Origin of the sequence: Brachybacterium halotolerans subsp. kimchii (assembly GCF_020792675.1) — a bacterium.
Taxonomy (GTDB): domain Bacteria; phylum Actinomycetota; class Actinomycetes; order Actinomycetales; family Dermabacteraceae; genus Brachybacterium; species Brachybacterium halotolerans.
On the sequence record NZ_CP086254.1, the window covers coordinates 1,468,719 to 1,581,493 of the forward strand.

97 protein-coding genes, 1 tRNA gene and 1 pseudogene (2 of these 99 cut by a window edge) are annotated in these 112,775 nt (G+C 72.8%); 35 read left to right on the forward strand and 64 right to left on the reverse strand.

What is annotated here, in order from left to right; genetic code table 11:
* Positions 1 to 102, forward strand: the 3' end of a protein-coding gene (locus tag Bra3105_RS06870) for a flavin reductase family protein (RefSeq protein ID WP_228359161.1). 504 nt of this gene lie to the left of the window's left edge; 102 of the gene's 606 nt are visible here — the last part of the coding sequence; the start codon falls outside the window, past its left edge; its stop codon occupies positions 100 to 102.
* A 25-nt stretch (positions 103 to 127) separates the two neighbouring features.
* On the opposite strand, the gene mnhG is transcribed toward Bra3105_RS06870, so the two are convergent.
* From mnhG to Bra3105_RS06900, 6 genes are read right to left on the reverse strand one after another with little or no spacing between them, the layout of a single operon-like run.
* A complete protein-coding gene (mnhG, locus tag Bra3105_RS06875; protein ID WP_228359162.1) occupies positions 128 to 730 on the reverse strand; it encodes a monovalent cation/H(+) antiporter subunit G in 603 nt (200 codons plus the stop codon).
* Positions 727 to 1,500, reverse strand: coding sequence for a monovalent cation/H+ antiporter complex subunit F (locus tag Bra3105_RS06880; protein ID WP_228359163.1), 774 nt, complete (start codon positions 1,498 to 1,500; stop codon positions 727 to 729). The genes mnhG and Bra3105_RS06880 overlap by 4 nt, the downstream gene beginning before the upstream one ends.
* The gene (locus Bra3105_RS06885) at positions 1,497 to 2,033 is read right to left on the reverse strand and encodes a Na+/H+ antiporter subunit E (protein ID WP_228359164.1); all 537 of its coding nucleotides are present in this window, start codon (positions 2,031 to 2,033) and stop codon (positions 1,497 to 1,499) included. Before Bra3105_RS06885 ends, Bra3105_RS06880 begins: the two co-directional genes overlap by 4 nt.
* Positions 2,030 to 3,598 (reverse strand): Na+/H+ antiporter subunit D, encoded by a 1,569-nt coding sequence (locus tag Bra3105_RS06890; protein ID WP_228359165.1) that lies wholly within the window; start codon positions 3,596 to 3,598, stop codon positions 2,030 to 2,032. Before Bra3105_RS06890 ends, Bra3105_RS06885 begins: the two co-directional genes overlap by 4 nt.
* On the reverse strand, positions 3,595 to 4,227 hold the full coding sequence (locus Bra3105_RS06895) for a Na(+)/H(+) antiporter subunit C (protein ID WP_323188852.1): 633 nt from the start codon (positions 4,225 to 4,227) through the stop codon (positions 3,595 to 3,597). Before Bra3105_RS06895 ends, Bra3105_RS06890 begins: the two co-directional genes overlap by 4 nt.
* Positions 4,224 to 7,163, reverse strand: a complete 2,940-nt coding sequence (locus tag Bra3105_RS06900) for a Na+/H+ antiporter subunit A (RefSeq protein ID WP_228359166.1) — start codon at positions 7,161 to 7,163, stop codon at positions 4,224 to 4,226. Before Bra3105_RS06900 ends, Bra3105_RS06895 begins: the two co-directional genes overlap by 4 nt.
* A gap of 148 nt (positions 7,164 to 7,311) precedes the next feature.
* On the opposite strand from Bra3105_RS06900, the gene Bra3105_RS06905 reads away from it, so the two are divergent.
* Positions 7,312 to 8,769 carry an MFS transporter gene (locus Bra3105_RS06905; RefSeq protein WP_228359167.1) on the forward strand — a complete coding sequence of 486 codons (1,458 nt, stop codon included), beginning with the start codon at positions 7,312 to 7,314 and terminating at the stop codon, positions 8,767 to 8,769.
* Here Bra3105_RS06905 and Bra3105_RS06910 read toward each other — a convergent pair.
* The 9 genes from Bra3105_RS06910 to Bra3105_RS06950 form a co-directional block, all read right to left on the reverse strand.
* Positions 8,736 to 9,491, reverse strand: coding sequence for a GntR family transcriptional regulator (locus Bra3105_RS06910; RefSeq protein ID WP_200502783.1), 756 nt, complete (start codon positions 9,489 to 9,491; stop codon positions 8,736 to 8,738). The genes Bra3105_RS06905 and Bra3105_RS06910 overlap by 34 nt on opposite strands.
* Before the next feature lie 129 nt (positions 9,492 to 9,620).
* Positions 9,621 to 11,234, reverse strand: coding sequence for an MFS transporter (locus Bra3105_RS06915; RefSeq protein ID WP_228359168.1), 1,614 nt, complete (start codon positions 11,232 to 11,234; stop codon positions 9,621 to 9,623).
* A gap of 74 nt (positions 11,235 to 11,308) precedes the next feature.
* Positions 11,309 to 12,355, reverse strand: a complete 1,047-nt coding sequence (locus tag Bra3105_RS06920) for a Gfo/Idh/MocA family protein (RefSeq protein WP_228359169.1) — start codon at positions 12,353 to 12,355, stop codon at positions 11,309 to 11,311.
* Between the two features lie 72 nt (positions 12,356 to 12,427).
* Positions 12,428 to 13,324: a 5-deoxy-glucuronate isomerase gene (gene iolB / locus Bra3105_RS06925; RefSeq protein WP_228359170.1), complete on the reverse strand. Its 897-nt coding sequence runs from the start codon at positions 13,322 to 13,324 to the stop codon at positions 12,428 to 12,430.
* A gap of 101 nt (positions 13,325 to 13,425) precedes the next feature.
* Positions 13,426 to 14,409 (reverse strand): Cgl0159 family (beta/alpha)8-fold protein, encoded by a 984-nt coding sequence (locus Bra3105_RS06930; RefSeq protein WP_228359171.1) that lies wholly within the window; start codon positions 14,407 to 14,409, stop codon positions 13,426 to 13,428.
* On the reverse strand, positions 14,406 to 15,431 hold the full coding sequence (gene iolC, locus Bra3105_RS06935) for a 5-dehydro-2-deoxygluconokinase (RefSeq protein ID WP_228359172.1): 1,026 nt from the start codon (positions 15,429 to 15,431) through the stop codon (positions 14,406 to 14,408). The genes Bra3105_RS06930 and iolC overlap by 4 nt, the downstream gene beginning before the upstream one ends.
* A 108-nt stretch (positions 15,432 to 15,539) precedes the next feature.
* A complete protein-coding gene (locus Bra3105_RS06940; protein ID WP_228359173.1) occupies positions 15,540 to 15,929 on the reverse strand; it encodes a tautomerase family protein in 390 nt (129 codons plus the stop codon).
* A 62-nt stretch (positions 15,930 to 15,991) separates the two neighbouring features.
* Positions 15,992 to 16,996 (reverse strand): sugar phosphate isomerase/epimerase family protein, encoded by a 1,005-nt coding sequence (locus tag Bra3105_RS06945; RefSeq protein WP_228359174.1) that lies wholly within the window; start codon positions 16,994 to 16,996, stop codon positions 15,992 to 15,994.
* A gap of 47 nt (positions 16,997 to 17,043) precedes the next feature.
* Positions 17,044 to 18,237 carry a Gfo/Idh/MocA family protein gene (locus Bra3105_RS06950; RefSeq protein WP_228359175.1) on the reverse strand — a complete coding sequence of 398 codons (1,194 nt, stop codon included), beginning with the start codon at positions 18,235 to 18,237 and terminating at the stop codon, positions 17,044 to 17,046.
* Positions 18,238 to 18,660: 423 nt separating this feature from the next.
* Here Bra3105_RS06950 and iolD point away from each other — a divergent pair, with 423 nt between their 5' ends.
* From iolD to Bra3105_RS06975, 5 genes are all read left to right on the forward strand, one after another.
* Positions 18,661 to 20,598 (forward strand): 3D-(3,5/4)-trihydroxycyclohexane-1,2-dione acylhydrolase (decyclizing), encoded by a 1,938-nt coding sequence (iolD, locus tag Bra3105_RS06955; RefSeq protein WP_228359176.1) that lies wholly within the window; start codon positions 18,661 to 18,663, stop codon positions 20,596 to 20,598.
* 91 nt (positions 20,599 to 20,689) lie between these two features.
* Positions 20,690 to 22,183, forward strand: a complete 1,494-nt coding sequence (locus Bra3105_RS06960) for a CoA-acylating methylmalonate-semialdehyde dehydrogenase (RefSeq protein ID WP_228359177.1) — start codon at positions 20,690 to 20,692, stop codon at positions 22,181 to 22,183.
* Positions 22,184 to 22,221: 38 nt separating this feature from the next.
* Positions 22,222 to 23,193 carry a TIM barrel protein gene (locus Bra3105_RS06965; RefSeq protein WP_228359178.1) on the forward strand — a complete coding sequence of 324 codons (972 nt, stop codon included), beginning with the start codon at positions 22,222 to 22,224 and terminating at the stop codon, positions 23,191 to 23,193.
* A gap of 17 nt (positions 23,194 to 23,210) precedes the next feature.
* A complete protein-coding gene (locus tag Bra3105_RS06970; protein WP_228359179.1) occupies positions 23,211 to 24,095 on the forward strand; it encodes a sugar phosphate isomerase/epimerase family protein in 885 nt (294 codons plus the stop codon).
* A gap of 5 nt (positions 24,096 to 24,100) precedes the next feature.
* Positions 24,101 to 25,339, forward strand: coding sequence for a Gfo/Idh/MocA family protein (locus Bra3105_RS06975; protein WP_228359180.1), 1,239 nt, complete (start codon positions 24,101 to 24,103; stop codon positions 25,337 to 25,339).
* A 54-nt stretch (positions 25,340 to 25,393) separates the two neighbouring features.
* Here the strand turns inward: Bra3105_RS06975 and Bra3105_RS06980 are convergent, their stop codons facing one another.
* The 3 genes from Bra3105_RS06980 to dcd form a co-directional block, all read right to left on the reverse strand.
* Positions 25,394 to 27,595 carry an HNH endonuclease gene (locus Bra3105_RS06980; RefSeq protein WP_228359181.1) on the reverse strand — a complete coding sequence of 734 codons (2,202 nt, stop codon included), beginning with the start codon at positions 27,593 to 27,595 and terminating at the stop codon, positions 25,394 to 25,396.
* Positions 27,596 to 27,747: 152 nt separating this feature from the next.
* Positions 27,748 to 28,644, reverse strand: coding sequence for a hypothetical protein (locus Bra3105_RS06985; RefSeq protein ID WP_228359182.1), 897 nt, complete (start codon positions 28,642 to 28,644; stop codon positions 27,748 to 27,750).
* A complete protein-coding gene (gene dcd / locus Bra3105_RS06990) occupies positions 28,634 to 29,278 on the reverse strand; it encodes a dCTP deaminase (protein ID WP_228359183.1) in 645 nt (214 codons plus the stop codon). Before dcd ends, Bra3105_RS06985 begins: the two co-directional genes overlap by 11 nt.
* A gap of 134 nt (positions 29,279 to 29,412) precedes the next feature.
* Between dcd and Bra3105_RS06995 the strand changes: the two genes are divergently transcribed.
* A tRNA-Gly gene (locus tag Bra3105_RS06995) sits at positions 29,413 to 29,486 on the forward strand.
* A gap of 128 nt (positions 29,487 to 29,614) precedes the next feature.
* Here Bra3105_RS06995 and Bra3105_RS07000 read toward each other — a convergent pair.
* Together Bra3105_RS07000 and Bra3105_RS07005 are read right to left on the reverse strand one after the other, a co-directional pair.
* Positions 29,615 to 31,048, reverse strand: coding sequence for a sugar porter family MFS transporter (locus Bra3105_RS07000; RefSeq protein WP_228359184.1), 1,434 nt, complete (start codon positions 31,046 to 31,048; stop codon positions 29,615 to 29,617).
* Positions 31,049 to 31,116: 68 nt separating this feature from the next.
* The gene (locus tag Bra3105_RS07005) at positions 31,117 to 31,551 is read right to left on the reverse strand and encodes a hypothetical protein (RefSeq protein ID WP_228359185.1); all 435 of its coding nucleotides are present in this window, start codon (positions 31,549 to 31,551) and stop codon (positions 31,117 to 31,119) included.
* 190 nt (positions 31,552 to 31,741) lie between these two features.
* Between Bra3105_RS07005 and Bra3105_RS07010 the strand changes: the two genes are divergently transcribed.
* On the forward strand, positions 31,742 to 32,320 hold the full coding sequence (locus Bra3105_RS07010) for a TetR/AcrR family transcriptional regulator (RefSeq protein ID WP_200502810.1): 579 nt from the start codon (positions 31,742 to 31,744) through the stop codon (positions 32,318 to 32,320).
* Between the two features lie 77 nt (positions 32,321 to 32,397).
* On the opposite strand, the gene Bra3105_RS07015 is transcribed toward Bra3105_RS07010, so the two are convergent.
* The 6 genes from Bra3105_RS07015 to Bra3105_RS07040 form a co-directional block, all read right to left on the reverse strand.
* The gene (locus Bra3105_RS07015) at positions 32,398 to 35,139 is read right to left on the reverse strand and encodes a pyrophosphatase (protein WP_228359186.1); all 2,742 of its coding nucleotides are present in this window, start codon (positions 35,137 to 35,139) and stop codon (positions 32,398 to 32,400) included.
* Between the two features lie 110 nt (positions 35,140 to 35,249).
* Positions 35,250 to 37,241: a thioredoxin-like domain-containing protein gene (locus Bra3105_RS07020; RefSeq protein WP_228359187.1), complete on the reverse strand. Its 1,992-nt coding sequence runs from the start codon at positions 37,239 to 37,241 to the stop codon at positions 35,250 to 35,252.
* Between the two features lie 171 nt (positions 37,242 to 37,412).
* Complete coding sequence (locus tag Bra3105_RS07025) at positions 37,413 to 38,189, reverse strand: HAD family hydrolase (RefSeq protein WP_228359188.1); 777 nt, start codon at positions 38,187 to 38,189, stop codon at positions 37,413 to 37,415.
* Positions 38,186 to 38,890, reverse strand: coding sequence for an HAD family hydrolase (locus tag Bra3105_RS07030; RefSeq protein WP_228359189.1), 705 nt, complete (start codon positions 38,888 to 38,890; stop codon positions 38,186 to 38,188). The genes Bra3105_RS07025 and Bra3105_RS07030 overlap by 4 nt, the downstream gene beginning before the upstream one ends.
* A gap of 225 nt (positions 38,891 to 39,115) precedes the next feature.
* Complete coding sequence (locus Bra3105_RS07035; protein WP_228359190.1) at positions 39,116 to 40,429, reverse strand: bifunctional o-acetylhomoserine/o-acetylserine sulfhydrylase; 1,314 nt, start codon at positions 40,427 to 40,429, stop codon at positions 39,116 to 39,118.
* 102 nt (positions 40,430 to 40,531) lie between these two features.
* Positions 40,532 to 42,277 (reverse strand): ABC-F family ATP-binding cassette domain-containing protein, encoded by a 1,746-nt coding sequence (locus tag Bra3105_RS07040; RefSeq protein ID WP_228359191.1) that lies wholly within the window; start codon positions 42,275 to 42,277, stop codon positions 40,532 to 40,534.
* A 334-nt stretch (positions 42,278 to 42,611) separates the two neighbouring features.
* Between Bra3105_RS07040 and Bra3105_RS07045 the strand changes: the two genes are divergently transcribed.
* Together Bra3105_RS07045 and Bra3105_RS07050 are read left to right on the forward strand one after the other, a co-directional pair.
* Positions 42,612 to 43,598 (forward strand): aldo/keto reductase, encoded by a 987-nt coding sequence (locus tag Bra3105_RS07045; protein ID WP_228359192.1) that lies wholly within the window; start codon positions 42,612 to 42,614, stop codon positions 43,596 to 43,598.
* A 172-nt stretch (positions 43,599 to 43,770) separates the two neighbouring features.
* The gene (locus Bra3105_RS07050; RefSeq protein WP_228359193.1) at positions 43,771 to 44,841 is read left to right on the forward strand and encodes an L-lactate dehydrogenase; all 1,071 of its coding nucleotides are present in this window, start codon (positions 43,771 to 43,773) and stop codon (positions 44,839 to 44,841) included.
* Between the two features lie 188 nt (positions 44,842 to 45,029).
* Here the strand turns inward: Bra3105_RS07050 and Bra3105_RS07055 are convergent, their stop codons facing one another.
* From Bra3105_RS07055 to Bra3105_RS07085, 7 genes are all read right to left on the reverse strand, one after another.
* Positions 45,030 to 45,896, reverse strand: coding sequence for a MurR/RpiR family transcriptional regulator (locus Bra3105_RS07055; RefSeq protein WP_228359194.1), 867 nt, complete (start codon positions 45,894 to 45,896; stop codon positions 45,030 to 45,032).
* A gap of 34 nt (positions 45,897 to 45,930) precedes the next feature.
* The gene (locus Bra3105_RS07060; protein WP_323188853.1) at positions 45,931 to 46,980 is read right to left on the reverse strand and encodes an N-acetylmuramic acid 6-phosphate etherase; all 1,050 of its coding nucleotides are present in this window, start codon (positions 46,978 to 46,980) and stop codon (positions 45,931 to 45,933) included.
* Positions 46,977 to 48,431: an anhydro-N-acetylmuramic acid kinase gene (locus Bra3105_RS07065; protein ID WP_228359195.1), complete on the reverse strand. Its 1,455-nt coding sequence runs from the start codon at positions 48,429 to 48,431 to the stop codon at positions 46,977 to 46,979. The genes Bra3105_RS07060 and Bra3105_RS07065 overlap by 4 nt, the downstream gene beginning before the upstream one ends.
* Positions 48,428 to 49,900 (reverse strand): glycoside hydrolase family 3 N-terminal domain-containing protein, encoded by a 1,473-nt coding sequence (locus tag Bra3105_RS07070; RefSeq protein ID WP_228359196.1) that lies wholly within the window; start codon positions 49,898 to 49,900, stop codon positions 48,428 to 48,430. The genes Bra3105_RS07065 and Bra3105_RS07070 overlap by 4 nt, the downstream gene beginning before the upstream one ends.
* Positions 49,897 to 50,733, reverse strand: a complete 837-nt coding sequence (locus Bra3105_RS07075) for a carbohydrate ABC transporter permease (RefSeq protein WP_228359611.1) — start codon at positions 50,731 to 50,733, stop codon at positions 49,897 to 49,899. Before Bra3105_RS07075 ends, Bra3105_RS07070 begins: the two co-directional genes overlap by 4 nt.
* Positions 50,734 to 50,819: 86 nt before the next feature.
* Positions 50,820 to 51,794, reverse strand: coding sequence for a carbohydrate ABC transporter permease (locus Bra3105_RS07080; protein ID WP_200502831.1), 975 nt, complete (start codon positions 51,792 to 51,794; stop codon positions 50,820 to 50,822).
* Positions 51,791 to 53,089, reverse strand: a complete 1,299-nt coding sequence (locus Bra3105_RS07085; RefSeq protein WP_228359197.1) for a sugar ABC transporter substrate-binding protein — start codon at positions 53,087 to 53,089, stop codon at positions 51,791 to 51,793. The genes Bra3105_RS07080 and Bra3105_RS07085 overlap by 4 nt, the downstream gene beginning before the upstream one ends.
* A gap of 216 nt (positions 53,090 to 53,305) precedes the next feature.
* Between Bra3105_RS07085 and Bra3105_RS07090 the strand changes: the two genes are divergently transcribed.
* The 3 genes from Bra3105_RS07090 (at position 53,306) to Bra3105_RS07100 (ending at position 56,887) form a co-directional block, all read left to right on the forward strand.
* Positions 53,306 to 54,340, forward strand: a complete 1,035-nt coding sequence (locus Bra3105_RS07090; protein ID WP_228359198.1) for an N-acetylglucosamine kinase — start codon at positions 53,306 to 53,308, stop codon at positions 54,338 to 54,340.
* The gene (locus tag Bra3105_RS07095) at positions 54,337 to 55,203 is read left to right on the forward strand and encodes a hypothetical protein (protein WP_228359199.1); all 867 of its coding nucleotides are present in this window, start codon (positions 54,337 to 54,339) and stop codon (positions 55,201 to 55,203) included. Before Bra3105_RS07090 ends, Bra3105_RS07095 begins: the two co-directional genes overlap by 4 nt.
* Before the next feature lie 217 nt (positions 55,204 to 55,420).
* Positions 55,421 to 56,887: a flavin-containing monooxygenase gene (locus tag Bra3105_RS07100; RefSeq protein ID WP_228359200.1), complete on the forward strand. Its 1,467-nt coding sequence runs from the start codon at positions 55,421 to 55,423 to the stop codon at positions 56,885 to 56,887.
* 74 nt (positions 56,888 to 56,961) lie between these two features.
* Here Bra3105_RS07100 and Bra3105_RS07105 read toward each other — a convergent pair whose 3' ends face one another.
* The 7 genes from Bra3105_RS07105 to Bra3105_RS07135 form a co-directional block, all read right to left on the reverse strand.
* Positions 56,962 to 58,629: a CopD family protein gene (locus Bra3105_RS07105; protein WP_228359201.1), complete on the reverse strand. Its 1,668-nt coding sequence runs from the start codon at positions 58,627 to 58,629 to the stop codon at positions 56,962 to 56,964.
* The gene (locus tag Bra3105_RS07110; protein ID WP_200502840.1) at positions 58,626 to 59,063 is read right to left on the reverse strand and encodes a fluoride efflux transporter FluC; all 438 of its coding nucleotides are present in this window, start codon (positions 59,061 to 59,063) and stop codon (positions 58,626 to 58,628) included. The genes Bra3105_RS07105 and Bra3105_RS07110 overlap by 4 nt, the downstream gene beginning before the upstream one ends.
* Complete coding sequence (locus tag Bra3105_RS07115) at positions 59,060 to 59,986, reverse strand: fluoride efflux transporter FluC (RefSeq protein ID WP_228359202.1); 927 nt, start codon at positions 59,984 to 59,986, stop codon at positions 59,060 to 59,062. Before Bra3105_RS07115 ends, Bra3105_RS07110 begins: the two co-directional genes overlap by 4 nt.
* Before the next feature lie 79 nt (positions 59,987 to 60,065).
* Positions 60,066 to 61,562, reverse strand: coding sequence for a dihydrolipoamide acetyltransferase family protein (locus Bra3105_RS07120; protein ID WP_228359203.1), 1,497 nt, complete (start codon positions 61,560 to 61,562; stop codon positions 60,066 to 60,068).
* 88 nt (positions 61,563 to 61,650) lie between these two features.
* Complete coding sequence (locus Bra3105_RS07125; RefSeq protein WP_228359204.1) at positions 61,651 to 62,634, reverse strand: alpha-ketoacid dehydrogenase subunit beta; 984 nt, start codon at positions 62,632 to 62,634, stop codon at positions 61,651 to 61,653.
* Positions 62,631 to 63,836, reverse strand: a complete 1,206-nt coding sequence (locus tag Bra3105_RS07130) for a thiamine pyrophosphate-dependent enzyme (RefSeq protein WP_228359205.1) — start codon at positions 63,834 to 63,836, stop codon at positions 62,631 to 62,633. Before Bra3105_RS07130 ends, Bra3105_RS07125 begins: the two co-directional genes overlap by 4 nt.
* A 111-nt stretch (positions 63,837 to 63,947) precedes the next feature.
* Positions 63,948 to 65,321 (reverse strand): hypothetical protein, encoded by a 1,374-nt coding sequence (locus Bra3105_RS07135; protein WP_228359206.1) that lies wholly within the window; start codon positions 65,319 to 65,321, stop codon positions 63,948 to 63,950.
* Positions 65,322 to 65,383: 62 nt separating this feature from the next.
* Here Bra3105_RS07135 and Bra3105_RS07140 point away from each other — a divergent pair, with 62 nt between their 5' ends.
* Entirely contained in the window at positions 65,384 to 66,283 is a 900-nt protein-coding gene (locus Bra3105_RS07140; RefSeq protein ID WP_228359207.1) for a spermidine synthase, read from the forward strand.
* A gap of 27 nt (positions 66,284 to 66,310) precedes the next feature.
* On the opposite strand, the gene Bra3105_RS07145 is transcribed toward Bra3105_RS07140, so the two are convergent.
* Positions 66,311 to 67,426: a histidinol-phosphate transaminase gene (locus tag Bra3105_RS07145; RefSeq protein WP_228359208.1), complete on the reverse strand. Its 1,116-nt coding sequence runs from the start codon at positions 67,424 to 67,426 to the stop codon at positions 66,311 to 66,313.
* A 232-nt stretch (positions 67,427 to 67,658) separates the two neighbouring features.
* Between Bra3105_RS07145 and Bra3105_RS07150 the strand changes: the two genes are divergently transcribed.
* On the forward strand, positions 67,659 to 68,759 hold the full coding sequence (locus Bra3105_RS07150) for an IS30 family transposase (RefSeq protein WP_228356471.1): 1,101 nt from the start codon (positions 67,659 to 67,661) through the stop codon (positions 68,757 to 68,759).
* A gap of 101 nt (positions 68,760 to 68,860) precedes the next feature.
* Here Bra3105_RS07150 and Bra3105_RS07155 read toward each other — a convergent pair whose 3' ends face one another.
* A complete protein-coding gene (locus Bra3105_RS07155) occupies positions 68,861 to 69,265 on the reverse strand; it encodes a phage holin family protein (protein WP_200502851.1) in 405 nt (134 codons plus the stop codon).
* 138 nt (positions 69,266 to 69,403) lie between these two features.
* Between Bra3105_RS07155 and purB the strand changes: the two genes are divergently transcribed.
* Positions 69,404 to 70,810, forward strand: a complete 1,407-nt coding sequence (gene purB, locus Bra3105_RS07160; protein ID WP_228359209.1) for an adenylosuccinate lyase — start codon at positions 69,404 to 69,406, stop codon at positions 70,808 to 70,810.
* Here purB and Bra3105_RS07165 read toward each other — a convergent pair.
* The 3 genes from Bra3105_RS07165 to Bra3105_RS07175 are packed head-to-tail and all read right to left on the reverse strand — an operon-like array spanning position 70,752 to position 73,997.
* Positions 70,752 to 72,416, reverse strand: a complete 1,665-nt coding sequence (locus Bra3105_RS07165) for a DUF6020 family protein (protein WP_228359210.1) — start codon at positions 72,414 to 72,416, stop codon at positions 70,752 to 70,754. The two genes, purB and Bra3105_RS07165, sit on opposite strands and share 59 nt — an antisense overlap.
* A 47-nt stretch (positions 72,417 to 72,463) precedes the next feature.
* Positions 72,464 to 72,904 carry a GtrA family protein gene (locus tag Bra3105_RS07170; protein ID WP_228359211.1) on the reverse strand — a complete coding sequence of 147 codons (441 nt, stop codon included), beginning with the start codon at positions 72,902 to 72,904 and terminating at the stop codon, positions 72,464 to 72,466.
* A 43-nt stretch (positions 72,905 to 72,947) separates the two neighbouring features.
* Entirely contained in the window at positions 72,948 to 73,997 is a 1,050-nt protein-coding gene (locus tag Bra3105_RS07175) for a glycosyltransferase (protein ID WP_228359212.1), read from the reverse strand.
* A 159-nt stretch (positions 73,998 to 74,156) separates the two neighbouring features.
* Here Bra3105_RS07175 and ppdK point away from each other — a divergent pair, with 159 nt between their 5' ends.
* Entirely contained in the window at positions 74,157 to 76,868 is a 2,712-nt protein-coding gene (gene ppdK, locus Bra3105_RS07180; protein ID WP_228359213.1) for a pyruvate, phosphate dikinase, read from the forward strand.
* A 31-nt stretch (positions 76,869 to 76,899) separates the two neighbouring features.
* Here ppdK and Bra3105_RS07185 read toward each other — a convergent pair whose 3' ends face one another.
* The gene (locus Bra3105_RS07185) at positions 76,900 to 77,625 is read right to left on the reverse strand and encodes an SDR family oxidoreductase (protein ID WP_228359214.1); all 726 of its coding nucleotides are present in this window, start codon (positions 77,623 to 77,625) and stop codon (positions 76,900 to 76,902) included.
* Between the two features lie 4 nt (positions 77,626 to 77,629).
* Entirely contained in the window at positions 77,630 to 78,358 is a 729-nt protein-coding gene (locus Bra3105_RS07190) for an aminoacyl-tRNA hydrolase (RefSeq protein WP_228359215.1), read from the reverse strand.
* Between the two features lie 208 nt (positions 78,359 to 78,566).
* Here Bra3105_RS07190 and Bra3105_RS07195 point away from each other — a divergent pair, with 208 nt between their 5' ends.
* Both Bra3105_RS07195 and Bra3105_RS07200 read left to right on the forward strand, forming a co-directional pair.
* On the forward strand, positions 78,567 to 79,298 hold the full coding sequence (locus Bra3105_RS07195) for a CPBP family intramembrane glutamic endopeptidase (protein ID WP_407650915.1): 732 nt from the start codon (positions 78,567 to 78,569) through the stop codon (positions 79,296 to 79,298).
* Positions 79,299 to 79,373: 75 nt separating this feature from the next.
* The gene (locus tag Bra3105_RS07200; protein ID WP_228359217.1) at positions 79,374 to 80,603 is read left to right on the forward strand and encodes a D-arabinono-1,4-lactone oxidase; all 1,230 of its coding nucleotides are present in this window, start codon (positions 79,374 to 79,376) and stop codon (positions 80,601 to 80,603) included.
* A 224-nt stretch (positions 80,604 to 80,827) separates the two neighbouring features.
* Here the strand turns inward: Bra3105_RS07200 and Bra3105_RS07205 are convergent, their stop codons facing one another.
* The 10 genes from Bra3105_RS07205 to mshD form a co-directional block, all read right to left on the reverse strand.
* Positions 80,828 to 81,154 (reverse strand): rhodanese-like domain-containing protein, encoded by a 327-nt coding sequence (locus tag Bra3105_RS07205; RefSeq protein ID WP_228359218.1) that lies wholly within the window; start codon positions 81,152 to 81,154, stop codon positions 80,828 to 80,830.
* Positions 81,155 to 81,253: 99 nt separating this feature from the next.
* Positions 81,254 to 82,612, reverse strand: coding sequence for a permease (locus Bra3105_RS07210; protein ID WP_228359219.1), 1,359 nt, complete (start codon positions 82,610 to 82,612; stop codon positions 81,254 to 81,256).
* Positions 82,609 to 83,385 (reverse strand): ABC transporter ATP-binding protein, encoded by a 777-nt coding sequence (locus tag Bra3105_RS07215; protein WP_228359220.1) that lies wholly within the window; start codon positions 83,383 to 83,385, stop codon positions 82,609 to 82,611. The genes Bra3105_RS07210 and Bra3105_RS07215 overlap by 4 nt, the downstream gene beginning before the upstream one ends.
* A 92-nt stretch (positions 83,386 to 83,477) precedes the next feature.
* A complete protein-coding gene (pstB, locus tag Bra3105_RS07220; protein ID WP_200502867.1) occupies positions 83,478 to 84,257 on the reverse strand; it encodes a phosphate ABC transporter ATP-binding protein PstB in 780 nt (259 codons plus the stop codon).
* Positions 84,258 to 84,292: 35 nt separating this feature from the next.
* A complete protein-coding gene (pstA, locus tag Bra3105_RS07225; protein ID WP_228359221.1) occupies positions 84,293 to 85,459 on the reverse strand; it encodes a phosphate ABC transporter permease PstA in 1,167 nt (388 codons plus the stop codon).
* A 19-nt stretch (positions 85,460 to 85,478) separates the two neighbouring features.
* Complete coding sequence (gene pstC / locus Bra3105_RS07230; protein WP_407650901.1) at positions 85,479 to 86,483, reverse strand: phosphate ABC transporter permease subunit PstC; 1,005 nt, start codon at positions 86,481 to 86,483, stop codon at positions 85,479 to 85,481.
* A gap of 124 nt (positions 86,484 to 86,607) precedes the next feature.
* Positions 86,608 to 87,723: a phosphate ABC transporter substrate-binding protein PstS gene (gene pstS, locus Bra3105_RS07235; RefSeq protein WP_228359222.1), complete on the reverse strand. Its 1,116-nt coding sequence runs from the start codon at positions 87,721 to 87,723 to the stop codon at positions 86,608 to 86,610.
* Between the two features lie 272 nt (positions 87,724 to 87,995).
* A complete protein-coding gene (locus Bra3105_RS07240) occupies positions 87,996 to 88,790 on the reverse strand; it encodes a DUF4190 domain-containing protein (RefSeq protein WP_228359223.1) in 795 nt (264 codons plus the stop codon).
* 198 nt (positions 88,791 to 88,988) lie between these two features.
* On the reverse strand, positions 88,989 to 89,939 hold the full coding sequence (locus tag Bra3105_RS07245; RefSeq protein ID WP_228359224.1) for an NUDIX hydrolase: 951 nt from the start codon (positions 89,937 to 89,939) through the stop codon (positions 88,989 to 88,991).
* Positions 89,936 to 90,931: a mycothiol synthase gene (mshD, locus tag Bra3105_RS07250; RefSeq protein WP_228359225.1), complete on the reverse strand. Its 996-nt coding sequence runs from the start codon at positions 90,929 to 90,931 to the stop codon at positions 89,936 to 89,938. Before mshD ends, Bra3105_RS07245 begins: the two co-directional genes overlap by 4 nt.
* A gap of 245 nt (positions 90,932 to 91,176) precedes the next feature.
* On the opposite strand from mshD, the gene Bra3105_RS07255 reads away from it, so the two are divergent.
* The 6 genes from Bra3105_RS07255 to Bra3105_RS07280 all read left to right on the forward strand — a co-directional run bounded on the left by Bra3105_RS07255 (position 91,177) and on the right by Bra3105_RS07280 (position 96,645).
* On the forward strand, positions 91,177 to 91,926 hold the full coding sequence (locus Bra3105_RS07255; RefSeq protein ID WP_228359226.1) for a hypothetical protein: 750 nt from the start codon (positions 91,177 to 91,179) through the stop codon (positions 91,924 to 91,926).
* 245 nt (positions 91,927 to 92,171) lie between these two features.
* Positions 92,172 to 92,813 carry a heme-binding beta-barrel domain-containing protein gene (locus Bra3105_RS07260; RefSeq protein WP_228359227.1) on the forward strand — a complete coding sequence of 214 codons (642 nt, stop codon included), beginning with the start codon at positions 92,172 to 92,174 and terminating at the stop codon, positions 92,811 to 92,813.
* 10 nt (positions 92,814 to 92,823) lie between these two features.
* Positions 92,824 to 94,047 (forward strand): CAF17-like 4Fe-4S cluster assembly/insertion protein YgfZ, encoded by a 1,224-nt coding sequence (gene ygfZ, locus Bra3105_RS07265; RefSeq protein ID WP_228359613.1) that lies wholly within the window; start codon positions 92,824 to 92,826, stop codon positions 94,045 to 94,047.
* Between the two features lie 326 nt (positions 94,048 to 94,373).
* The gene (locus tag Bra3105_RS07270) at positions 94,374 to 94,892 is read left to right on the forward strand and encodes a hypothetical protein (protein WP_228359228.1); all 519 of its coding nucleotides are present in this window, start codon (positions 94,374 to 94,376) and stop codon (positions 94,890 to 94,892) included.
* Positions 94,889 to 96,211, forward strand: coding sequence for an FUSC family protein (locus Bra3105_RS07275; protein ID WP_228359229.1), 1,323 nt, complete (start codon positions 94,889 to 94,891; stop codon positions 96,209 to 96,211). Before Bra3105_RS07270 ends, Bra3105_RS07275 begins: the two co-directional genes overlap by 4 nt.
* A gap of 107 nt (positions 96,212 to 96,318) precedes the next feature.
* Complete coding sequence (locus Bra3105_RS07280; RefSeq protein ID WP_228359230.1) at positions 96,319 to 96,645, forward strand: DUF2516 family protein; 327 nt, start codon at positions 96,319 to 96,321, stop codon at positions 96,643 to 96,645.
* Between the two features lie 191 nt (positions 96,646 to 96,836).
* Here Bra3105_RS07280 and fbaA read toward each other — a convergent pair whose 3' ends face one another.
* The 3 genes from fbaA to Bra3105_RS07295 form a co-directional block, all read right to left on the reverse strand.
* Positions 96,837 to 97,865, reverse strand: a complete 1,029-nt coding sequence (gene fbaA, locus Bra3105_RS07285; protein ID WP_200502889.1) for a class II fructose-bisphosphate aldolase — start codon at positions 97,863 to 97,865, stop codon at positions 96,837 to 96,839.
* A gap of 173 nt (positions 97,866 to 98,038) precedes the next feature.
* Positions 98,039 to 98,692, reverse strand: a complete 654-nt coding sequence (locus Bra3105_RS07290) for a TrmH family RNA methyltransferase (protein ID WP_200502890.1) — start codon at positions 98,690 to 98,692, stop codon at positions 98,039 to 98,041.
* On the reverse strand, positions 98,685 to 99,386 hold the full coding sequence (locus tag Bra3105_RS07295) for a DedA family protein (protein WP_200502891.1): 702 nt from the start codon (positions 99,384 to 99,386) through the stop codon (positions 98,685 to 98,687). Before Bra3105_RS07295 ends, Bra3105_RS07290 begins: the two co-directional genes overlap by 8 nt.
* 135 nt (positions 99,387 to 99,521) lie before the next feature.
* Here Bra3105_RS07295 and ypfJ point away from each other — a divergent pair, with 135 nt between their 5' ends.
* Positions 99,522 to 100,427 carry a KPN_02809 family neutral zinc metallopeptidase gene (gene ypfJ, locus Bra3105_RS07300; protein WP_228359231.1) on the forward strand — a complete coding sequence of 302 codons (906 nt, stop codon included), beginning with the start codon at positions 99,522 to 99,524 and terminating at the stop codon, positions 100,425 to 100,427.
* 13 nt (positions 100,428 to 100,440) lie between these two features.
* Here the strand turns inward: ypfJ and Bra3105_RS07305 are convergent, their stop codons facing one another.
* From Bra3105_RS07305 to Bra3105_RS07315, 3 genes are read right to left on the reverse strand one after another with little or no spacing between them, the layout of a single operon-like run.
* On the reverse strand, positions 100,441 to 101,085 hold the full coding sequence (locus Bra3105_RS07305; RefSeq protein ID WP_228359232.1) for an orotate phosphoribosyltransferase: 645 nt from the start codon (positions 101,083 to 101,085) through the stop codon (positions 100,441 to 100,443).
* 43 nt (positions 101,086 to 101,128) lie between these two features.
* Positions 101,129 to 101,974 carry an SDR family NAD(P)-dependent oxidoreductase gene (locus Bra3105_RS07310; protein ID WP_200502896.1) on the reverse strand — a complete coding sequence of 282 codons (846 nt, stop codon included), beginning with the start codon at positions 101,972 to 101,974 and terminating at the stop codon, positions 101,129 to 101,131.
* Positions 101,975 to 101,983: 9 nt separating this feature from the next.
* Positions 101,984 to 103,291 carry an amidohydrolase gene (locus Bra3105_RS07315; RefSeq protein WP_228359233.1) on the reverse strand — a complete coding sequence of 436 codons (1,308 nt, stop codon included), beginning with the start codon at positions 103,289 to 103,291 and terminating at the stop codon, positions 101,984 to 101,986.
* A 92-nt stretch (positions 103,292 to 103,383) separates the two neighbouring features.
* Between Bra3105_RS07315 and Bra3105_RS07320 the strand changes: the two genes are divergently transcribed.
* The 7 genes and pseudogenes from Bra3105_RS07320 to Bra3105_RS18490 all read left to right on the forward strand — a co-directional run.
* Entirely contained in the window at positions 103,384 to 104,202 is an 819-nt protein-coding gene (locus Bra3105_RS07320) for an exodeoxyribonuclease III (protein ID WP_228359234.1), read from the forward strand.
* A 90-nt stretch (positions 104,203 to 104,292) separates the two neighbouring features.
* Entirely contained in the window at positions 104,293 to 105,492 is a 1,200-nt protein-coding gene (locus tag Bra3105_RS07325; protein ID WP_228359235.1) for a CpaE-like family protein, read from the forward strand.
* Complete coding sequence (locus Bra3105_RS07330) at positions 105,489 to 106,748, forward strand: TadA family conjugal transfer-associated ATPase (protein WP_228359236.1); 1,260 nt, start codon at positions 105,489 to 105,491, stop codon at positions 106,746 to 106,748. Before Bra3105_RS07325 ends, Bra3105_RS07330 begins: the two co-directional genes overlap by 4 nt.
* On the forward strand, positions 106,745 to 107,860 hold the full coding sequence (locus Bra3105_RS07335) for a type II secretion system F family protein (protein WP_228359237.1): 1,116 nt from the start codon (positions 106,745 to 106,747) through the stop codon (positions 107,858 to 107,860). Before Bra3105_RS07330 ends, Bra3105_RS07335 begins: the two co-directional genes overlap by 4 nt.
* Positions 107,861 to 107,977: 117 nt before the next feature.
* Positions 107,978 to 108,310 carry a DUF4244 domain-containing protein gene (locus tag Bra3105_RS07340; protein WP_228359238.1) on the forward strand — a complete coding sequence of 111 codons (333 nt, stop codon included), beginning with the start codon at positions 107,978 to 107,980 and terminating at the stop codon, positions 108,308 to 108,310.
* Complete coding sequence (locus Bra3105_RS07345) at positions 108,307 to 108,825, forward strand: TadE family type IV pilus minor pilin (RefSeq protein WP_228359239.1); 519 nt, start codon at positions 108,307 to 108,309, stop codon at positions 108,823 to 108,825. The genes Bra3105_RS07340 and Bra3105_RS07345 overlap by 4 nt, the downstream gene beginning before the upstream one ends.
* 98 nt (positions 108,826 to 108,923) lie before the next feature.
* Positions 108,924 to 109,133, forward strand: a pseudogene (locus Bra3105_RS18490) (Rv3654c family TadE-like protein); the annotation flags it as partial.
* A 32-nt stretch (positions 109,134 to 109,165) separates the two neighbouring features.
* Here the strand turns inward: Bra3105_RS18490 and Bra3105_RS07355 are convergent.
* Positions 109,166 to 111,661 (reverse strand): DEAD/DEAH box helicase, encoded by a 2,496-nt coding sequence (locus Bra3105_RS07355; protein ID WP_228359614.1) that lies wholly within the window; start codon positions 111,659 to 111,661, stop codon positions 109,166 to 109,168.
* 109 nt (positions 111,662 to 111,770) lie between these two features.
* On the opposite strand from Bra3105_RS07355, the gene Bra3105_RS07360 reads away from it, so the two are divergent.
* Positions 111,771 to 112,775 carry the 5' portion of a DUF7059 domain-containing protein gene (locus Bra3105_RS07360; RefSeq protein WP_228359240.1) on the forward strand. 654 nt of this gene lie beyond the right edge of the window, so 1,005 of the gene's 1,659 nt are visible here — the first part of the coding sequence; the start codon lies at positions 111,771 to 111,773; its stop codon lies off the right edge, out of view.

Genomic DNA, 112,775 nt, shown 5'->3' on the forward strand with positions numbered 1-112,775 from the left:
TTCGACACGGTCGCGGCCGATCCAGTGCTCCGCGGCGGCGGACCCACCGCGTACTTCGGCATCGATCGGGAGCTGCGCTTCGACATGCGCCGCCCGGACTGAGCGGGCACCCGGACGGCTCCTGCCCTCAGATGCCGTCTTCGTCGCGGCCGCGCCGCTCGACGACGTCCTCGAGCTCCTTCTCGGTCTCGTCCTCGAGGTCGATGTCGAGGTCCAGCGACGTGGGTCCGCTCTCGTCCTCGGGCTCGTCCCAGTTCGAGAGGTTCGAGAGGTCCGCGTGCTCGTGGGCGCCGCCCACCACGTTCTCGGGGAAGCGCTCGGGGGACTCCTCCTCCCCCAGGTGCGGGCCCTGGGACTCGTCGACGAAGCCGTCCTCGTCGTCGTCCTCGTCGAAGGTCGACGCGAGGCGCGGGGTGAGCTCGTCGATCGTGTAGGCGCTGCCGGAGACGAAGCCGCGGCGGAACGCGGCCCGCCCCACCATCGTGCTCGAGACCGTCACGGTGGCCATCTGCGCGAGCATCACCAGCAGCATCGACCCGGCGATGGTCCAGCTCCCGGCGATCAGCGCCGTCCCGGCGAGGACGAGCAGCAGGCCGACGGTCTGGGGTTTGGAGACGGCGTGCATGCGCCGCAGCACGTCGCTGAAGCGCTCGAGGCCGATCGAGGCGACCAGGGCGAACAGCGCGCCGAGCGCGATGAGCACCAGTCCGATCACGTCCATCGCGCTCATCGGCCCTCACCCCCGGACTCGTCGCCGCTGCCGCCGGATGCGCGGCCGTCAGTTGCGCGGCCGTCGGACGCGCGGCCGTCGGTTGCCCGAGCACTCGGCCCGGACTCCTCGGCGTGGTCGTCGGCCTCGTGCACGTCGAGGCCCGAGGCGTGGGACCCGGCGGCCGGGCCCGGCAGGCGCGGTGCCGCTCCTCCCGCGACGTCGTGGGGCCCGACGGGATGCGCTGGAGAGCGCGGACCCGGGCCGTCGTCCGTGAACGGGGCGCGGACCGCCGGGGCCCCGTCGGACTCTGCGTCGTCCTGTTCCGTGCCGCCCTGCTGCGGGCCGTCGAGCTCCGCGCCGTCACCGGCGGCGTCGACCGCCTCCTCGACGGCGCCCTGGGCGTCCGTTCCCTCCGCGTCGGCGGCCTCCGCGCTGGGCGGGTCCGAGGAGAGCGTGTCCGATTGCAGCGCGTCGGGGTCCTCCGGCGGGCGGGCCACGCCGGACCTGACCCGGTCGCGGGAGACGAAGCGGGCGACGGCGAGCGTGCCGACGAAGGCGAGCGCGGTCAGCCCGAGCATCGGCGCCACCCCGTAGCTCGTCCCCGTCGCCGCCGTGTACAGGGCCATCCCCGCGACCACCAGGACGATGAGCATGTCCGAGGCGACGGCGCGGTCCAGGATCGTCGGGCCGACGATCATCCGGTGCACGGCCGGCAGCGCGGCGAGCGCGAGGATCCCCGCGATCACCATCAGCACCACGTCGAGCGCGTCCGCGTTCCCGGCGATCATCGCAGCCCCGCCCCCTCGAGCACCTCGTTCCGGGCGAGCGCCCGCAGCAGGCGCAGCTCCTGGCGCCGGGCCCGCTCGCGCGCCTGCTCGGCGCCCTCCTCGTCGCCCACGCCGATGACGTGCAGGAACAGGGTCCCCGTGGCGCGCTGCGCCTCGACGACCACGGACCCGGGGATCAGCGTGGACAGCGCGGCGGTGAAGGTGAGGAACAGGTCGGAGCGCGAGACGAGCTCGACGGCGATCACGGCCGTGGGCGGCTCCGGCCCGGGCCGCACCGCCCACCAGGCGATCTGCACCGCCGAGACGGTCATGTCCCACAGGAACCGCGCCACCAGCCACACGAAGGCGAGCGGCCGCAGCGTCACCTCGCGCGCCATCGACGGCAGCGGGAAGAGCACGTAGACGAGCACGGCCACGACCAGGCCGCCCAGCACGTCGGACGCGGAGAAGCCGCCCCACAGCAGGCACCAGAACACGGTCGCGACCAGCAGGCCCAGCCAGCGGCTCGGCAGTTCGCGCAGCATCCCCCTCATCGCTCCTCCACCCGCGTGCCGTCGTCGCCGATGCGCCAGGCGAGCTGGTCGGCCGCGTCGTCGCCGAGCACCGCGCTCACGTAGGGGCTGCGGTCCAGCACCGAGCGGGCCGCCTCGTCGGTGAAATGCATGAGCGGTCCCGCGAGCACGGTCAGCAGCAGCGAGACCACGACGAGCGCCCCGGTCGCGCCGTACATGAGGGCCGGCACCCTCTCGCCGTCCTTCTCGATGTCCGCGCCCTGCGGCGCCTTCTGCCAGAACGCGCGGTTCCAGATCTTCGCGATCGCGTACAGCGTGAGCAGGCTCGTCAGCACGCTGATCACGACGAGGATCCACGAGGCCGTGTTGCCGCGCCCGATGCCGGCCTCCACGAGGCCCACCTTGCCCAGGAACCCGGAGAAGGGCGGGATGCCCGAGAGGTTCATCGCGGGCACGAAGAAGATGACTGCGAGCAGCGGGGCGGCCTTCGCGAGCCCTCCCAGGCGCCCCAGGTTCGTGGTGCCGGCGCGGTGCTCGATGAGCCCGGCGGCCAGGAACAGCGTCGACTGCACGGTGATGTGATGGGCGACGTAGTAGATGGTCGAGGCGATCGCGAGGCGGGTGGTGACGCCGATGCCGAACAGCATGAAGCCCATGTGCGAGACCAGGGTGAAGGACAGGACGCGCTTGAGGTCGGTCTGCGCGACCGCGCCCAGGATCCCGATCACGAGGCTCGCCCCGGCGGCCGCGAGCAGCAGGGTCTCCAGCTGCGAGGCCGGGAACAGCAGGGTCTCGAGCCGGATGATCGCGTAGATGCCCACCTTCGTGAGCAGTCCCGCGAACACGGCCGTGACCGGTGCGGGCGCGGTCGGGTACGAGTCGGGCAGCCACGCGCTCAGCGGGAAGATCGCGGCCTTGATCGCGAACGCGACCAGCAGCATCAGCTCGAGCCCCATGCGCGTGGAGTCCGGCAGCTGGTCCAGGCGCACGGCGAGCTCGGCCAGGTTCACCGTGCCCACGGCCGCGTACACCGCGGCGATGCCCGCCAGGAAGATCACCGAGCTCAGCAGCGAGACGATCACGTAGGTGGTCGCGGCGCGGATGCGGCTCGCGGACCCGCCCAGGGTGAGCAGCACGTAGCTCGCGGCCAGCAGGATCTCGAAGCTCACGTAGAGGTTGAACAGGTCCCCCGCGAGGAACGCGTTGGAGACGCCCGCGACCAGCACCAGGTACGTCGGATGGTAGATCGCGACGGGCGTGCGCTCGGTGTTCTCGCTGACGGACTGCGCGCTCGAGTACACGAGAACGGCGAGGGTCACGACGCTCGAGACGACGAGCATGAGGGCCGTCAGCCTGTCGGCCACCAGCACGATCCCGAGCCGCGGGGTCCAGCTCGCGATCTGCAGCACGAGCGTGCCGTCGACCGTGACCCGGTAGCCGATGGCGAGGGCGACCGCGAGGATCGCGACCAGGGTCGTCGTGGAGACCGCGCGCTGCAGCGCCGCGTGGTGGCGCAGGATCAGCGTGAACGCGGCGCCGCCGAGCGGCAGCACCACGGGCAGGGCGAGGAGCAGGGCGACGCTCATGCGCGGTCCTCCTGGTCCTCGGCCGGTTCTCCGGAATGCTCTCCGGACTGCTCTGCGGGCTGGTCCTCGGGCCCGTCCTCGGGCTGGTCCTCGGCCTCGTCGGCCTCCGTGTAGTCCTGGGGCACGTCCTGGTCGCCCGTGAGGTCCTCTCCCAGCGGGTTCTCCTCCTCCTCGGGGGCGCGCAGCCCCTGCGACGCCTTGATGGCGCCGCGCCGGGCGTCCTCGTCGAGGGCGTCGGCCCAGCCCACCTCGATGCCCTGCCCGGTGCGGGCGCGGGAGCGGCGCAGCACGCGGCGGTCCTCGACGTCGTCGGGCACCTCGTCATGGCCGAACAGCTGCCAGGCCCGGTAGGCCAGCGCCATCACGAACGCGGTCACCCCCAGGGTGATGACGATCGCCGTGAGCACCATCGCGAAGGGCAGCGGGTCGGTCATCCGCTCCGGGTCGTCGGTCCCCTCGAAGGGCGGCGAGCCCCACGGGCCCGCGGCGAGGATGAACAGGAGGTTCACCCCGTTGCCGAGCAGCACGAAGCCCAGGATGATGCGGGTCAGCGTGCGCTCGAGCACGAGGTAGACGCCGCAGGCGATGAGGACGCCGGCGGTGAGGACGAGGGCGAGGCTCACGGTCATCCGTCCTCCGCCTCCTGGTGCAGATCGATCTGGGAGCCCAGGCTGCGCAGGATGTCGAGGACCACCCCGATCACCACGAGGTACACCCCGATGTCGAACAGCAGCGCCGTGGGCAGGTGCACCTCGCCGAGCACGGGCATATGGATCACGGGCGTCGCGGTCGAGAACACGCTGCCGCCGAAGGCGACGGGCACCACGCCAGCGAGCACGGCCGTGGCCATGCCGACGCCCAGCACGAGGCCCGCCTGGACGGGAGCGGCCTCGGAGAGCTCGTAGCGGCCGCCCGCGATGTAGCGCAGGGTCAGCGCGATGCCCGCGACCAGCCCGCCCGCGAAGCCGCCGCCGGGATGGTTGTGCCCGGCCATCAGCAGGTACACCGAGAACATCATCATCAGCGGGAACGACAGCCGGGTGACGACCTCGAGGACCACCATGCGCCGCTGCGGGGCCAGGGTGCGCCCGGCCGAGAGCCACGTGCGCCAGCGGTTGCCGGCCACGTCCTCGGGCCGGGTGTCGAACTCCAGGAGGTTGCGCGGGAGCTCCTCGTCGACCCGCCGGTTCCAGATGGTCCGGCCGGACCCCAGGCTGCTCACGCGCGAGATCGCCTGCTCGCGGCGGGTCACGAAGATCAGGGAGGCGACGCCCGTGGCGACCACGAGCAGCACGGAGATCTCGCCGAAGGTGTCCCACACGCGGGCGTCCACGAGGGTCACGTTGACGACGTTGTGGCCGCCGCCGATCGTGTACGCGGCCTCGATGAGGTCCTTGCCCAGCGGCGACTGGGTGCGCGCGGCCGCGGCGTAGACGGCGACGCCGCACATGGCGGCGGCGGTGCCGATCGCGATCGCCCAGCGCACCCAGCGGTCCAGGTCCAGCGGCCGGCGCGAGAAGTACACGGGCAGGCGGCGCAGGGCGAGCACCAGCACGACCGTCATCATCGTCTCCACGAGCACCTGCGTCATGGCGACGTCCGGCGCACCGGCGAGCAGGAAGTACACGGCCACGACGTACCCGGTGACGGTGATGAGGAAGACCGCGCGCAGGCGCCGACGGGCCCGGGCCGCGCCGATCGCGGCGACGGCCGCGACCACGAGCAGCAGGATCTCGACGGGGGTCACGAAGGGCACGAGGTTGTCCGGCACCGGGTTCTGCCAGATCAGGATGGGGGCGGCGAGCGCGATCGTCACCACGAGCATCGTGCCCAGGGTGAAGGGGAGCGAGCCCCTCTGGTAGAGCGGGGTGACGAGGATGGCGAGGCCGTCGACCGCGCGCATGATCGCGCGGAAGCCGCGCTCGGCGTCGAGCAGCACCCCGATCCGGTGCTCGCTCCAGCGCTGCGGGGAGACGGCGCGCTGGAGGCGCTCGAGCGGGCGCGCGAGGACGACGAGGACGGCGCCGAGTCCGAGGGCGAGAGCGCTGAGCGCGAGCGGGACGCCCACGTGCGGGAGCATCGTGAGGTGCACTGCCCCGTGCTCCGCGTGCTCCCCCAGCGCGGGGACCGTCTCGGAGAAGCCGCGCAGCACCTGCTCGAACGGATGGCTCGCGAAGGGCAGGGCCAGGCTCGCGACGACGATCACCGCGGGCGGCGCCCAGAAGCCCCAGGGGATCCGCACGGCCCGCACGGGCGGCGCGCCGCCGGCCCGGCCGAAGGCGCCGACGACGAAGCGCCAGGAGTAGGCGACGGTGAGGATCGAGCCCGCGACCAGGGCGATCAGCAGCGCCCGCTGGCCGGTCCCGCCCTCCCAGAGCGCCGTGAAGATGGCCTCCTTGGCGACGAAGCCCAGCAGCGGCGGGACCGCCGCCATGGAGGCCGCGGAGAGCACGCCGATCGCGGCGACCACGGGCGCGACCCGCCACACCCCCGAGAGCATGCGCAGGTCACGGGTGCCGAACTTCTTGTCGATGATGCCGACGACCATGAACAGCGGCGCCTTGAAGGCGGCGTGGGCGATGAGCATCGCCGTCGCGGCGAGGGCCGCATCGGGTGTGGCCAGCCCCGCGACGGCCATCAGGAAGCCGAGCTGGGAGACCGTCCCGTAGGCGAGCAGCAGCTTGATGTCGGTCTGGCGCAGGGCGCGCCACCCGCCCAGCAGCATCGTCGCCGCACCGAGCACCGCGATCACCGTCCCCACGGAGGGGACGTGCGCGATCGCCGGGTCGAGCCGCAGCACCATGTAGACGCCCGCCTTCACCATCGCCGCCGCATGCAGGTAGGCGGAGACGGGCGTGGGCGCGGCCATCGCCCCGGGCAGCCAGAAGTGCGTGGGGATCAGCGCCGACTTGCTCGCGGCCCCGGCGGTGATCAGCAGCAGGGCGGTCACGAGGAACGCATCGGGAGCACGCCACATGGGGTCATCGACGATCCCGGCGAGGCTCAGGGTGCCCGCGCGCTCGCCGAGCATGAGCAGGCCGACGAACATCGCGAGCCCGCCGGCGGTCGTCGAGATCAGCGCGTTGATCGCGGCGCGGCGCGAGGCCTGCTTCTCGGCGTAGTGGCCGATCAGCAGGTACGAGAAGATCGTGGTGAGCTCCCAGAAGACGAACATCACCATGACGTCGTCGGCCAGGACCAGTCCCACCATCGCCCCGGCGAAGGCGGTGAGCACGCCCGCGAAGCGTCCCAGCCCCGGCTCCGTGTCCTTGAAGTAGCGCGCGCAGTACAGCAGCACGAGGGTGCCGACCCCCGTGGCCAGCAGCGCCATCACCCAGCTGAGCGTGTCGAGCCGGAACGTCAGGGAGATCCCGAGCTGCGGGATCCAGGGCACGGACTCGACGCGGGGCTCCTCGGCGAGGTGCGCCGGGGACATGCTCGCGAGCCAGACGGCGCTGAGCGCCGGGACCACGGCCAGCGGGTAGAACGCGTTGCGCCCGATCGCGCGCACCGCAACCGGGCCCAGGAGGGCGGCTGCGAGGTGGGCGATGAGCACAAGGAGCACACGCTCTCCGTCCGTGGTGGGGGCGGGGGATCATGAACATTTTATCTGCTCGCCCTGGGGCGGCGCTGGGCCTTCGGATGTCGGGCATCTTGCACCGATCCGCCCACGGATCGGGAATACGGCGCGGCGCGCGCCCTAGAGTGCTCCCATGGCCTCCCCTACCGCCGGGTCCGACTCCCCCGGGCCGTCCGGGCCCGCCTCCTCAGCGCACTCCCCCGCACACTCGTCCCCCGCGCGCGGGGGACGCCGGGCGAAGGTCTCCTTCGCCCTCTGGGACGGGGGCATGTCCGCCTTCAGCTCCGTGATCCTCACCTTCGTGTTCGCGACCTACGTGACGAACGCGGTCGCGACCGAGGGTGCCGTGGGCGCGGACGCCCTCAAGGCCGCCCAGGACCACGGCTCCCAGGTCCTCACCTCGTGGCAGGCGGTGGGCGCCGTCGCGATCGCCCTGCTCGCGCCGCTGCTGGGGAACCTCGCCGACTCCGGCGGAGCCCGCAACACCCTGCTGCGCGTGACGACCCTCGCGACCGTGGTGACCGTGGCGCTGATGCCGCTGATCGCCCGGGACCCGGCCTTCCTCACCCTGGGCGCGGCGCTGATCGCGCTGGGGGTGGTGTTCTCCGAGCTCGCCGGGGTGTTCGTGAACTCCGTGCTGCCGGAGATCTCGACGCCCGCGGACCGCGGCCGCGTCTCGGGCACCGCATGGGCGGTCGGCTACTGGGGATCGATCGTCTGCCTGGGCCTGGTCCTCGTGCTGTTCGTGATGCCGGGGACGGGGATCCTCGGGATCACCGGGGACGAGGGCTGGAACCTGCGGGCGATCCCGGTGTTCGTCGCCGTCTGGATCCTGCTGGGCACCCTCCCGCTCATGCTGTGGGCGCCGCGGCACCAGGGGAGGGCCGAGCTCGAGGGTCGGATCCCGGCCGCCGCCCGCTGGACCCCGTGGCAGGGCTACGCGACCATCGTGCGCCGCGTGGTCCGGGCCTTCCACGAGGAGCCCGTGACCCTCGCCTACCTCGTCGCCTCCGCGATCTACCGTGACGGCCTCGGCGCGGTGTTCTCCGTGGCCGGTGTCCTCGCGGCCAACGCCTACGGCTTCTCGACCGTGCAGGTGATCGTGTTCGGGATCGCCGCGAACCTCGTCGCCGGGATCGGCGTCTTCGTGGGCGGCCGGATCGACGACCGCGCGGGCTCGCGGGCCGTGATCATCGCGGGCTGCGCGGCGATCGTGGTGCTGGGCCTGGTGGTCCTCGCGATCGACGCGCCGATCGTGTTCTGGGTCGCGGGGCTCGCGATCTGCCTCTTCGTCGGCCCCGTGCAGTCCTCCTCGCGGAACCTGCTCACGCGGCTCTCGGCGCCCGGCCACGAGACGGAGAACTTCGGCCTCTACGCGACCACAGGACGTGCGCTCGGCTTCCTCGGCACCGCGGCGTTCTCGCTCACCGTGTGGCTGTTCCAAGACACCCGCATGGGCATCCTCGGGATCATCGTCGTGATCGCGCTCGGTCTGATCGCCTTCGTGCCGATCCGGCTCGGCGCGGCGGGGCGGGCGGGCAACCTCGCGCCGGCCGCTCAGCCGTCGACGAGCGTGACCTCGAAGGAGTAGCGCGAGGCGCGGTAGACGTGGTGGCCGTACTCGATGACGGCGCCGTCGTTCGCGAAGGACTTGCGGTCCATGGTCAGCAGCGCCGCCCCGACGGTCTCCCCCAGCAGGGCCGCGTTCTCCTCGTCGGCCGTGATCGCGCCGATCCTCTGATGGCCGACGGCCGTGGCGATCCCTCGCTCCCGCAGCGCCGCGTACAGGCCCTTCTCGAGCAGGTCCTCGCGGCTGGGGGCGATGCGCTCGGGCAGGGTGTTGCGCATGACGGCCAGCGGCTCGTCGTCCGCATAGCGCACGCGCATGAGGTCCAGGACGAGCTCCCCGGTGTCCAGCAGCAGACGCCCCGCCGCCTCGGCCGTCGGCCGTCCGATCCGGTACTCGAGGACCTCGGTGCGCGGATGCTTGCCCTCGCGCGCGAGGTCGTCGTACAGGGACGTCAGCGCCACCGGACGGTTCACCTGGGACTCGACGACCTGGGTGCCCACCCCGCGCTTGCGCACGAGCAGCCCCTTGTCCACGAGCTCCTGGATGCCCTGGCGGACCGTGGGGCGCGAGAGGCCGAGGCGGCCGGCGAGCTGCAGCTCGTTCTCGATGCGCGAGCCCGGCACCAGCGTGCCCTCGCGGATCGCGCCCTCGATCGCCGCCGAGAGCTGGAGGTACAGCGGTGTGGAGGAGCCGCGCTCGATGGGGATGCTGAGCTCGGTGGGGCGGGCGGGATCCGCGGTCATGGACGTCTCCTCCTCGGGCGCGGCTGCGACGCCGCGTGTCCGGACAAATGTACACAGGGGTGCGGCGCCGCGGCGGGGTCGGGGTCGTCCGGGTCCCGGTCCCCGCCGCGGCCTCCGCGTGCCCGCGAGTCATTCCCCGTGGGCGGCCTGGTAGCGCTCCTCGAACTCCTCGAGCGAGACCCCGCGGGTCTCGGGGACGACGCGCCAGTAGAACAGGAAGGCGATGACGTTGATGATCGCGAAGAGCAGGTACGTCTTCGCGCCGCCGAGCCCGGCCATCATCGAGGGGAACACCGCCGCGACGATGCCGTTGAACAGCCACAGCATGCCCACGGAGATGCCCTGCGCGCCGCCACGGATCTTCGCGGGGAAGATCTCCGCGAGCAGCACCCAGGTGACGGTGCCGGCCTGCTTGGCGAAGACGAACAGGGAGACCACCACGAGGATCAGCCACGGCACGAGCGTGGGGATGGTGTCCGCGATCGACCCGTCGGCGCTCATGTGGGGCTCGACCCCGAAGTGGAAGAGCGCGGCGAGCGCGAACAGGGCGATCGCGACGCCGAGCTCCTGTGCCATGCCCACGTGCCGGCGGGCGAAGCGGTAGACGACGTACAGCCCGACCGCCGAGCCGACGGCGGAGACGGCGCCCGTGACGACGTTCAGGGTGATCGCGTCGGCCGTGGAGAAGCCGGCCGCGCCGAGGATCGTGGGCATGTACCACATGGCCGTGTTGATGCCCGTGAGCTGGTCGAAGATCCCCAGCATGATGCCGATGAGGATGAGGCGCCGGGCCCAGCGGCGCCGGAAGCCCTGCCGCAGCGTCCACTCGACCTGCTGCGCCTGCTTCTCCTCGAGCTCGACCATCTCGACGACCTCGTCGGCGACGTCGTCCTTGGCGGGGTCGCGCAGGGTCTTGAGGGTCTCGATGACCTCGTAGTAGCGCTTGTTCGCGGCGAACCAGCGGGGCGACTCCGGCATCACGCGCATGCCCACCCAGAGCACGATCGCGGGGATCGTGGCGAGCACGAGCATCCACCGCCAGGCCTCCCCGTTGCCGCTCGAGACCACCACGCCCTCGATGTGCTGGAGCACGTCCCAGGACACGGTCTGCCCCGACCGGTAGGTGCCGGAGGGGTCGTTCTCGACGACGGCCTGCGGGGCCGAGTGCATGTGGGCGATGACGGCGTTCAGCGAGTAGGCGACGAACTGGCCGAAGACGATCATGAACTGGTCGACCGCCACGAGCGGCCCGCGGATCCGCTTGGGCGCGGCCTCGGCGAGGTACAGCGGGACGGTCGAGGAGGCGCCGCCGACGGCCATGCCGAGGACGAAGCGGAAGGGCGCGATCACCGCGACGCTCGGGGCGAGCGTGCAGCCCAGCGTGCCGACGACGAACAGGATCGCCAGCAGCATGATCGCCCGGCGACGGCCGATGCGGTCGTTGAGCTGCCCGCCCAGCAGCGCGCCCGCGGCCGCGCCGAAGGCGAGCAGCGAGGTGACCAGGCCCTCCTCCGCGGCGCTCAGTCCCAGGCCGCCGGCGGCGGTGGGCAGGTGCATGTACGGCAGGGCGCCCGCGATGACGCCGGTGTCGTAGCCGAACAGCAGGGAGCCCATGGTCGCGATGGCCGCGATCAGCAGCGGTCCGCGGCGACGTCCGGAGGCGAAGATCCGCGAGACCAGGGTCGGGATCTCGCCGGTGGACGGGACATGCCCGTCGGGCAGCTCGGAGCGGGGTGAAGACATCGTCGTCCTCCTGGGGACAGATCGGATCGGTCGGGCCCGACGGGGAGCGCCCGGCGGGGCGCGCCCCGTCGGGCTCAGGGGCGCTCGCGCGTGTCGACGGGGACGAACCCGTCCGCGGCCAGCGCCTTCTCGGCGGCCTCGCACGCGGCGGCGGCGAGGTAGCCGTCCCAGGCGCGGGCCGAGCGATCGGCGACGTTCGTGCCGGCGGCGACGGCCGCGACCCAGGCCTGGACCTCGGCGTCGTAGGCGTCGATGAAGCGGGGGCGGAAGTCCCCGGGGATCTCCCCTCCCCACCGCGAGCCCTCGAGGTGGGTGGTGACGCGGCCGGACTCCTGGCCGATGGTGGCGATGCCCTTCGAACCCAGCACCTCGGTGCGCACCTCGTAGCCCGAGGCGGTGTTGACGTAGAGCTCGTCGGTGACGATGCGGCCGGACGCCGTGCGGAACAGCAGCAGCATCGGGTCGTGCTGGCCCTCGTCTGCCCGCGGGCCGGGGACGGGCAGGATCGCCTGCACCGCGGTGATCGGCTCGTCGAGGAAGTAGTGGATCGCGTCGACCTCGTGGACGGCGGAGTCGTAGACCATCATCGAGTCGACGAAGCCGGGCAGGGTGGTCGCGTTGCGGTGCTTGCAGTTCACGATGCTGATCTCGCCGAGCTCGCCCGAGGAGATCGCGTCGTGCAGCTCGGCGTACCCGCGGTCGAAGCGGCGCATGAAGCCGAGCGAGAGGTACTGGCCGCCCGAGGCCTGCTCGGCCGCGACCACCTGGTAGGCGTCCTCGGGGTTCATCGCGAGCGGCTTCTCGCAGAGCACGGGCTTGCCGGCGTCGATGCAGGCGATCGCCTGGTCGCGGTGGAACTTCCCGGGGCTCGCGATGAGCACGGCGTCGACGTCGTCGGCGGCGATGAGCTCCTCGGGTGTGTCCACGACGCGCGCGCCGGGGACGGTGTCGGCGATCTCCTGGGCCTTGTCCGTGAAGTAGTCGGTCACGACGCTCACGCGCGCGCCCTTGATGCGGTCGCGGATGCGGGTGACGTGGTCGGCGCCCATCTGGCCGACGCCGATGACGCCGGCGCGGACGTCGGCCGGGAGGGATGCGGAGGTGCTGGGGGTGGTGCTCATGGGGTCTCTCCTTCGAAACGGGACGGATGCGGGCGGCGCGGGAGGGGCCGACGGGAGGCGCGGGACGGGCCGTCAGGCCCCGTCGACGAGGCGCGGGTCGGGCCCGAGCTCCTCCCAGGTGCCGCGCACCCAGGTCTGGTCGGGGCGGTCGGTGATGTTCCAGGCCCGCTCGGCGCCGGGACCGGCCATCACGTTGAGGTAGTACATGGTGTGGCCGGGCGCCGCGGCGCACGGGCCGTGCCAGCCGTGGGGCACGAGCACGACGTCGCCGCTGCGGACCTCGACGAGCACGTCGATCGGGCGCTCGGGGTCGCTCGAGGTGGTCTGGTGGTAGCCGAAGCCCGGGCCGCCGTCGGGCGCGTCCTGGATCTCGTAGTAGTAGATCTCCTCGAGCTCGGACTCGGGGCGGTCCGGGTCCTCGACCGTCTCGTCGTGCTTGTGGGCGGGGTAGCTCGACCAGTTGCCGCCGGGCGTGATGACCTCGCAGGCGATGATCGCGTCGCAGTCGTCGAAGGAGCCGACGGTGCCGAAGTTGCGCACCTGACGGGTCATGTTCCCGCCGCCGCGGATCTCCACGGGGACGTCCTCGGCGGCCACTCGGGCCGCGGGGTGGAAGGAGGTCGCGACCGCGATCGCGAGGGCGAAGCGGCCGCCCTGCTCGCTGCGCACGGTGAGGGTGGACTCGATGCCCGCGTAGGCCACGTCGGTCGCCGAGGCGAAGACGTCGCTGCGCCCGGCGAGCTCGAACTCGTGGTCGCCGTCGCGGTCGGAGACCTGCACGCTGCAGGAGCCGCTGAGCGGCACGACCATGATCTCGGTGCGGCCGATGCCCAGGCGCGCGAAGCCTCCCGGCTCGAGCGCGAGGACGCGCAGTCCGGTGTGGACCCAGTCCTCGCGCTCCCCGGGATCGATGACGGTGTCGTAGGGGGCCTGCGCCGAGGTCCCCGCGGGGATGTGCAGCTTGCTCATGCTCTCGCCCTTTCGTCGGGGTGTGTGTTCTCGTGTCGATGCTCGTCGATGCCGTGGGCCCGGCTCGACGCCGTGCGTCCGGCGCCGCGGAAGGCCGGGCATCAGCGGATCATGCTCGCGGCGGTGCTCACGGCCCCGCGCACGTCGTCGTCGGCCGGGTAGAGCAGGCTGCGGCCGACGACGAGGCCGCGCACGTTGGGCCGGGCGAGCGCCTCGCGCCAGGTCGCGTACACCGCCTCCGGGTCGGTCGCGCCGGGGTCGCCGCCGAGGATCAGGGTGGGCAGCGTGGTCGCGTCCATGACGCGGGCCATGTCCGCCACCGCGGGCAGTTTCAGCCACGTGTACGCGCTGGTCGTCCCGAGGCCCTGGGCGACATGGATGGAGCGGATGACGGCCTCGGGGCTGAGGTCGTTGACGACCCTCCCGCCCTGCCGCGAGGACCAGAAGGGCTCGATCATGGCGATGAGCTCGCGCGCGGCGAGCTCATCGATCGCCTCGGCGCTCCACTTCAGCGTCTTCGAGGTGCGGTCGTCGTCGAGGTCGATGCGGGTGAGCATCTTGCCGCCCGCGAAGCCCGCCCGCGCGATGGACTCGGCGTCGTAGGAGGTGAAGCGGTCCTCGATCTCCCAGGAGCCGCCCTGCAGTCCGCCGCGGTTCATGGAGGCGAACACGACCTTGTCCTCGAGGGCGCCCATCAGCAGGAGGTCCTCGAGCACGTCGGCCGTCCCGAGCACGCCGTCGACGCCGGGCACGGCGAGCGCCGTGCGCATGCGGTCGAGCATGTCGGTGCGGCTGGCCATCGCCTCGGTGCGCGCGCCCACGCCGAGGGCCCCGCGGGCGGGGTGGTCGGCGGCGACGATGAGCATCGAGCCGTCGGTGTCGGCGACGGTGCGCCGTGCGCGGCGCGCGAGCAGCCGGCCGATCCGGCCCGGATCCTCGATGCGCACCCGGGTGACGTCCTCGTAGGAGTCGACGAAGGCGTCGTCCCTGGTCCCCGTCGACTCCGTGGCCCCGGTCGACGCCGTGGTCCCGGTCGACGCCGTGGTCCCGGTCGACGGGGCCCCGCTGGTCGAGTGTGCTGTCATCGCTGCGCGTCCTCCCCGAGGCCGCGGGAGCGGATCCCCGCGAGCATCTGGTCGATGGTCTGGCCGTGGTTGGGGTCCCCGCCGTCCAGCAGCAGGTCGATCTCCTCGGTGGTCGGCATGGCCGTCGAGCACTCCAGACGGCTGGTGACGATCGCGCCGGCCGCGTTGCAGCGGGTGAGGGTCTCGGTGAGCGACTGGCCGCTGAGCAGGCCGTGGCACAGGGATCCGCCGAAGCTGTCGCCGGCCCCGAGCCCGTTGATCACCTGGATGAGGTTCGGGGCGACCTCGACGCGCTCGTCGCGGGTCTTGCCGAGCACGCCCTTCGGGCCCTGCTTGACGATCGCGATCTCGACGCCCGCCTCCAAGAGGGCGTCGGCGGCGCGCTCGGGCTCGGTCTCGCCGACGGCGACCTCGCACTCCTCGCGGTTGCCCACGGCGACCGTCGCGTGCTGGAGGGCGCGGCGGTACTCCTCGCGCGCCTCCTCGACGGAGGACCAGAACATCGGCCGGTAGTCGAGGTCGAAGACCGTGTGGCGGGTGCGGCCGCGGGCCTCGAGCGCCGCGTGGTGCGCGGAGCGGCTGGGCTCCTCGGAGAGCCCGGTGCCGGAGAACCAGAACAGCGGGACCTCGCGGATCGCCGCGAGATCGAGGTCCTCGGGGCGGACCTGCAGGTCAGGCGCGCTGGGCTTGCGGTAGAAGTACAGCGGGAAGTCGTCGGGCGGGTAGATCTCGCAGAACGTGATGGGGGTGTTGAGGTCGTCGGCCGTGATCACGAAGCCGTCGTCCACGCCGAGGCGCACGAGCTCCTGCTTCACGTAGCCGCCGAAGGGGTCGTCCCCCACCCCGGTGATCACCGCGGGGCGGTGGCCCAGACGGGCCGCCGCGACGGCGACGTTCGCGGGGCTGCCGCCCAGGAACTTGCCGAAGCTGAAGACGTCCTCGAGCCCGGTGCCCACCGCGAGGGGGTACAGGTCCACCCCGCTGCGGCCGAAGGTGATGATGTCGAGATCTGCTGCTGCCATGGAACTGATGCCTCTCTGCGGTCGTGCGACACTGCGCGTGCCAACATGTTCCCACGATTCTCGATCTATGTCCATACAAACGAACCGGCGGCGGGGCTGGGCCGGAGCTCAGAGCTCCCCGGTGAGGAACTGCGCGCGGCCGTGGCCGAAGGACCAGTCCTCCCGGCCGTTCTCCGCGACGGAGACGATGAGGTCCTCGGGCCGCACGAGGCCCTCCTCCCCCAGCCGCCGGGCGAGCTCGGCGAAGATCGTCTGCTTCTGCTCCTGCGAGCGCCCCTGTTGGAGGATCTGGATGATCACCACGCCGTCGCTGCGCTCGATGCCCAGGCCCGTGTCCTCGGCGATGATGCTGCCCACGGGCAGCTCCTCGAGGATCTGGTAGCGGTCCCCGGGCGGGGCCGAGAAGTGCTCGAGCATCACGTCCTGGACGACGTCGGCCAGACGCCTCTTCTGCTGGGGCGTGCGCCCCTCCTGCATGGTCATCCGCACCAGCGGCATGGGAGTCCTCCTCGTTCTCGGTGTGTCGACGGGGTCGTCGCGACCCGTCGGGGGCGGGCGCCTCAGGCGCCCGAGGCCTCGGCGGCGGCGAGCAGGGTGCGGGCCCCGCGCTCGATGCCCTCGATGCGGCCGAAGGCGGCGTCCTCGTGCTCGATGTTGATGCTGAGGTCCGGGTCGACGGCCGCGAGGGCCCGCAGGAAGCGGGTCCAGTAGCCGACGTCGTGCCCCTCCCCGAGCGCCACGAACCGCCAGGCGGGATCCTCCGGCCAGGTCGAGCACCAGTGGCCGATGCCGGTCGGCGTGCGCTGGGCCGGGTCCTCGGGCACCGGGCCGAAGTCGGTGTCGAGCACGCCGCGGGTCGCCGCCCCGGACAGAACCGCCGTGTCCTTCGCGTGGACGTGGAGGATGTGCGAGCCGAGGCGCTCGATGCAGTCGATCGGCTCCATCTGCTGCCAGAACAGGTGCGAGGGATCGAGGTTCACGCCGATGTGGGTGGGCTCGACGCGCTCGACGAACTCCTCGAAGCTGGGCGGGCTGAAGGCGATGTTGCGCGGGTGCAGCTCGAGGGCGACCTTCACGTCGCGCTCGCGGGCCAGGGCGTCGATCTGCTTCCAGAAGGGCACGGCGACCGACCACTGGTACTCGAGGATCTCGAGATCGATGCCGTTCCAGGGGTTCACGATCCACGCCGCATAGCGGGCGCCGGGATCGGTGCCGGGCGTGCCGGACATGGCCACGACCTCGGGGACCTCGAGGGCACCCGCGAGCTCGATGGTGCGGCGCAGGTCCTCGGCGTGGCCGATGCCCTCGCTGGGCAGCGGCGAGAGCGGGTTGCCGGAGACCGTGAGCCCGGTGAGGGCCATGCCCTTGTCGGCGAAGAGCGCACGGTAGTCGGGGCGGGCCCGCTCGCTCGCGAGCAGCAGGTCGACGGGGGCGTGCGGGGAGGGGATGAAGCCTCCGGTGTTGACCTCCGCGCCGGTGAGGCCGAGCCCCGCGAGCACGTCGAGGGCCTCCTCGAGGGTGCGGTCCTGGAGGCAGGCGGTGTAGGCGCCGTAGGTGAATGCCATGGTGGAGGGTTCCTCTCGGTCGTGGGAAGAGTGTGTCCCGGGCGGGGTCAGGCGATCTCGACGCTCGCGCCCCCGGCCCCTGCGGAGCGGGCGACGGCGTCGAGGATGCGCATCTCGCGGTAGCCGTCGGCGAAGCTCGCGCAGGGCGGCAGGGCGCCCTCGTCGACCCCGGCGACCTGCTGCAGGAAGGCGTGGGCCTGGTAGGTGAACTGCTCGATCTGGTTCAGGCCGACGCCCGCGAAGGCCATCGACGAGCCGTTGCCGAAGTACGGGAAGACGGGGTTCGCCAGCACCTGGCGGAAGCCGCCGAGGCCCGCGGGGCTCGAGCCGTCGGCCACGCGGATCTCGCCGGTGCGGGCGAGGTCCCAGCTCGCCGAGCCGTGGCTGCCGGAGACGTCGATCATCATCTGGTTGGGCCGGCCGAAGGCCACGCGGGAGCAGGAGAAGGTGCCGGCGGCGCCGCTCGCGAAGTGGGCGGTGAACGTCGCGACGTCGTCGTTCTCGACGGGCTCGGTCGGATCGTCGGCGCTCGCGGTGACGCCGCGGCCGCCCGCGACCGCGCCGCTCGCGACGGGGCGCTCGGTGATCGAGGTGGTGAGCACGGCGCCGGAGACCGAGGCGATGGGGCCTCCGATGAGCTCGGCGGTGTCCACGAGGTGGCTGCCGATGTCGCCGAGGGCGCCGGTCCCCATCGGCCCCTTGTACCGCCAGGCGATCGGCACCAGCGGGTCCGCGCCGTAGTCGCACCAGTAGCGGGCGTCGAGGTGGTTGACCGTGCCGAGTCCGCCGTCGGCGACGAGCCGGGCGAGCTGGGCGACCGCGGGGTTGCGGCGGAAGGTGAAGCCGGTGCCCAGGACGAGGTCGGGGTGGGCGGCCTCGAGCGCGGCCATGGCCTCGGCGTCCTCGAGGGTGCCCGCGAGCGGCTTCTCGCACAGCACGTGCTTGCCCGCGGCGACCATCGCCTCGGCGATCTCGCGGTGCAGGGCGTTGCCGACCACGATCGAGACGACGTCGATCGAGGGGTCGTCGGCGACCTCGCGCCAGTCGCCCACGGCCTTCTCGTACCTGTAGTGGGCGGCGGCGTCCTCGGCGAAGGGCAGGTGGGCGTCGGCGATCGTCGCCAGGCGCACGGGCGGCAGGCCCAGGTCGAAGACGGTGCCGGCCTGGCGCCAGGCGTTGGCGTGCGTGCGGCCGGCCATGCCGGCTCCGATGACGGCGACGGAGAGGGGTGCAGTGGTCATGGGTGGTCCTTCCGGTGGTTGCGGAGGGTTCAGCGTCGACGGCCGGCCGACGGGGCGCAGGAGAACCGAGCGGCGGGCCGGTGCGGAATCGTGGTGCCACGGTGCGCGGATCCACCGTGCCTGACGTTCCTTGTCCGGTCAAAGTGCTCGTCGCATCCGATAGCCGAGGACCGTAGCACGCCACCGCCGACCAGGGAAGGCCTGTTCGCGAGCGATCAGCAGGGCTCCGCACCTCATCGGCGCGGATGTCGCTGCGCGCCTCGAACTCGCCACAGCATCTCGCTTGTCAATACAAAAGATTGACATGCGCATCCGGTTGTCGGCATGCTGTTCCCACGACCCACCGCCGAGTCGTCCGGTCCCGGCGGTCGCACGAATCCCGGACCGCCCAGGGCGGCCGGCCGTCCCGTCCACGGAGGCAGCATGAGTGAGCACAGCGACAGCGTCAGCGGAGCCCCGACGGGCGCGACCATCCGCCTCACCGTCGGCCAGGCCCTCGTCCGCTTCCTCTCCGCCCAGTACACGGAGCGCGACGGCGAACGGCAGCGGCTGATCGCGGGCACCTTCGGGATCTTCGGCCATGGCAACGTGGCCGGCGTGGGCCAGGCCCTCCTGCAGAACGCGATCGACCCCGCCGACGGCGAGGCCGAGATGCCCTACTACCAGGCGCGCAACGAGCAGAACATGGTGCACGCCGCCGTCGCCTACGCGCGCACGAAGAACCGTCTGCAGACCCTCGCCTGCACGGCCTCCATCGGCCCCGGATCGACGAACATGGTCACCGGCGCGGCGCTCGCGACGATCGACCGGATCCCCGTGCTGATCCTGCCCAGCGACGTCTTCGCGAGCCGCGCCGTGGACCCCGTGCTCCAGCAGCTCGAGGACGAGCGCGCCATGGACGTCACCGTCAACGACGCCTTCCGCCCCGTCTCCCGCTTCTTCGACCGCATCTGGCGCCCCGAGCAGCTCATCCCGAGCGCGCTGGCGGCGATGCGCGTGCTCACCGACCCGGCCGAGACCGGCGCGGTCACCCTCGCCCTCCCCCAGGACGTCCAGGCCGAGGCCCACGACTGGCCGCTCGAGTTCTTCCGCGAGCGCACCTGGCACGTCGGCCGGCCCGTCCCCGAGCCCGCCGCGCTCGAGCGCGCCCTCGCGGTGATCCGCTCGGCCCGTCGGCCGCTCGTCGTCGCCGGAGGCGGCGCCGTCTACTCCGAGGCGAGCGCGGCCCTGGCCGCCTTCGCCGACGCCACCGGCATCCCCGTGGCCGACACCCAGGCGGGCAAGGGCGCGATCAGCGCCGACCATCCCTCGAGCGTCGGCGGCGTGGGAGCGACCGGCAACGACGCGGCGAACACGCTCGCCGCGGAGGCGGACGTCGTGATCGGCGTCGGCACCCGGTACACGGACTTCACGACCGCCTCGCACACCGCCTTCCGCGACCCCGACGTGCGCTTCGTGAACCTCAACGTCAAGGCCTTCGACGCCGCCAAGCACTCGGCGGAGATGCTCGTGGCCGACGCCCGCGCCGGCCTCGAGGCGCTCACCGCGGGGCTCGCGGCGGACACCGCCGCCTACCGCGCCCCGCAGGAACACCAGGACCGGGCCCGCGAGCTCGTCGCCGCCTGGGAGGAGCGCAGCGCGCCCTGCTTCGCCCCGCACGACCAGGAGCTGCCCGCGCAGACCGAGATCTTCGGCGCCCTCAACGAGCTCATGGGCGACGAGGACATCGTCATCAACGCCGCGGGCTCGATGCCCGGCGACCTGCAGACCCTGTGGCGAGCCCGCACTCCCCTGCAGTACCACCTCGAGTACGGCTACTCGTGCATGGGCTACGAGCTGCCCGCGTCCCTGGGCGCGAAGATGGCGGCCCCGGACAGCGAGGTCGTCGCGATCATCGGCGACGGCACCTTCCAGATGGCGCCGCAGGAGATCGCGACGATCGTCGCCGAGGACGTGAAGGTCATCCTCGTGATCCTGCAGAACCACGGCTGGTCCTCGATCGGCTCCCTGTCCGAGTCCCACGGCTCGCAGCGCTTCGGCACCAAGTACCGCATGCGCAACGAGAAGACCGGCCTGCTCGACGGCGCGAAGCTGCCGATGGACATCGCCGCGAACATCCGCTCGTACGGCATCGAGGTCAGCGAGGTCTCCTCGACGGACGACTTCCGCGCCGCCTACCGCCGGGCCGAGGACTCCGAGCACGCCACCGCGATCGTCGTGAACACCGACCTGTACGGGCCGAACCCGCCCGGCATCGGCTGGTGGGACGTGCCCGTCTCCCAGGTCTCCCGCCTGGGCTCCACGCAGGAGGCCTCCGCGCGCTACGAGGCGGAGAAGGCGCCGCAGCGCCACTACCTGTGACCGGCGGTCCGCGCCCGCACGCCGCCGACAGCACCCCCTTCATCACCGCTCCATCCGAGACCGCACCACCCGAGACCACCACGGAGGAACCATGACCGACGTCAAGCACTGGATCGACGGCCGCGAGGCCGAGGGCACCGGCTCCACCCAGCCCATCCTGAACCCGGCGACGAACGAGGAGATCGCGACCCTGCACCTGGGCGATGCGGGGACCGTCGACCAGGCCGTGCAGGTCGCCGTCGCCGCCCAGCGCGAGTGGGCGAAGGTCTCGCTCGCCAAGCGCACCCAGATCATGTACCGGATGCGCCAGCTGCTGATCGACGCGACGGACGAGATCGCGGAGGTCATCTCCCGCGAGCACGGCAAGACCGTCGCCGACGCCCGCGGCGAGATCGCCCGCGGCCAGGAGACCCTCGAGTTCGCCACCTCGATCACCCAGGACCTCAAGGGCGGTTTCTCCGAGAACGTCTCGACCGGCGTGGACGGGTTCACCTTCCGCCAGCCGCTCGGCGTGGTCGCCGGCATCACCCCCTTCAACTTCCCGGCGATGGTGCCCTTCTGGATGCACCCGATCGCGATCGCGACCGGCAACGCCTTCATCCTCAAGCCGTCGGAGCGCGACCCCTCCGCCTCGAACATCGTGGCGCGCCTCTACCAGGAGGCCGGGCTGCCCGACGGCGTCTTCCAGGTCGTCCACGGCGGCAAGGACACGGTCGACGCGCTGTGCACGCACGAGCAGATCGCCGCGGTGTCCTTCGTCGGCTCCACCCCGATCGCGAAGCACGTGCACGCCACCGCGTCGGCCGCGGGCAAGCGGGTGCAGGCGCTCGGCGGCGCGAACAACCACGCCGTGGTGATGCCGGACGCGAACGTCGAGTTCGCCGCCGGGCAGGTCGCCTCGGGCGCCTTCGGCTCCGCGGGCGAGCGCTGCATGGCCGTCCCGGTCGCCGTGACCGTCGGCGACGCCCACGAGCCCTTCCTCGAGGCGATCGCCGCCGAGGCCGCGAAGCTCACCGTCGGCCCCGGCTCCGACCCGGCGACCGACATGCCGCCGGTGATCACGAAGGACGCCCGCGAGCGGGTCATCCGCATGGCCGACGAGGCCGAGCAGGCAGGCGGACGGATCGTCGTCGACGGTCGCGGCCTGGTCGTCGAGGGCTTCGAGAACGGCAACTTCGTGGGGCCGACGGTCGTCACCGACCTCCCCGCCGACCACCCCACGTACACCGAGGAGGTCTTCGGGCCGCTGCTCGTGGTCATGCACGTCCACAACTTCGACGAGGCCATCGAGCTCGTGAACTCCTCGCGCTTCGGCAACGGCACCGCGATCTTCACCGGCTCCGGCCACTACGCGCGCCGCTACCAGGAGGAGGTCCAGGTGGGCATGGTCGGCATCAACGTGCCGATCCCGACCCCCGTGGGCTACTACTCCTTCGGCGGCTGGAAGGACTCGCTGTTCGGCGAGCACCACGCGCACGGACCCGAGGGCCTCGAGTTCTACACGAAACAGAAGGCGGTCACCTCGCGCTGGCCTCGCCAGGACGAGCACGTCGAGGCGTCCATGAGCTTCCCGACGCACGACTGATCTCGGCTCCAGCCGCCCCCATCGAAGGAGATGACCCCGTGACCTCTGCGCACTCCCCCGCGCCCACTCCGGCGACCGCCGACCTCTCGCGCAACCCCGAGGCGCCGTTCGACCGCCTCACGATCGGCGTGTGCCCCGACCAGTGGGGCGTGTGGTTCCCCCAGGACGAGAAGCAGATCCCCTGGCGCACGGCGCTCGCGGAGATGGCCGAAGCCGGCTTCTCCGTCATGGAGACGGGCCCCTGGGGGTACTTCCCCCAGGACGCCGCCGACCTGAAGCACGTCATGGACGAGCACGGCTTCCGCGTGGTCGCGGGCACCGGCTGGGGCATCCTGCACAAGGAGGATGCCTGGCCGGAGACGGAGCGCACCTTCCGGGCGATCGCCGAGACCCACGCGGCCGTCGGCGCGGAGTACATGGTGCACCTGCCCCCGCTGTACCGCGACGACAAGACCTGGGAGTTCACGGACGACCGACAGCTGACGGGCGAGGCCTGGAAGCTCTACGTCACCCATGCCAACGAGCTGGGCCGCATCCTCAAGGAGGACTACGGGCTGACGATGGTGCTGCACCCTCACGGCGACAGCCACATCGAGACGCCCGAGGAGATCGCGCGCGTCTTCGAGGCGACGGACCCGGAGCTGGTCTCGTTCTGCCTGGACACCGGGCACGTCGTCTACGGCGGCGGCGACCCGATCTCGATGATCGACGAGTACCCCGACCGGATTGGCTACGTCCACATCAAGGCCTTCGACGCCGACATCACCCGCGAGGCGCACGAGAAGGACTGGCCCTTCGGGCAGGCCGTGGCGAAGGGCGCCTCGGTGCGTCCGCCGGCCGGGCTGCCCGACATGAAGGACCTGGTGGCGAAGCTCGCGACGCTCGACAGGGACCTCTACGTGATCTGCGAGCAGGACCTCTACCCCTGCGATCCGTCGCTGCCCCTGCCCAATGCCGTGAAGACCCGCGAGTTCCTGGCCGAGTGCGGCCTGGGCCTGAAGCACGCCTGAGACGAGGGAGACGCCCCATGGTGAAGGTCCTGCTGGATCCGAGCATGTACCACCCGCAGATGTCCGTCGCGCAGGAGGTGCACAAGGCGGCCGAGCTCGGCTTCCGGTACATCGAGCTGTCCCCGCGCGCCGACTTCCACGAGTGGCACCACTACCCGAAGGTGGACCGCCACCAGATCGCCGAGATCGCACAGGCGATGAAGGACACGGGGGTGCGCATCTGGACGTTCAACCCCGTCTTCAACTGGTCGAACCCCGATGAGCAGGAGCGTCAGGCGCAGGTGCGCAACTGGCGGCGGCTGCTGGAGATCGCCGACGCCCTCGAGGTGCCGATGATCGCCACCGAGCTCTCCGGGGATCCGAACCAGCCGCGGCGCAGCGAGTCGCAGTTCTACCGCTCCGTCGAGGAGCTGATCCCCGACTTCGAGCGCTACGGCATCGAGTGCACGGTCGAGGCGCACCCGTACGACTTCGCCGAGACGAACGAGCGCGCGGTGCAGATCGTGCGCGGCGTGGACCGGGACTGGTTCAACTACGAGTTCTGCTTCCCGCACGCCTTCCACCTGGGCGGCGGAGCACCGGGCGCGCCGGGCGCGAGCGTGCGCGACATGCTCGACTACGCGGGCGATCGCCTGCGCCACCTGCACGTCGCCGACGTCTTCGACCACACGGCGAACGTGGGCAACCGCTACATCGTGAACCCGCCCGGGGTCGACGCCCGCGTGCACCAGCACAACGAGATCGGCAACGGCGAGATCGACTGGGACGACGCCTTCTCCGCCCTGCGCGAGCGCGACTACGACGGATCGGTGTCCGTGTGCGTGTTCGGCTGGGAGGAGGACGCCGACGCGATCAACCGCCGCATGCGCGAGCGGATCCTCACCGAGCTCGGAGGGGAGTGATGGCGGTGGGAACGACGAACGCGGAGAACAGCCCGCGTCCCCTCGGGGTGGGCGTCGTGGGCCTGGGCTGGATGGGCCGACTGCACGCGAGCTCGTACCGGGGCCTGGCCGCGCGCTATCCGGAGCTGGGCCTCGCCCCGCGCCTGGTATGCGCGGCGGACCCGCTGCCCGACAACCAGCGCGCGGCGCGCGCACAGTTCGGCTTCGAGCGCGCGGTGGACGACGTCGCCGAGATGCTCGCGGATCCGGAGGTCGACGTGGTGTCGATCGCGACGCCGAACTTCCTGCACCGGGACGTGGCGCTCGCGGCGGCCCGTGCCGGCAGGCCGTTCTGGATCGAGAAGCCGATGGGCGTGGATGCGGCGCAGAGCCGCGAGATCCACGAGGCGGCCCGCGCGGCGGGCGTCGCGACCGCGGTCGGCTTCAACTACCGGCATGCTCCGGCCGTCGAGCACCTGCGCGCCCTGGTCGCCGCCGGGAGGCTGGGGCGGATCACGAATGTGCGCTGCTGGCTCTACGCCGACTACGCCTCCTCGCCCGACGGACCGCTGACCTGGCGCTACGACCGCTCCCGGGCGGGCGCGGGAGTGATCGGCGATCTGCTGAGCCATGGCGCGGACCTCGTCCAGTACGTGACCGGCCAGGGCATCGCCGAGCTGAGCGCCGCGACCGACGTGTTCCTGCGCGAGCGTCCGATCCCGACGTCGGCCGGTGTGGGGCACGGCGCCGTCGAGGTCGGGACCGAGCGCGGCGCGGTCGGCAACGAGGACTGGGTGGCGGCTCTCGCGACCCTCGCGGACGGCACCCGGGCGACCCTCGAGTCCTCGCGCGTGGCGCGCGGGCATCGCAGCGACTACGCCCTCGAGGTGTACGGGACCGAGGGGTCGGCGCGCTGGTCCTTCACCCGCATGAACGAGTTCGAGGTGATGATCGGCGACGGCGGCCTCGAGCACGGGTACACGACGGTCCTCGCGGGCGCGGGACACGGCGACTACGGACGCTTCCAGCCGGGTCCCGGCATCCCGATGAGCTTCGACGACCTCAAGGCGATCGAGTGCGCGCAGTTCCTGACGGATGTGGTCGGCGGAATCGGCGGAGTCGACGACGGCGCCCGCTCGGGCGCCGCTCCGAACACGGCCGACGGTCTCTCCGCGGCGGAGGTCACCGAGGCGATCGTGCGCTCGGCGTCCTCGCGCGGCTGGGTCGACGTGCCGCAGGTCGAGGGGACCACCTGGGGCGCGTGATCGCGCCCGCCCGCGCCGACTGGTGCATGTTCAGGGTCGGGGTCGAGTGCGGCGTCATGCGGAGTCCCTGAGGGCGCCGAGGTCCTCGTCGGGCCGGCCGAGCGCGTCGAGCCGGTCGAGCTCCTCGAGGATCTCGACCTCGTCGACGAGGCGTCGTCCCTGGGCTCCGCGCTCCTCGAAGTCCTCGTCGTCGGGTCCGAAGCTCGCGAGGGCGGCGGCCGTCATCCGGTCCTCGTTCTCCGCGGAGAGGGCCGCGTAGGGGTCACGCGCGGGCAGGTCCTCCCCCTCGACGAGCATCCGCAGATGGCGGCGGCTGCGGACGGGGGCATGTGCGTCGGGGCCGGCGGCCGGGACATCGGCGCCGACCGCTCCCCCGTCGGCTCCGGTCCTCGTCGTGCCGGGGATCTTCGCGGCGTCGAGGGGCAGGCCGGTGAGCGACGGCGGGGTGACGGTCGCCGTGGCGCCGAGGCGGCTGGTCCAGGCCACGCGGTGGCTGCCGTCGGCCGACGGCACGTGCTCGACGCGACCGAGCGCCTCCTTCGTGAGGTTGCAGTGCGCGCACAGGCCCTGGCCGTTCGTGGCGCTCGTCGGCCCGCCCTCGGCGAACGGCCGGATGTGGTCGGCGTGGCGGATCGGCGCACCGCAGTACGGGCCCACGCAGCTGACGTCCCGCAGGCGCATATACAGCTTGAGGCCCTCCGGGAAAGCGCGCGAGCGGGAGTCCATCGCGATCAGCTCGCCCGTGGTCGGGTGCGTGAAGACGCGGCGCAGGGAATCGCCCATCTGCTGCTCCGCGCGCGCGAGGTCGTGCTCGATCTGCTCGCGCGAGGGCGGGTTCCGGACCTCTGCAGGCGGGGGTGGGTTCTGGGACGCCGCCGGCGCCGGGTGCGGTGGGGCGCCGCTCGCGGCGCTCTCGCCGGTGAGGAGCGGTGGCGCGCCTCGGTCCCGGCGCATGATGTCGATGATGTCGAGGGACTGACGGCGCAGGGGCGCCGACGGGTGCTGCCGGTCGTGACCAGCACCGAGGCCCGTGGTTCCGTCTGCTGCGACGGCTCCGTGCACATGCTCGGGCCCCGAGGCGGCTCCCTGTTCATGGACCGAGCCGGCGAGGGGCCGGCCGGAGGCGGTGCGCCGTTCCGGGAAGCGCTGGTCGAGCACGTGGTCGCGCACCTGCGTGGCCTCGACCAGGCCGTACCCCTCGACGACGGCGGGCTCCCCGTGTGTGGGCGTGAACAGTGAGCGCTCGGAGATCACCACGTTGATCGCGAAGTGCACCGGGTCCATCGTCTCGTCGCGGCCCAGCAGGGTGTCGGCGAAGAGATCGGCCATGAGCTGGCCGTGCGTGCGCTCGTCACCCTGGACCTGCAGGGATTCGGCGGCGAGGGCGAGCTTGCGGCGGATCGCGGCGCAGTCGGGGCCGGGGAGCACCGCGGCGACGGTGCCCATGCCGTGTGCACCGGGGGTGACGGTGACGCCGCGCTGCGTCGCGGCACGCCTGTGGCGCTCCGGTCCGCCGCGCGGGTCAAGCTTCTGGGCGAGCGCACCGACCTCCTGCGACCAGCGCGCGGGAGTCGAGCCGTCGAGATCGGGCAGGTGCTCGGCGAGGACGTCGTCGACGTGGCCGCGCAGCTCGGGCTCGACGGGCCCGACGGAGCGGCCGACGGCGTATCCGGCGTCGGCCTGCATCGTTCCGCGCGCGAGGGCCTCGAACATGCGGGGCATCTCGCGGGTCATCCGCTGCCCGGCTCGCAGTCTCCTCGAGGCCGTGGCCGGTGAGATGCGCGAGGCCATCTGGATCTCGCCGGTGGTGCGCCGGCCCTGGTCCCTCACGGGCAGGCCCGCGCGCACGTCCTGCGCGCGGATCGCATCGTCGAGCTCTGACATGGTGCGCATCTCGAGCGCGGCGAGGGCCGAGCGCATCTCGTCGATGCCCACGAGCACGCGCGAGAGATCGGCTGCCTCGAGGGCCGCCGGGCCGATGAGCGCCGCGTCGGCGATCGCCCCGGTCGTCTCGCGCAGGTCGATGGTGCCTGCGTCGATCCTGCCCGCGTCGATCGCGCGTGCGTCGATGGTGCGTGCGTCGTCCGTGCTGCCGTCCGACGCGGAACGGAGCAGCACTGCCCCGTCGGCCGAAAGACTGATCGGAGACGACGTATCCGACGCTCCCGGCCGCGCGGGCACCGCGGCTGGGCGGGCGGCGATGCCGTCCGTCCCAGGTGCGGTCGCGCCGTGCGCGCCGAGGTCTTCGTCGTCCATGGCACCCATGCTCCTCGGGGGGACCGACAAACGAAGGGTCGCTGTGGACTCCCGCCAATGTGAGCTGCATCACTTGCCGGGGAGCGGGCGACACCAGGCACGCGCGGCACCCGCCGCCCGGCACCCGACGCGCGCCGCCCGGCACCCTCGGATCAGACCAGGTCAGCCGGATCGACGAGGAAGCCCTCGAGGTCCACGATGTACCCGCCGACGGTCTCCACGATCAGGCCCGCGAGCAGGCCGATCCTGCGATAGACCTCGGTCCAGCGGGCGGCCGTCGCGTCGTCGGGCACGTCGATCTCGGCATCGAGCTCGTCGAGCATCTCGTGCACGATCTCGTAGTCGACCGCGCCCTCGAGCCAGGGCAGCGCCTCGAGCGCCGTCGGCCGGGAGGTCGGACCCACGCGCAGCAGGATCTCGTCCTGCGGATCGTCGGCCGACGGGGCGAGGAGCACCGCGCCGGCGCCCGCCGTGGCGATCCCGGACGCATCGTCCGCGTCGCCGATCGGGATGCGCAGCATGTACCCGGTGGTGTCGGCCTCGGGCGGAGCGGTGACGAGCTCCGCGCCCGGCTCCACCGACTGCACGAGCGCGAGAAGATCCTGCGCGAGCAGTGCGTTCGGGCTGGTCACGAAGAGGTCCCGCACATGACAGGGATGCGGCTCGAGCCGTGCGTGCGCATCGGTGACCACGGCGCCGTCGAGCCGGCGCGCGAGCGACCAGGCGAGATCGAGGGCCTCGCGCTCGTCGCCGAAGGGCATGCCGTCCGCGAAGGCGTGGCCGTAGCCGTGGGAGTCGGGAAGGTCCTCGGCGGGCTCGCTGTCGCGCACGCGCGGGGTGCGCAGCGTCCAGCGGCTCGGGCGTCGCGCATCCTCGACGAGGACCGCGCCGCCGCCGATGTCGATGCCCCCGTCCTCGAGCCGGGCATCAGGCACGACGTTGCGGATCATCGTCAGGACGGCCTCGGCGGGCGTGCCGTGGGGCAGCTGGAGCCGGTGCGAGGTCATCGCGCGGGTGCCTGCCGCGCCCGCGCCGGGCTCACTCGCCATCGTCGGGCCCCACCGTGCTCACCGGATTCTCCGGGCCGACCGGATTCTCCGGGTCGACCGGGATCAGCGTGCGGTGGAAGTTCATGTGCGAGCGGGAGGCGGTGGGGCCGCGCTGCCCGCTGTAGCGGTTGAGGTTGCCCTCGCTGCCGTAGGGGTTCTGCGAGGCCGACGAGAGCCGGAAGAAGCACAGCTGCCCGATCTTCATGCCCGGCCACAGCGCCACCGGCAGCGTCGCCATGTTCGACAGCTCCAGGGTGATGTGGCCGGTGAAGCCCGGGTCGATGAAGCCCGCGGTCGAATGGGTGAGCAGCCCCAGGCGCCCCAGGGAGCTCTTGCCCTCGAGACGCGCGGCGATGTCGTCCGGGAGCGTGACCTGCTCGTACGTCGAGGCGAGCACGAACTCCCCCGGGTGCAGCACGTAGGGCTCCTCGGGATCGACGGCGACCTCGCGGGTGAGCGCCGGCTGCTCGACCGCCGGGTCGATCATCGGGTACTTGTGGTTGTCGAAGAGCCGGAAGAAGCGGTCGATGCGCACGTCCACGGACGCGGGCTGGACCATCGAGGCGTCGAACGGGTCCAGTCGCACCCGACCGCTGTCGATCTGGTCGCGGATGTCGTTGTCGCTGAGCAGCACGGGGCAACCCTATCGGGAGAGCGTGACGTGCACGGCAGCGTCCGCGGACGGTTTCGCACCGGCGCGGATCGCACGCTATGCTGGACCCCGTTCGACTCACCGACGGGCACGTTCCCGCAGGTCGAGGAGGATGCGCGGGTGTAGTTCAATGGTAGAACTTCAGCTTCCCAAGCTGACAGCGCGGGTTCGATTCCCGTCACCCGCTCCATGTGATGAGAAGGCCCCGGTGAGTGATCACCGGGGCCTTCGTCGTGGCAGCCGTCAGCCGCTCCGGCCGCAGCACCCGCGGCACCCGCCGCAGCACGGGCACCGCACCGGCGAGCGCGCGGCCGCGCGTCAAGACGCCGTCGCGGACTCGCGCCGGTCCTCGTACCTGCGCCGGAAGTCCTGCTCGATGTCCTCGAGCGTGCGGTCCTTGGTCTCCGGAGCCACCCGCCACACCCAGATGAACGCGACCACCTGCAGGGCGACGAAGATGAGCACCGTGGCACCGGCGCCGATCGCCTCGGCGAGCACCGGGAAGGTGAGGCCCACCAGGAACGTGAACATCCACAGCACCCACGTGCACAGGCCCATCCCGGCGCCGCGCACGCGCAGCGGGAAGATCTCCGAGAGGTAGAGCCAGGTGACCGTGCCGATGCAGCACTGCATGAAGCCCACGAAGACCACGATGCAGGCGAGGATCGCGAAGGGGCGCGCAGGGCTGCCCTCGGGAATCAGCTGGAAGGCCAGGGCGAAGCACGTGAGGGAGCAGATCGTGCCGCCGAGCCCGGTCAGGAGCATCCGCTTGCGGCGCGCGGTGCGCAGCAGCACCATCGCCAGTCCCACCGCGCCGACGCCCACAAGACCGGGGATGATGTTCGCGTAGAAGGCGCCATTGCCGCCGAAGCCGGCGCTCTCGAGGACGCTGACCCCGTAGTACTGGATCGCGTTGATGCCCGAGATCTGGTTGATCACCGCCATCCCGAGGCCGATGCCCAGGATCCTGCGCATCCAGGGGCTGACGAGGATGTCGCGCAGCGTCCCCGATGCGGCCTGGTAGTCCTCCCGGGCGAGCTCGCGCACCTCGTTCAGCTCGTCGGAGCTGTAGGCGTCGCCGCGGATGTCCCGCAGCACCTCCTGGACGCGGTCGTAGAGTCCCGCGCGCGCGAGCCACCGGGGCGACTCGGGGACCGCGTGCATGCCGATCCACAGCGCGATCGCCGGGAGCGTCGCGAGCGACAGCATGTAGCGCCAGACGTGACCGGTCTCCGGCATGAGCGTCGCCAGCAGGGCGTTCATCATGAACGCGAGAGCCTGCCCGGTGACGATCATGAACTCGTTCTGCGCGACCACGCGCCCCCGCAGATGGGTCGGCGCCATCTCCGCCAGGAAGACGGGGACGATCGCCGACGCGCCGCCGACCGCGAGGCCGAGGACGAAGCGGAAGAGCGCGAGGACGGCCGCGCTCGGCGCGAGGGAGCAGCCGATGGTCGCGAGCGCGAAGACCACCGCGAGGCCGACGATCGAGGGGCGCCTGCCGAAGCGGTCCGCGATCCGTCCGCCGAACACCGCTCCCCAGGCCGCGCCGAAGGGCAGGATCGAGGCCACGAGCCCCTCGGTGAGACTGGTCAGCTGCAGGTCGCTGCGGATCGACGGCAGGGCGCCGTTGATGACGCCGGTGTCGTAGCCGAAGAGCAGTCCGCCGAACGTCGCGATGGTCGCGATCGTCCGCATGCGACCGGGGAGCGTGCCCGAGGTGAGGTCCCTCCGGGATCCATGACCCGACATGTTTTGTCCTTCCGACAGCGTCGTCGTCCTTCGAGACGGAACGACACTACCCCAGAAGGAATCTTTTGTCAGGACATGCCGTGCGCGCGCTCCTCGAGCTGGACGAGCAGGGCGCCCGCGTAGGCATCCTCGACCTTCCTGGCGCGGATCTCGCGCGATTCCTCGGGCCCGGACAGCGTCACCACGTGCACCAGGTGTCCGGAGGCGGAGCGCTCGCAGCGCAGCTGCGCGAAGTGCTCGCCGAGGGCCTCGCGCAGCTGATCCTCGCGCGGGATCCAGACCGCCTCGTCCTCCTCGATGGAGTCCAGGGCCCACTCGGTGGTGCCGTTGAAGGTGAAGAGGGGCTCGCCGCGTCGGCCGCGAGCGGGCTCGACGACCATCGAGGACAGCATGAAGGTCTGCTCCCGCAGGTCGGGCACGTCGATGGTGAAGCGGTCCCCCTCGGCGGGCTCCCAGGGGAGGCCGAGGTCCCGCAGTCGTCGGGCGATGTCCACGTCGATCACGCGTCGATTCTAGCGGCGCGGAGCGCGCGATGGCCGGTCGATGCGAGGCCCGACGGCCGCCGCTCAGGGCTCCTCCCCGGCCGCGCACCGAACTCTCCCCGGACCCTCCCCGCGAGCTCACGGGCGGCTCACCGTGCACTCACCCGCCGATGGGCCCGGGATCGAGCTGACACGGTGCAAGAATATGTCCATGCCCAAGATCATCGGAGGCTCCCTGGAGGAGCATCGCGAGCGGACGCGCGAGAAGATCTTCTCCGCGCTCGGCGAGCTCATGGAGACCGAGCCCTTCGAGGACATCACGTTCTCCCGCATCGCCACCGTCGCCGGTGTGGGCCGCACCGCGATGTACAACCACTTCCCCGACAAGGACACGCTCCTGGTCGAGTACACGATGCACGAGACCAGCGACTACCTCGACCAGCTGCGCGAGGGCATCGAGGGCGCCTCCACGCCCGTCGAGGCGATCGAGCTCTACGTGCGCACCCAACTGGGCCTGAGCACGTCCTTCCACCTCTCGAGCACGCGCGGGCGCGTGAACCTCGACCCGGACATCGCCCGGAAGATGCGCGAGCACGTCGTGCTCATCGAGAAGGTCCTCCACTCGATCCTGGACGACGGCGTCGCCTCCGGCGATTTCAGCGCCGACCTGGACGTGGACGCGAGCCTGCGCATCATCAACGCGATGCTCATCGGCCGCACCCTGCCCCCGGGGACCGACGAGACCGCGCTCGTGCGCTTCATCCAGAGGGCGCTCGGCGCGAGCGTCTGAGAGCGCGCGGCCCGAGCGCCTGGGTCGGGCTCGGGTCAGGGCACCGCGGTCAGGGCACCCCGGTCAGGGCACCGCGCTCAGCGCTTCTTCTTCGCGCCGCGTCCCTTCTTCTTCCGATGGGACGAGCCCGAGGCCGCCGCCGCGCCCGCTCGCGCGGAGCCGGTGGAAGCGCCGACGCCGTCGGACGCATCGGTCCCGTCCTCCTCGTCGTCATCCGCCCAGTCCATGAGCAGGGGGTTCGTCGAGTCCGCGGTGTCCTCCCCGTCGTCCTCGGCGCGGGCGAAGAGAGGCTTGGAGCTCTCCCCGAAGTCGTCCTCGAGGTCCGTCTGCGGGGCGGTGATCTCGTAGAGCCAGCAGGCGCCGAGCGCGAGCAGCGCCACGAGCGCCACGCCCCAGCGCAGGAACTCGTTGGTGCCGTCGATCATCGCGTTGATCATCGAGGCCACCGAGAGCACGCCGATCAGGGAGCCGACGAGCGCGCCCATCGAGATGAAGGTGCCCAGGGCGTTCCGCAGCCCGCCCATCAGCACCGTGGTGCCGAGCGCGCCAGAATGGCCCCACGAGCCCGGGCCGCCGTAGCGGCCGCTCTCGATGACGCGCACCGAGGAGGTGCCGAGGCCCGCGGCGAGCGTCGAGGCGACGGCCGTCGCGAGGGCCGCGAGCACCAGGGTCCCGACGAAGGCCGGGAGGGCCGACGGTCCCAGGCCGAAGCCCGCGACCACCGGCATCAGCGCGGCGATCGCGACCGGCGCGAGGGCGGCGCGGCGCGAGGTGAGCGGGAGGTCGTCGAAGTCCATGGTGTCGCGGCCGTCGAGGATCGCGGCGCGGGTCTCGACGACGGCGGCGACGCCCAGGCGGCGCAGGCCGTGCAGCAGCGAGGAGGCGATCAGGGCGATCGTCACCACGCCCAGGGCGATCCCGCCGAGCACCGCGACCGAGTCGGGCGTCATCGCGTGCAGGGCGCGGTCCTCCCAGACGCTCTTCGCGCGCGAGGCGCCGGCGACCGCGGTGACGATCGTGGCGAGGAAGGGCAGGGCGGCGAGGGCCGCGACCAGCTGGACGCCGACGGCGGTCTCCGCGCCGCCGGTGCGGCTCGCATCGCGCCACGGCTCGGCCGTGCCGGGACGGTCCGCGAAGGCGCCCGAGGTGTGCAGGGCGGCGCTCGCGGCGATCACCACGAGGCCGCCGAGGCCCGCGAAGGCCACGAGCGAGAGGGCGAGGGCCGGGACGCCCTCGGCGAGCACCACGAGCACCGCCAGCACGAGCGCGCCGAGCCCGAGGACGCCGGCGGCCGCGAGGGCCGCGGTGCCCAGCACCGTCATCGCGCCGAGGGCGCCGCCGGTGCGGCTGCTGCGGGCGGCGCGCAGCGAGGCGGCCTGGTGCGGGTCGAGCACGCGCGCGGCGAGCAGCTGGGCGAGCAGCGTGATCACGGCGCCGAGGGCGAGGCCCAGTGCGGCGAGCGCATTGGGGTGCGTGCCGTAGAGGGTGAGGGTGTCCAGGAAGGTGTTCGCGTAGTGCGACTCGTCGGTCGCGGTGATCCACTGCGACATGTCGGAGATCGCCGAGGTGATCTGGCTCTGCAGGTCGCTGCGGGGAACCGGCGAGTCGGAGCCCGTGAGCGCCTTGTCGGTGAAGCTGCCCATGCCCACGGTGGTGAAGCGCAGGTTCTGGTAGCTCGAGGGCAGCCACAGCGCGACGCCCGCGATCATCCCGCCGACGCCCAGCAGGGCCGGCACGAGCTGCCCGGCGCGCAGGGCCGTGCGCTCGCGGCCCTCGCGGCCGGTGTGCGGGAACAGGGCGACGACGAGGGCGACCGCGACGGCCACCGTGAGGGCGAGGATCGTGATGCCCAGGCCGTGCGTCGCGAAGACGGGCACGGAGACGCGGATGCCCGCCGCCGCGAGGGCCGCCGTGAGCGCGACCAGGGTGGCCGCGCGGGCGGGGCCGCGGCGCAGCAGCTGCGCGAGTCGCAGGTGGGGGCCGCCGGGGTTGGTGTCGTCCTCGGCGTGGATCTCGTTCTCGTCGGAGCCGACGAGCATGGTCGCGGCATGCCCCGTGCCATGGGCGAGGGAGGCGATCGCGTGCAGGGCGAGCGCGTAGACGGCGGCGCCCGCGGCGTAGGCGATGATCGGCGAGGCGGCGTCCTCGCGCATGAAGTACACGGACAGCGCGACGGGCAGTGCGCCGATGCCCAGGGCCGTCGCGACGAACAGGCCGCCGAAGCGGGAGATCGCGCGCGGGCGGTCGCTCGGGGCGATCCCGAAGGCGCTCATCATCATCCCGCTCCCCCGCCAGGCGGCGAGCGCTCCGGCCATCAGGCCGATGAGGAAGAAGCCGATGCGCAGGATGCGCACGTCGGTCGAGCCGGGGACGAGCAGCAGGAGGAGACCCGCGGGCACGCCCACCCAGCCGGCGACGACTGTCGCCGTGGTGACGAGCGAGCCCAGTCGGCGGCCCAGGTCGCGGTCGACCGCGGGGTCGCCGGTGTCCGAGTCCTCCTCGGTGAGGAGGTCGGGGTCGTCCTCGTCGGCCGGGGCGATGCCCTCCTCCGCCTCGCGCGCCTCGAGGTCCTCGGCGCTCTGGGTGTCCCCAGCGGAGCTCACGGTGGCTCCTGCGTCGCTCCCAGCGGCGGACGCGCGGGCCGCCCCCTTCCGGCTCGCGCGGGACTCCGCGCGGCGCCGGGCCACGGCCGCGCCGTGATGGGCGAGGCGCGGGGGGATGATCGCGCCGAGCACGATCGCGGCGACGGCGAGCACGCCGAGCACCAGGAGCAGGACGGCGTTGTCCTCTCCGAGAGCGAAGTCGGTGATGAACTCCACGGGGTCTCCTGCCTGGTGGGACGGGCCGAGAGGACGGGCCCGTCGGATCGTTCCTGACGGATCGTGCCTGGGGAGGCTGGGGAGGGGCTGGGCCGGACCGGGTCAGTCCATCAGCCCAGCAGCGAGAGGTCCAGGACGTCCGGGGCGCCGTCGACGACGCGGATCGGGACGCCCCAGTCCTGCTGGTGCATGTGGCAGGCCGGGAACTCGACCGAGGGATCCGCGTCGCACGAGGCGGCGCGCGCGTTCACGTGCAGCACGCCGTCCGAGTACGCCGGGTCCAGCACCACCGTGCGCTCGAGAGCGGTCGAGGTGCCCGATCCGGAGGTGAGCATCGAGGTGGGCGTCGTCGAGATCGACACCTGGGTCGAGGGGCCCAGCGAGTCGTCGAGCTTGTGCCCGGGCGGCGGGGTGAACAGCACGCGCACCGTGAGGGAGCCGGGGCCCACCTCGGTGACCGGGCGGGAGGTGCGCTGCGCGCCCTCGTCGAGCACGCGCTCGGCGGCGCGGGCCACGGGCACCCAGGTGAGGCGGTGGGCGCCGGACTCGACGACGATGAGCTGGCCGATGCCGTCGATAGGCGCGCCGATCACCGCGCCCGAGGGCTCGGCGAGATCGGTCGCGACGGTCACCACGGTGCCCTTGCCGTCGTCGCCCGTGAGGTCGATGAGGCGGATGGCGCCGTTATAGGTGTCGCAGACGGCGAGGCGGCCGTCGGGCAGCGAGGTCACGCCCAGCGGATGCTGCAGGCGGGCGTGGTCGGCGGAGCCGTCGACGTGCCCGAAGTCGAACAGGCCCTTGCCCACGACGGTGCGCACGGTGAGGGTCTGCGGGTCCAGCAGGCGGATCGCGGAGGACTCGGAGTCGGCGATCGCGAGGGTGCCGTCGTCCATCTCGTCGATCCCGGAGGGCTGCGCCCACCAGGAGGAGACGAGGGCGCCGTCGACGAGGCCCTCCTGGGTGGTGCCCGCGAGCACGGCGAGCGAGCCGGTGCGCGGGTCGAACGTCCAGATCTGGTGGATGCCGGCCATCGTGATCACGGCGCGATCCAGGGCGTGGGACCAGGTGAGGTCCCACGGCGTCGACAGCGCGAAGTCGAGCGGATCGCCCTCGCCCGTGGGCAGGGGCTGGCCCTGCATCCACTGCGCGCCGTCGCCCGCGACGGTGCCCACGATGCTCGTGGTCCGCGAGCGCAGCAGGCGGCTGCGACCGAGCTCCACGGAGCGCAGGAGATGGTTGGCGCTGTCGGCGACCAGGACCTCGTAGCCGGCCTCGTCGGCGACCTCCGGCGGGAGGACGAGCACGCCGTTGGGCTCGGCGAACAGGACGTCGGGCGCGTCGCCGTCGGCACGGCCCCGTCGGCCCTCCCCGATGATCTCGGAGACCGTCGAGCCGTCGGGCTCGAAGACCACGAGGCGGTGCTGGCCGGCGTCGGAGACGATGAGCCGGCCGTCGTCGAGGGTCGCGACCTTCGAGGGGTAGCGCAGGGTCTGGGGCACGCGGTCGGCGATCACCGTCGGCGCGGGGCCGCGGCGCAGGGAGCCGTCGGCCTCCCCCTCGGCGACGAGCTGCGCGGCGAGCGCGTCGATGGTGTCCGCATGGCCCTCGCCCGAGAGGTTCGCGGCGATGCGGCCGTGGGTGTCCAGCACGATGAGGGTGGGCCAGGCGCGCGCCCCGTACTCGCTCCAGGTGCTGAGCTCGGGATCGTCGAGCACCGGGTGGGTGATCTCGTAGCGCTCGATGTTCGCGGCGAGGGCGTCGGCGTCCTTCTCGAACTCGAACTTCGGGGAGTGCACGCCGACGACGACGAGCTCGTCGGCCCACTTCTCCTCGATCGGACGCAGCTCGTCGAGGACGTGCAGGCAGTTCACGCAGCAGAAGGCCCAGAAGTCCAGGACGACGACCTTGCCGCGCAGGTCCTCGAGGTCCAGCTCGACGCCGCCGGTGTTCAGCCAGCCGCGGCCGCGCAGGGCGCTCCCGTGCACGCGGACGTCGCGTGCCGCGCCGTCGGCGGGGCCGGACGAGGGGCCGCCCGCGGGCGCAGCGGGGGCAGATCCGTCGCTGCTGGCAGGTCCGTCGGTCGCTTCGCCTGATGAAGTCATGGGGTCAAGTCAACACCGAGCCGCGGCGCGCGTGCCAGTCAAGCCCGCCATGCCGACGGGTCGGTCACACCCCGAGCGCGCCGACCTGGGCGTACGTCGGAGTGTGACGACGGGGTCGACGGGGTCGACGGGGCCGTCGGGCCGACGGGCCGAGGGCGCCGACAGGCCGGCTCACCAGCTCTCGATCCAGCTCAGCAGGCCGGGGTCGGCGAGGGTGCGCAGGGAGAGGTCGGCGGACGGGGCCTCGCCGTCCTGCGGGATCGTGATCAGGCGCAGCCCCGCCGAGCGCGCGGCCTGCGCTCCCGTGTGGGAGTCCTCGAAGGCGAGGGCCTGGGCGGGCTGGGCGCCGAGGGCGCGCGCGCCCGCCTCGTACATGTCCGGGAACGGCTTGCCGCGCTCCACGGTGTCGGCCGACTCGAGCACCCGGAAGTAGTCGCGCAGACCGGCGCGGCCCAGCTTGTCCTCGAGCATCTCGTGCCAGGAGTTCGAGGCGCAGGCGATCGGGACCCGCGAGCTCGTCGCGGCGAGGACCTCGTGCACGCCCGGGAGGACGTCGAGGTCGCCCGCGACGTCGCTGCGGAAGCGCTCGCGGGTCGCGTGGAGGACCTCCTCGTAGGGGGCGTCCGCGAGGTCGGCGATCACCCGGGAGGCGTCCTCGACGGTGAGCCCGAGCGGCAGGGCGCCCTCGGCGGCAGCCGGGTCCACGCCGTAGCGGGCGAGGATCGCGGGCTGCGTGCGGTGGCTCCACGCGGTCTCCGTGTCCAGGAGCATCCCGTCGCAGTCGAAGACGACGGCGCGCGGCGTCCAGTCGCCGAACGCCTCACGGAAGCGGTCGCCGGACGTGCCGGCGGCGCCCGCGTCAGGGACCGGCGACGCGGGCGACGGCGCACCGGAGGACGGCGCTGCGGGCGCGGGGGCGGGACCGGGCGTCGGGGCGGGGGTGTTCATCGGGCTCTCTCCCAGGTGCGGATCCAGGCGTGCAGGTCGGTGTCCTCGAGGCTCGCCAGGGTGCGGTCGGCGACGGGCCGCTGCCCGGGGATCGAGGGGACGGCGATGAGGGGCAGACCGGCCGCGCGGGCGGCCGTCGCACCGGTCTCGGAGTCCTCGAAGGCGAGGGTGTCGGCGACGTCGGCGCCCAGCCGCCGTGCGGCCTCGACGTAGATGTCGGGGGCGGGCTTGCCCTCGGCGACGTCGTCGACGCTCACGGAGGTGAGGACGACGTCCCCGATGCCGAGGCCCTCGAGGGCGTCGTCCAGGAGATCGCGCGGGGAGTTCGAGGCGATCGCGACCGGGACGCGGGCGGCGACCGCGCGCACGGTCTCGACGGCGCCGGGCAGGATCCCCACGGCATCCGTGAGGGCCTCCTTGTGCAGGGCCATGAGCTCGTCGGCCGCGGCATAGGGGTCCTGGCCGGTCTCGGCGGAGAGCCTGCGCACCACGGTCTCGACGCTGCGCCCGGTGAGCGACCTGCGCGTCTCCTCGTCGATCGTCGCCCCGTGGCCCGCGAGGTAGCGGGCCTGCGTCGCGAGCCACTCGGACTCGGTGTCCACGAGGAGCCCGTCGCAGTCGAAGACGACGGCGCGCGGGATCCACCGCGGCGGCCAGGTCGCCAGCGGGCCGGGGTCAGGAGCGGAGGGAGTGGAACTCACCCGTCAAGGCTCTCACGTCCCCGACCGCGCGGACGATGTGAACCCGGCGACCGCGAGGCGTGCGAGCAGGTCGTGACCAGGGCGGGAGCCGGATGTTCACGCGATGTTCCGGACTCCGTTCACCTGGCCGTCAGCAGCGGGCGGGGCGGGCCGGACGGAGCCCAGCCCGAACCGGCCCGCCTGATCCAGCCCACCCGACCCGGCCTGCCCGAGCCCGTCCGCGCCTCAGAGCCCGGCGACCGCCGCGAAGCCCTTGTCGAGGTCGGCGAGGATGTCGTCGATGTGCTCGAGGCCCACCGAGAGCCGCACGAAGCCGGGCTCGACGCCCGCGGCGCGCTGTTCCTCCTCCGTGAGCTGCGAGTGCGTGGTCGAGGCAGGGTGGATGACGAGACTGCGCACGTCGCCGATGTTCGCCACGTGCGAGTGCAGCTCGAGGGCGTCGACGAAGGCCACGCCCGCCTCGCGCCCGCCCTCGAGCACGAAGCCCAGCACCGAGCCCGCGCCCTTCGGGAGGTACTTCTGCGCGCGCTCGTGGTACGGCGAGTCGGGAAGGCCCGCGTAGGCGACCGAGGAGACCCCGGGCCTGGTGGTGAGGTTGTCCGCGACCTTCTGGGCGTTCTCGACGTGCCGCTCGATGCGCAGGGGCAGGGTCTCGACGCCCTGCGCGATGAGGAAGGCGCTGTGCGGCGAGACCGCCGGTCCGAGATCGCGCAGCAGCGCCACGCGCGCACGGATGGCGTACGGAGGCAGGTCGGGCGCGATCGAGCTGTACACGAGGCCGTGGTAGGCCGGGTCGGGCTCGTTGAACAGGGGGAACCTCTCGGGATCGGCCGAGAAGTCGAAGCTGCCGCCGTCCACGATCACGCCGGCGATCGCGGTGCCGTGGCCGCCCAGGAACTTGGTCGCGGAGTGCACGACCACGTCGGCCCCGTGCGCGAGCGGGCGCAGCAGGTAGGGGGTCGCGATCGTGTTGTCGACGATCAGGGGGACGCCGGCCTCGTGCGCGATCGCGGAGACGTTCTCGATGTCCAGGATGTCCTGGCGGGGGTTCGGGATGGACTCGGCGAAGAAGGCCTTGGTGTTCGGGCGGACCGCGGCGCGCCAGGAGTCGAGGTCGTCGGGGTCCTCGACGAAGACCGTCTCGATGCCGAGCTTGCTCAGGGTGTGCTTGAGCAGCGAGTAGGCGCCGCCGTAGAGGCTCGGGGAGGCGACGATGCTGTCCCCCGCCTGCGCCACGTTGAGGATCGACAGCGTGATCGCGCTCTGGCCGGAGGCGACGAGGAGTCCGGCGACGCCGCCTTCGAGCGCGGCGATGCGGTTCTCGACCGCCTCCTGGGTGGGGTTCGTCAGGCGGGTGTAGATGGGGCCGAGCTCGGCCAGGCCGAAGCGGTCGGCGGCCGCCTGCGCGCTCGGGAACACGAAGCTCGTGGTCTGGTAGATCGGCAGCGCGCGGGCGCCGGTGTCGGAGTCCGGCGTCTGGCCGGCGTGGATCGCGAGGGTCTCGAAGTGCGGGGCGGGGGCGGTGTCGTTGTCGGGCATGGGGACACCGTCGGCGAGCACCGCGCGCCAGCGCAAGGATCGCGCGCGAACGTGAACGGGTGTGACGCAGAGGGATGGCCGACCATGCCCCGATGGACGTGGTCAGGTTCGGGATCGAGGGGTGACTCCCGGCCCGTCGAGCTCGAGCACCCGGCCCGTCCACCGCCGGCGGAGCCAGCGGTCGTGGGACGCGATGATCACGGTCCCCTCCCACTGCCCGATCGCGCGCTCGAGCCGGGTGGCGAGGTCGAGGCTCAGATGGTTGGTGGGCTCGTCCAGCAGGAGCAGCGACGGCGGGGAGGTGAGCAGCGCGGCGAGCGCCGCCCGGCGCTGCTGGCCGCGGGAGAGCTCGCCGAGCGGACGGTCCAGGTCGCGCGGATGCACGAGGCCCATGAGGTCCGGCACGCCCTCGTCCTCCGGGGTCCCTCCGAGCATCCGCCGCACGCTCGAGCGCTCGTCGATCTCCTCGTCCTGGGCGAGCAGCGCGCGATCTCGCGTCACCGAGACCGTTCCCCGATCGGGATCGAGCAGCCCTGCGAGCAGGGACAGCAGCGTCGACTTCCCCGAGCCGTTGGGCCCGGTGATCAGCAGCTTCTCCCCCGCCGAGACGCTCAGGGACGTCGGCGCGAGCCGGCGGGCGAGGCCCGCGTCCGCGACGGAGACGAGGACCTCCCCGGCGCTGCGGCGCCTGTCGCCGCGGGGCATGCCGGTGAAGTGGAGCTCGGCCGGGGGCTTGCGGATCTGGGACTCCTCGAGCTCGGCGAGGCGTCGCTCGGCGTCGCGCACGCGCCGGGAGACGACGCTCGCGTGGCGGTCCGCGTAGAACTTCTTGGCCGCCTTCGCCTCGGTGCGCGGTGCGCGGCCCTCGTGGCCCACGCTGTGGCCGGCCTTCACGCTCTCCCGCAGGCGGTCCAGCTCCTCCTGCTCGTCGCGGAACCGCCTCTCCCAGCGCTCGCGCGCGTCCAGCCGCGCATGCAGGTAGTCGGTGAAGGTGCCGGTGTACGCCGTGAGGCCGCCGACCTCCTCCCCCAGCGGCGTGGGCGACGGGTCGAGGTCGAGCTGGGCATGCGTGGCCTCGTCGAGGAAGGCGCGGTCGTGGCTCGCCACCAGCACGGGACCGGGGTGCTCGGCGAGCAGACCCGCGAGGAAGCGCGCGCCCGCGTCGTCGAGATGGTTGGTCGGCTCGTCGAGCAGCAGGGTCGTCGGCCGGGTGATCAGCAGGTGCGCGAGGGCAAGACGTCCGCGCTGCCCGCCGGAGATCTCCGCGAGCAGACGGTTCGACGGGACGTCGGCCAGCCCCAGGCCGGAGAGGACCTCGGCGGCACGGGTCTCGGCGTTCCAGACGTCGGCCAGGGTCGCGCGGGCCAGCAGCGCGTCGTAGCGGGCGGCGGCGCGCGGCGAGTCGTCGACCGCGAGCTCCGCCCCCGCCTCCGTGAGGGACTCCTCGAGCCGACGCGCATGGATGAGCGCCTCCTCGACGACCTGGGCCAGCGTGGTCGTCGCGGGGTCGTGCGGGAGCTCCTGACGCAGGAGGCCGACGGGGCCGGGCGCCTGCACCTCGCCGGACTCGGGCTCCTCGACCCCCGCGAGGATCCGCAGCAGCGTCGACTTGCCCGAGCCGTTCTCCCCGAGCAGTCCCGTGGGCGTGCCGGCCGGGACGGTGAGGGACACGTCGGTGAGCACGCGGCGGGCGCCGAAGCGGTGGGAGATCCCGTCGGCCCGCAGATGGAGCCCGGACTCGGCGCGGGAGACGGGGCCGGAGGCGGCGCTGGAGGCCGATGCGCTCGAGGGCTCCGCACCGGGGGTGCTGCTCGAGGGTGCGGCGGTGCGCGGGGTGGATGAGGTCATGGATCGGCTCCGGGGTGTCGTCGGGACGCGGACGGGGATGCCGATCAGATGCTCATGGTCCTCACGCTAGCCCGTGCCGGGGCCGTGCCGACAGGGATTTTCGGCCGGCGACGGGCCGACACCGCGCCGTCGACGCCCCGGCGCGCACCCGGCGCGGACCCTGTGGGGCATGGTTCGTGCAGGTCATCGTCGGTGCCGCGTCCGGGACACGAAGGGTTCGCGGAGCGGGGGTACTGCCAGGGACTGTCACCGCCGAGCACCCGGGCGGAGCATGATTCCCACGACCGTCCGCGGCAGCCGCCCGGGCGCCGGCCACCAGCACGAGGAGGATCAGATGCACACGAGGACACTGGGACAGGGACTCGAGGTCTCCGCGATCGGACTGGGCGCGATGGGGATGTCGCAGTCCTACGGCCCCAACCCCGGCAGCCGTGAGGACATGATCGGGGTGCTGCGGTTCGCCGTCGAGCACGGTGTCACCTTCATCGACACCGCCGAGGTCTACGGGCCCTACGACAACGAGCGCCTGGTGGGCGAGGCCATCGCCCCGATCCGCGACCAGGTCGTGGTCGCCACCAAGTTCGGCTGGAACATCGTCGACGGGACGATGCAGGGCACCGATTCGCGCCCGCAGCAGATCCGGAAGGTCGCCGAGGAGTCCCTGGAGCGGCTCGGCATCGAGCAGATCGACCTGTTCTACCAGCACCGCGTCGACCCCGACGTCCCGATCGAGGAGGTCGCGGGGACCGTCGGCGAGCTGATCGCCGAGGGGAAGGTCGCCCACTTCGGGCTCTCCGAGGCCGGCGCGGAGACGATCCGCCGCGCCCATGCGGTCCAGCCCGTGACCGCCGTGCAGAGCGAGTACTCGCTGTGGACCCGCGATCCCGAGCCGGAGGTGCTGCCGGCCTGCCACGAGCTCGGCATCGGCTTCGTGCCGTTCAGCCCGCTCGGCAAGGGCTTCTTCACCGGCACCGTCACCCCGGACCAGGACTTCGGCAACGGCGAGATCCGCGCCCGCGTCCCGCGCTTCGAGGCCGAGAACCTGCGCCGCAACCAGGCGCTCCTCGATGCGGTGGGCGCGCTCGCGGAGGAGCGCGAGGCCTCCCCCGCGCAGATCGCGCTGGCCTGGCTGCTGGCGCAGTCCCCGTCGATTGTCCCGATCCCGGGCACCCGCCGTCGCGAGCGTCTCGTCGAGAACGCGGGCTCGACGCAGGTGCGTCTCTCGGCCGACGACGTCGCCACGCTCGACGCCCTGGCCGCCCAGGTGGGCGTCGCCGGCGACCGCTACGACGAGAACGGGATGCGCATGGTCGGGCTGTGAGGGCGGCGGGCGACGGGCGGCTGTCGGACGGCAGTCGGCTGTCGGCTGTCGGCTGTCGGCTGTCGGCTGTCGGACGGCAGTCGGCTGCGCGGCCGAGCAGCCGGCGGACCGGCTCGCCGGATCGGGACCTCCGACCCTGGTGGGCCGGGTCGGCGAGCGTGAGGATGGAGCCATGAGCGCATCGCACGCCCCGCACCCCCGTCCGTCGTCCGCTCCCGACCGCGTGAGCACCGCCGCGCCGCCCACCGGCGGGCGCCTCGCCGTCGTCGGCGCCGGAGCCGTGGGCTCGTCGGTCGCCTACGCCGCGATGCTGCGCGGCAGCGCCCGCAGCATCGCGCTGTACGACATCCGCGCCGAGAAGGTGCGCGCCGAGGTGCTCGACCTCGCGCACGGCTCCCCTCTCGCGGGCGGCGCGGAGATCACGGGCGGCGACGACGTCGCGTGCGTCGCCGGGGCCGACGTCGTCGTCATCACGGCGGGCGCCGCGCAGGCTCCGGGGCAGACCCGTCTGGACCTCGCCGGCACCAACGTGAAGATCCTCGAGAGCCTCATGCCGCAGCTGCTCGCGCAGGCCCCTGATGCCGTGTTCATCCTGGTGACGAATCCCTGCGACGTGCTGACCGTCGCGGCCGACGCACTCGCGGCCCTCCCCCGCGGACGCGTCTTCGCCTCGGGAACCGTCCTGGACACCTCGCGTCTGCGATGGCGGCTCGCGGAACGGCTGGGCATCGCCCCGCGCAGCATCCACGCCACGATCATCGGCGAGCACGGCGACAGCGAGTTCCCCCTGTGGTCCTCGGCGCACATCGGCCAGGTGCCGCTGCAGGACTGGACCGACGGGGCGGGCGCGGCGGACGCAGCGGGCGCGGCGGAAGCAGCGGGCGCGGCGGGCGCGGCGGACTCCCCCGCCCTCTCCCGCGAGGAGCTCGACCGCCTCGGCCACGAGGTCGCGGGCGCCGCCTACGAGGTCATCCAGGGCAAGGGGGCGACGAACCTCGCGATCGGCGTCGCCGCCGCCCGCATCGTCGAGGCCGTGCTGCGCGACGAGCGCGCGGTGCTGCCGGTCTCGAGCCCGCTCACCGGCTACCAGGGGATCTCGGGCGTCGCGATGAGCGTGCCCTCGATCGTCGGCCGCGCCGGTGTCGAGCGGACGCTCGAGGTGCCGATGGACGAGGACGAGCGCGCACGGCTGCTCGCCTCGGCCGATGCCCTGCGGGAGGTCCAGCGCAGCCTCGGGCTCTGAGGGGGGGGGGAGGCTGCGGCTCGCGGTCATGTCGCCGACCGGCGTATATGGGACATCTCTGCCATATATGGCAGAGGCGTCCGCTCACGACCGTTCGACGACGTCGGCCACCTCATCAGCGGGTGCCGGCCACCTCATCAGCGGGTGCCGGCGGCAGCGCGGACGCCGGCCGCCCCGCCGTGCTCAGCTCAGTGCACGCGGCGGTCGTCGACGGCGGCGCGGGTGCGGCGCAGGGCCTCGCGGCCCAGATCCGGCACGCGGGTCGCGACGGCCACGAAGATGCAGTCCACGACGGTGAGCTGGGCGATCCTCGAGGCGGTCGCCCCCGAGCGCAGCTCCGACTCGACGGCGGCGGTGAGCAGGACGTCGTCGGCTGCCTTGGCGAGCGGGGAGCCCGCGGCGCCGGTGACGGCGACGACCCGGACGCCCGCCTCGTGGGCGATGCGCGTCGCGTCGAGCAGCTCTGCGGTGCGGCCCGAGTGGGAGAAGGCGATGAGCACGTCGTCCGAGTCGAGCAGGGCGACGGCGGGCAGCCCGTTGTGGGCCTCGGTGTGCACGACGGCGGGCAGGCCGAGCCGGGCGAGCTTCTGCTGCTCGTCCGTGGCCGCGAGCCCCGAGGCGCCGACGCCGAACAGGACGATGCGGCGGGCGGGGGCGACGGCGTCGGCCACCCGGGTGAGCGCCTCGAGGTCGAGCCCGCGCACGGTGTCGTGCACCGCACGGGAGTCCGCCGCGGCGATCTTCCCGGTCATCGTCGCGATGTCGTCCGAGGGATCGATGTCGCCGTCGCTGCTGTGGTCCTCCCCGGCGGTGGCTGCGGCGACTGCCTCCTCGTGGAGGCGGAAGCGCAGGTCACGATAGCCGCGGAAGCCGAGCTGGCGGGCGAACCGCACGACGCTCGCCTCCGAGCAGTCGGCCTCCCGGGCGAGGTCGCCGATGGTCATCGAGGCGACGCCCGCCGGGTCGGAGAGGATGAGGTCGGCGATGCGGGCGAGAGCAGGCTTGAGGTCGCCGCGCAGGCTGCGCAGCCTCAGCAGGAGCGGCGGGGTGCTCATCGCCGGTCCGTGGACGGCATGTCCTGCTGCGTGCTCATGGTGACTCCTTCGTCGTGAGGCTCGCGACCGCGCTGCGGATGCCCGCCGGGTCGCCCCGTCGCCCGGGGTCCTTCCCGAAGCGTACTGCGGCGACCTCCGCATCCGTGACATCCGCGTGCGCGAGGAGCGCCACCAGGGCGACGCGCACGCGTCCGCCCGCTTCCTCCAGCACCTCGGCGGCGTGCTCGGGCGACTCGCCCGTGGCCTGCACGAGCATCCGCACGGTGCGCGCGACGAGCTTCTCGTTCGTCGGCCGCACATCGATCATGAGGTTCTGGAAGGTGGTGCCGAGCCGCACCATGGTCGCGGTCGACAGGGCGTTGAGCACGAGCTTCTGGGCGGTCGCGGCCTTCATGCGGGTCGAGCCGGTGACGGCCTCGGGGCCGACGTCCACGAGCACCGCGACGTCCGCGAGGCGCGCGAGGGGCGCCTGCGGATTGGCCGCGATCAGCCCTGTGGACAGGCCCCTCTCACGGGCCGCGGCGAGGGACCCGCGCACGAACGGCGTGCGTCCGCTCGCGGCCAGGCCGATCACCACGTCCCCCTCGCCGCACTGCTCGGCGACCAGGTCGGCGCCCGCGTCGGCGTCGTCCTCCGCGCCCTCCACGGCGCGGGTCATCGCGGCGATGCCGCCCGCGAGGTGCGCGGTGACCATCTGCTCGGTCGCGCTGTAGGTGGGGAGGAGCTCGACGGCGTCGAGCACGCCCAGGCGCCCGGAGGTGCCCGCACCCACGTAGTGCACGGTGCTGCCGCCCGCGATGGCCTCGACGCACAGGTCGACGAGGCGGGCGATGGGCGCGGAGACCGCCTGCACGGCACCGGCCACGAGGGTGTCCTCCGCGAGGATCGTGTCGACGAGGTCTGGGGCGTCCAAGGTGTCGAGCTCGTGCGTGCGCGGGTTGCGCTCCTCCGTGGGCGAGGCGAGCGCGATGAGGTCCTGCCAGCGCTCGGCGGGCTCCCTGCGGACGGCCGGGTCTGCGTGGGCGGCCGGCGCGGTGGGGGCGTCGAGCTCGGTGGGGGTGTCGGGCTCGGTCTGCTCGGTCAACGGGCACCTCCCGGTGTGCGGTGGTCGGGTCCGAGCAGCCGCAGGCGCCGTGGGGGTCGGCGCGCGGCGGGGGCGTCGGACGGGTCGGACGTGCCGCGCGGGGCGGCGCAGCACGGATCGAGGCCGGTGACGGGCACCGGCGGGGTGAGGGAGCCCAGCACGGCGGCGCTGCGGGCGCCGGTGACGGGCCCTCCGTCGGGGCCGACGGGCAGGGCAGGGATGCCGTGCACCGAGAGCCAGCCGATCACGGCCATGAGCAGGGCCTCCTTGGCGTCCGAGGGAACGCCGAGGTCCTCGCTCGAGCGCAGCGGCACCGGGTCGAGCAGGGCCGCCAGGCGCGCGCGCAGCACGGGGTTGCGCATGCCGCCGCCGGAGCCGTGCACGACGGGCGCGCCGGACTCGCGCACGAGGTCGGCCACGGTGCGGGCGGTGAGCTCGGTGAGCGTCGCCAGCAGGTCCGGCAGGTCGAGCCGCGCGGCGCGGGGGCTCATGCGCTCGACGTACTCGGCGTCGAAGTGCTCGCGGCCCGTCGAGCGCGGCAGCGGGAGCGCGAAGAAGGGATCGGCGAGCAGCTCGTCGAGAGCGCGCTGGTCGACCGTGCCGGAGGCGGCGAGGCGGCCGTCCTCGTCGCAGTGCATGCGCCCGGCCGTGGCCCGGCGCACGGCGGAGTCGAGGAGGGCGTTGGCAGGGCCGACGTCGCCGGCGCGGACCGTCGGCGACGCGGCGCCGGACGCGCCATCGGGAGCGGCGGAGCCGGCTGGGGCGGAGTCGGCCGGGGCGGGAGCAGCGGAATCCGCGGATCCGGCGGCCTCGACGAGCGTCACGTTCGCGATCCCGCCGAGGTTGAGCACGGCTCCCCCGTCCTCCCCCAGGAGCATCACGTCGATGACCGGCGCGAAGGGGGCGCCCTGTCCCCCGCGGGCGACGTCCGCGCTGCGCAGGTCGTGCAGGACGCTCGCGTGCGTCGCCTCCGCGATCCGCGCCGCGTCCCCGATCTGCAGGGTGCCCAGCACGCGGCCGTCCGGAGCGGCCCAGTGGTGGAGGGTCTGGCCATGGGAGACGACGAGGTCGGCGCCGCCTGCGCCGGTCGTGCCGCCCGCGGCGCCCGTGCCGCCCGTGCCGCCTTCGCCGACGGCGCGCTCGAGCACCCGCGCGGCGACCTCGCCGAGGTGGGCGCCGATCTGCGCGTGCAGCATGTCCCAGGTGGCGACGTCGCTGCTCACGGGCGGGAGCACGTCCAGGATCGCCTCGCGCAGCGGGCCGGGCCAGGGGTGCTCGTCGACGTCGAGCAGGCGAGCCGTGAGCACGTCGGGGTCCGAGGGGTCGCGCGCGAGGTCGACGAGGGCGGTGTCGACGGCGTCGGCCGAGGTGCCGGACATCATGCCGAGGACGCGCATCGTGACGGGTCCGCTCAGCGTGCCGGGCCCGCGCATCGTCACGGGCTCGCTCATCGCGGCTCCCGCCCGGCGCGCAGCAGCAGGTCGACGGCCGCGCGCATCATCGTCAGCGAGCTGCCCAGGGTGCTCACGCTCTCCCGGTGATCGAGGGCGGCGTCGGGGACGCCGGTGTGGACGAGGATCGCGTCGGGCCGCACGCGCAGCGCCTCGGCGACGCGCTCGGCCTCGGCGGCGTCGGAGCGCGGGAGCCGGGTGACCACGAGGACCTCGGCGGCGCCGGAGAGATCGCCGGGGTACTGGGCCTCGGTGACGTCGATCCCGCGCTCCCGGAAGGCGCCGACCAGGTGCGGGCTGCGGGAGCCGGAGGCGTGGTCGGCGCGGACGCGGGCGTCCGCGACCACCACCGGTCCCCCGCCGAGGGCGGCGTGGCGGGCGGTGACCGCGCGGCGCGCGGCGTCGGCCCCGATCTCCTCGAGCTCGCGCAGGGCATCGGGGATGCTCCGCCTCGGCTCGACGCCGCGGCGAATCCGCAGGGAGCGGATGGCGGCGCGCGTCTGCGCGGCACGTCGGCCGATCTCCTCGCGGTCCAGGCGCCCCGCGTCGAACGCGGCGAGGATCGCGTCGTGCGCCTCGCGGACCATCTGCGCGGCGTCGCGGCGCAGCGAGGTGCCCAGGCACAGCAGATGCGCGCCCGCCTCGAGCGCGCGCACGGCGGCCTCGCCGAAGCCGGGATCGGCGGCGACGGCGGCCATGTCCAGGGCGTCGGTGACGACGAGCCCGTGGAAGCCGTTCCCGGAGACCTCGTCGAGCAGGGTCGTCGACCAGCGCGAGAGCGAGGCGGGCCCCTCGCCGAGGGAGGGCACGAGGATGTGCGCGGTCATCACCGCGTCGAGCCACGGTGCGATCTGGAAGGGGGCGAGGTGCTCGCGGCGCATGTCCCGCGCGTCGAGGTCGATGCGGGGCAGGGCGGTGTGGGAGTCGACGGACGTGGCGCCGTGCCCCGGGAAGTGCTTGCCGGTCACACCCAGTCCGGCGCTGCGCAGGCCGCTGGCCATGGCCCGGCCGTGGCGGGAGACGCGATCGGGGTCGTCGCCGTACGAGCGGGTGCCGATCACGGGGTTCGCCGGGTCGGTCGAGACGTCGAGCACCGGGGAGAGCACGAGGTCCATGTCGCACGCGGCGAGAAGCTCGCCGAGGGCCTCGCCCGCGCGGGCCGTGAGCGCGACCTCGTCGATCTGCCCGAAGGCCCAGGCGCTGGGCAGGGATGACCCGGTCGCCGCCTGGAGGCGGGAGACGTCCCCGCCCTCCTCGTCGATCGCGACGAGCACCTCGTCGCAGCGCTCGTGGATCGAGGCGGCGAGGGCGGCGGCCGTCTCCGGATCCGGCGTGTTGTATCCGAACAGGATGATCGAGCCGAGGCCCGCGTCGAGCGCCTCGCCCGCCCAGTCCGGGAGCGTCGTGCCCTCGAGCGGGGCCATGAGCAGGGTGAGGACGTCGCGGTCCCAGCCGCGCACCCCGCTCATCCCTTCACCGCCCCCTGGGTGAGGCCGCTCGCGAGGTTCCGCTGGACCAGGACGAAGAAGATCACCACGGGCAGCGCGATGATCGTCGAGGCGGCCATCACGGCCCCCCAGTTCGCCGTGTTCTGCGTGAAGAAGCTGCGCAGCCCCACGCCCACGGTGTACTTCGAGCTGTCCTGCATGAAGGTCAGCGCGAAGATGAACTCGTTCCAGGCGGTGATGAAGCTGAACACGCTGGTCGCGACCAGACCAGGGGCGACCAGCGGGAACAGGATCGAGCGGAACATCCGCAGCCAGTTCGCGCCGTCCACGTAGGCGGCCTCCTCGAGCTCCTTCGGGACCGCGGCCACGAAGCCCCGCAGGTTCCAGATCGCGAAGGGCAGCGAGAACGCCAGGTAGACGATGATCAGGCCCAGCATCGAGTTCAGCAGGTGCAGGTTGCGCGCCTGCAGGAACAGGGGGATCACGAGCGCCTCGAGCGGCACCATCTGCACGAGCAGCACGAGGATCAGCACCTGGGTGCGCAGGCGGAAGCGGAAGCGGGCCACCGCCACGGCGGCCAGCAGCGCGATCGCGCCGGAGATCAGCACGGTGCCCAGGGCGACGATGGCCGAGTTCTTCACGTAGTCGAGGAACCCGGCGTCCACGAGCACGAACCGGAAGTTCTTGAGCGTGAACCCGGTGGGCAGCCAGCTCGCGCCGCGCCCCAGCGGATTCGGGTCCACGGCCGTGGAGAGCATCCAGTAGAAGGGGAACAGCGAGAACACGAGCACCAGCACGACGCCGACGGCCTTGCCGACGGCGGCCGAGATGCGCCGCGGACTGCGGCGACGGATCGCCGCGCGCTGGGCGGTGCGCTCGGCGGCGGTGGGCGCGGGGCCGACGGGGCCCGCGGGGGCGGTGCGGTCGGCGGGGGCGGTGCTCACAGCTCGTCCTCCTTCATGAGCGAGCGCATGTAGATCACGGAGATCACCAGCAGCAGGAGCGTCAGCAGCACGGCGATCGCCGATCCGCGTCCGTAGAGGCCCTGGGCGAAGGACTCCGAGTACGACCACACGCCCAGGTTCATCACGTCGCGGTTGGTGCCGTTGCCGCCGGGCATCAGGTAGATCTGCGTGAAGACCTTGAAGTCCCAGATGGTCGACAGGATGATGCAGACCGCGAGGATCGGGCGGATGCCCGGGATGGTCACGCTGCGGAAGCGGGAGAGGGGGCCCGCGCCGTCGAGCGCCGCGGCCTCGTAGAGCTCCTTGGGGACGGTGCCGAGACCCGCGAGCACCGTGACCGCGATGAACGGGAAGCCGTGGTAGACGACGTTCGCGGTCGCGATCGCGTAGAACGCCCAGCGGTTGGCGAACCAGTTCCAGGAGCCGGCCTCCATGATCCCCAGCTGGTCCAGGGTGCTCGCGACCAGGCCGTTCAGGGGATCGAAGAGCCACACGAACACGTACGTGCCGGTGATCGCGGGCACCGCCCACGCGACCATGATCGCGGTGGTGCAGATGCTGCGCCACCAGGTGCCCAGACTGTTCAGGAACAGGGCGACCACGATCCCGACGACCATCGTGAGCACCACGCACACGATCGCGAAGCCCACCGTGTTGGGCAGCACCGTGCCCCACAGGAACGGATCGGAGAGGATCTCCCGGTAGTTCGTCAGGCCCGTGTAGTTCGAGTCGCCGCGGATGAGGTTGCGCAGCCGGTAGTCCTGGATGGACAGGTTCAGCACGCGCACCAGCGGCCACAGCAGCAGGACCGCGAGGGTCACCAGTCCCGGGGCGAGCAGGAGCCAGGGCGCGGAGCCGCGCTGCAGGCGGCGGCGCACCGGGACCCGTCGGCGCTCGAGGGTCCCGGTGGCGTTCGCGGCGTTCTTCGGAGTGGAGGTGGCCGCGCTCATCCGCCGAAGATCTTGTCCATCTCGGTGGCGGCGGCGTCGGCGGCCTGCTGCGGCTTCGTGCCGCCGAGGACGTCGCTGAACAGGGTCGACAGGGTCTTCTTGCCCTCGATCTGCCCCCAGGCCGGGGTGACGGGGACGGTGGTGCCGCCCTCGGTCATCTGCTGGGCGAAGACCTTGGTGAGGTCGTCGCCGTCGGCCACGACCTGGTCCAGGGCCTTCTGCTCGCCCGGGAAGTAGTTGGTGTCCTTGGCCCACTGGGTCGCGAACTCACCGGTGGACATGAGCTTGATGAGCTCGAAGGCGAGCTCGGGCTCCTCGGTCTCGGTGAAGCGGCACAGGAGCGAGCCGCCCAGGAAGGAGGGCGCGACGGCCTTGTCCTTCGCGGGGATCGTGAAGGCGACGAGGCGCTTGAAGAGATCCTCGTCGTCGGCCTTGATCGTCGCGGGCACCCACGAGCCGGTGATGAACATGGCGACCTTGCCCTGCTGGAAGGCGGCCAGGGAGTCCGTCTCGAGCCAGCTCGAGGCGGCCGCGGTCGACGCGTCGTGCTTGAGCGCGAGATCCGTGTACCAGGTGATGCCCTCGACCGATTCGGTCGAGTTGATCGTGGCCTTCCACGTACCGCCGGACTCGCTGGCGATGTCGCCGCCCGCGCCCCACACGAAGGGCATGCCGGCGAAGATCGAGCCGCCCGCGACGGGGAACGGGATGATGTCGGGGTTCTTCTCCTTGAGCGTCTCGATCATGCTGAGCAGGTCGTCCCAGCTGCCGGGCTGCTCGGTCACGCCCGCGTCCTCGAGGATCTTCCTGTCGGCGAGGATCGAGCGGACGCCCGCGTACCAGGGCATGCCGTAGAGCTCGTCGTCCAGGGTGCCGGCGTCCACGAGGCCCTGGACGAGACCGTCCCCGATGCCCGCCTCGTCGACGTCCTTGGTGAGGGGGTCGAGGCCGCCCGCGTCGGCGAACTCGGGGACCCAGGTGGTGCCGACCTCGGCGACGTCCGGGCCGGTGCCGCCGCTCATGGCGGTCACGAACTTGTCGTGCGCACCGTCCCAGGGCTGCACCTCGACCTTGAGGGTCGCGCCGGTCTTGTCCTTGAACGCCTTGGTGATCGCGTCGACGTACTCGTCGGTCTTCGCGTTGGTGCCCTGCATGATCCACAGGGTGATGGTCTTGTCGGCGTTGGCCTCGGTGTCGGTCGGGTCGCTGCCGCCCGAGCCGCCCGAGCAGGCGGCAAGGCCCAGTGCGGCGGAGCCGGCGGCCCCGGCGGAGAGAACACCTCGTCGTGAGATCATCGGAACTCCTCACAGCTGTCGGGTCGGCACGTGCCGGGCGGCACTGTGGATATCGTCTCGTCGTCGAGCGATGCGGGAACCGCGTCGAGAAGCAGCGTCATCGAGGATCCGGGGACCCGGTGATGACACCCTCCGGGATCGCTCCCGGAGCCGAACGTCAAGAAAACTTCCCTCGCCGATCTTCTATGCTGAAGTTACCACGATGAAGGAGGTCCCGTGCAGGCTCCCCAGGACCGTGACCGAGCTGTGACGTCGCCCGTCGTGCTGGTGGCGGACGTCGGCGGCACCCGCAGCAGATTCCTCGTCGCGCCGGTCGATCCGGACGTTCCGCCGCTCATGGCCGAGCCCGTCACGGGGCCCGGCGCGAACCTGCGCTCGAGCGGCCCCGGGGCGCTCGCGGCGCTCGCCAAGCCGGCCCGTCGGGCCCTCGAGGCGGCCGGGATCGACGGCCCCGCGGCCGCGCGGGAGCGCGTGGGCGCGGCGGTGCTCGGACTCGCGGGCAACGGCGCGGCCCGCCGACGGGAGATCACCGCCGCGGTGGCCGAGGCGCTCGCACCGCTCGGCATCGAGCCGGACCGCCTCACAGCGACCGACGACCACCTCACCGCCTTCCTCAGCGCGGACGTGGGCGAGGACGGCCTGCTGCTGCTCGCCGGCACCGGCTCCGTGTGCGTGCGCTTCGAGGACCGCCGTCCCGCGGAGCGCTGCGACGGGATGGGATGGCTGCTCGGGGACGTGGGCTCCGCGGTCTGGCTGGGGCGCGCCGTGCTGCAGGCCGTCGCCGCCGACATCGACGGCCGCGGGCCGCGCACCCGCCTCACCGAGTCCCTGGGCGACGTGCTCGAGCTCGATCTGCGCGACGGGCTCGTGCCGCGCTCCCCCACGGGCGATCCGCGCCAGGACCTGGTCGCCGCGATCGACCCGCTCTCCCCCGCCGAGCTGGGCCGCTTCGCGCCGCTGCCCGGCTCCCTGTGCGAGGACCAGTTCGACGAGGTCGCCCGCGGGATCCTCGACGGCGCGGGCCGGCACTTCTCCCGCACCGTGCAGCGTCTGGACCCCGAGGCGGCGCTGCCCGTGGTGCTCGCCGGCGGCGTGCTCACGACCCCCGGGCCCATCCACGACGACCTCGTGACCTGGCTCGAGGCGGCAGGGCGCACCGTGGCCCCGGTCCAGGACGGTCTCGCCGGGGCGCTCCGCCTGGCGCGCGAGGCGGCGGGCGGGCCCGACGGCGCCGACGGCCCGATCCGATGAGCGCGCCCGCGGAGGATTCGGCGCCCGATGACCCCCGTGCACCCGCCGACCCCCGTGCAGAGGCTCGCGCACGCGCGCGGGGGGCCACGGCGGCCTCGGCGCGCCGCCGCCGCGAGCGCCTGGGCCGCGCGCGGGAGCGCCGCGCCCGGCGGGTCGAGCGGGAGGCGGACCTCGCGCTCCGTCTGCGCTCGGAGAGCCGTCGCAACACGATCGCCCTCAACGTCACCGTCGTCCTGTCCCTCGCCGCCACCTTCGCGCTGAGCTCGCTGTTCCCGAGCGAGCGGGAGCGCGCGGCGATCTCCCTGCCGGGCGCCTTCGCCGTCATCGCGATCACCGTGTACGCCGCGAGCTTCGCGCTGCTCACGCACTGGACCTTCCACCGCCTCCCTCGGCGGGACGTCGTGATCGCGGCGCGCCTGGCGCGGGCGCGGCGCACCTCCCCCTGGCTACGGTGGGTCGCGGGGCGCGGATCGGTGAGCTCCGAGGCCCTGGGTCTCGTGCTGCTCGCGGTGCTCGCGATCCTGCTGCTCCTGCTCAGCGAGCCCGGCCCCTACCGCGTGGTGCTCCTGGTGACGACGATCGCCGCGATCCTGTGCACCTGGTACTCCACGGCCGTCACCCTCGCCGTCGAGTACGCCGCGGCGGACGGCCACGGCGACGCCTTCGAGCTGCGCGCACCGCGGCGCGGCTTCGACGAGTACCTCTACGTGTCCATGATCGTGCAGGTCTCGGGCTCGGCGAACGAGAACGTGCCGCTCACGAGCGGGGCACGTCGCCTGGTGCGGCTGCAGGCGCTCCTCGGTCACGTGATGACCTCCGTGGTCGTCGCGCTCGGGATCTCCGTCGTGATCACGGTCCTGTGATCACTGCGAGGTGATCGCTGCGGCGTGTTCGCTGCGGGGTGATCACTGCGGCGTGATCACTGCAGGACGATCGCCACGCGCTGGGACCCCGCGGCCGGGGTCGCGGATAGGATGGCCGCGCCCCACGGCGTCGGCGCCCCGCCCGGACCCTCGCGTCCGACGGGACCCGCGCGCCGGGGGCCACGTTCCGCAAGCCCCGATCGGAAGGCCCTCCGCGATGTCCCACGCCTCCGCCACGCAGCAGACCTCCGCCGAGGACGCCGACGTCGACGTCCCCAGTCGCGAGAAGGTCCTGGTCGTCGGCGCAGGTCCCGCGGGCCTCGCCGCGGCGGCCTCGCTGAAGGCGCTCCGCGTGCCCTTCGACCTGGTGGACGCGGGCAAGGACGTCGGCGGCATCTGGAGCACCTCGCGCGAGGACTCCCCCGTCTGGCCGGCGATGGAGATGATCTCCTCGACGCAGTTCACGCAGTACGAGGACATGATCCAGCCGGTCTCCTTCCCGACCTTCCTGCGCCCCGCGCAGATGTCGAAGTACCTGCGCGCCTACGCCGCGCGCTACGACCTCACCGACCACTTCCTGCCGCGCCTCGTGGTGCGCACCGCGAAGCCCTTCGAGGAGGGCGTGTGGCAGGTCGAGTTCTCCGACGGCCGCGTCACGGTCTACCGCGCGATCGTCGCCGCCCATGGCGTCTCCTCCCGCCCGCACCTGCCGGAATGGGCCGGCGACGTGCCCGGGGGCATCCGCACCCTGCACTCCTCGCAGTGGGAGAGCAGCGACGGCCTCGAGGGCCGGCGCGTGCTCGTGGTCGGCTCCGGCCAGTCCGCGGCCGACATCGCCGTGGACGCCGCCCGCCGGGCGCTCGAGGTGCGCTGGTCGGTGCGCACCGGCCACTGGATCGTCCCGCGCACGATCGGCGGGAAGCCGGGCGACGTCGCCGCCTCGCACGAGCCCTCCGTGCTGGGCGGGCTGAACGAGAAGATCGCCGAGCAGGTCGTGCGCCGCGCCGTCGGCGACCCGGAGTCGCTGGGCCTGCCCGGGCCCGCCGCCCCCCTGCTCGAGGACGCCGTGATCGTCTCCGACGAGATCGCCCCGCGCATCCGCGACGGCCGCGTGACGCCCACCGGCGACGTCGAGGCGATCGGCGAGGACGGCACGGTGTCCTTCACCGGCCACGGCCGCGCCCACGCGGACTTCGCGCCCGATGTCATCGTCTTCGCGACGGGCTACGAGCAGGGCGCCGACTACCTCCCCGACGACGTGGTGCCCCGCACCGCGAGCGGTGCGCTCGACCTGTTCCTCGGCGCCTTCCCGCGCGGTCGCTCCGACCTCGTGCTGCTGGGCCAGCAGCGGGTGAACGGCGGCGTGCTGCCGCTGCTCGTCGAGCAGGCCGACGTCGCCGCCTACGCCCTGCACGCCGAGCGCGAGGGCACTCCCCAGGCCGCGCAGTTCCGGCGCCTGCGCGAGGGCGCTGACTCCCAGGTGCCGCTGCCCGCCGAGTCCGGTCTGCGCGGTCGCCTCGGGGCGCTGCTGCCGCCGCGCCGGGAGGACCGCCGCGGGTCGGGGGCGTCGGCCCGGAGTGCATCGGGTTCCGGTGCGGCCGACGGCGACCGCGCTCTCGTCCCCTTCGTGGATCGCGAGCTGCTGCTCGCCCGCCTGCGGTCGGTGCGCGAGCTCTTCGACTGATCGGCCGGTCGGGCCCATCGGACGGCCCGGTGCGCGGGCGACGGGCTGATCGGCCGGATGCTGAGGCGTCCAGGTCACCCGTGAGCGTGCGCGTCGCGGCGCATCGTCCGCGATGCGATGGCCCGGTCCGCGAGCGCGATCCCTGCGAGCACGGCGAGGCCGACGAGGATCCAGCCGCCCGTCTGCTGGTCCGCGAGGGCGTCGGCCCGCCAGGTGCGCCCCGTCGCGCCGAAGCGGTCGGAGGCCAGGAGCGTGCTGCCCAGAGCGAGGGCCAGGCCGCTCGCCGCGAGCCCCGCGACGGGCAGGGCGGCCAGCACGGTGCGCCAGACGCGGAGGCGCGCGCTCGGCCCCGCGGGAAGCGTGGGATCGGCGCCGCTGTCCCCGTCCCGCCGGGCGTCCGCACCCGGCTCCACGGTCCACCAGGTGAGCGCGCCCAGGACCACCGGGGCCAGGAGCAGCAGCTCGTGCCCGGGGATCGTCGCGAGCGCGGGCCCCAGCAGCCACGGCGTGGCGTGCACGAGGGCGAGCAGGCCCGTCGGCCCGAGCGCGAGCAGCGGGGCGGTCCAGGGGTCGCGGTGCAGCAGACGGGAGAGACCCCCGGGGGTGGGGACGGCGCTCGCGAGGAGGGGACCGACGAGCACGAGCAGGAGGCCCTGCTGCAGCAGGTGCGCCGAGCTCAGCACCGGGCCGTAGACGCCGAGCGGCCCGCAGACGACGAGCACGAGGAGCACGGCGCCGACGACGACGCGCAGCTCGGCCGAGGGCGCGCGCGGGGCTGCCCGGGGCCCCGTGCGCGGGAAGCGCAGCGCCCACACGAGGGTGAGGGCGAGGGCGATCACCAGGGCGTCGGGCCGCCAGGACGTCAGCAACGAGACCGGGCTCGGGGCGGGCGGCAGGGCGTGGCCGGTGAGGTCCGCCGCCGGGCCCGTCGCCGCCGCGCCGCTGAGGAGACCGGGGGCCGGCAGGAGCACGAGCAGGGCGCCGAGGACCACGGCCGCCGCCATCAGCACCAGCTCGATGCCGGCGAGGCGGACGAACGGACGCCCCGGCCCGTCGGCCCTCCTCTGCACGGCGAGACGCCTCCGCTGCAGCGCGCCGAGGACGCCGAGCACGAGCAGCAGCATGATCTTCGCGAGCCCCACGAGGCCGAACGCCGTGGTCACGAGATCCAGCGGCGAGCCGAGGCGGGTCAGCAGCGCCCACAGTCCGCTGAGGGCGAGCACGCACCACGCGAGCAGCGCCAGGTGCGAGAAGCGGACGATGACGGCGGACGGGTCCGTGAGCGGGCCGCGGGCGCGCAGCAGCAGGATCGCGCCGAGCCCGCCCGCCCACACGGACATCGCGAGCACGTGCACGAGCACCGGCACGGCCTGCCCCGCCTGAGGGAGCAGGAAGCCCTGATCGCCGAGCACCCGGATCGAGATCCCCAGGACTGCGAGCACTCCCGTGAGCCGGCCGACGGTCTGGGCACGGGCGCCGGTGCCGAGGCCCACTGCGAGCAGCGTCATGAGCGCGGCGAGGGCGGCGACGAGAGCGGGCAGCAGGCGCGGGGCGGGCGCGAGGACCAGCAGCTGGGTGAGGGTCCAGACGCCGCCGAGCACCGCGAGCGGGGTCATCGCGCGGGCGCGGTCCGCGGGCGCGACCAGCAGCAGACCGGCGAGCAGGGAGGCGCCGAGCGCGCCGGCCGCGGCGAGGTCCTCGATCACGCCGAGAAGAACGGCGAGCACAGGGACGGTGCTCACGCGCCCGCCGAGCCCATGCCCTGGGTGACGAGCACGCCGAGCCAGAGCGCGGCCATCCCGAGCGCCGCGGTCACCAGCAGGTAGCCGACGGAGATCACCGGGGTGCCGCGCCGGGCGAGCTGGACGGCGTCGAGGGCGGCGCCCGCGAGGGTCGAGAGTCCGCCGCACACGCCCGCTCCGAGCAGCAGGAACAGGTAGCGCACGGCGCCCGTCGGCTCCGCGCCGATCCGGGTGACGACGATGCCCAGCAGGAAGCACGCGACGACGTTCGCGATCATCGTCGGCCACGGCACGACCTCGAGCAGGATCGAGGGGCTCTCGCGCCGATCGAGGGCGCGCGAGAAGCTCTCGCGCACGGCCCAGCGCGCGGCCGCGCCGATGCCGCATCCGGCGCCGACGACGAGCACGGAGAGGATGCCCAGCAGGATCGTCATCGTCCCTCCCCCTCGCTCGGGCGTTCCATCGGGCGGCGGATCGAGGGGCGCTCCGGCGCTGGGGCATCGGGATGGGGCGACGGCGAGGACGGCCGCGGGCTAGGGGCCGCGGGCGTCGCGGAGGAGAGCGTCGTGTGCACCTCGGCGTCGCCCGGGGCGTCGAGGGAGGGCACGGGAGCCGGGGCGTCCGACGCGTCGGGCTCGGGCGTCAGGGCCTCGGCGCCGCCTGCCTCGGGATCAGCGCCCTCGGGGTCGGCGTCGGCTCCTGCTCTCATTCCCGAGGCGGCGCCGGAGGCGGTACCGGCGCGCACACGGGAGAAGCGGCGGGAACGGGCGGGGAGATCGCGTCGTGGGGCGCGGCCCCCGGCGAAGGGGTGCGTGCCGAGCCGGATCCCACGGCGGTGCAGCAGGCCCGCGAGGCCCAGCCCGAGCAGCACCCCGCAGATCGCGCCGAACAGGGTGATCGCCCCGTACACGAACGCGAGCGCCGGGAAGTCCGCGCCGATCATCGCCGAGCCCTCGAGCACCACTCCGGAGTAGATGGTGAAGCCCTCGAGGAAGCCGATGCCCAACAGCGGGCGCATCCAGCGCGGCGCATCGGGCTGGCGCTCGAGCAGGCCCGTGAGGATGCCGAGGCCCACGCACCCCAGCACGTTCACCAGCAGCGTCGAGCGCGGCACCTCGATGAGGGTGGGCGTCTGGATCGTGGGCATGAGCAGTGTGAGGAGTTCGCGCAGCACTCCCCCCGCGACGCCGCCGCAGGCCACGAGCAGCATCGTGCGCTGCCAGGACAGCGGAGGAAGGCCGGGGCCCGAGGTGAGGGTCTCGGCGTCCTCCTCCTCGGCGGTGACGCTGACGGCCTCCATCTCGACGGTGCGCATGCGCGGATCGTCGCGGCGGCGCGGTGCGGGAGGCGTGGTCACCGCACCAGGGTACCGAGGAGGAGGCGGCCGGACCTGCGCGCGCCGTGGACGGTGACCACGGCGGCGCGGGCGCGGGGGCTCAGCCCCACACGAGGCCCAGCTGGGGCTGCTCGAGCACGGCGGAGATGTCGCGCAGCAGCTCCGAGCCGAGCGCGCCGTCGATGAGGCGGTGGTCGAAGCTCAGGGCGAGCTGGGTGACCTCGCGGATCTCGATCTTCCCGTCGACCGCCCAGGGCTTCTGCTTGACCGCGCCCATGCCCAGGATCACGGACTCGCCCGGGTTCAGGATCGGGGTGCCCGAGTCGATGCCGAAGACGCCGAAGTTCGTCACCGTGATGGTGCCGTTGCGCGTCGCCGACAGCGGTGTGGAGCCCGAGCGCGCGGTCTTGGCGAGGTCGTTGATGCCCTCGGCGAGCTCCTTGAGGGTGAGCAGGTGGGCGTCCTTGATGTTGGGCACGATGAGGCCGCGCGGGGTGGCCGCGGCGATGCCCAGGTTCACGAAGTGCTTGTAGACGATCTCCTGCGCGCTCTCGTCCCAGGAGGCGTTGACCTCGGGATTCCTGCGGATCGCGACGAGCAGTGCCTTCGCGACGATCGCGAGCGGGGAGATCTTGACGTCGGCCCATTCGCGGGAGGCGCGCAGCGAGCGCACCAGGTCCATGGTGGCGGTCATGTCGACCTCGTTGAACACCGTCACGTGCGGGGCGGTGAAGGCGCTCGAGACCATCGCCTCGGCGGTGCGCTTGCGCACCGAGCGGATCGGCACCCGCGTGGTCCGGTCGTCGCTGGTCACACCGGAGAACGACTGCTGGTTCATGGACTGGCTGGTCGCCGACTTCATGGTGCCGTGCAGGGAGGCGGGCGCCTGCGGGGACTCGTCGGGGAAGTAGTCGCCGTCACCGGGCATCTCGTCGCCGATCGCTCGCTGCTGCGCGGCGAGCACGTCCTCGCGGGTGACGGTCCCGCCGGGGCCCGTCGCGAAGACGTCGGCGAGCGCGATCCCGAGATCGCGGGCGAGCTTGCGCACGGGCGGCTTGGCGAGGATGCGGTCGATCGGGACCTGCTGGTCCTCGCCCTCCTGCGCGGCGGCGCGGCGCCGACGGCGGGCGCTGCTGGGGCGCGCGCCGTAGCCCACGAGGTTCTTGGGCTGCTCATCCTCGGCCGCCGGGGCGGCGGATTCGGCGGGGGCGGTGGATGCGGCGGACGGGGCGGCGTCGACGGGCGCGGCGGTCTCGCCGGTCGCCTCCTGCGCCTGGGCGGCGAGCTCCTCGGCCGACGGGTCGGGCTCCGGGGCGGCGTCGGCGGGCGCGGGCGCGGGGCTCGCGCCGTCGGCATCGGTGTCGACCTCGATGAGCGGGGCGCCCACCTGCACCTCGTCGCCCACGGCGACGAGCACCCGGGTGACGCGGCCGGCGATGTGGCTGGGCAGCTCGACGGCGGACTTCGCGGTCTCGACCTCGATGACGGGATCGTTGATGGCGACGGTGTCGCCCACGCCCACCTTGATGTCGAGGATCTCGGCCTCGGTGAGTCCTTCGCCGGGGTCGGTGAGGGTGATCATGACGAGGGTGCTCATCGTCGGGTCCTTCCGTTCTCGCCGCTGTCGGGGCGCTGGTCAGTGGGCGAAGGGAACATCGCAGGGAGGCGGACGCCGTGGGGCGCCGTCAGTATGCGAGCGATCGGTCGACGGCGTCGAGCACGCGGTCGAGGTCGGGCAGGTACGCCTCCTCCATCCGCGCCGGCGGATAGGGCGTGTGGTAGCCGCCCACGCGCAGCACGGGCGCCTCGAGGTGGAAGAAGCACTGCTCGGAGACGCGGGCGGCGACCTCGCCGCCGATGGCGCCGAAGACGGGGGCCTCGTGGACGATCACCAGGCGGCCGGTGCGCTTCACCGACTCGACGACCGTGGGGACGTCGAAGGGCGAGATCGAGCGGGCGTCGATCACCTCGAGGTCCAGACCGTCCTCGGTCGCGGCCTCGGCGGCCTCGCGGGCCACGGAGACGGACGGTCCCCAGGCCAGCAGCGTCGCGTCGGACCCGGGACGCACGATCTGCGCGCTGTGCATGCCGGTCGCGGGGCGCACGTCCGTGTCGACGTCGCCCTTGATCCAGTACTGCTTCTTGGGCTCGAAGACGATCACCGGGTCGTCGGACTCGATGGCCTCGCGGGTCATCCAGTACGCGTCCTGCGCGTTCGACGGGGTGACGATGCGCAGGCCCGCGGTGTGGGCGAACAGCGCCTCGGGGCTCTCCGAGTGGTGCTCGACCGCGCCGATGCCGCCGCCGTAGGGGATGCGGATGACCATCGGCACCCGCACCTGCCCGCGGGTGCGGTAGTGCATCTTCGCGAGCTGCGTGGTGATCTGGTTGAAGGCGGGGAAGACGAAGCCGTCGAACTGGATCTCGGCGACGGGCCGGTAGCCGCGGTAGCACAGGCCGATGCCGGTGCCCACGATCCCCGCTTCGCCCAGCGGGGTGTCCACGACGCGGTCGCCGCCGAACTCGGCGTGCAGACCGTCGGTGACGCGGAAGACGCCGCCGAGCAGCCCGATGTCCTCGCCCATCAGCATGACCTTCTCGTCGGCCCGCATGGCGTCGCGCAGGCCCGCGGTGATCGCCTTCGCGATCGGAAGCTTCACGGTGCTCATCGACGGCCCTCCTCGGCGGCGGAATCAGCAGCGGCGGACTCAGCGGCGGACCCCGCATCGGCCTGGTCGCCGGCGTCCTCGAACTGGGAGCGGTAGCGCTCGAACTCCGCGCGCTCGGCCTCGACCAGCGGGTGCGGATCGGCGTAGACGTGGCTGAAGATCTCGATCGGGTCGGGATCGGCCATCGCGTGGATCTCGTGGTGCAGGGCCATCGCCAGGTCGTGGCCCTCCCCCTCGCAGCGGCCGACGAACTCCTCGTCGATCTCGTCCTGGGTCTCGAGGTAGCGGCGCAGGCGGTCGATGGGGTCCTTGGCCGCCCACTCCTCCTCCTCGGCGCGGGCGCGGTAGCGCGTGGGGTCGTCGCTCGTGGTGTGCGCGGCCATCCGGTAGGTCACGGCCTCGATGTAGCTCGGCCCCTCGCCCTCGCGGGCGGCGTCGAGTGCGAGGCGCACGGCGCCGTAGACGGCGAGCACGTCGTTGCCGTCGATGCGGACGCTGGGGATCCCCCAGCCGCGCGAGCGCTGGGCGAGCGGCACCCGGGACTGCACGGTGGTGGGCACGGAGATCGCCCACTGGTTGTTCTGCGTGAAGAAGACCGTCGGCGCCTGGAAGGAGGCGGCGAAGGTGAAGCCCTCGCTGACCTCGCCCTCCGAGGAGCTGCCGTCGCCGAACAGGGTGAGCACCGCGGTGTCGGACTCGAGGTCGCCGGTGCCCACGAGGCCGTCGCGCTGCAGGCCCATCGCGTAGCCGACGGCCTGCGGGACCTGGGCTCCGAGCACGAGCATGTAGGGGTGGGTGCGCAGCTCGTAGGGGTCGTAGCTGCCGTGGGCGATACCGCGCCACACGTCCAGCAGGCGCCAGGGCTCGATGCCGCGCGCCCAGGCGATGCCGTGCTCGCGGTACGTGGGCACCAGGTAGTCCTGGGTGCGGGCCGCATGGCCGGCGCCGATCTGGGCACCCTCCTGCCCCAGGGCGCTCGCCCACAGGCCCAGCTGCCCCTGGCGCTGCAGGGAGGTGGCCTCGAGGTCCGCGGCGCGGATCATCACCATGTCGCGGTAGTAGCGGCGCAGGTCCTCGCCCGTGAGGTGGGCGACGGCGGCGTCGAGCTCCTCGTGAGGTGTGCGGGTGCCGTCCGGCGCGACGAGCTGGATCAGGGGCTCGTCGTCGGCGTGCTCGGGAATTGTCGTGCGGAAGACGCTCACGGGGACGAGGTTAACCTACGGAGCCGTAAGTTCCAACGGAATCGCCGTGAGCGGGTCGCCCGCGCGCCGCGCCGCCGGCCGTCCTGCGGATCGCGGCGCACCGGCGTGCGATCAGTCCCAGGTCACCGGGCGCTTGTCATCGGCGAGGTCGACGGAGGGCCTGCCCAGGCTGCCGCCGTAGAGCAGGTCGCAGGTGCCCTTCTGGCTGCCCTTGCTGCACTCCATCGTGGTGTCCACGCCGCCGATGGAGTCCTTCGCGGTCACGTAGGTGACCTCGTCGTACCCGGGCTCGGCCGTGAGCTTGTCGAGCTTGCGCTTGGTGGACCCCGGAAGCGAGCGCTTGACCGTCTTGTCCTTGGCCTTCCAGCCGTCGGAGGAGGTGCCCTGGATCTTCTGGAGGCCGCAGCCGGCCTTGAGCGTGTTCTGCTCCACGCACTTGTCGACCGACTTCTTCACGGCCTCGCGGAAGGCCTTCTGGCCGTCGTCCGTGAGCTTCGCCTTGGGCCAGTCCGGGTAGTCGTCGCCCAGTCCGTAGACGAGGGTCGCCTCCCCGTCGAGGCCGAACAGCTTCTCGTCCATGCCCACGGTGTAGGAGCCCGGCAGCGCCGAGTACTCCGTGCCGGGCTTCACCTCGGCGTCGTTGACCGTGAGGCTCAGGCCTGAGAAGCCCTCGGGCACGTCCATGTACGACTCGAGACCGGTGACGACCTCGTAGGTGCCGTCGTCGTCGTAGTCCTGCATCGAGATCTCGCCGCTCGCGGGCTTGCCGCCCACCGTGTAGTCGACCGTCACCTTCCCCGAGAGCGACGACATCTGGGGCTCGCCGATGGTCACGTCGGCGACCGGGGCCTCCTTGAGCGCCTTCGCGTAGGCGTCCTCCTCGAGGGTCTCCTGGTTCGAGTGGTCCTGGGCCTGGATGACCTCGAGCGCGGGCTTGGGATCCCCGTCGACCAGGGAGTCCATGTACTCCTTCCCGAGCGCGCTCACCTGCTCCTCGGGGGATGCGGTCTTCGCGGCTCCCCCGCCGCCTCCCGCATCGTCGCGCTTGCCCAGGCCGATGACGACCGCGATCACCACCACGAGCACAATCACGAGCAGGAAGGCGACGGCGGCGATGACCAGCCCGATGATCAGTCCCGTACGGCTCTTCCGGCGCGGCTGGTTCGGGTCGCCGGAGCCTCCTGCGCCCCCGGGACCGCCCGATCCGCCGAATCCTCCCGGCCCGCCGGGCTGCCCTGGTCCTCCGGGGCCCGTCGGACCTCCGGGGCTCGACGGCCACGAGGCGGAGGACTGCGGCGAGCCGCCCTGGCTCTGGGCGAAGTCCTGGCTCTGGGAGAAGTCCTGGCTCTGCGGGAAGTCCTGGCTCTGCGCGCTCCCCTGATCCTGCGCGGGATCGGGGTACTGCTGCCGCCAGGGCGATGCCTCCCCCGGTCCGTCCTGGTGCGGCTGGCCGTTCTGCGGGCCCTCGGGCATCGGTCCGGTCATGGTCTTCCCCTCCGCCGCGTTCGTGATCCGCGGCACTCGTCCCCTGAGTCTAGGCTGAAAGCGTGACCCACCGCGCGCCGCGACCAGCCGCCAGGAGCGCGCGCCTGGCGCACTCTGACCTCCTCGCCCGGATCCGGCCCGACGTCTACAGCGAGCACGGCTTCGCGCTCGACGTCGGAGGCATCGAGCAGTCGCACGTGGACCTCGAGGACCCGACCGTGATCCGCCACGAGTACCTGCGGCGCATCGCCCACGTCGTCGACACCGCCGCGGAGCCCGGGGCGCCGATGCACGTGCTGCACCTGGGCGCGGGCGCACTCACCCTGGCCCGGTACGTGCAGGCCACGCGCCCCGGCTCCCCGCAGACAGTGGTCGAGATCGAGCGGGAGCTTCCGGGCCTCGTGACCTCCGCGCTGCCCCTGCCGCGCGGCACGGACCTCGAGGTGCGGATCGGCGATGCGGCCCAGGAGCTCGCGGACATGGGGGCCGACGGATCGGCCCGGTCGGGCGGCAGAGGCCGGTTCGACGTGATCGTCGTCGACGTGTTCAGCGGTCAGAGCACGCCCGCGCACCTCACCCGCGAGGGATTCTTCGCCGACGTCCTCGGGCACCTGTCCGAGCGCGGGGTGATGGCCGTGAACGTGGGCGACGACGCGGGCCTGCGCTTCTTCGCGGCGCAGGCCCGGGCGCTCGACGCCGCGACCGAGGCCGCCGGCCTCGCGGGCGCATGGACCCTGGCCGACGAGCACCTGGTGCGCTCGCTCGACGAGGGCAACCTGGTGCTCGCCGCCGGGCCCGGACTGGAGCGATCGCGAGGTGCGGACCCCGAGGGCCTGCGCGAGCGCTGGCTCGCGGGCGGCCCGCATCCGGCCGCCGGGCTGGATCCTGCCGAGACGAGCCGCCTGATCAGCGCGATCGAAGAGGACGCGCACGGGTCGCGGCCCGCACCCCGTCCTCGCTGAGCGCCGATCGCGGACGATGGAGCGCGGTCAGCCCTCCTGCGCCTCGCGCCACTCCTGGGCGATCGCGAGGAGCAGATCGTTCGCCTCGCGCTCCCCCACGGTGACGCGCACGCCGTCGGTCCCGTAGGCGCGGACCACGAGGCCGCGGGCGTCGGCGAAGGCGGCGAACTCGGCGCTGCGCTCCCCGAGCGGGAAGTACACGAAGTTGCCCTGCGAGGCGGGCAGCTCCCAGCCCTGGGCGGCGAGGACCTGTTCGAGGCGTCCGCGCTGCTCGCGGATCCAGGCGGCACGGTGCTCGAGCTCGGCCGCGGCGTCGGGATCGAAGGTCGCCAGAGCCGCGGCCTGCGCGATCGAGCTCGCACCGAAAGGCACCGTGACCTGGCCGAGCGCCGCGGCCAGGCGCGGGTGCGCGACCGCGTACCCCACGCGCAGCCCGGCGATTCCCTGCATCTTGGAGAAGGTGCGCAGCAGCACCACGTTGCCGTGCTCCGCGAAGAGGCGGGCGGTGTCGGCGAGGCGCACGGGGTCGACGAACTCCCGGTATGCCTCGTCGAGGGCCACGACCACGTGATCGGGCACGCGCGCGAGGAAGTCCTGGATCTGCGCGGTGGTCAGCGCGGGCCCGGTGGGGTTGTTCGGGGTGCACAGGATGACCAGGCGGGTGCGCTCGGTGATCGCCTCCGCCATCGCCGGCAGGTCGTGCTCGAAGGCGGGGGTGAGCGGGACCTGGATGTCGACGCCGCCGTGGCTGCGCACCAGGATCGGGTACGCCTCGAACGACCGCCAGGCGAAGACGACCTCGTCGCCCGGATCCACGAGCGCTCGCACCAGATCTCCGGAGACGGCGACGGACCCGGTGGACAGGGCGATGTTCTCCGGGCCGACGGCGGAGCGCGGCGTGCTGTGGTGGGCGGCGATCGCCCCGCGAAGGTCGAGGGCCCCCATGTCCGGGTAGAGGTTGGCGTGCAGGGTGGCCCGGTTGACGGCCTCGGTCACCTGCGGCAGCGGCTCGAACGGCGACTCGTTCGAGGACACCTTGAAGCGGCGCACGCCGTCGTCGGCCGCGGGCTTCCCGGGCACGTAGGCGGGCAGCGCATCGAGGGCGGCGCGCAGGCGGATGTTCTCGGCGGGAGTCTCGGGCATGCCCCCAGGCTAGGCCGACGGGGGCTGTGCGCGCCGGACCACCGGCGCGCGCGAGACCCGCGCGAGACCCGCACCCAGCAGTCTGGGCGGGTTTCCGGACCTTTCATCACGCGCGGGTTCTAGGGGTGGTCGCAACACTCGACGTGAGGAGGGTGTTGTGGTTGGTCGTGGGAGGCCTGGGTTCGAGATGGGGCCTCGTTGGAAGATCGAGCGGTTCTGGCATGCTCGTTCTATGGGGCTAGCACTGCGGGATATCGCCGACGAGATCGATACGAGCCATGCCACGTTGGCTCTGTATGTCCGGGCCACGGCCGGTATTGCTCCGGCTCGGTGGAAGGATCCTGATCGCTATATCACCGATGGAGAGCGGTTCAGGATCAAGGAACTCCTCATCGAGGGACGCTCGATCCGATATATCGCGAAGGTCCTGGACCGGGCCCCGTCCACGATTTCGCGTGAAGTGCGGCGGGGCTCGGCAAAAGGAACTCGGGGCGAGTACGCACCCTCACGCGCTCGACGTGACGCCTTTGAGAAGCGCCGCCGTGCGAAGGAACTGAAGATCCCTTCCGACCCGGTCCTCCACGCTGCGGTCCAACACGGCCTCGACGAGGGCCACTCGCCCGAGCAGGTCGTGGGACGCTTGCGCCGTGAGCATCCCGACGACCCGAGGTTCCACGTGAGCCACGAGACGGTCTACCGGACCATCTACCTGCAGGCCAGAGGTGGTCTCAAGCGCGAGCTGAAGGCGCTGACCCGCACCGGACGCACAGTCAGACATCCCCGCCGCAGCGCGCAGAGGCGCCGGGGGCGGATCAAGGACATGGTCTCGATCTGGGAGCGGCCGGCCGAGGCGCTGGACCGCAGTGTTCCCGGGCATTGGGAAGGCGATCTGATCGTGGGCAAGAACGGGGCCTCGGCGATCGGGACCGTGGTCGAGAGACGTTCGAACTACGTGATCCTGGTGCATCTGGACCCCACCAAGTCACGAGTCGAAGCGACCCGCGATGGATTGATCGAAAAACTCGCCGCTCTCCCGGACACGCTGAGAGCAACATTGACGTGGGACCAAGGCAAGGAGATGCACCAGCATCGTCAAGTCACGAATATGACGGGCATCGACGTGTATTTCGCAGACCCTCACTCACCGTGGCAGCGCGCGACGAACGAGAACACCAACGGGCTTCTCCGCCAGTACTTCCCCAAGGGCACCGATCTCTCGATCCACAGTCAAGAAGATCTGGACTACATCGCCGACCTCCTGAACCGACGCCCCCGCAAACGGTTGGCCTTCGCCACGCCATACGAGATGATCCAGGAGTACCTGTTGCGATGACCCCTTGAATCCGCCACGGTGAAAGGTCCGGAAACTCGCCCAGATCGTCGCCCGCAGCGGCTCGTCGCCCGCGCCGGTGCGTCGCCCGAACCGGCTCGACCTCAGGCGCGCTCGCGGTCGCGGTCGCCGTCCACGCCGAGGATCGCCTCGAAGATCGAGGAGAGGATGCCCACGATCACTCCGGCGAGCAGGGCCCACCAGAAGCTGTCGAACTCCAGCGGCAGGCCGAACAGACCCGCGACCCACGCCGTGAGAAGCAGCATGAGGGCGTTGATGACCAGCATGAACAAGCCCAGCGTGAGGCAGGTCAGCGGCAGGGCGAAGAACGAGAGGATCGGCTTCACTATCGCGTCGACGATCGCGAAGATCAGTGCGATGCCGGCGACGGTGAGGACCTGGCCGAGGATCGTGCCGTCGCCCTCCCCCAGGTGCATGCCCGGCAGCAGGAGGGAGGTGAGCCAGAGTGCGACGCCCACGATGATGAGGTGCCCGATGAACCTGAACATGGGGGAAGTCTCCCAGAGCCGCCCGTGAGCGACCAGGGGGATATCCCGCGCGTCGGCCCATCAGCCCCTCAGCCCGCCGCCCGCCTCGCCATCCGGCCGGCGGTGCGTGCTCGCGCGCCGCTCTGGAACAATGGCCCCATGCCGCAGAGCTTCGCCGACCTGACGCCCCCGATCGCCCTCACGCCGCTGGACGGCCGCTACCGCGACCAGGTCGCGCCGCTGGTCGACCACCTCTCCGAGGCCGCCCTGAACCGTTCCCGGCTGATCGTGGAGACGGAGTGGGTCATCCACCTCCTGGACAACGAGGCGATCCCGGGCCTGCGCACCCTCACCGAGGACGAGCGCGCGCTGCTGCGCGCGATCCCCGAGGACTTCGGCGCCGAGGGCATCGCCGAGCACAAGGAGATCGAGCGCGAGACCGTGCACGACGTCAAGGCCGTCGAGTACTACATCAAGCGCCGCCTGCAGGGCACCTCCCTCGAGCCGCTCGCCGAGATCGTGCACATCTACTGCACGAGCGAGGACGTCAACAACCTCGCCTACGCGCTCATGATCAAGGGCGCCGTCCACGAGGTGTGGCTGCCCGCCTTCGAGGGCGTGGTCGCCCAGATCGCCGAGCTCGCCCGCGAGACGGCCGACGTCCCGATGCTCTCGCGCACCCACGGCCAGCCGGCGACGCCCACCACGCTGGGCAAGGAGCTCGCCGTGTTCGCGCACCGCCTGCAGCGGCAGGCGCGGCGGATCCCCGCCAACCAGACCCTCGGGAAGATCAACGGCGCCACCGGCACGTACGCGGCGCACACGATCTCCGTGCCGGACACCGACTGGGAGCAGATCTCCCGCAGCTTCGTCGAGCACCTCGACCTCACCTGGAACCCGCTGACCACCCAGATCGAGTCCCACGACTGGCAGGCCGAGCTGTACGCGGACATGGCCCGCGCGGGCCGCATCCTCCACAACGTCGCGACCGACGTGTGGACCTACATCTCGCTGGGCTACTTCCGTCAGCGCCTGTCCGCGCAGGGCGGCACGGGCTCCTCGACGATGCCGCACAAGGTGAACCCGATCCGCTTCGAGAACGCCGAGGCGAACCTCGAGATCTCCGGCGCGCTGCTCGACGTGCTCAGCCAGACCCTCGTCACCTCGCGCATGCAGCGGGACCTCACCGACTCCACGACGCAGCGCAACGTGGCCCCCGCGATCGGCCACTCGCTGCTGGCGATCCAGAACATCTCCAAGGGCCTCGCGGGCCTGGACGTGGACGCCGAGGCGATGGCCGCCGACCTCGAGGGCAACTGGGAGGTGCTCGGCGAGGCCGTCCAGTCCGTCATGCGCACCCTGGGCGTCCAGGGCCACGAGGGCCTGGACAACCCCTACGAGCGGCTCAAGGAGCTCACCCGCGGCCACCGGGTGACCGGCGAGGACATGCGGGCCTTCATCAGTGATCTGGGCCTGCCCGACGCCGAACGGGATCGTCTGCTCGCCCTCACCCCGGCGACGTACGTCGGCCGCGCGCCGCGGCTCGTGGGGCATCTGGACGACTGACCGCCCTCCCCCGCCCCCAGATCAGGGCGACCGCCGCGATCGCCAGGATCCACGGCAGGTACGCCACGTAGCGGAACGGCTGGGCGATGGGCGCGGCCGCCATCAGCGTCGCCCACAGCAGCAGGGCCGGGAAGGCGACGACGAGGACCTCCCCTCGTCGTCCGTACCAGGCGGCCGCCACGACCAGCGCGAGCGCCCACACCCAGGTCCCTGCTCCCGGAGTGAGATCCAGACCAGCGCGGTACACGGACTCCATCCGCGTCCCGACGGCCTCCCCCAGCAGGGGCCGCTTCACGACGCCATGGCTCGCGAGATCCGCCAGGATCTCGTCGCGGTCCCCGGGCGCGTTCGAGATCGGCTCGAGGAAGAACGACTGCGAGGTGGCACCGACTCCGACGGCGTCCCATCGCCACAGCTGCGAGGTCTGATCGCGGTATCCCGCGAGCATCGGCCCCGGGCAGCGGACCAGCGTGCGGGCGACGACCGACAGGAAATCGCCCCCGGAGCCCTGGAGGGCGTCCTCGGAGAACACGGGGTCGTACTTCACGGGGTCCACGCTCTGCGGGCGGAACACGCCGCGCCACTTCTGCAGCGGCATGATCCGATCCAGGGTGCGGGCGTCCTCGGGCGCGATGCACTGCGGCTCGTGGACGAGGGTGCTGCCCACCATCTGCAGGGGCACGCCCAGGCTCTCGACGCTCTTCTGCGGGCCCGCGGCGAGGGTCAGGATCTGCTGCGGGAGCAGCGCGACCACCACGATGCCCGCGACCCACAGGAACGCCGCGCGCCGTGCCCTCCGCGCCAGCACGACGAGGAGCACACCGATCACCGCGAGGATCACGAGCGCGTTGTTCCGGGTCAGGGCGAAGCCGAGCATCGACAGCACCATCACGCACACGAAGCCCCGACGGCGGAGGCACCGCCCGTCCGTCTGCTGGATGCTCAGCAGCACGGGCACCAGCAGCAGCGTGAAGCCCGTGAACGCGGCATCCTTGACCAGGGCGAACGTGAAGTTCGCCGTGATCGGCAGGAGTCCGAGCACCACCGCGAGGGCGAGGAGCACCGCACGCGGGACCCCCATCCTCGAGAGCACGCGCAGCGTCCAGGACAGGCCGAGGCCGTACAGGATCACCTGGAGCAGCACCAGGGCGATGATCCCCGGGAGCATGCTGCCGGTGACCAGTCGCAGACCGTGCACGACGCCGCTGATGACCATCGAGTAGACGAGCGGCTGCTGCGGCGCGACGCCGAGAGGGTTGCGGATGCTCCAATAGGTGTCGTTCATCGCGTCCAGCGGACCCACCGCCGCCCACATGAGCAGCCAGAGCACCGCGCTGATCCCCGCCATGCCCAGGCACGACCGCCACGAGGCGGGGCCGCCCGCCCCGCGCGGATCCCTCGCGGTGCGCGCGTCCACGGCGCTGAGCAGGATCCACATCCCCGCGGCGATCACCCCCGCGACCACGAGGTGCCGCACGATCCTCCCGCCGCTCCACGGCATCTGGGCTGCGGGGACGGCGAGGACGTCGGCCAGAGCGAGGAGGAGAGCGGGCGCGAGCGCGAACACCGCTTTGCGTGCGCCGCCGCGCAGGACCTCGAGTGCCACCGGGGCATCCCATCACACTCGAGGTCAGGCCCGAGCACGACCCGCCGTCAGGCCCGGGCGCTCCCGCCGCGGGAGAAGATCACGCGGTAGCAGACGAAGTTGCACACCGCGGCGACGCCGACGGCGATGATCTTCGCGGCGATCGCCACGACGCCCTCGGGGGCCCGCGGGAAGAGCGCGCCGCAGGCGTGCACCACCCCGGTGATGATCAGCGTCTGGATCACGAGCGCGGTCACCAGGGTGACGGCCAGGAACGGCACGAACGCCCGGACGCCGGTGCCGTGCGCCCGGAAGACGAAGGCGCGGTTCACCGCGAAGCTCACGCAGATGGTGATCAGCGTGGACACGACGTGCGCGGCGATCGGCGGCCAGTGCATCAGCAGCGTTCCGCCCGAGTACAGGCACAGGTCCAGCAGCGCCATGGCGCCGCCGGAGACCAGGAAGCGCGCGACGAGGGCGCGCAGGGACGTCGCGCGCTCAGCGGCCACCGAGGCCCTGCCCCTCAGGACGCTGAAGGCGGTCGGCCTCACCTCACACCACCGGCGCGCTCTCGGGCACGATCGGCTCGGGCGCGCGCTGGTTCTGCGGCGCGCGCAGCTCCTCCGGCGACACCTCGCGCCGCGGCGCGAGCCCCGGAGTGGTCACCGGGGCGAGTCCCAGGTAGGCGAGCCGCGCTGCCTCGTGCCGGTTCCTCGTGGTGCCGGTGAGGATCACGCCGGCGGTCACCATCAGGCAGGCGATCACCATGAAGATCGCGGCGAGGAACGCGGTCGGGAAGCGCTCCACGAGGCCCGTGCGCGCGTACTCCGAGATGACGGGGATGCCGCTGATCAGGCCTGCCACGAAGGCGACGATGCTCGCGGCTCCCCAGAACACGAACGGCTTCTCGAAGGCGAAGAGCTTGGCGATCGTGAGGATGATGCGTCGGCCGTCGGAGAAGGTGCTGAGCTTGGACTCGCTGCCGTCGGGCCGCTCGCCGAAGCCGACCGGCTTCTCGATCTGGGGCACGCGCGTGGCCAGCGAGTGGACCGTCAGCTCCGTCTCGATCTCGAAGCGCTGCGAGAGCGCGGGGAAGGACTTCACGAAGCGTCGGGAGAAGACGCGGAACCCGGAGAGCATGTCGGTGACGGGCTCGCCGAAGAGCCTCGAGACCACGCTGTTGAAGAAGCGGTTCCCCCAGGCGTGGCCCTTGCGGTACGCCGAGTTGTCCGGGTCGTCGACGCGGCAGCCCAGCACGTGGTCGTAGGGGCCCTCGAGAAGCGCCTCGACCATGGCGGGCGCGGAGGCGACGTCGTAGGTGTCGTCGCCGTCGATGAGCAGGTACACGTCCGCGTCGACGTCGGCGAAGGCGCGGCGCACCACGTTGCCCTTGCCCTGGAGGGTCTCGGAGCGCACGATCGCCCCGGCCTCACGAGCCCGCTCCCGGGTCGCGTCCTTCGAGTTGTTGTCGTAGACGTACACCGTGATGCCGTCGAACGTCCCGCGCAGGTCCGACACGACCTTCGCGACGGTCGCCTCCTCGTTGTAGCAGGGGACGATGGCCGCGATGTCGAGCTGCTGCGGCGGGGGCGAAGTGGTCATCACTGCGCGAGAGTAGCAACGGGAGGTCGGCCCCGCCTCTTCCCCTGAACCGCTGGTGAATCTACAGTGAACACAGGTGCAAGGACGCACCGGACGGTCCGGCCGTCCCGGGCCGTCGCCTCGCTCCCCGCCGCGGGGAGAGGTCGAGAGGTGATGGGGATGAGCACGTTCGTCCACCCGTTCCGCGAGGGCTCCAAGGACCAGAAGGATCTGCTGGGCGGCAAGGGAGCGAACCTCGCCGAGATGACCCGGCTGGGCCTGCCCGTCCCGCCCGGCTTCACGATCACGACCGACGCCTGTCGGTACGTCATGCATCACGGCCAGAACCCGCCCGAGCTCGCCGATCAGGTGACCGCCGCGCTCGAGGACGTCGAGCAGCAGATCGGCCGACGCTTCGGCGATCGCGAGGCCCCGCTGCTGGTCTCCGTGCGCTCGGGCGCCGCGATCTCCATGCCCGGGATGATGGAGACGGTGCTGAACGTGGGCCTGAACGACGAGACCGTGCAGGGGCTCGCCGCGCAGTCGGGCTCCGAGCGCTTCGCCCAGGACTCCTACCGGCGTCTGCTGCAGATGTACGGGGCGACCGTGCTCGGCATCGAGGCGAGCATGTTCGAGGAGGCGCTCGAGGCGGTCCGCGAGGAGCGCGGAGCCGCCGACGACGCGGGACTGGACGCAGGCGCCCTGGAGGAGATCGTCGGCCGGTACCAGCAGATCATCGAGCGCGAGACCGGGAGCCCCTTCACGCAGGACCCGCGGGAGCAGCTGCGCGGCTCGATCAGCGCGGTCTTCGAGTCGTGGAACGCCCCGCGCGCCGTCATCTACCGCAACGCCGAGCACATCGACCACGAGCTGGGCACCGCCGTGAACGTGGTCGCGATGGTTTTCGGGAACCTCGACGACCGCTCCGCGACCGGCGTCGCCTTCACCCGCGACCCCTCGACCGGCGAGCACGGCATCTACGGCGACTTCCTGGTGGGCGCGCAGGGCGAGGACGTCGTCGCGGGCATCCGCAACACCCGGTCCCTCGAGGAGCTCGGCGAGGTGCTGCCCGATGCGTATCAGGAGCTGCTGCGCACCATGGACGTGCTCGAGGAGCACTACCGGGACCTGTGCGACATCGAGTTCACGATCGAGTCGGGGAAGCTGTGGATGCTGCAGACCCGCGTGGGCAAGCGCACCGCCGCCGCGGCCTTCCTCATCGCCACGACCCTCGTGGACGAGGGCGCGATCGACGAGCGCGAGGCCCTCACCCGCGTGAGCGGCGCGCAGCTCACCCGGCTCATGTTCCCGAGGTTCGCGAGCGGCGAGCGCGAGGTGCTCGCCCGCGGGATGGGCGCCTCCCCCGGCGCCGCCGTCGGCGAGGTCGTCTTCGACTCGGAGACCGTGATCGCCCGCGCCCAGGAGGGGCACGAGTGCCTGCTGGTGCGGCGCGAGACCAATCCCGACGACCTCGGCGGCATGCTCGCCGCCGAGGGCGTGCTGACCTCCCGCGGCGGCAAGACCTCCCACGCGGCCGTGGTCGCCCGCGGGCTCGGGAAGACCTGCGTGTGCGGGGCCGAGTCCCTCGACGTCGACCCGAAGGCGCGGGAGATCCGCATGAACGGGGAGGTCGTCGCCCGGGAGGGGGACGTGCTCTCGATCGACGGGGCGACCGGCGAGGTCTTCGCCGGGCGCATCCCCGTCGAGCCCAGCGAGGTCGCCCAGTACCTCGAGGGGGATCTGGCCCCCGACGATCCCGGTGCGTCGGCCCTGGTCCGCTCCGTCGACCGGCTCATGGGCGTGGCCGACGAGGTGCGGCGCATGCAGGTGCGCGCGAACGCGGACACCGCGGCCGACGCCCAGCGGGCCCGGCAGATGGGTGCGCAGGGCATCGGCCTCGCGCGGACCGAGCACATGTTCCTCGGCGAGCGCCGCGCGCAGGTCGAGAAGCTGATCCTGGCGGGCGACCCCGCCGAGCGCGAGGAGGCCCTCGCCGAGCTGCTGCCCGCCCAGCGGGAGGACTTCGCGGGCCTGCTGCGGGCGATGGGCGACCTGCCGGTGACGATCCGTCTGCTGGACCCGCCGCTGCACGAGTTCCTGCCGGACCTCACCGACCTCTCGGTGCGCATCGCCCGCGCCGAGGAAGCCGGGCGGCGGATCGAGCCGCACGAGCGCAAGGTCCTCGCCGCCGTGGAGAGGCTGCACGAGCAGAACCCGATGCTGGGGCTGCGCGGCGTGCGACTGGGCCTGACGATCCCCGGGCTGTTCGGCATGCAGGTGCGCGCGATCCTCGAGGCCGAGCTCGAGGTCAGGGCCGACGGCGGGGACCCGCACGTCGAGATCATGATCCCGCTGGTCGGGTCCGTGCGCGAGCTGCGGGCGATCCGCCACGAGATCGACGACGTCACCGAGGAGGTCACGGCCGGGGCCGGGGCCGGGGACGGCGCGGAGCTCACCACCCGCATCGGCACCATGATCGAGCTGCCGCGCGCCGCCCTGCGCGCCGGGGAGATCGCCGAGGCCGCCGAGTTCTTCAGCTTCGGCACGAACGACCTCACGCAGACCACCTGGGGCTTCTCCCGCGACGACGTCGAGGCCGGGTTCTTCTTCACCTACAAGGAGCGCGGCATCCTCTCCGACAGCCCCTTCGAGTCCCTCGACCAGTACGGGGTGGGCGAGCTGCTGCGGATCGCCGCCGAGCGCGGACGGGCCACCAATCCGGACCTCACCCTCGGCGTGTGCGGGGAGCACGGCGGGGACCCCGCCTCCATCCACTTCTTCCACTCGCTGGGCCTGGACTACGTCTCGTGCTCCCCGTTCCGCGTGCCCGTCGCGCGCCTCGAGTGCGGGCGCGCGACACTGCTCGAGGAGGGGTTCACACCGCAGCCGTGAGGGCGACCGGGGGAGGGGCCCGGGCGCGGCCTCACCCCATCCGCGGGCGCACGGAGATGACGTCCATGCTCGCCTCGTCGGTCGCGCGGATCGCGAGGGCGACCGCGGAGGCGACCGACGTCGGCTCGAGGTACTTCTCGATCTCGTAGGGGCCGTCCTCCAAGCCCCGCAGCTCGTGCTGCATGTCGGTGTCGACGCGGCCCGCATGCACGGAGCTGACCCGCACCCCGTGCTTGCGCTCCTCGAGGCGCAGGGCGTCGGTGAAGGCCCGCAGGGCGAACTTCGAGGCGCAGTAGGCGCCGCGTCCGCCGATGGAGTTGAAGCCGCTGCCGGAGTTCAGGGCGACGACGGTGCCGCGCGCCTTCCGCAGCGCGGGCAGCAGCAGTCGCGTGAGCTCGACGACAGCGGTCACGTTGACCTCCATCGAGCGGTTCCACTCGGAGACCGCCATCTCCTCGGTGGTGCCTCCCACCAGCACGCCGGCGCTGTGCACGACGCCGGCGAGACCGTCCGGCAGGTCGAGCGCCGCGACCGCTCCGCCCACGGCCGCGTAGTCGGTGACGTCCACAGCGAAGGGCTCGGCTTCGGGATAGGACGCTGCGAGCTCGGCGAGCGCCGCGGCGTCGCGGCCGCCGAGGATCAGCCGGTGGTCACCGGCGAGCTCGTCGGCGACGGCGCGGCCGATGCCGCGGGAGGCGCCGGTGATGAGGACGGCGGGCCGACGAGCGGATGCGGGACAGGTCTCGGAGATGCTCATGCGGTCATTCTCCCAGGGCGCGGTGACGGTGCGCCCGGGCGGTCTCCGTCGGCCCGTCGACCTCGGTGAGCCCCGCGTCGATCACGCGGACCGCATCACCCGGCTCCTCCCAGGCGGCCTCGTCGGACGGGAGCAGCCGGACGCGGAAGCCGTCGGCGCGCCAGGTCGCGCGCTCCCCCTCCCCCATCTGCTCGTACAGGAGCTGCGCGGCATGGCCCGCCTGCGCGGCCGTCTTGCCGGTGGAGATCTCCTCGAGCGGGGTGATCTCGACCTCGACGAAGGCCGCGGGTGCTGCGGGGGTCGTGGGAGCGGCGGGAGCGGCGGGAGCGGCGGGGGCATCCTCGCGGCCGCCCCGGGGGAACTCGGTGCCGCCCACCTGCAGCTTCGCGAGATCCTTGGGCAGCGGCTGCAGCGGCCCCGGGACGAAGGCGCGCACCTGCGCGGTGCCGTGGGCGACGGTGACGCCGGGCAGGGACTGCACCGCGTCCCAGCGGGCGCCGTCGGCCCGTCGCACGACCTTGCGGATCCAGCCCGCGCGCCAGTGCTCGACCTGCTCGGCCCACTCGCCCGTGCGGGAGCGCTCGTCGTCCAGGAGCTGCACGACGGCCTGAGCCGCGGCCTCCACGACGTCCTCGTGGTGCGCGGGGTCCGCCTTCACGCGGTGCACCACGAGCTGCATCGCCCAGGGGTTCTCATGGTCGGGTCGGTCGGGTCGCTGCACGTTCTCGCTCACGACAGGGAGCAACGGGTCCGGGCGGCTCGGCATTCCCGCAGCGTCGGCATCGGCACGGGCGTCGGTGTCGGCGTCGGCGGCGTCCCGGGGCCAGTGCACCCCTCGGTGGCACCATGTGTCCGTGGACGAGATCAGCCCTGACCCGCGGACGCGCCGGAGCGGCGCGGCACCGATAAGCCGCCGGGACGTCGACCCGCCGTCGGCGTTCCTGGTGGCCGAGATCGTGATCGTGCTGGCGCTGTCCCTGGGGCGCTCGGGGGTGTACTCGGTCGTCTCCCTCGCGCGGTCGCTCGCCGCGGGGCCGCTGAGCGGCCAGCAGGCGACGCTGAACAGCTCGCAGGACACGAATCCCTGGTTCGACCTGCTGCAGCAACTGCTCGGGATCACCTTCACCCTCGCACCCGTGGCACTGGTGATTCTGCTGCTCAGCGTGAGCGCGGGCAGTCTGCGAGCCGCCCTCGCGGGCCTCGGCCTCGCACCCGCGAGGCCGCTCGGCGACAGCGTGCGCGGCCTCGTGATCGCGGCCTGCATCGGCATCCCGGGGCTCGCCGTCTACTACGCGGGCCGGGCGATCGGCGCGACCCTCGAGGTGATCCCCGCAGCGCTGGACACGCACTGGTGGACGGTCCCCGTGCTGATCCTGCAGGCCGCGAAGAACGCCGTGCTCGAAGAGGTGATCGTCTCCGGGTACCTCGTGCAGAGGCTCGAGCGCCTGGGCGTGGGCACGGCGGGGATCCTCGTGATCACGGCGGTGCTGCGCGGCAGCTACCACCTCTACCAGGGCATCGGCCCCGGCATCGCGAACCTCGCGATGGGCCTGGTCTTCACCGAGTACTTCCGACGCACCCGCCGCGTGGGCCCTCTGGTCGTCGCCCACACACTGCTCGATGTGGTGGCGTTCGTGGGGTACGCGCTGCTGAAGGGCGTGCTGGGTCTGTAGGGCGTGGACGCGGGCTCGGGCCGGAACGCCCCCAGCCCCATGCCCTTCGCCACCTCCTGCCGATAGCCTGGGCGCATGGTCTTCTCCCTGCCTCCGCACGCCACGATCGAGCAGCGCTCCAACAACTGGGGCGGCAACCACCGCTTCACCCCGCAGGCCGTGGTCCAACCGGAGACCGAGGCCGAGGTCGTCGAGGCCGTGCGCTGGGCGATCGGACGCCGCCTGCCCGTGCGCACGATGGGCGCCGGGCACTCGTTCTCCCCGTTGATCCCCACCGGCGGCGTGCTCGTGAAGCTCGGCGCGATGAGCGGCCTGACCGGCGTTGACGCCGGGAGCGGGCGCGTGCGCGCGCATGCGGGCACTCCCCTGTCCCAGCTGTTCGAGGAGCTGTGGGCGCAGGGCCTCTCGCTGCCCGTGCAGGGCGACCACGACGCCCAGTCGATCGCGGGCGCGCTGGCCACCGGCACCCACGGCTCCGGCACGGACTCGCAGATCATGAGCGAGGCGATCACGGGCCTGCGACTCGTCGACGGGCGCGGCGAGATCGTGGAGATCGGCGAGGACGACGTGGATCGCCTGCGCGCGGCCCGCGTGTCCCTGGGCGCGCTCGGCGTGATCCTCGAGGTCGAGCTGCAGACGGTCCCTGCCTTCCACCTGCGAGATCGCCGCGAGCTCGTGGACCTCGCCCCCTCGTCGGCGGATCTGGCCGCGCTCGGGGAGAGCGCCCGCCACGTGCAGGTCCACTGGTTCCCCGCCGATGCCTCGCCCGCGCTGCTGCAGCTGGACGTCGAGGAGGGCGCGAGCGCCGCGGGGAAGGCTCTCGTGCGGCGCCTCGACGTCGCCCAGGAGGGCGAGGAGGACGCCGCACCCGCCTACCAGGTGTTCACGGGCCGCTCCACGAAGCCGTTCCACGAGATGGAGCTCGCGTTCCCCGCGGATCGGGCCGACGAGGCGTTCTCACGTCTGACCTCGCTGAACGTGGAGGACTTCCCGGAGCACCAGTACCCCCTCGAGCTGCGCTGGGTCGCCGGGGACGACACTCCCCTCTCGATCGCGCAGGGCGGGCCGCGGGTGGCGATCGCGCTGACCGCGAAGACCAGCTCGGACTACTGGCCGCTGCTCACCGCGGCCGACGCGATCGGCGAGGAGCTCGGCGCGCGCCCCCACTGGGGCAAGCTGCACCTGCTCGACCGCGCCCGGGCGGAGGAGCTCTACCCGCAGCTGGGCGTCTTCGACGAGGTGCGCGCGGAGCTCGACCCGCACGGCCTCTTCCTCAACGACCACCTGCGCGCGCTGCTGGGCTGAGTGGGGCTGGGCGGGGCTGGCCTGCCCCGGAGACGGGGCGCGGCTGGCCTGCCCCGGAGACGGGGCGCGGCTGGCCTGCCCCGGAGACGGTGACGCGCTCGGCGGCACCTCACCGAGAAGTGAGTTGTGGTCCCCGAAACGCACGAATGACGACATCAACTCACCTCTCGCGGGGGGGGATGCCGCAGCACGAGCGCGAGCGGCGGGTCGGGATCGGCCGCGCCTCAGAGCACGTAGGGCTCGGCGTCGGTCTCGCTGACCATCGGCAGCGAGGACTCGAACCAGATGTCCATGCCCCCGGCGACGTTGATCGCCTCGAAGCCGTTCTGGTTCAGCCACTGGGTGACCTGGAAGCTGCGCCCGCCGGAGCGGCACACGATGAAGAGCGGGTCGTCGTCCTCGGGCAACTCGCCCAGGTGCTCCATGAAGGAGCTCGCCGGCACGTGCTGCGCGCGCGGGGCGTGGCCGGCGGTCCATTCGTCGTGCTCGCGCACGTCGATGAGGTGCGCACCCTCGGGGATCTCGGTGGGGGCCACGGATTCGATGTCCATGGCCCCCAGCCTACGAGCCGACGGGCGGCGCGTGCTGCCCGCGAGTCGACCCGGCCGATCCGTGCCGCTCACGCGTCGGACCGGTCCGACCCGTCCCGCTCACGCCTCGGACCGCGCGACCCGTCCCACGAGCGGCGCGCTCACGGCGACGCTGAGGGCGACCAGGCCGAGCGCGCCGATCGCCGAGGCGATGTACTGCACGACCGCGCCCAGGGCGAAGCCGCCGCTCATCACGGGGGCGAGGAGGCCCGCGGCGCTCAGGCCCGCCACGATCGCGGCGAGTGCGAGCGGGATCGCGATCTCGGCGATGCGGGCGCGCTGGAGGGCGCTGACCGTCGCTCCCGCGACATGCTGCGAGCGGTAGACGCGCGCCTGGTCGAGCACGCGGGCGGTCTGCGTGACCCCGGTCGAGACGGCGGCCAGCACGGCGGCGATGCCCAGGGTGAGCAGTCCGCCGGTGTGCAGGGCGGTGCTCACGCTCACCTCGGACGAGGTCGAGTCCATATCCTCGAACATGCTGGTCAGCGTCAGGAACCCGGCGATGACGAGGCCGAAGGTGATGCCGGAGACGGCGCGCCATCCGGCGCGGGGGTCGGCCGCGAGTCGGCGGGCTCCCACCAGCAGTGCGGGCCCAGGGGCGACGGCGGCGATGATCCGTGCGACCACCCAGACCACGAACGGCCCGACGATGTTCACGCTGCCGATCACGAGCCCCATGAGGATCGCGAGCACGGCGATCAGCACGCCGATCCCGTTCGGGATCCCTCCCATGATCTGGGGCAGGATCTGGAACGCGGCGATGAACAGCACGATCAGCGCCGCCCAGACGATCAGCCGCACCACGGACATGCGCACGATCCGCGAGTCCCGGGCGACCCCGAGAGGTGAGATCGCGACGCCCGCGAGCCCGATCCCGGCGGAGACCCCCGCGAGCAGCGTCGCCGCGATCACCAGCACCGCATAGGCCCAGAGCGGCATCAGCAGCTCGCCGACGGTGAAGGGTGCCATCCCGAAGTCCAGCGCCGTGAGCGCCGGGGTGACGGCGAGGTGCGCGAGCAGCCCGACCAGCGAGCCGATGAGCGCCTGGGCGAGGACGTCGGCCACGGCGAGCGCGCCGACCTGGGCGGTGGTGCCGCCCACCAGGCGCACCGCGGCGAGGTCGCGCTCGCGGCGGGACAGGCTGAGCTTCGCGGCTGCGCTGCCCAGACTCATGGCGCTGGGCACGAGCAGCACGGTCGCGACGATCGCGCAGGACACGAGGAAGGACAGGTCGGAGGCCTCGACCGGGGGCCGGCCGTCGCCAACGGGCGCGGCGGCGGAGCGGGAGGCGAAGGCGCCGAGACCGCCGAGGACGGTCGCGAGGATGCCGGTGGAGGCCGCGAAGCCGATGATCGGCAGAGCCGTGGCGATCCCGCCGCGGCGCCGGAGGACCAGAGGAGCGGTGCTGAGGAGGCTCATCGCGCGCCTCCCCCGCGGTGGAACTGCTGGGCGATGCGGCCGTCGCGCATGGCGATCGTCCGCTCGCAGGTCGCGGCGACCGACGGGTCATGGGTGACCATGACGAGGGCCGCGCCCGCGTCTTGGCAGGCCTCGGCGAGCACCTGGAGGACGCTGTGGCCTGTGGTCTGGTCGAGCGCGCCGGTGGGCTCGTCGGCGAAGACCACCGAGGGCCGGCCGGCGAGCGCGCGGGCGATCGCGACGCGCTGGGCCTGGCCGCCCGAGAGCTGGCCGGGTCGGCGCTCGTGCATGCCCGCGAGGCCCAGACGGTCGAGCCAGGCCGACGCCTCGGCGCTCGCGGAGCGACGGGAGGCGCCGCCGAGCATGCGCGGGAGCACCACGTTCTCCAGGGCGGTCAGCTCGGGAAGGAGCTGGCCGTCCTGGAAGACGAAGCCGAAGCTCGTGCGGCGCAGCCGCGTGCGCGCGGCGTCGGAGAGGGAGTCCAGCGAGGCGCCCGCGTGGACGACGCTCCCGGAGGTGGGCGGCAGGATGCCGGCGAGCACGTGCAGGAGCGTCGTCTTCCCGCAGCCGGAGGGGCCCATCACCGCGACCGACTCGGCGGCGCGGATGTCGAGGTCCACGCCGTCCAGCGCGAGGGTCGCGCCGGCCTTCTCCCCGTAGGAGTGGCGCAGGGCACGGGCCTGGAGCACCGGGGCGGGACCGGACGGGCCCGGGACGGCGGGCTGGGGCGAGGACTGGGGTACGGGCTGTGAGGGCAGAGGTGTCGAGGTCATGGCTCCACCCTCCGCCGCGCGCCCCCGGACGCGCATCGGCCCCGGGAACGGATTCCCGGGGCCGACGTCGGACCGTGGTCTGAGACGGAGGCTCAGCCGAAGCGACCGGAGATGTAGTCCTCCGTCTGCGAGTTCGAGGGGTTGGTGAACATCTTCTCGGTCTCGTCGATCTCGATGAGGTGCCCGGGCTTGCCGGTCCCCGCGATGTTGAAGAAGCCCGTGCGGTCGGAGACGCGCGAGGCCTGCTGCATGTTGTGCGTGACGATGACGATCGTGAAGTCCTGCTTCATCTCGTGGATGAGGTCCTCGATCGCGAGCGTGGAGATCGGGTCGAGCGCCGAGCAGGGCTCGTCCATGAGGATCACCTCGGGCTTCACGGCGATCGCGCGGGCGATGCACAGGCGCTGCTGCTGGCCGCCGGAGAGACCCAGGCCGGGCTTGTCGAGGCGGTCCTTGACCTCCTCCCAGAGGTTCGCGCCCTTCAGCGAGGTCTCCACGAGCTCCTCGGACGCGGAGCGGGAGATGCGCTTGTTGTTGAGCTTGACCCCGGCCAGCACGTTGTCCTTGATGGACATCGTGGGGAACGGGTTGGGCTTCTGGAAGACCATGCCCACGCGACGGCGCACGTTCACGGGATCGACGCCCGGGCCGTAGATGTCCGAGCCCTCGATCTCGACGCTGCCCTTCGCGTAGGCGCCGGGGATGACCTCGTGCATCCGGTTCAGGGTGCGCAGGAACGTCGACTTCCCGCAGCCCGACGGGCCGATGAGGGCCGTGACCGAGCGGGGCTGGAGAGTGACGGTCACGTCCTCCACGGCGAGGAAGTCGCCGTAGTAGATGTTGAGGTCCTCCACGTTGATGGCCTGGGCCATGGGGTGTCCTTTCGGTGCGGGGCCGCGCCGCCGGCTCAGCGGCCGAGCTTGGGGGCGAAGAGGCGGCTGACGAGGCGGGCGACGATGTTCAGGATCATCACCATGAGGATGAGCGTGAGGGCTGCGGCCCACGCACGGTCGTAGTTGATCGTCGTCGAGCATGCGTACTGCATGTGCGTGATCGGGTTGGTGATGGCGTCCGAGTTGCACACGGCGTTGCCCGAACGGTACTGGCTGTTGATGAAGGTCGGCAGGGTCTGCATGCGCCCGCTGAACAGGTTGCCGTTCATCATCGGCAGGGCGCCGACGGTCAGCAGCAGGGGCGCGGTCTCGCCGATGACGCGGGCGATCGCGAGGGTGACGCCCGTGGTGAGGCCCGCGATCGAGGTGCGCAGCACGACCTTCACGATCGTGAGCCACTTGGGGACGCCCAGCCCGTAGGCGGCCTCGCGCAGCTCGAGGGGCACCAGCCGCAGCATCTCCTCGCTCGAGCGCACCACCGTCGGGATCATGAGCACGCTGAGCGCGACCGAGCCCATGAGGCCGATGCGGATGCCGGGATCGTTCGTGATGGTGATGAACAGGGCCAGGCCGAACAGGCCCGCGACGATCGAGGGGATGCCCGTCATCACGTCGACCAGGAAGGTGATGCCGCGCCCCAGCGCGCGGAGCGCGCCGTAGCGGGCGTACTCGACGAGGAAGATCGCGGTGAGCAGGCCGATCGGGACCGAGATGATGCTCGCGCCGAGGGTGATCAGCAGGGTGCCGACGATTGCGTGGGCGATGCCGCCGGACACCATGCCGCCGACGACGCCCGCCATGTCGGCGGTCCAGAAGTACCCGGGGTACGGGCTGATGAGCTTGCCGAGGCCGCGGTGCAGGACCTCCCACAGCAGGGAGATCAGCGGGATCATGGCGACGGCGAAGGCGCCGAAGACCAGCAGGGTCGCGAAGCGGTCGTTCGCCCAGCGGCGGCCCTCGCGGATCCGCGAGTAGCCGTAGCCGATGACCAGGTGCAGGACGTAGCCGAGCACCACGAGCCCGCCGATCGAGAAGCTGTCGAACAGGACCAGCACGATCGCGGCGAGTGCGATCGCGATCGCCGCGGTGAGCAGCAGGTGGTACCAGGGCAGGCGGCGCTCGGATGCTCCGGAGCCGGTGACCAGCCCGGAGGAGGCGGTGCGTGCAGGGGTGGCGCTCATGGTGTTCCCTCCTGGCCCCTCACGCCTTCGCCGAGCGCGAGACGATCGCACGGGCGAGGGCGTTGATGACGAAGGTGATGATGAACAGGACCAGGCCGGTGAAGATCAGCCGGGCCATGACGTCGGGCGTGGCCTCGGCGCTCTGGGAGGCGATGTTCGCGGCGATCGTGTTGTGCTTGCCGACCTCGAGGATGTGCAGGGAGAACGTGGCCCCCGGGGAGAGCACCATGAGCACGGCCATGGTCTCTCCGAGCGCGCGTCCGAGGCCGAGCATCGAGGCGGAGACGACGCCCGAGCGGCCGAAGGGCAGCACGACGGCGCGGATCATCTCCCAGCGGGTCGCGCCGAGCGCGAGGGCCGCCTCCTCCTGCAGCCGCGGGGTCTGCAGGAAGACCTCGCGCGAAACCGCGGTGATGATCGGCAGGATCATCACCGCGAGCACGATCGAGGCGGTCGCGAGGTTGCGCATCGGCGTGGAGGGGTCGCCGCCGAACAGCGGGAACCATCCCAGGTACTTGTTGAGCAGCTCGTAGAGCGGCTGCATCTTCGGCACCAGCCACACGCCGCCCCAGAGGCCGAAGACGACCGAGGGCACGGCCGCCAGCAGATCGATCATGAAGCCGAGCGGGGTGGCCAGTCGCCGCGGCGCGAAGTGGGAGATGAACAGCGCGATCCCGATCGAGACGGGCACGGCCATGATGAGCGCGAGCAGCGCGGCGAAGACCGTGCCGAACACGAGCGGCGCGGCGAAGGACCAGAGCGAGATGGCGTCGGGCCCGCCGCCCAGCTCCTTGCTGTCGCGGATCGCGGGGATCGAGCGGACGGTCAGGAAGATCGCGACCAGCGCGAGGGTGACGAAGATGAGCAGTCCGGAGCCGACGCTCAGCCCGGTGAAGATCATGTCGCCGGGTCGCCGCTTGGAGCGGCGGCCGGCCACGGCCTTGGATCCGCCGGGCTCGGGGCTCTGCGCGGGGTCCTGCTCCGGTGCCGTGGACGCGGGGTCTGCGGCGGCGGGGGTGCTCATGTGGCGCCTTCCTGTGGGCGGGCCGGTGAGAGGGCCGACGGCCGGGTGCGCCGCACGCGGGAGTCGTTCCCCGTGCGGCGCACCCGAGCGCCCGTCGGCCGTGCGCTCATCGATCGGTCGGGACTCAGCCCTTGGCCTTGATCTTCTCGATCGAGGCGGTGGCGTCCTTGGAGAGCGTGTCGGACAGCGGCGCGTTGCCGGCGACCTCGCCCGAGGCCTTCTGGCCCTCCGAGGAGACCACGTAGGAAGCGTAGGACTTCACGAGGTCCGCGGTCTCCTGGTCCTTGTAGGTGTCGCAGAGGGCCATGTAGGACACGAGGACCAGCGGGTAGGTCGAGGGATCGTCCAGGGTGCGATCCAGCTGGACGACGATGTCGCCGTCCTCGCGGTCCTTCTCGCGCGGGGAGTCCTCGACGGCCTTGGCGGCTGCCTCGGGCGAGTACTCGACGTACTCGTCGCCCACCTTGATCTTGGCGATGCCCAGGTTGCCGGCCTTCGAGGCGTCGGCGTAGCCGATGGTGCCGTCGCCGCCCTCGACCACGGAGATCAGACCGGAGGTGCCGTCACCGGACTGGCCGCCCTTGACGGGCCAGTCCTCGACCTCGCCGTGCTTCCACGCCTTGGGGGCGGTCTTCTCGAGGTACTGCGTGAAGTTCTCGGTGGTGCCGGAGGAGTCCGAGCGGTGCACCGGGGTGATCTTGGTCGACGGCAGGTCGGCGTCCGGGTTGTCCTTCTTGATCGCCGCGTCGTCCCAGGTGGTGATGTCGCCGGCGAAGATCCCGGCGATGGTCTCCGGGGAGAGCTGCAGGTCGTCGACGCCCTTGAGGTTGAAGACGACGGCGATCGGGGAGATGTAGATCGGCACGTCGAAGGCCTTGCCGCCCTGGCAGGCGTCGGCCGACTGCTTGATCTCGTCCTTCGTGAGGGCCGCGTCCGTGCCGGCGAACTGGACGCCCGAGTTCAGGAACTGCTCGCGGCCCGCTCCGGAGCCGACGGAGTCGTAGGTCACCTGGGCGTCGGGGTTCACGGCCTGGAAGCTCTGGGTCCAGGCGCTCTCGGCCGACTCGGCCGAGGAGGCGCCGGCGCCGGCGAGCTTGCCGGAGACGTTGCCGGCTGCGGCCGCGCCGCCCCCGTCAGACGTGGCGGTGCCGCCGTCGGAGCCGCCACAGGCGGACAGGGCGAGTGCGGCGGTGAGTCCGAGCGCGGCGAGAGGGGCGAGCGTGGTCTTGCGAACGATCACTGCGATTCCTTCCGGGGCAGGGCCCACGAGTACGAGGAGCGCGCCTCAAGAGCGACCGGGCGGGATACCCGGCGGGGGCGACATGCGCGACGCTAGGGAGCCGAGGTGTCCGCTCGCCCGCCGCCGTGTGAACGTCAGATGAACGGGAGGAGCGCGACCCCCGGAGAGCACCGAAACCGCAGGTCATCCTGTAGATACAGGTGCATCACATCGAGGTCACGGTCCGGTCACAGCCCCGGCCGCGAAGGCCTCTCGGGAGGCCCCGGATCGGGTCAGTAGGTCCCGGACGTGGACTCCGTCAGGGAGCCGAGCACGAACCCGCCCACGACGAGGAGCAGGAGCAGGGTGCCGATGATCGAGATGATCAGACCGGCGATCGCGAATCCGCGCCCGCCGTGGGTGCTGTTCTCCCCCGTGGCCTGGATGCCGATCACGGAGACGATGACTCCGAGCGGCGAGAGGATGCCGCAGGCCAGCACGAGCCCCACGAGGCCCAGGACGAAGCCGGCGATCGCCATCCCCGAGGTCGGCCGTGGCGCGTACCCGGCGCCGTACATCCCTCCGGGGTACGCCGTCGAGGCCTGGTACGACGGCTGGGAGGCGGGCTGGTAGGACGGCTGGTACGAGGGCTGGTGGCTCGGCGTCCCGTCGGGCCGGGGCGCCTGGTCCGGCGACCCGAAGGGCCCTCCCGAGGGGGCCGACGACCCGGAGGCCGGGGCATAGGGATCCGTCGGACCGTTTCCGCCGTTCGAGCCGTAGGGCTCCGTCGAGCCGTACGGATCGCTGGATCCGTACCCGGTGCTCGAGCCGTACGGATCGCCCGATCCGTAGGAGGAACCGGATCCGTAGGCGGAACCGGATCCGTAGGCGGAACCTGATCCATAGGAGGAATCCGGTCCATAGGGAGAGCCCGAACCGGAGGGGGCGCTCGAGCCGTACGGATCGCACGGACCGAAGGAATCGCCGGCGCCGCTGGAATCACCCGCGCCGTAGGGCGACGGCGCGGAGCCCTGCGGGTCCTGGGGGCCGGGGGCGCTGAAGCCGCCGTAGCCGCTGCTGTCACTCATCGGATCGTGTCCTCCTGCAAGGTCTTGTCGGGGCCCACCGCCCCACATGCTTCATTCTGCCGGGCGGCGCCTTCCGCCCGCTGGTCCGCGGCCACGTCGGCCCATCGCCCGTCGGCCCGTCGGCCCGTCGGCCCGTCGGCCCGTCGGCCCGTCGGCCCGTCGGCGGAGCATGCCGTCCGGACGGACCCGGCCGCCCGGTCACTCGATGCGCGGCTGGTGTCGCTCGACGGCGACGATCCGCCCGCCGGGCACCGCGTGCACGATGAGCGCCTCGCCGGCGGAGAGGTACGGGTCCGAGCGCGGGAGCTCGAGGGCGGCCTCGCGGCTCGCGAACTCGCGGACGGTGTCGATGACGGTGGGGAGCACGGGCCGGTGGGTGCACAGGATCGTGGGCCGCGCCTCGCGCAGCACGCGCTCGACGACCGCAGCGGTGCGCGAGGGCTCGGAGGCGTGCCCGGCCTCGGTGAGGGATTCCTTGGTGGAGATGTCCAGGCCGGAGAGCCGCGCGTACGGCTGGACCGTCGCCCGGCAGCGCTTCCAGGGGCTGGAGACCACGGAGTCCGGCGCGAAGGCGTCGATCATCGGCGGCAGGGCCTTGGCCTGCTTCTTCCCCTTCGAGTTCAGGGGACGGCTCTTCTCGCCGTCGCGCCACTTCGCGCGGGAGACCGCCGCCGCGTGGCGCTGGATGATGATCGGCCGCGTGAGCGCGGTGTCCTCGGCGAGCTGCTCGGAGAGCGCGGTGAGGGTCACGCGGTCGGTCTGCCGGGTGAGCAGCTGCTCGGCCTCGGAGATCTGCACCCAGCGGGTCTCGTCGATCTCCTTGGGATTCTTCGGGCCGGGCCCGATGCGCGAGCGCACGGCCGCGGTCCAGTACTGGACGATCTTCGAGCGGCCGTCGGGCAGCAGGTAGACGGAGGCGGGCAGCGGACGGTGCAGCCGCACCCGGTACCCGGTCTCCTCCCCCACCTCGCGGACGGCCGCGGCGGGGAACGTCTCCCTGGCCTCGAGCTTCCCCTTCGGGATCGACCAGTCGTCGTAGCGGGGGCGGTGCACGAGCAGCACCTGCACCGTGCCGTGCTTCTCGCGCCAGATCAGCGCGCCCGCCGCGAGCACGGCGGGCTGGGCGCCGGGGACTGCCATCGTGCTCATGCGTCCGACGCGTCCGACGAGCCCGTCGCGTCCGACGAGGCAGCCCCGCCGCCCCGGCGGAACTGGAGATCGCGGCCGGAGACGTCGAAGCCCAGGTGCTCGTAGAGGCCGAGCGCCGGGGTGTTGTCCCCTTCGACGTAGAGCGTCGCTGCGCCGACGCCGTCCGCGGCGAGAGCGCGCAGGGCGCGACTGAGCAGGGCTCCGGCGACGCCCTGGCCTGCCGCGTCGGGGTCGGTGCCCACGGCGTAGATCTCCGCGTCGGGCGCGCCCTCGGGGTCCTCGGCCTCCTCGCGCTTGACCCAGACGAAGCCCAGCAGCTCGTCGTCGCGACGGGCCACGTGGAGGTCCTCGGCCCGGAACCAGGGCTGGGCCATGCGCTCGTCGAGGTCCGCGCGGGTCAGGCGGCCCTGCTCGGGATGGTCGGCGAAGGCGCGCGCGTTCACGCGCACCCAGGCGTCGGCGTCGCGCGCCGGATCGAAGGCACCCAGCGCGATCGCGGGATCGCGGGGCTCGCGCGCCGGGATCCCGGCGTCGCTGTCGGCACCCTGTCCGAGCACGCGGCGCATCGTGAGCAGCTCGCGCACGGGCTCGAGACCGCGCTCGCGCAGGAAGGCGAGGGAGGCGTCGAGCGCTCCATGGGCCCAGATCCCGGCGTCGGGGCGACGCTCGAGGACCGCGTCCAGCAGCTGCGATCCCAGGCCGCGGCGGCGGACCTCGGGGTCCACGGCGCCCTGCGCGGTGCCGTCGGGCAGCACGGAGGCGTAGGCGAGGGCGCGCGGCGGGGCCGACGGGTCCGGCGAGTCCGATGAGCCCGGTGAATCCGCCGAGGGGTCGGCGAGCAGCAGGTGCAGCGTCCCGTCGGCACGCTCGGCGTGCAGGGCGAACAGCGCGGCCTCGTCCAGCGCGGCGACGCCGTCGTGGGCGCGGGTCCGCTCGAGGAGGAGGTCGACCGCCGGGCGCTGCGCAGGGCGCAGCTCGTCCGTGACGATCATGCGGTGGGTGTCCTTATGGTCCGTGGCAGGGCTCCGCCGTCGGCGGCTCGTAGACTGCCACTGTAGCGTTCCCCTGAGCGGTCCCGGGACGCCCGCCCTCGGCGCGGGAACCGGCACCGCACCGGGAGTCCCGAAGGGCGCGCGGACCCGCGGACGACCGGCGACGAGCTGGCCCCGGACCACGGGTCCGGACCAGGGCAGGACGAACGCGGACGACGACAGCGAGACGAGTGCGAGGTGGGCGGATGACCGCATCGGAACGGGCCCCTCTGGGAGCCGTCCTGGCGGTCCTGCTGAGCCTGGTGACGCTCACCGGCGGCGCCTCGGTCCCGCTGATGGCGGCACTTCTGTGCGTGCTCGCCCTGCTCGTGGGCATCGGCTGGCCGGACCTTCTCGAGCTGCCCAGCGCGCTCGGCTCGCGCATCGTGATCGTGGCCACGGGCATGCTCGCCGCACTGCTCAGCGTGCGCACCGCCGAGACCGGGGAACCGCTGTGGAGCGTCGTGGTCGCCTGCGCGCTCGGCATCTTCGGCGCCTTCGTCCACCAGATGCTCCGCCACAGCCGCGAGGAGCTCTCCGCCTCGCTCACCGGCACCGTGGGCGGTGTGATGCTCACCGGGATCTCCGCGACCTGGGTGGTCGCCCAGGCCGACGCCGCGACCCCCGCCGAGGTGGGGCTGCTCGCCGCCTCCGGGGCCGGCCTCGCCGTGACGCTGCTGATCACGGCCATCGGCCTGCCGCGCACGCCCCGGCTGATCCTCGCGATCGTGCTGGGTGCGGGCACCACCGCACTGATGATGCACGAGATGTCCGCGATCGCCTGGCCGATCGCGCTGCTCGTGGGCGCGGTGCTCGCGGTGGGCGCGAGCGGCGTGCACCTGCTGCTGGGCTCGGTGCTCGCCGCACGCGAGCCCCTGCCCTCCCTCGCCGTCGCCGCCGGGCCCGTCGCCACGATCGGCGTCGTGGCGCTGCTCACCCAGCGCCTTCTGGGCTGAGGGGCCCCGCGGAGTCGCGGCTCCCCGCGCCGGTGCTCATTCGCGCCGGTTCGCGCCGGGCTCCGGTGCGCGTGATCCTGTCCGTTGCACGGCCGTCCCGTCGGCCCGCTCGAGGCGCCGTGGCCGGTACAGTGTGAGCATGTCTGTTCTGTCCCTCGTGTTCACCGCTCTCGTCGGCGTCGTCGGGCTCGGCACCGCCGGATTCGCCGTCCTCGTGGTCACCCGCCTGTTCGGCCGCTGATCCGATGCCGATCGTCCTGGATCCATCGCTTCCTGAGAGCCTCTTCCCGCTGGCCTGGCTCGTCGGCTCCTGGAACGGCGACGGCGCCGCCCAGCTCCCCGACGAGGACGGCGAGCTGATCGGCCGCCGCATCGAGCAGAAGCTCGTGACCTCCGCGAACGAGGACGGCACCCTGGTCTGGGTGATGTCGACCGACCTGGTCGACGCCCCTGCCCCGCTGCCGCCCACGAGCGCGTTCGTCGACCCCGAGAAGGTCCCGGAGCAGGATGCCGGCACGGGCGAGCGCAGCCTGCTGGTGCGGGAGAAGGGCTTCTGGCGCGTTGGAGATCCTCTGCCCGGCCAGGACCTCGAGGCCGCCCGCGCCGCCAAGCCCGGCGATCCCGCCGGCGTCGTCTCGTACGGCGTCGAGCTCGTGATCTCCCGGGAGGACGGCGAGGAGACCTGGGTCGGCGAGGTGCGCGGACCGCGCATCCAGCTGGGCCTGCGCACCTCCCCCACGGCCCGTGCCGCCGACGGCTCGATCGCCGCGACCCGCATGTTCGGGCTCGTCGGCGGCCGTCTCATGTGGCTGTGGGAGCGCGCGACCGATCCCGCCGCGCCGAACGAGCTCTCCCCCTACCTCTCGGTCGAGCTCGACCGTGGCTGACGTGACCGACATGACCGAGCAGCCCGCTCCCCCGCCGCAGCCGATCCACCCGCCCCTGCTGACGGGATCCGGCGCCGTGCTCGCCGAGGACGGCCCCGACCGCGGCATGCCCGCCCACTACGGAGCCCCGCTGCGGGAGCAGCGCCGCCTCCTCTCGCGCCGCGCCGTCGTCGACCTCGGCGGCCACGAGATCCTCGAGCTCCGCGGGGCCGACGCCCGCAGCTGGCTCACCACGGTCACCTCGCAGGTCCTCACCGATGCCCCCGTGGGCGCCTCGCGCTCCCTCGCGGTGCTGAGCCCGCAGGGCCGGGTCGAGCACCTGGCCTCCGCCGCTGTCACCGGCGAGGAGACGATCCTGCTGGTCACCGATCCTGGCTCCCGGGCGGGCCTGCGCCGCTACCTCGAGATGATGCGCTTCGCCGCGCGCGTCGAGATCACGGACCGCGACGATCTGCGCCTGCTGGGCGGCCTCGCGCCCGCCGGGAACATCCTCGGCGCCGCGGCGCTCGGGCCGACGGGCCTCGACCTTCCCGAGCCCGCCTTCGTGTGGACCGACCCGCACCCCGCCGTCGCCCCCGGCCACGTCGCCTACGGGCCCGATCCCGAGGACGGCACCGACTGGGTGCTCACCGCCTTTGACGCGGACGCCCTCGCAGCGCTCCCCTGGCGCGTCGAGCACCTCGCCGGCAGCGAGGCGGCCGAGGCCCTGCGCATCGCCTCCCACCGCGCGCGCCAGGCCACCGAGGTCGACGAGCGCAGCATCCCGCACGAGCTCGACCTGCTGCGCACCGCCGTCCACACGGCCAAGGGCTGCTACCGCGGTCAGGAGACCGTCGCCAAGGTGCTGAACCTGGGTCAGCCCCCGCGCCGACTCACGATGCTGCTGGTCGACGGCTCGCAGAACGTCATGCCCCGGCACGGCGACCCCGTGCGCCTGGGTGGGAGCGAGGGCAAGCTCGTGGGCACCGTGACCTCCACGGCCACCCACACGGACCTCGGCCCGATCGCCCTGGCCGTCCTCAAGCGCGCCGCCCCGCTCGATGCGCCCCTCGTCATCGGGTCCCGGATCAGCGCGGGCCCGTGGGAAGACGGCGAGGGGGCTGACGGGGCTGACGGGGCTGACGGAATGGGGCCATCGGCCGAGGACGTCGAGATCACCTGGCTCGATGCGACGCAGGAACCCATCGTGATCACCCGCGAGCACGGCGAGAGGCCCCGCACAGCGCGACTCTGAGGCGCCGACGGCCCGGCGTTGCCCGCACGCCGTCACCCGGCCGCCGTCGCCCGCACGCCGGTACCCTGCCGCCGGCGTCCGGCGAGTCGTGGAGCGGCCGAGACTGAGATCCGGGTGGTGGTCCCGATCCCCCCACCTCCGGAGACGGCTTCGTGTCATGGAACGGCGTATGCAGGACATCTCTGCCATATATGGCAGAGATGTCCCGTATTTGCCCTTCCGCGACACCACCGGGCCACGCAAACCCCGGCCCACGCAGTTCCTGGGTGCTGCGGCCCCTGCCCGGACCGCGCGCCGTGCGCCGCGGGGCCTGACACAATGGGGCCATGGGCATGAGCGCGCAGGGTGAGCGGCACGAGATGCCGCACGGCGAGGCGCCGCAGGGCGAGATGCCGCGAGGCAAGGTGCCGGAGGACCGTCGGGGCGATCCGCCCTCCTGGTCGCAGCAGCGCGCCGCCGTGCTCGCCGCGCAGGAGCAGGCACTCGAGCACGCACGTCGGACCGAGCACGAGAAGGCCACCGCGATCCTGCGCGAGTACATCGAGCGCTTCGAGAGCGCGGGCATCGCCCCGCGCCCGCTGCGCGCCCTCCCCTACAAGGGCTCCGGGACGATCCGCACCCCGCTGCACGGCTGGTACCTCAAGCAGGACCGGACGATCGGCATCGACACCGAGGCGCGCTATTACATCCTGCGGGCCGACGGCGGCCTGCTCACACGACTGCGCGGGGCGGAGATCGAGCCCGTCGACGCACCCCTCGTCGTGGGCCGCGGCGGGCGCGACGGCGAGACCTTCGACCTCAGGGAGCTTCTCGAGATGCGGCTGACGGATCCGGTGGTCGCATGAGCAGGACCGAGCCGACGACCACCACCACGGACATCGGCACCCCGATGCCGCCGCTCGGCGACCGCGTGCGCGCGGCGATCTCCAGCCGCATCGGCGAGGGCGTCGAGCGCGACCGCAAGGGCCTGGGCAGCATCGCCCGCGCGGGCACCGCGACCGCGGTCGCCTACCTGTTCGCGCACTTCGTGTGGGGCCACCAGTTCCCCTTCTTCGCGGCCATCGCCGCCTTCGTGATCATCGGCGTCTCCAGCACGGAGAAGAAGGTCCGCAAGGTGCTGGAGATGTCCACGGGCGTGATGTGCGGCGTGCTGCTGGGCGAGCTCGCCCGCGCGACGATCGGCTCGGGCACGTGGCAGATCGCGGTCGTCGTGGTGACGGCCGGCCTGCTGGCACGGCTCATCGACTCCGGGATCGTCTTCACGATGCAAATGTCGATCCAGTCGCTGCTGGTCACGGTCATGCCGCTCACCCCGTCGATGAGCCCGGGCGGCCGCATCCTCGACGCGCTCACGGGCGTGGTCGTGGGCATCCTCGTCCACCTGCTGACCTCGGGCGATCCCCGTCGAGGGCAGCGGTCGGCCGCGCACTCGCTGTACCGGGCGCTCGAGGACGCGCTCACGCAGATGTCGCTCGCAGCCCGCACGGGGGACGTGAAGGTCGCGAGCGCCGCGCTCTCGCAGATCCGCACCACCTCCCAGGAGCTCGTGGACGAGTGGCGCATCGCGAACAACGCGGCCGAGGAGATCGCCACCTTCTCCCCCACCCACCTGCGGCGGGCGGGCGACGTCGGGCGTCTGCAGCATCTGCTCATCGGCTCCGATCGCGCCGTGCGCAACGTGCGCGTCATCGCCCGGCACGAGGTCGCCTTCCTCGAGTCGGTCAAGGGCCGCAGCTCCCATGCGCGTCTGGCCGACGCCCTGCTCGCCGCCCATGACGCCGCCGTCGCCCTGCGCGAGGCCGTCGACTCCGACGGCGACTTCACCGAGGCGCGCCGGGCGCTGCGCATCTTCTGCTCCTACCTCACGCCCGAGACGATGCTGCGCAGCGACGACGGCACGCGCCTGGGCCGGGTCGACCACTTCGAGGGCGTCGCCCTCGTCATCCAGCTGCGCTCGCTCGCGATCGACCTGCTCGAGGCGACCGGGCTGGACCACAAGGACGCGCAGCGCTTCCTGCCGAGCCTGCTCATCGCGGCCGACGGCGACACCATCGGGCCGCGTCCGCTCACCCGCGAGATGTCGGCCGTCGAACCGCCCGCCACCACCGAGGCGCTCGAGCTGCTGATCACCGACCGCTCCGACCCCGATCGCCGACGGGGATAGCCGCTCGGCACGCCAGCCGCTCGGCGCACCGGTCTCCCGGCGCGCCGGCCTCTTGGCCCCGGGGCGCCTCCCATCCCGCGCCCGAGCTGTGCCGTTATCCTGGCCGCATGCTCTGGCTCGCAGTCGCCCAGTACTGGATCTTCGCCGTGATCGCGGTGGTGCTCTTCGCCATCGAGATCTGGGCGCTGGTCAACGCTATGCGCTTCCGCCCCGACGCGTACACCGCGGCGGGCAAGCGCACGAAGCTGTTCTGGGGTCTGCTCACGGGTCTCGCCCTGCTGCTCGGCTTCCTCGCGCTGCCCTATCCGGTGGGCCGCGGGGGATCCTCGATGCTGCTGATGGTGATCGGCATCGTGATCTCCGGCGTCTTCCTGGCCGACGTCCTGCCGGCCCTGCGCTCCGTCATGGAGCGCTCGCGCAACAACCGGTACTGACCCCATCCCCCGGACCTGACGGGCCTCGAACCGACCGGACCTCACCGGGCCGGACCTCGACCCCCGCACCGGCCTCGCCCCCGCGCCGACCACCGGTCCGCGGACGCGGAACGGGGCACCCACCGCGACGGTGGATGCCCCGTTCCGGGGTGAGGCCCGGCCCGTCGGCCGGACCGGCCGGACCGGTCGGATCAGGCCTCGTGCGTGCCCGCGCTGCGCAGGTTCTGCGAAGCCTCGACGATGCGGGCGGCCATGCCGGCCTCGGCCTTCTTGCCCCAGGCGCGGGGGTCGTAGGCCTTCTTGTTGCCGACCTCGCCGTCGACCTTGAGGACGCCCTCGTAGTTGTCGAACATGTGGCCGGCGGCCGGGCGCGTGAAGGCGTACTGGGTGTCGGTGTCGATGTTCATCTTGATGACGCCGTTGTCCACCGCCTCCTGGATCTCCTCGAGCGTGGAGCCGGAGCCGCCGTGCATCACCAGGTCGAACGGCTTGTCCTGGCCGTACTCCTTGCCCACCGCGTCCTGGATGTCCTTGAGGACGGAGGGGCGCAGCTTGACGTTGCCCGGCTTGTAGACGCCGTGCACGTTGCCAAAGGTGAGAGCGGTGAGGTAGCGGCCGTTCTCGCCCAGGCCCAGCTTCTTGGCGGTCTTCAGGCCGTCCTCCGGGGTGGAGAAGAGCTTGTCGTTGGAGACGTCCGCCTGGACGCCGTCCTCCTCGCCGCCGACCACTCCGACCTCGATCTCGAGGATCTTCTTGGACTCGGCGGTCTTGGCGAGCAGACGCTCGGCGATCTCGAGGTTCTCGTCGACCGGGACCGCGGAGCCGTCCCACATGTGCGACTGGAACAGCGGGTCGAGGCCCTTCTTCACGCGGTTCTCGAGGTCCCACTCGATGAGGGGCTCGACCCAGGTGGGCAGGACCTCCTTGGCGCAGTGGTCGGTGTGGAGCGCGACGTTGATCGGGTAGTTGTCCGCGACGGCGTGGACGAACTGCGCCAGAGCGATCGAACCGGCCACCCGGTCCTTGACCGTCGAGCCGGACAGGTACTCCGCACCGCCGAAGGACACCTGGATGATGCCGTCGGTGTTCGCCTCGGTGAAGCCCTGCAGCGCCGCGATGGCCGTCTGCGAGCTCGAGACGTTCACCGCGGGGTAGGCGAACGCGCCCTTCTTGGCGCGGTCGATCATCTCGGCGTACTTGTCAGGGGATGCGATGGGCATGTGTGCTCCTCACGCGAGTGCGAGTAACGGCATCGGAACGCGCGCCGCGACGGCGCGCAGTGCTGTTGATTCTCTCACGCCGGCGTCTGAACGGAACCTCCGGTCCGCGCCCGTGGACACGGGTCCGCGGACGCCGCCGGCGCGGAGCCCCGCCCGGGAGCTCCGGCGCGCGATCACCCCGCGTCCGTGCCCGCTACGCCCTCCCCGCGGAGCGCATGCTGGCGCATCCAGGTGTGCATGGCGATCGCGGCCGCAGCCGCGACGTTGAGCGAGCGGGTCGAGCCCAGCTGCGTGATCTCGAGGACCTCGTCGCAGACCGCGAGCAGCTCCGGACTGATCCCGGGGCCCTCCTGTCCGAAGACGAGGACAGCGCGCTCGGGCAGCCGGGCCCGCTCGAGCGGCCTGGCGCCGGGGATGATGTCGATCGCGATCAGCGGCCTGCCCCGCTCGTGCGCCCAGGCGGCGAGGTCCGCGGCGTCGGGATGGTGGATCTCGTGCTGGTAGCGATCGGTGACCATGGCGCCGCGACGGTTCCACCGGCGGCGCCCGACGATGTGGAAGGCGCCCACCGCGAAGGCGTTCGCGGTGCGCACGATCGAGCCGATGTTCGCGTCGTGCTCGAGGTTCTCGATCGCGACGTGCAGCCCGGTGCGATGGGCGTCGAGGTCGGCGATGATCGCCTCGCGCCGCCAGTAGCGGTAGCGGTCCACGACGTTGCGGCGGTCCCCGCCGGCGAGCAGCTCGGGGTCCAGCCGGGGATCCTCGGGCCACGGCTCGGGATGCGGGCCGACGCCGACCTCCCGCTCGGGGCCGACGGGCTCAGTCATGACTCGACGTCCTGTCGTCCCGGTCCATCCCGCCCTCGCCGCGCTCCTGCGCGCGGACCCTGAGGTCCGGGTCGGGCAGGCCCTGGGCACGGCGGCGCCGCTCGCGTCGCACGAGCCGCACCACCCAGATCACGAGGAGCAGCGCGATCACCACGTACACGATGTTCGAGATGACCTCGGTGAACGGCTCGATGACGTGCCAGTTCGCGCCGAGCGTGAACCCCAGCGTGATGAACAGGGCGTTCCAGATCGCGCTGCCCGCGAGGGTGAGCAGCGTGAAGCGCCAGAACGGCATCGCGAACAGGCCCGCGGGGATGGACACGAGCGACCGGATCCCGGGGACCATGCGGCCGAAGAACACGCCCTTGGTGCCGTGCCGGCGCATCCACTCGACCGTCCGGTCGAAGTCCTCGACGTGCAGCAGCGGCAGCCGCAGGAACAGGGAGCGCAGCCGCGCGGGACCGAGCGCCCGGCCCAGTCCGTACAGGACCCACGCCCCGGCGACCGATCCCACCAGCGAGCACAGCAGCATCTCGAGGAAGGAGTGCCCCTCCTTCGCGGCGGCCACCCCCGCGAGCGGCAGGATCACCTCGGAGGGGATCGGCGGGAACACGTTCTCGAGGAAGATGAGCAGGGCGACGCCGAGGCCGCCCAGGGCGTCCATCGTGTCCACGGCCCAGTCGACGACGTTCATCGGGACGCCCCGGCTCGCGGGACGGATGCGGGCGCGCAGGTCATGGGGGCCTCTCGCTCGTGGACGGGCAGGTCCATCGTAGTGGTCGCGCCGATCAGCTTCCTGGCATGCGCCTGACCTTCTACTGTGTGCCCCATGACCTTCAACCCGAACGCCGACATCCGCTCGGACAACGTCTCCCGCAGCGGTGGCGGCGGTCGCGGCCGCGGCATCGCCATCGGCGGCGGGGGCGGCGGCTGCCTGCTCCTGGTGATCGTGGTGATCTACGCGATCATGGGCGGGAATCCGCTGGACCTGCTGCAGGGATCGGACTCGGGCAGCTCGCAGTCCCAGGACCAGGGCACGGGCGGGGACACCGGGTGCACGACGGGAGCCGACGCGAACGCCTCGGACGTCTGCCTCGTCCAGGCCACCATCGAATCGGCCGACGCCACCTGGCGGGACCTCGCCCCGCAGACGGGCATCACCTTCAGCGAGCCGCGCGGGAAGCTCTTCTCCGGGCAGACGAACACGGGCTGCGGCGCCGCCTCACGGGACGTCGGCCCCTTCTACTGCCCCGCCGACAGCACCATCTACATCGACACGAGCTTCTACGACGAGCTCAGCTCGACCTACGGGGCATCCGCCGGCGCCTTCGCGAAGGAGTACGTGGTCGCCCACGAGTATGGCCACCACATCCAGAACCTGCAGGGCACGATGGACCGCATCGACCACTCGCAGAAGGGCCCGACGAGCGACGGCGTGCGCCTCGAGCTGCAGGCCGACTGCTACGCGGGCGTGTGGGCGGACCATGCCTCGTCCTCGAAGGACCAGGAGGGCCAGGCGTTCCTCGAGCCGCTCACCGACGAGGACATCTCCGACGCGCTCTCGGCGGCGAGCGCCGTGGGCGACGACCACATCCAAGGCGAGGTCTCGGGCGGGGACGTGAACCCCGAGACCTGGACGCACGGCTCCTCCGCGCAGCGCCAGAAGTGGTTCACCACCGGCTACGAGTCCGGCGATCCGGAGTCCTGCGACACCTTCTCGACCTCGGACCTGTGAGGGGCCGGTCCCCTCAGATGCTGAGCTCGTCGACCGAGAACGCGGAGAGGTAGCGGTAGCCGACCGCCTCGATCTTCTCGCGGGCACCGGTGCCGCGGTCCATGATCACCGCGACGGCCCGGATCCGCGCGCCGGCCTCCTCGATCGCCTCGCACGCGGTGAGCACGCTGCCCCCGGTGGTCGAGGTGTCCTCGACGGCGATGACGTCGCGGCCCGCGATGTCGGGGCCCTCGATGCGGCGCTGCAGGCCGTGGGCCTTGTTCGCCTTGCGCACGACGAACGCGTCCAGGCGCGGCGAGGGCAGGGCGGAGACACCCTCCTCGGCCGCGAAGTTCGACCAGGGATGGGCGCCCGCGGCGGCCCCGTCGTGCGCGGCGGTGTGGAGGATCGAGGTCGCGACCGGATCCGCGCCGAGCGTCAGGCCGCCCACGGCGCTCGCGGCGTCGGCCCCGTGGAGCAGCCCGTCGGAGGCGAGCAGGTCGAGCATGACGCGGCCGACGAGCGGGGCGGCCTCGTGGTGCAGGGTGATGCGGCGCAGGTCGATGTAGTAGTCGGCCTCGGCTCCGGAGGAGAGCGTCACCTTCCCGCGCACCACGGCGAGGTCGTCGATGAGCTGGAGCAGGCGGGCGCGCGCGTCGGCGGTCGAGATATCGGGCATGGCACCAGGGTAGACGCAGCGCGCATCCCTCCGCGTCGTGCGCTCAGCCGTCCTCGCGCTGCCACGGGGCCTTCAGCCGGCGCCGGGACGCGCGCCGGCGTGCGCGGCCGAGGGCCCGTCGGCCGGCCGCGGCCTCCCACCGGGGGGAGGCGAGCATCCGCACGAGGCGGCGGGGCGCGAGGCGGGAGACCTCTCCCGCGGCCCGGTACTTCACCGAGGGGATCGAGAGGACCTGTCCCTTGGCGGCGTCGCGCAGGGCCTGCTCCACCACGAACGGGGCCTTCAGCCAGGTCACGCGGGGCAGCCCCTCGACGTTGATCGAGGCGCGCTCGTGGAACTCGGTGGCGACGAAGCCGGGAAGCAGCGCGGTCGCCGTGACGCCCGTGCCCTCGAGCTCGGTCGCCAGGGACTCGGTGAACACGGTGACCCAGCTCTTGGATGCCGCATAGGGACCGGCCGCGGTGTAGCCGGCCAGGGAGCTGACATTGATGATGGCGCCGCAGCGGCGCTGGACCATCACCCGCGCGGCCGCATGGGAGAGGACCAGGACGGCCCGGATCAGCGTGTCCATCTGCTTCTCGTGCTCCTCGACGCCGACCTCGAGGAAGCGCCCGCGCAGCCCGTATCCCGCGTTGTTCACGAGCAGCGAGACCGGGGCGACGGGATCGGTGACGGCGGTGGCCACGCGATCCAGCTCGCGGCGCACGGAGAGGTCTGCCGCGAGCACGTCCACCTCGACCTTGTGCACGTGGCGGATCTGCTCGGCGACCGCCCGCAGGCGACCCTCGTCGCGGGCGACGAGCAGCAGGTCATGCCCCGTCCCGGCGAGCTGCCAGGCGAACTCGAGGCCCAGTCCGGCGGTCGAGCCGGTGACCAGTGCGCGTGCCATGTCCTGATGCTAGTCGCGCGGGGGCGCGGCGGCGGCGCCGTCCGAGGTGTCGGAGGCCGACTCCTCCGGGGTGCCGGAATCCGGGTGGTCCGAGGCGGCGCCGTCCAGGTACGCGAGGGCGGCGACGACCTGCGCGCGCGTCATCACCGCGAGCGTCGGGCGCAGCTCCGGCACGAACGCGCTCTGGTGGTTCGCGGGGACGTCGCTCGCGATCGTGCCGGCGGCCTGCGCGCGGCGATAGAGGTCGGGATCGGTGCCGCCGACGGTCCAGTACACGTACGGCGCGCCGAAGGCGTCGGGAAGGTGCGAGAAGTCCTCGCTCGCGGTCGCCGGGGCCATCGTGATCACCTGCCCGTCGTCGAAGGCCTCCTCGAAGGCGGCCCGCACGAGCTGCTCCTGCTCCGGATCGTTGCTGGTCAGCGGGTACTGGTCGTAGTACTCGAACTCGGGCTCCTGCGGGCAGCCGGAGGCCTCGCACTCGGCGCGCACGATGCGCTCGAGGGCGGCGATCACCTGGTCGCGCACGTCCGTGTCGTAGTGGCGAAGGTTCAGGCGCAGCTCGGCGGTCGCGGGGATGACGTTGGACTTGGTCCCGGCGTTCAGCGCACCGACGGTCACCACGGAGAAGGAGCCCGGCGGGATCTCACGGGAGACGATCTGCTGCAGGCGCAGCACGATGCTCGAGGCGAGCACCACGGGGTCGACGGCGAGATGCGGCATGGAGCCGTGGGCCCCGCGGCCGTGCAGGGTGATGTGCACGGAGTCGCCCTGGGAGAGGACGGGCCCGTCGGTGATCGCGACCTGGCCGGCGATCCCCGGCATGACGTGCTGGCCGAGCGCCACGTCGGGACGGGGCACTGCCTCGGCGAGGCCGTCGCGCAGCATCGAGAGGGCGCCGTCGGCCTCCTCCTCGCCGGGCTGGAAGACGGCGACATAGGTGCCGCTCCAGCCCTCGCGGTTCTCGACCAGGGCGCGCACCGCGCCCAGCAGTGCGGAGAGATGGAAGTCGTGGCCGCAGGCGTGCATGACCCCGTCGGTCTCGGAGCGGTAGTCGACGATCCGGTCCTCGGTGACGGGCAGGGCGTCGATGTCGGCGCGGGCGAGGACCGTCGGCCCCTTCCCGTTCTCGATCACGGCGACCACGCCCGTGCCGCCGAACCTGCGGGTCTCCAGCCCCAGCTGAGCGAGCTCGCGCTCGATCCGCCCGGCCGTCCGCTCCTCCTGCATGCTCAGCTCGGGGTGGCGGTGGACGTCCTCGTAGAGGTCCTCCTGCCAGTCCCCCATCGATTCCAGGCTCGTCTCGATCGCGGTGTCCATGTCCCTACTGTGCATCCTCGCGTGCCCCTCGTGCAGACGGATGGGGCGGGAGGGGGACCGGGCGCGTCGGCCCGCCCGCATAGACTCGTCCCATGCGGATCGCCACCTGGAACATCAACTCCCTGCGCGCCCGGATGGATCGGCTGCTCGCCCTGCTCGAGCGCCAGGAGATCGACGTGATCGCCCTGCAGGAGATCAAGGCGAAGCCCCAGCAGCTGGACCTCAGCGGTCTTGAGGCCGCCGGCTACGAGGTCGCCGCGCACGGGCTGAACCAGTGGAACGGCGTCGCGATCGCCTCGCGCGTCGGCCTGAGCGACGTGCGCACCGAGCTGCCGGCCGTTCCCACCTGGCCGGAGCACGAGGACGGCGTGGTCGAGGCGCGCGCGCTCGGCGCCGTCGTCGGGGGCGCCGAGGGCGGATCGGACGGTCTGCGCCTGTGGTCGCTGTACGTGCCCAACGGACGCGAGATCGACCACCCGCACTACGGCTACAAGCTGCGCTGGCTCGAGGCGCTGCGCGCCGAGGGTGCCCGCGAGCTCGCCGCCGACGCCGACGCCCGCGTGCTCCTGACCGGTGACTTCAACGTCGCCCCCGAGGACGACGACGTCTGGTCGATGGAGTTCTTCGAGGGCAGGACGCACGTCACCGAGCCCGAGCGCTCGGCGTTCCGGGCCGTGGTCGACGAGGGCTTCGCGGACCTGGTGCGCCCCGATCACCCGGGCCCCGGCGTGTACACGTACTGGGACTACCAACAGCTGCGCTTCCCGAAGAAGGAGGGCATGCGCATCGACTTCGCACTCGGCTCCCCCGCCGTGCAGTCGGCATACCGCGCCTCGTTCATCGACCGCGAGGAGCGCAAGGGCAAGGGCGCCTCCGACCACGCGCCCGTGGTGCTGGACCTGGAGCTCTGAGCCCGCTCCGCGGGTCCTCCACAATGCCCGTTTATCCCCCATCCGGGGTTCGGGGCTGACGGGGAGCCCGCTCGCGCCGACGCTGGGGGCATGACCAGCCTCCTGGACCGTCCCGCACTCCGCACACCCTCCCGGTTCCCGGCCGCCTCCTCCCCGCCGAGCGCCGCGGGACCGCGGGAGCACGCCGCTGATCAGCGAGGGCGGGGACCGGGATCCGGAGCCGTGGGCGGCGCGTCGGCCGTCGTCCTCTGGCACGACGTCGCCGTGGAGGAGGACGCCGCGGGGAGCCTGCGGGCGCTGGTCGCGGACCACGCCGGTGCGGCCGGCGCCGTGCTGCGCGACGCCCGGGAGCCCGCCGCACCGGGGAGTTCCGGGCCTGCCGGACGCGCCGGAACCGGGAGAGGGGCCGACGCACGCGAGGCGCTGCACCTGTGCACTCCCGCCGCGCTGCTCGCCGCTCCCCCGCGCACCGGCCGGTCCCGCCTGCTCGTGGTCACCGATCGTCCGGTCTCCGAACCCGTGTGGCGGCGCGCGCTCGAGCTCGAGGCGGCGGCCGTGCTGCGCCTCCCGGAGGACTCGACGCGCCTGCTCTCGCTGCTGGGGGACGCGCTGCGTCCGCGCCAGAGCGCCCGCATCATCGGGGTGGTGGGCGGCTGCGGCGGGGCCGGCGCCTCGAGCCTCGCCGCACGGCTCGCGGGAGCGGCCGCCCGGGCCGGCCGCTCGAGCGTGCTGATCGACGCCGACCCCCTGGGCGGGGGCCTCGACGCCCTCGTCGAGGCCCCGGATCTGCGCGGGGCCTGCTGGGAGGACCTCTCCGGGATCGATGCGGCCGACGGCGAGGCGCTGGTCGCGGGGCTCCCGGAGGTGGACGACGTGCGACTGCTGGTGGCTCGGGAGGATCCCGCGCCCAGCGGCATGCAGCTGGACCATGTGCTCGCCGCGCTCGACTCCCTCACGGCGCGGGTCGTGGTCGACCTCGCCCCGGACCTGGTGGGCCCGGCGATCGCGCACCTGGACCGCCTGTACGTGGTGCTGCCGGCGACCGATCATGCGCTGCGCGCCGCCGCCCGGCGCCTCGCCTCCTGGCACCTGCCCCCTGGGGGCGCCGAGGTCGTGCTCCGCGGTCGCGGACCGGTGTCCCCCGCGGATGTCCGGGAGGTGCTGCACCTGGGCGTCGCGGGTCGCTTCGCGGACTCCTCGCGCGCGACCGTGCCGCTGCTGGACGTGCGCCGCGGCGGGGCGGACGGGCTCGCCCGTCGCCTCGCGTCGAGCTGGGAGGACGCGCGATGAGCGCCGTCGGCGCCCCGGAGGGAGCCCTCGACGCGGTGATCGACCGGGTGCGCGAGGATCTCGCGGCGGAGCCGGGCCCCGTCGACGTGCCCCGGGTCTCCCGGGCGCTGCGCCGGGAGGGCCGTGTGCTCGGCGCCGCCGCGATGCTCGAGATCACGAGCCGCGTGCGCGACCACGTCTCCGGACTCGGACCGCTGCAGGACCTCGTGGGTCCCGGCGTCACCGACGTGCTCGTCAACGGCGACGGCAGCGTGTGGGTGGACGGCGCCGAGGGGCTGCACCGCAGTCCCGTGCACGTCAGCCCCGAGCAGGCGCGCTCGCTCGCCGTGCGCCTGGCGACGCTGGGCGGCAGGCGCCTCGACGACGCCGTGCCCTGCGCGGACGCCCGCCTGCCCGGCGGCATCCGCTTCCACGGCGTGCTCTCGCCGCTCTCGCCCACCGGCGCCCTGATCTCCCTGCGCCTGCCCTCCGAGCGCACGATGACCCTCGCGGATCTCGAGGCGGCGGGTGCTCTGCCGGACCCGCTTCCCGAGGTGATGCGCGCGCTCGTCGCCGCCCGCGCGGCGTTCGTCGTCACGGGCGGCACCGGGACGGGCAAGACGACCCTGCTCGGGGCGCTGCTCGCCCTCGTCCCCGAGAGCGAGCGCATCGTCGTCATCGAGGACGCGCAGGAGCTGCGCATCGACCACCCCCATGCGGTGCACCTCCAGTCCCGGCACGCCAACAGCGAGGGCACCGGCGCGGTGGACCTGACCGACCTGGTCCGCCAGAGCCTGCGCATGCGCCCGGACCGCGTGGTGCTGGGCGAATGCCGCGGCGCCGAGGTGCGTGAACTCCTCCAGGCGCTGAACACGGGACACGAGGGCGGCTGCGGGACCCTGCATGCCAACACCGCCCTGGACGTCCCCGCCCGGCTCGAGGCGCTCGGCGCTCTGGGAGGACTGGACCGGCAGGCGCTCGCCGCGCAGGCCGCGAGCGCCCTCGAAGTGGTCGTGCACCTCGGCCGTCCTCACGGCAGACGCCGGATCGTCGAGCTCGCGGTGCTCGAACGCGGACCGGACGGGGCGCTGCGCGCGGTGCCCGCCCTGGACCTTCGCGAGGACGTGGCCGTAACCGGTCCCGGATGGGACCGTCTCACCCGCCGCCTCGGCCTGTCTGCGTCCCCGGCCGCGGGACCCACGGGTGCGGACCGCGCCAGGGGCCGCCACAGCGCCCTCTCCCCCGGCGGGGCGGGGCGGCAGGAGGCGGACCGATGAGCATCCTCCCCCTGCTGCTCGCCGCCCCTCTCGTCCTCCTCGTGGTCTGGAGCAGGGGGCCGGCCGTCGCCGCGACCGATCGGCGCGCCCTGCACCTCCCCCGCCGTCCGCAGCACGCGAGCACGCTGGACGTGGCCCGCATGGTCGAGCGCCTCGCCGTGGTGCTCGGCAGCGGGTCGCCCGTGCGCGGCGCATGGAGGATCGTCGCCGACTCGCTGCCGCCCGGCGAGCTCTCCCAGCTGGCCGCCCGCGTGAGCGCAGGCGCCGATCCTCGCCGCGCCGCCCAGGGACGTCTCTCCCGCTCCGCGGAGATCCGGGCGCTCGGCACCGCGCTCGAGGTCTGCGAGCACAGCGGCGCCCCCATGTCCTCCCTTCTCGAAGGGCTCGCGGGCGCGCTGCGCGGACTGCACGACGCCGCGGCCGCACGCCGCAGCGCCTTCGCGGGCCCGCGGGCGACCGGCCGCATCCTACTGGGACTGCCCCTCGCCGGGATCACCCTGGGCGCGCTCCTGGGCGCCGATCCCCTGCGGATCCTGTTCGGCACCGCCTCCGGTCGTCTGCTGCTGATCTGCGGCTGCGCCCTGACCCTCGCGGGCTGGTGGTGGATGCGCTCTCTCCTGCGGACCGCCGAAGGCCACGCGCACAGCGGCGTGGACCCCTCCGTGCTGCTGGATCTCATCGCCGGAGCGATGACCTCCGGGCTGCCGCTGGCCGGTGCCGCATCCGTGGTGGCGCGGGCCCTCGCCGAGGATCCGACCTCGCAGACCGCCGCCGCGGACCTGGACCGCTTCGCGCAGTCCCTCGCGGCAGGCGTGCCCTCCGTGCTCGCCGCGCAGCACCTGCCTCCAGAGCTCACCGTGCTCGGGGAATCCGCACTGCTGGCCGAGCGCTCCGGCGCGGACCTCACGCGGGTCCTCCACGGCGCCGCGCGGGACGCCCGTCGCGACCGCGCACGGGATGCCGAAGCGGCGGCCGCGCGCCTGGCCGTGCGCCTGGTCCTGCCCACCGGCACCACCCTGCTCCCCGCTTTCGTGCTGCTCGGCATCATCCCGACCGTCGCCTCGCTGCTGAGCGGATCCCTGGGCGTGGAGACCTGGCTCCCCGTCGCGTGAACGCCGCGGGTCCTCCGGCCCGCCTCTCCCATGACCCCCGGGCTCGCGCCCGGTCCGCGCCGCCGATCGGCGGTGCGTCATCACCCGCACCCGCGGGTCCATCCGAAGGAGATCCCCATGTCCGCACTCGTCCTCACCCAGCCCGTCCCGCCTCGCAGGCGCTCGGCCTCCACCCGTCCCACTCCCGTGGGGCCGACGACCACCCGGGCCGCGTCGGGCCCGCCCGCGCGCTCGCATGCTCCGCGCGGCGGCACCGGCGTGTTCGGTCCCACCCGGCACCGCCTGGGAGCGGCCCTGCGGGACGACGCGGGCGCGTCGACCGCGGAATACGCCATCACGGTGCTCGCGGCCTGCGGCTTCGCGGCCGTGCTGGTGCTGCTGCTGAAGTCCGGCGAGGTGCGGGAGCTGCTGATGAACATCATCACCTCGGCGCTCTCGCTGGGGCAGTGACCGCCCGCTCCCCCGCCCCGCCCGCGCAGTGCGCGCAGGCCGACGAGGCATCCCGGCAGGCCCCTTCCCGGGCCGGCCGGGGCGCCCGTCGCCCGCGGCCGGGCACCTGCCGCCCGCGGCCCCTGCGCCGTGCACTGCGCGGCGGCACCGGCTCGGTGACGGCGGAGACAGCGATCGTGCTGCCCGTCGTCGTGCTGATGGTGCTCGTGATCCTCGTGGCCGGCGTCGGGATCGGCGCGCAGGTGCAGCTCGAGTCCGCGGCCCGCGGTGCGGCCCGCGAGCTCGCACGCGGACAGAGCGAGGGAGAGGCCGTACAGAGCGCTCAGCGGATCGCGGGCGACGGCGCGCAGGTGAGCATCGGATCCGACGGTGCGTGGGTGCAGGTGACGGTGACGCGCTCGGTGGGTGCCCGCAGCGGCCTGCTCTCCGGCGCGAGCTGGGACCTCAGCGGCTCGGCCCAGGCGCGCCGGGAACCCCATCTGGTGGGCGACGGGCAGGGAGGGGGCGCGCCATGACGCCGCCACGCACGCGGGCGGAGGCACGGGAGGACGCGCGGGAGCACGCGAGGGAGGAGGGCTCGGCGCCCGCGAGCGTGCTCGCCTACATCGGGGCGATGACGGCGGTGCTGGGCGCGGTCGTCGTCATCGGGCAGGGACTGCTCGCGCTCGCGGCCGCGGACACCGCCGCGGACCTCGCCGCGCTCGCGGGCGCCGATGCGCTCGCCGTCGGCACCAGCGCGCCGTGCGCCATCGCCTCCGAGGCGGCCGTCCGCAACGGCGCGAGCCTGCTCTCGTGCACCGTCGCCGGTCAGGACGTGATCGTCGAGGTCAGCACGCCCGCCGGGGTGCTCCCGGATCAGCGCTCGTGGGCCCGCGCCGGTCCCGCGCCGTCGAGCAGCTCGAGGACGGCGAGCGCCCCCGCCTTGGACAGCGGCTCGTTGCCGTTGCCACACTTCGGGGAGACCACGCACGCCGGGCAGCCCGCCTCGCATGCGCATTCGCGCACCATGTCCTCCGTCGCCCGCACCCAGGCGGCCGCGTCCTCGGCGCCGCGCTCGGCGAACCCGGCGCCGCCGGGCGCGCCGTCGTACACGAAGATCGTCGGCTGCCCGGTGTCCTCGTGACGGGCCGTCGAGACCCCGCCGATGTCCCAGCGGTCGCAGGTGGCCAGCAGGGGCAGCATCGAGATCGCGGCGTGCTCGGCGGCGTGCAGGGCTCCGGGGAGCAGCTCGTCGACGATGCCGTCGGCCTCGGTGGTCTCCTGGGGCAGCACGAACCAGACCGCGCGCGTGGTGAGGGTGCGAGGCGGCAGGTCCAGCGGATGCTGGCCGAGGACCGCCTGGGTGTAGACGTCCCGCACCTGGTACCCGGTGACCTGGTCGGTGACGTCGACCGTGCCGAAGCACAGCCGCACGCCCCGCCCCCACTCCTCCTCGCGGTCGGTGGAGCGGATGCGGATCGTGGAGGTCGACTGCGGATGCGTGGAGTGGAGCGGATCCTCGCGGTGCACGAGGGCGACCGCCCGCTCGACGTCCAGGTGGTCGACGACGAAGTTCCTGCCCTGGTGCATGTAGACCGCGCCGTCGTGGACCTGGGTGTGGGCGCTGCCGGCGTCGACGGTGCCCAGCAGGGCGCCGCTGGACGCCTCGACGATCCGCACCGGCTCACCGCCGCTCCCGCGCAGGTCGGTGAGGTCGTGGGCGCTCTCCGTCATCGTCCAGTACCAGCCCGTCGGACGGCGTCGCAGCACTCCGCGGGCGGCGAGGGTGTCCAGCAGCTCCCGCGCCGCGGGCCCGAAGATCTCCTCCTCGCCCTCGCGCAGGGGCAGCTCCGCGGCCGCGGCGCACAGATGGGGCGTCATCACGTACGGGTTCTGGGGGTCGAACACGGCCGCCTCGACCTCCATGCCGAACACGGAGTCCGGATGGTGCACGACATAGGTGTCCAGCGGGTCCTCGCGGGCGACGAACAGGGCGAGCGCATCGCCCTCCTGGCTGCGCCCGGCGCGCCCGGCCTGCTGCCACAGCGAGGCGCGGGTGCCCGGCCACCCGGCGATCAGCACGGCGTCGAGGCCGGAGATGTCGATGCCCAGCTCGAGGGCGTTGGTGGAGGCCAGGGCCCGCAGCTCTCCCGAGCGCAGGGCGTCCTCCAGCGCCCTCCGCTCCTCCGCGAGGTAGCCGCCGCGATAGGCGGCGATCCTCCCCGCCCGGCGCGCGAGCTCGCCGTCCATGGACTGCTCCGCCTCCTGCCCGAGGAGGCGCTGCGCGCCGGTCGAGACGAGCTCCGCGCCGCGCCGGGAGCGGGCAAACACGAGGGTCTGCACGTCGCGGCGCACGAGGTCAGCGAGCAGCGCGCCGGCCTCGCTCGTCGCCGAGCGGCGCAGCGGCTCCTCGCTGCGCTCGGCGGGTTCGGAGGGGTCGGCGGGATGGTCGGCGCGCGCGGCGCGATGCCCGACGGAGGCCGTGCCGACGGCGCCCCCGGGGGCGCCGTTCCCGCTCGGCTCCGCGGGGCGACGGCCGTCGACGACCGACCTGGTGCCGGGCTCCCACAGTCCGAAGGTGACGCCGCCGCGGGGCGAGCCGTCCTCCGTGACGGCCTCGACGTCCTGGCCGATCAGGCGCGAGGCCGAGAGCTCGGGGTTCGCGGTGGTGGCCGAGGCCAGGATGAACGTGGGGTCGCTGCGATAGGCGGCCGCGACGCGGCGCAGGCGCCGCAGGACCATCGCGACGTGGCTGCCGAAGACGCCGCGGTAGCTGTGGCACTCGTCGACGATCACGTACTTCAGGGCCCGCAGGAAGCTCGCCCACTGCTCGTGGCCGGGGAGGATCCCGAAATGCAGCATGTCGGGGTTGGTGAGCACGAAGGTGCCGTGACGACGGATCCAGCGGCGCTGCTCGGTGGGGGTGTCCCCGTCGTAGACGGCCACGCGGGCGTGGCGCAGCTCGGCGCCGTCGGCGAGGGCCGTGATGTTGGTGAGCTGGTCCGCGGCCAGGGCCTTCGTCGGCGCGAGGTACAGGGCTGTCGCGCGCGGCGCGGAGCGGTCGAGCTCGCGGGCACCGATCGCGCTCAGCGAGGGAAGCAGATACGCCAGGGACTTGCCGGAGGCGGTGGCGGTGGACAGGACGACGTGCCGCCCGTCGTGGGCGAGGCGCGCTGCCTGCTCCTGGTGGGTCCAGGGGGCGGTGATGCCGCGGTCGGCGAGGTGCTCGCGCAGGCGAGGATCCGTCCACTCGGGGAACTCGCCGGTGCGCCCGGGGCGCGCGGGCACATGCTCGACATGGGTGAGGCAGGTGCGGCGCTGCAGAGGTGCGCTGAGGTCCCGCAGCAGCTCGTCGGCCCGCCCTCGTCGCACCCGCTCCCCTTCCTGACCGCGGCCCGGTTCGGGGCCGGGAGCGGTTCTGGGACCGCCCGTCCAGCGCATGTCCGGATCACGTCCGGGCACCTGGGGCACAATCGTAGCCATGCCCGCCGACAACGCCCCCGCCACGCGCGCCCCCGCGTCCGCCGAGCGCGCGCCGGCGCCCCCGCGCGTGGAGTCCGCCCTGCTCGATGCGCTGCGCAGCGACCTCGCGGCGGCACCTTTCACGACGCAGGCCTGCCGCGACCTGCTGGGTCCGCTCGCGCACGACGCCCTGGGCCGCGAGAACCCGATCCCCGCGCGCCGGATCCTGGCTCAGGACGAGAGGCCCACGGCGGTGCTGCTGTGGCTGTTCACCCTCGGCGGCGCGCTCCGCCGGGATCTCGTCGAGCGCGCCCTTCCCACCCTGGGCCTTCAGGGCGCGCTCGCGCTGGGCCTCGTCGAGGAGATCGACGCGGAGGCGGTCGCGGAGGGCGACGTCTCCGGCGCCCCCGACGGCGCCCCCGACGGCACCCGCGACGGCGGCTCTCGCGCAGCGCGCGTGCGCGCCGCCGTCGACCTCTCCCCCTACGCCGCGAGCGACGACCTCGGCGAGATCCAGTGGTGGATCGCCTCGGACCTCTCCGAGATTGCGACCGGTGCACCGCTCTCCTCGGACCACGTGCTCGGCGTGGGCGGCGCCTCGCTGACCCTCGCCCGGATCACGCCGCGCGGGCACGTGGGGCGGGTGCTGGACCTGGGCTGCGGCGGCGGCATCCAGGCGCTGCACGCCTCCCGGCACGCCGACCACGTCGTGGCCACCGACCTCTCTCCCCGCGCGCTCGCCTTCGCCGCCTTCAACGCGGCGCTCAACGGCATCGAGCTCGAGCTGCGGGAGGGATCGCTGCTCGAGCCCGTGGCCGGCGAGCAGTTCGACCTGGTGGTGAGCAACCCGCCCTTCGTCATCACGCCCCGCAGCGGCGGGGTCGCGCAGTGGACCTACCGCGACGGCGGCCGCACGGGCGATGTGCTCACCGCCGAGCTCCTCGCCGACCTGCCCCCTCACCTCTCCCCCGGCGGGAGCGCCCTCATGCTCTCGAACTGGGAGATCAGCGCGGACACCGCATGG

What these genes read in the sequence shown, in the direction of transcription:
- mnhG (WP_228359162.1), bottom strand. Translation starts at nt 730, where the DNA reads ATGAGCGCGATGGACGTGATCGGACTGGTGCTCATCGCGCTCGGCGCG.
- Bra3105_RS06880 (WP_228359163.1), bottom strand. Translation starts at nt 1,500, where the DNA reads ATGATCGCCGGGAACGCGGACGCGCTCGACGTGGTGCTGATGGTGATC.
- Bra3105_RS06885 (WP_228359164.1), bottom strand. Translation starts at nt 2,033, where the DNA reads ATGAGGGGGATGCTGCGCGAACTGCCGAGCCGCTGGCTGGGCCTGCTG.
- Bra3105_RS06890 (WP_228359165.1), bottom strand. Translation starts at nt 3,598, where the DNA reads ATGAGCGTCGCCCTGCTCCTCGCCCTGCCCGTGGTGCTGCCGCTCGGC.
- Bra3105_RS06895 (WP_323188852.1), bottom strand. Translation starts at nt 4,227, where the DNA reads ATGACCGTGAGCCTCGCCCTCGTCCTCACCGCCGGCGTCCTCATCGCC.
- Bra3105_RS06905 (WP_228359167.1), top strand. Translation starts at nt 7,312, where the DNA reads ATGGCCTCCCCTACCGCCGGGTCCGACTCCCCCGGGCCGTCCGGGCCC.
- Bra3105_RS06910 (WP_200502783.1), bottom strand. Translation starts at nt 9,491, where the DNA reads ATGACCGCGGATCCCGCCCGCCCCACCGAGCTCAGCATCCCCATCGAG.
- Bra3105_RS06915 (WP_228359168.1), bottom strand. Translation starts at nt 11,234, where the DNA reads ATGTCTTCACCCCGCTCCGAGCTGCCCGACGGGCATGTCCCGTCCACC.
- Bra3105_RS06920 (WP_228359169.1), bottom strand. Translation starts at nt 12,355, where the DNA reads ATGAGCACCACCCCCAGCACCTCCGCATCCCTCCCGGCCGACGTCCGC.
- iolB (WP_228359170.1), bottom strand. Translation starts at nt 13,324, where the DNA reads ATGAGCAAGCTGCACATCCCCGCGGGGACCTCGGCGCAGGCCCCCTAC.
- Bra3105_RS06930 (WP_228359171.1), bottom strand. Translation starts at nt 14,409, where the DNA reads ATGACAGCACACTCGACCAGCGGGGCCCCGTCGACCGGGACCACGGCG.
- iolC (WP_228359172.1), bottom strand. Translation starts at nt 15,431, where the DNA reads ATGGCAGCAGCAGATCTCGACATCATCACCTTCGGCCGCAGCGGGGTG.
- Bra3105_RS06940 (WP_228359173.1), bottom strand. Translation starts at nt 15,929, where the DNA reads ATGCCGCTGGTGCGGATGACCATGCAGGAGGGGCGCACGCCCCAGCAG.
- Bra3105_RS06945 (WP_228359174.1), bottom strand. Translation starts at nt 16,996, where the DNA reads ATGGCATTCACCTACGGCGCCTACACCGCCTGCCTCCAGGACCGCACC.
- Bra3105_RS06950 (WP_228359175.1), bottom strand. Translation starts at nt 18,237, where the DNA reads ATGACCACTGCACCCCTCTCCGTCGCCGTCATCGGAGCCGGCATGGCC.
- iolD (WP_228359176.1), top strand. Translation starts at nt 18,661, where the DNA reads ATGAGTGAGCACAGCGACAGCGTCAGCGGAGCCCCGACGGGCGCGACC.
- Bra3105_RS06960 (WP_228359177.1), top strand. Translation starts at nt 20,690, where the DNA reads ATGACCGACGTCAAGCACTGGATCGACGGCCGCGAGGCCGAGGGCACC.
- Bra3105_RS06970 (WP_228359179.1), top strand. Translation starts at nt 23,211, where the DNA reads ATGGTGAAGGTCCTGCTGGATCCGAGCATGTACCACCCGCAGATGTCC.
- Bra3105_RS06980 (WP_228359181.1), bottom strand. Translation starts at nt 27,595, where the DNA reads ATGGACGACGAAGACCTCGGCGCGCACGGCGCGACCGCACCTGGGACG.
- Bra3105_RS06985 (WP_228359182.1), bottom strand. Translation starts at nt 28,644, where the DNA reads ATGGCGAGTGAGCCCGGCGCGGGCGCGGCAGGCACCCGCGCGATGACC.
- Bra3105_RS07000 (WP_228359184.1), bottom strand. Translation starts at nt 31,048, where the DNA reads ATGTCGGGTCATGGATCCCGGAGGGACCTCACCTCGGGCACGCTCCCC.
- Bra3105_RS07010 (WP_200502810.1), top strand. Translation starts at nt 31,742, where the DNA reads ATGCCCAAGATCATCGGAGGCTCCCTGGAGGAGCATCGCGAGCGGACG.
- Bra3105_RS07020 (WP_228359187.1), bottom strand. Translation starts at nt 37,241, where the DNA reads ATGACTTCATCAGGCGAAGCGACCGACGGACCTGCCAGCAGCGACGGA.
- Bra3105_RS07025 (WP_228359188.1), bottom strand. Translation starts at nt 38,189, where the DNA reads ATGAACACCCCCGCCCCGACGCCCGGTCCCGCCCCCGCGCCCGCAGCG.
- Bra3105_RS07035 (WP_228359190.1), bottom strand. Translation starts at nt 40,429, where the DNA reads ATGCCCGACAACGACACCGCCCCCGCCCCGCACTTCGAGACCCTCGCG.
- Bra3105_RS07040 (WP_228359191.1), bottom strand. Translation starts at nt 42,277, where the DNA reads ATGACCTCATCCACCCCGCGCACCGCCGCACCCTCGAGCAGCACCCCC.
- Bra3105_RS07045 (WP_228359192.1), top strand. Translation starts at nt 42,612, where the DNA reads ATGCACACGAGGACACTGGGACAGGGACTCGAGGTCTCCGCGATCGGA.
- Bra3105_RS07050 (WP_228359193.1), top strand. Translation starts at nt 43,771, where the DNA reads ATGAGCGCATCGCACGCCCCGCACCCCCGTCCGTCGTCCGCTCCCGAC.
- Bra3105_RS07055 (WP_228359194.1), bottom strand. Translation starts at nt 45,896, where the DNA reads ATGAGCACCCCGCCGCTCCTGCTGAGGCTGCGCAGCCTGCGCGGCGAC.
- Bra3105_RS07065 (WP_228359195.1), bottom strand. Translation starts at nt 48,431, where the DNA reads ATGAGCGAGCCCGTGACGATGCGCGGGCCCGGCACGCTGAGCGGACCC.
- Bra3105_RS07070 (WP_228359196.1), bottom strand. Translation starts at nt 49,900, where the DNA reads ATGAGCGGGGTGCGCGGCTGGGACCGCGACGTCCTCACCCTGCTCATG.
- Bra3105_RS07080 (WP_200502831.1), bottom strand. Translation starts at nt 51,794, where the DNA reads ATGAGCGCGGCCACCTCCACTCCGAAGAACGCCGCGAACGCCACCGGG.
- Bra3105_RS07085 (WP_228359197.1), bottom strand. Translation starts at nt 53,089, where the DNA reads ATGATCTCACGACGAGGTGTTCTCTCCGCCGGGGCCGCCGGCTCCGCC.
- Bra3105_RS07095 (WP_228359199.1), top strand. Translation starts at nt 54,337, where the DNA reads ATGAGCGCGCCCGCGGAGGATTCGGCGCCCGATGACCCCCGTGCACCC.
- Bra3105_RS07100 (WP_228359200.1), top strand. Translation starts at nt 55,421, where the DNA reads ATGTCCCACGCCTCCGCCACGCAGCAGACCTCCGCCGAGGACGCCGAC.
- Bra3105_RS07110 (WP_200502840.1), bottom strand. Translation starts at nt 59,063, where the DNA reads ATGACGATCCTGCTGGGCATCCTCTCCGTGCTCGTCGTCGGCGCCGGA.
- Bra3105_RS07120 (WP_228359203.1), bottom strand. Translation starts at nt 61,562, where the DNA reads ATGAGCACCCTCGTCATGATCACCCTCACCGACCCCGGCGAAGGACTC.
- Bra3105_RS07125 (WP_228359204.1), bottom strand. Translation starts at nt 62,634, where the DNA reads ATGAGCACCGTGAAGCTTCCGATCGCGAAGGCGATCACCGCGGGCCTG.
- Bra3105_RS07135 (WP_228359206.1), bottom strand. Translation starts at nt 65,321, where the DNA reads ATGACCGGACCGATGCCCGAGGGCCCGCAGAACGGCCAGCCGCACCAG.
- Bra3105_RS07145 (WP_228359208.1), bottom strand. Translation starts at nt 67,426, where the DNA reads ATGCCCGAGACTCCCGCCGAGAACATCCGCCTGCGCGCCGCCCTCGAT.
- Bra3105_RS07150 (WP_228356471.1), top strand. Translation starts at nt 67,659, where the DNA reads ATGGGGCTAGCACTGCGGGATATCGCCGACGAGATCGATACGAGCCAT.
- Bra3105_RS07155 (WP_200502851.1), bottom strand. Translation starts at nt 69,265, where the DNA reads ATGTTCAGGTTCATCGGGCACCTCATCATCGTGGGCGTCGCACTCTGG.
- purB (WP_228359209.1), top strand. Translation starts at nt 69,404, where the DNA reads ATGCCGCAGAGCTTCGCCGACCTGACGCCCCCGATCGCCCTCACGCCG.
- Bra3105_RS07175 (WP_228359212.1), bottom strand. Translation starts at nt 73,997, where the DNA reads ATGACCACTTCGCCCCCGCCGCAGCAGCTCGACATCGCGGCCATCGTC.
- ppdK (WP_228359213.1), top strand. Translation starts at nt 74,157, where the DNA reads ATGAGCACGTTCGTCCACCCGTTCCGCGAGGGCTCCAAGGACCAGAAG.
- Bra3105_RS07185 (WP_228359214.1), bottom strand. Translation starts at nt 77,625, where the DNA reads ATGAGCATCTCCGAGACCTGTCCCGCATCCGCTCGTCGGCCCGCCGTC.
- Bra3105_RS07200 (WP_228359217.1), top strand. Translation starts at nt 79,374, where the DNA reads ATGGTCTTCTCCCTGCCTCCGCACGCCACGATCGAGCAGCGCTCCAAC.
- Bra3105_RS07205 (WP_228359218.1), bottom strand. Translation starts at nt 81,154, where the DNA reads ATGGACATCGAATCCGTGGCCCCCACCGAGATCCCCGAGGGTGCGCAC.
- Bra3105_RS07210 (WP_228359219.1), bottom strand. Translation starts at nt 82,612, where the DNA reads ATGAGCCTCCTCAGCACCGCTCCTCTGGTCCTCCGGCGCCGCGGCGGG.
- Bra3105_RS07215 (WP_228359220.1), bottom strand. Translation starts at nt 83,385, where the DNA reads ATGACCTCGACACCTCTGCCCTCACAGCCCGTACCCCAGTCCTCGCCC.
- pstB (WP_200502867.1), bottom strand. Translation starts at nt 84,257, where the DNA reads ATGGCCCAGGCCATCAACGTGGAGGACCTCAACATCTACTACGGCGAC.
- pstA (WP_228359221.1), bottom strand. Translation starts at nt 85,459, where the DNA reads ATGAGCGCCACCCCTGCACGCACCGCCTCCTCCGGGCTGGTCACCGGC.
- pstC (WP_407650901.1), bottom strand. Translation starts at nt 86,483, where the DNA reads ATGAGCACCCCCGCCGCCGCAGACCCCGCGTCCACGGCACCGGAGCAG.
- Bra3105_RS07240 (WP_228359223.1), bottom strand. Translation starts at nt 88,790, where the DNA reads ATGAGTGACAGCAGCGGCTACGGCGGCTTCAGCGCCCCCGGCCCCCAG.
- Bra3105_RS07245 (WP_228359224.1), bottom strand. Translation starts at nt 89,939, where the DNA reads ATGAGCACGATGGCAGTCCCCGGCGCCCAGCCCGCCGTGCTCGCGGCG.
- mshD (WP_228359225.1), bottom strand. Translation starts at nt 90,931, where the DNA reads ATGATCGTCACGGACGAGCTGCGCCCTGCGCAGCGCCCGGCGGTCGAC.
- Bra3105_RS07255 (WP_228359226.1), top strand. Translation starts at nt 91,177, where the DNA reads ATGACCGCATCGGAACGGGCCCCTCTGGGAGCCGTCCTGGCGGTCCTG.
- Bra3105_RS07260 (WP_228359227.1), top strand. Translation starts at nt 92,172, where the DNA reads ATGCCGATCGTCCTGGATCCATCGCTTCCTGAGAGCCTCTTCCCGCTG.
- ygfZ (WP_228359613.1), top strand. Translation starts at nt 92,824, where the DNA reads ATGACCGAGCAGCCCGCTCCCCCGCCGCAGCCGATCCACCCGCCCCTG.
- Bra3105_RS07270 (WP_228359228.1), top strand. Translation starts at nt 94,374, where the DNA reads ATGGGCATGAGCGCGCAGGGTGAGCGGCACGAGATGCCGCACGGCGAG.
- Bra3105_RS07275 (WP_228359229.1), top strand. Translation starts at nt 94,889, where the DNA reads ATGAGCAGGACCGAGCCGACGACCACCACCACGGACATCGGCACCCCG.
- Bra3105_RS07280 (WP_228359230.1), top strand. Translation starts at nt 96,319, where the DNA reads ATGCTCTGGCTCGCAGTCGCCCAGTACTGGATCTTCGCCGTGATCGCG.
- fbaA (WP_200502889.1), bottom strand. Translation starts at nt 97,865, where the DNA reads ATGCCCATCGCATCCCCTGACAAGTACGCCGAGATGATCGACCGCGCC.
- Bra3105_RS07290 (WP_200502890.1), bottom strand. Translation starts at nt 98,692, where the DNA reads ATGACTGAGCCCGTCGGCCCCGAGCGGGAGGTCGGCGTCGGCCCGCAT.
- Bra3105_RS07295 (WP_200502891.1), bottom strand. Translation starts at nt 99,386, where the DNA reads ATGAACGTCGTCGACTGGGCCGTGGACACGATGGACGCCCTGGGCGGC.
- ypfJ (WP_228359231.1), top strand. Translation starts at nt 99,522, where the DNA reads ATGACCTTCAACCCGAACGCCGACATCCGCTCGGACAACGTCTCCCGC.
- Bra3105_RS07305 (WP_228359232.1), bottom strand. Translation starts at nt 101,085, where the DNA reads ATGCCCGATATCTCGACCGCCGACGCGCGCGCCCGCCTGCTCCAGCTC.
- Bra3105_RS07310 (WP_200502896.1), bottom strand. Translation starts at nt 101,974, where the DNA reads ATGGCACGCGCACTGGTCACCGGCTCGACCGCCGGACTGGGCCTCGAG.
- Bra3105_RS07315 (WP_228359233.1), bottom strand. Translation starts at nt 103,291, where the DNA reads ATGGACACCGCGATCGAGACGAGCCTGGAATCGATGGGGGACTGGCAG.
- Bra3105_RS07320 (WP_228359234.1), top strand. Translation starts at nt 103,384, where the DNA reads ATGCGGATCGCCACCTGGAACATCAACTCCCTGCGCGCCCGGATGGAT.
- Bra3105_RS07325 (WP_228359235.1), top strand. Translation starts at nt 104,293, where the DNA reads ATGACCAGCCTCCTGGACCGTCCCGCACTCCGCACACCCTCCCGGTTC.
- Bra3105_RS07330 (WP_228359236.1), top strand. Translation starts at nt 105,489, where the DNA reads ATGAGCGCCGTCGGCGCCCCGGAGGGAGCCCTCGACGCGGTGATCGAC.
- Bra3105_RS07335 (WP_228359237.1), top strand. Translation starts at nt 106,745, where the DNA reads ATGAGCATCCTCCCCCTGCTGCTCGCCGCCCCTCTCGTCCTCCTCGTG.
- Bra3105_RS07340 (WP_228359238.1), top strand. Translation starts at nt 107,978, where the DNA reads ATGTCCGCACTCGTCCTCACCCAGCCCGTCCCGCCTCGCAGGCGCTCG.